Annotated in this window: 109 protein-coding genes, 4 tRNA genes and 1 other annotated feature (2 of these 114 only partly in view); of the genes, 24 read left to right on the forward strand and 89 right to left on the reverse strand. The window is 54.1% G+C overall.

Going from position 1 to position 114,972, the window contains the following annotated elements; all coding sequences use genetic code 11:
- The 6 genes from gmk to NYE48_RS18435 form a co-directional block, all read right to left on the reverse strand.
- Positions 1-103, reverse strand: partial view of a guanylate kinase gene (gmk, locus tag NYE48_RS18410; protein WP_036707686.1) — the beginning only. Its footprint begins 470 nt before the window's first position; only the first 103 of its 573 coding nucleotides appear in the window; its start codon is at positions 101-103; its stop codon lies off the left edge, out of view.
- Positions 104-119: 16 nt separating this feature from the next.
- Positions 120-380: an extracellular matrix/biofilm regulator RemA gene (remA, locus tag NYE48_RS18415; RefSeq protein WP_036707683.1), complete on the reverse strand. Its 261-nt coding sequence runs from the start codon at positions 378-380 to the stop codon at positions 120-122.
- Positions 381-438: 58 nt separating this feature from the next.
- Positions 439-1,335 carry a YicC/YloC family endoribonuclease gene (locus tag NYE48_RS18420; protein WP_036707681.1) on the reverse strand — a complete coding sequence of 299 codons (897 nt, stop codon included), beginning with the start codon at positions 1,333-1,335 and terminating at the stop codon, positions 439-441.
- A gap of 38 nt (positions 1,336-1,373) precedes the next feature.
- Complete coding sequence (locus NYE48_RS18425; RefSeq protein ID WP_340999655.1) at positions 1,374-3,245, reverse strand: bifunctional homocysteine S-methyltransferase/methylenetetrahydrofolate reductase; 1,872 nt, start codon at positions 3,243-3,245, stop codon at positions 1,374-1,376.
- Between the two features lie 218 nt (positions 3,246-3,463).
- Positions 3,464-4,300: a diaminopimelate epimerase gene (gene dapF, locus NYE48_RS18430; protein WP_212947056.1), complete on the reverse strand. Its 837-nt coding sequence runs from the start codon at positions 4,298-4,300 to the stop codon at positions 3,464-3,466.
- A 79-nt stretch (positions 4,301-4,379) separates the two neighbouring features.
- Positions 4,380-7,166: a calcium-translocating P-type ATPase, SERCA-type gene (locus tag NYE48_RS18435; RefSeq protein ID WP_340999656.1), complete on the reverse strand. Its 2,787-nt coding sequence runs from the start codon at positions 7,164-7,166 to the stop codon at positions 4,380-4,382.
- Positions 7,167-7,444: 278 nt separating this feature from the next.
- Here NYE48_RS18435 and NYE48_RS18440 point away from each other — a divergent pair, with 278 nt between their 5' ends.
- On the forward strand, positions 7,445-9,202 hold the full coding sequence (locus NYE48_RS18440) for an Rqc2 family fibronectin-binding protein (protein WP_340999657.1): 1,758 nt from the start codon (positions 7,445-7,447) through the stop codon (positions 9,200-9,202).
- Between the two features lie 86 nt (positions 9,203-9,288).
- Here NYE48_RS18440 and NYE48_RS18445 read toward each other — a convergent pair whose 3' ends face one another.
- From NYE48_RS18445 to NYE48_RS18475, 7 genes are all read right to left on the reverse strand, one after another.
- Entirely contained in the window at positions 9,289-10,158 is an 870-nt protein-coding gene (locus tag NYE48_RS18445; RefSeq protein ID WP_340999658.1) for a PHP domain-containing protein, read from the reverse strand.
- 198 nt (positions 10,159-10,356) lie between these two features.
- Positions 10,357-10,794: a hypothetical protein gene (locus tag NYE48_RS18450; protein WP_036707673.1), complete on the reverse strand. Its 438-nt coding sequence runs from the start codon at positions 10,792-10,794 to the stop codon at positions 10,357-10,359.
- 358 nt (positions 10,795-11,152) lie between these two features.
- A complete protein-coding gene (locus tag NYE48_RS18455) occupies positions 11,153-11,416 on the reverse strand; it encodes a YlbG family protein (protein WP_036707670.1) in 264 nt (87 codons plus the stop codon).
- A 35-nt stretch (positions 11,417-11,451) separates the two neighbouring features.
- On the reverse strand, positions 11,452-11,892 hold the full coding sequence (locus NYE48_RS18460) for a YlbF family regulator (protein ID WP_036707668.1): 441 nt from the start codon (positions 11,890-11,892) through the stop codon (positions 11,452-11,454).
- A 97-nt stretch (positions 11,893-11,989) separates the two neighbouring features.
- The gene (locus tag NYE48_RS18465; RefSeq protein WP_340999659.1) at positions 11,990-13,876 is read right to left on the reverse strand and encodes a helicase-associated domain-containing protein; all 1,887 of its coding nucleotides are present in this window, start codon (positions 13,874-13,876) and stop codon (positions 11,990-11,992) included.
- Positions 13,873-15,561, reverse strand: coding sequence for a DNA repair helicase XPB (locus NYE48_RS18470; RefSeq protein WP_340999660.1), 1,689 nt, complete (start codon positions 15,559-15,561; stop codon positions 13,873-13,875). The genes NYE48_RS18465 and NYE48_RS18470 overlap by 4 nt, the downstream gene beginning before the upstream one ends.
- Before the next feature lie 142 nt (positions 15,562-15,703).
- Positions 15,704-16,879 (reverse strand): M20 family metallopeptidase, encoded by a 1,176-nt coding sequence (locus NYE48_RS18475; RefSeq protein ID WP_340999661.1) that lies wholly within the window; start codon positions 16,877-16,879, stop codon positions 15,704-15,706.
- A 196-nt stretch (positions 16,880-17,075) separates the two neighbouring features.
- Here NYE48_RS18475 and NYE48_RS18480 point away from each other — a divergent pair, with 196 nt between their 5' ends.
- Positions 17,076-17,423 (forward strand): YugN family protein, encoded by a 348-nt coding sequence (locus NYE48_RS18480; protein WP_036707659.1) that lies wholly within the window; start codon positions 17,076-17,078, stop codon positions 17,421-17,423.
- A gap of 12 nt (positions 17,424-17,435) precedes the next feature.
- Positions 17,436-18,665 carry a putative lipid II flippase FtsW gene (gene ftsW / locus NYE48_RS18485; RefSeq protein ID WP_212947069.1) on the forward strand — a complete coding sequence of 410 codons (1,230 nt, stop codon included), beginning with the start codon at positions 17,436-17,438 and terminating at the stop codon, positions 18,663-18,665.
- 57 nt (positions 18,666-18,722) lie between these two features.
- Here the strand turns inward: ftsW and NYE48_RS18490 are convergent, their stop codons facing one another.
- Positions 18,723-19,109: an Asp23/Gls24 family envelope stress response protein gene (locus tag NYE48_RS18490; RefSeq protein ID WP_212947071.1), complete on the reverse strand. Its 387-nt coding sequence runs from the start codon at positions 19,107-19,109 to the stop codon at positions 18,723-18,725.
- 148 nt (positions 19,110-19,257) lie between these two features.
- On the opposite strand from NYE48_RS18490, the gene cax reads away from it, so the two are divergent.
- Entirely contained in the window at positions 19,258-20,322 is a 1,065-nt protein-coding gene (gene cax, locus NYE48_RS18495; protein WP_340999662.1) for a calcium/proton exchanger, read from the forward strand.
- 85 nt (positions 20,323-20,407) lie between these two features.
- Here the strand turns inward: cax and NYE48_RS18500 are convergent, their stop codons facing one another.
- The 5 genes from NYE48_RS18500 to NYE48_RS18520 all read right to left on the reverse strand — a co-directional run bounded on the left by NYE48_RS18500 (position 20,408) and on the right by NYE48_RS18520 (position 25,552).
- Positions 20,408-20,701, reverse strand: coding sequence for a YlaN family protein (locus NYE48_RS18500; protein WP_036707656.1), 294 nt, complete (start codon positions 20,699-20,701; stop codon positions 20,408-20,410).
- A gap of 230 nt (positions 20,702-20,931) precedes the next feature.
- Complete coding sequence (locus tag NYE48_RS18505) at positions 20,932-21,177, reverse strand: HPr family phosphocarrier protein (protein ID WP_036707782.1); 246 nt, start codon at positions 21,175-21,177, stop codon at positions 20,932-20,934.
- A gap of 109 nt (positions 21,178-21,286) precedes the next feature.
- Positions 21,287-22,402: an aminopeptidase gene (locus tag NYE48_RS18510; protein ID WP_036707653.1), complete on the reverse strand. Its 1,116-nt coding sequence runs from the start codon at positions 22,400-22,402 to the stop codon at positions 21,287-21,289.
- Between the two features lie 186 nt (positions 22,403-22,588).
- Entirely contained in the window at positions 22,589-23,416 is an 828-nt protein-coding gene (locus NYE48_RS18515; RefSeq protein WP_340999663.1) for a hypothetical protein, read from the reverse strand.
- A gap of 156 nt (positions 23,417-23,572) precedes the next feature.
- Positions 23,573-25,552 (reverse strand): sensor domain-containing diguanylate cyclase, encoded by a 1,980-nt coding sequence (locus NYE48_RS18520; RefSeq protein WP_340999664.1) that lies wholly within the window; start codon positions 25,550-25,552, stop codon positions 23,573-23,575.
- 437 nt (positions 25,553-25,989) lie between these two features.
- Between NYE48_RS18520 and rpsD the strand changes: the two genes are divergently transcribed.
- On the forward strand, positions 25,990-26,589 hold the full coding sequence (gene rpsD, locus NYE48_RS18525; protein ID WP_212947082.1) for a 30S ribosomal protein S4: 600 nt from the start codon (positions 25,990-25,992) through the stop codon (positions 26,587-26,589).
- A 197-nt stretch (positions 26,590-26,786) separates the two neighbouring features.
- Entirely contained in the window at positions 26,787-29,945 is a 3,159-nt protein-coding gene (locus NYE48_RS18530; RefSeq protein WP_340999665.1) for a transglycosylase domain-containing protein, read from the forward strand.
- 227 nt (positions 29,946-30,172) lie between these two features.
- On the opposite strand, the gene acsA is transcribed toward NYE48_RS18530, so the two are convergent.
- On the reverse strand, positions 30,173-31,897 hold the full coding sequence (gene acsA / locus NYE48_RS18535; protein ID WP_340999666.1) for an acetate--CoA ligase: 1,725 nt from the start codon (positions 31,895-31,897) through the stop codon (positions 30,173-30,175).
- 291 nt (positions 31,898-32,188) lie between these two features.
- On the opposite strand from acsA, the gene NYE48_RS18540 reads away from it, so the two are divergent.
- The gene (locus tag NYE48_RS18540; protein WP_339324161.1) at positions 32,189-32,821 is read left to right on the forward strand and encodes a GNAT family N-acetyltransferase; all 633 of its coding nucleotides are present in this window, start codon (positions 32,189-32,191) and stop codon (positions 32,819-32,821) included.
- A gap of 201 nt (positions 32,822-33,022) precedes the next feature.
- On the opposite strand, the gene NYE48_RS18545 is transcribed toward NYE48_RS18540, so the two are convergent.
- The 8 genes from NYE48_RS18545 to aroA form a co-directional block, all read right to left on the reverse strand.
- Complete coding sequence (locus tag NYE48_RS18545) at positions 33,023-33,721, reverse strand: 5'-methylthioadenosine/adenosylhomocysteine nucleosidase (RefSeq protein ID WP_212947088.1); 699 nt, start codon at positions 33,719-33,721, stop codon at positions 33,023-33,025.
- Between the two features lie 115 nt (positions 33,722-33,836).
- Positions 33,837-34,847, reverse strand: a complete 1,011-nt coding sequence (ccpA, locus tag NYE48_RS18550; RefSeq protein ID WP_340999667.1) for a catabolite control protein A — start codon at positions 34,845-34,847, stop codon at positions 33,837-33,839.
- A 93-nt stretch (positions 34,848-34,940) separates the two neighbouring features.
- Positions 34,941-35,285, reverse strand: coding sequence for a bacillithiol system redox-active protein YtxJ (gene ytxJ, locus NYE48_RS18555; protein ID WP_036707638.1), 345 nt, complete (start codon positions 35,283-35,285; stop codon positions 34,941-34,943).
- A 104-nt stretch (positions 35,286-35,389) separates the two neighbouring features.
- A complete protein-coding gene (locus tag NYE48_RS18560; protein WP_156124515.1) occupies positions 35,390-35,833 on the reverse strand; it encodes a hypothetical protein in 444 nt (147 codons plus the stop codon).
- Positions 35,834-36,176: 343 nt separating this feature from the next.
- Entirely contained in the window at positions 36,177-37,952 is a 1,776-nt protein-coding gene (ptsP, locus tag NYE48_RS18565; protein WP_212947092.1) for a phosphoenolpyruvate--protein phosphotransferase, read from the reverse strand.
- On the reverse strand, positions 37,949-39,835 hold the full coding sequence (locus NYE48_RS18570; RefSeq protein ID WP_212947093.1) for a glucose PTS transporter subunit IIA: 1,887 nt from the start codon (positions 39,833-39,835) through the stop codon (positions 37,949-37,951). Before NYE48_RS18570 ends, ptsP begins: the two co-directional genes overlap by 4 nt.
- A gap of 212 nt (positions 39,836-40,047) precedes the next feature.
- Complete coding sequence (locus NYE48_RS18575; RefSeq protein ID WP_036707633.1) at positions 40,048-40,488, reverse strand: CoA-binding protein; 441 nt, start codon at positions 40,486-40,488, stop codon at positions 40,048-40,050.
- A gap of 49 nt (positions 40,489-40,537) precedes the next feature.
- The gene (gene aroA, locus NYE48_RS18580; RefSeq protein WP_340999668.1) at positions 40,538-41,830 is read right to left on the reverse strand and encodes a 3-phosphoshikimate 1-carboxyvinyltransferase; all 1,293 of its coding nucleotides are present in this window, start codon (positions 41,828-41,830) and stop codon (positions 40,538-40,540) included.
- Positions 41,831-42,005: 175 nt separating this feature from the next.
- Here aroA and NYE48_RS18585 point away from each other — a divergent pair, with 175 nt between their 5' ends.
- Positions 42,006-42,311: a rhodanese-like domain-containing protein gene (locus NYE48_RS18585; RefSeq protein WP_212947096.1), complete on the forward strand. Its 306-nt coding sequence runs from the start codon at positions 42,006-42,008 to the stop codon at positions 42,309-42,311.
- A 134-nt stretch (positions 42,312-42,445) separates the two neighbouring features.
- On the opposite strand, the gene NYE48_RS18590 is transcribed toward NYE48_RS18585, so the two are convergent.
- Positions 42,446-42,961: a shikimate kinase gene (locus tag NYE48_RS18590; RefSeq protein ID WP_340999669.1), complete on the reverse strand. Its 516-nt coding sequence runs from the start codon at positions 42,959-42,961 to the stop codon at positions 42,446-42,448.
- A gap of 281 nt (positions 42,962-43,242) precedes the next feature.
- Here NYE48_RS18590 and NYE48_RS18595 point away from each other — a divergent pair, with 281 nt between their 5' ends.
- Positions 43,243-43,557, forward strand: coding sequence for a hypothetical protein (locus tag NYE48_RS18595; protein ID WP_036707780.1), 315 nt, complete (start codon positions 43,243-43,245; stop codon positions 43,555-43,557).
- A gap of 15 nt (positions 43,558-43,572) precedes the next feature.
- Here NYE48_RS18595 and gndA read toward each other — a convergent pair whose 3' ends face one another.
- Together gndA and NYE48_RS18605 are read right to left on the reverse strand one after the other, a co-directional pair.
- Entirely contained in the window at positions 43,573-44,997 is a 1,425-nt protein-coding gene (gene gndA, locus NYE48_RS18600) for an NADP-dependent phosphogluconate dehydrogenase (RefSeq protein WP_331480104.1), read from the reverse strand.
- Between the two features lie 192 nt (positions 44,998-45,189).
- Positions 45,190-45,786 (reverse strand): hypothetical protein, encoded by a 597-nt coding sequence (locus NYE48_RS18605; RefSeq protein ID WP_036707625.1) that lies wholly within the window; start codon positions 45,784-45,786, stop codon positions 45,190-45,192.
- Between the two features lie 272 nt (positions 45,787-46,058).
- Between NYE48_RS18605 and NYE48_RS18610 the strand changes: the two genes are divergently transcribed.
- A complete protein-coding gene (locus NYE48_RS18610; RefSeq protein WP_340999670.1) occupies positions 46,059-46,682 on the forward strand; it encodes a YktB family protein in 624 nt (207 codons plus the stop codon).
- Between the two features lie 171 nt (positions 46,683-46,853).
- On the opposite strand, the gene NYE48_RS18615 is transcribed toward NYE48_RS18610, so the two are convergent.
- On the reverse strand, positions 46,854-48,167 hold the full coding sequence (locus NYE48_RS18615) for an MFS transporter (protein ID WP_246536506.1): 1,314 nt from the start codon (positions 48,165-48,167) through the stop codon (positions 46,854-46,856).
- A 158-nt stretch (positions 48,168-48,325) separates the two neighbouring features.
- On the opposite strand from NYE48_RS18615, the gene NYE48_RS18620 reads away from it, so the two are divergent.
- The gene (locus NYE48_RS18620; protein WP_212947098.1) at positions 48,326-49,801 is read left to right on the forward strand and encodes an aminotransferase class I/II-fold pyridoxal phosphate-dependent enzyme; all 1,476 of its coding nucleotides are present in this window, start codon (positions 48,326-48,328) and stop codon (positions 49,799-49,801) included.
- 95 nt (positions 49,802-49,896) lie between these two features.
- Here NYE48_RS18620 and NYE48_RS18625 read toward each other — a convergent pair whose 3' ends face one another.
- The 3 genes from NYE48_RS18625 to NYE48_RS18635 form a co-directional block, all read right to left on the reverse strand.
- Positions 49,897-50,211 (reverse strand): DUF1292 domain-containing protein, encoded by a 315-nt coding sequence (locus NYE48_RS18625; protein ID WP_036707624.1) that lies wholly within the window; start codon positions 50,209-50,211, stop codon positions 49,897-49,899.
- 94 nt (positions 50,212-50,305) lie between these two features.
- Entirely contained in the window at positions 50,306-50,863 is a 558-nt protein-coding gene (locus NYE48_RS18630) for a copper amine oxidase (protein ID WP_212947099.1), read from the reverse strand.
- A 229-nt stretch (positions 50,864-51,092) separates the two neighbouring features.
- Positions 51,093-51,287, reverse strand: coding sequence for a hypothetical protein (locus tag NYE48_RS18635; protein WP_036707620.1), 195 nt, complete (start codon positions 51,285-51,287; stop codon positions 51,093-51,095).
- 109 nt (positions 51,288-51,396) lie between these two features.
- On the opposite strand from NYE48_RS18635, the gene NYE48_RS18640 reads away from it, so the two are divergent.
- Positions 51,397-52,134, forward strand: a complete 738-nt coding sequence (locus tag NYE48_RS18640) for an MBL fold metallo-hydrolase (RefSeq protein ID WP_036707618.1) — start codon at positions 51,397-51,399, stop codon at positions 52,132-52,134.
- A 72-nt stretch (positions 52,135-52,206) separates the two neighbouring features.
- On the opposite strand, the gene NYE48_RS18645 is transcribed toward NYE48_RS18640, so the two are convergent.
- Positions 52,207-52,446, reverse strand: coding sequence for a DUF3892 domain-containing protein (locus tag NYE48_RS18645; RefSeq protein ID WP_036707615.1), 240 nt, complete (start codon positions 52,444-52,446; stop codon positions 52,207-52,209).
- Positions 52,447-52,528: 82 nt separating this feature from the next.
- Positions 52,529-52,975: a GNAT family N-acetyltransferase gene (locus NYE48_RS18650; RefSeq protein WP_340999671.1), complete on the reverse strand. Its 447-nt coding sequence runs from the start codon at positions 52,973-52,975 to the stop codon at positions 52,529-52,531.
- Between the two features lie 112 nt (positions 52,976-53,087).
- On the opposite strand from NYE48_RS18650, the gene NYE48_RS18655 reads away from it, so the two are divergent.
- Entirely contained in the window at positions 53,088-53,222 is a 135-nt protein-coding gene (locus NYE48_RS18655; protein WP_340999672.1) for a hypothetical protein, read from the forward strand.
- 43 nt (positions 53,223-53,265) lie between these two features.
- On the opposite strand, the gene NYE48_RS18660 is transcribed toward NYE48_RS18655, so the two are convergent.
- Positions 53,266-53,442: a hypothetical protein gene (locus tag NYE48_RS18660; protein ID WP_156124513.1), complete on the reverse strand. Its 177-nt coding sequence runs from the start codon at positions 53,440-53,442 to the stop codon at positions 53,266-53,268.
- 244 nt (positions 53,443-53,686) lie between these two features.
- Between NYE48_RS18660 and NYE48_RS18665 the strand changes: the two genes are divergently transcribed.
- The 3 genes from NYE48_RS18665 to NYE48_RS18675 all read left to right on the forward strand — a co-directional run bounded on the left by NYE48_RS18665 (position 53,687) and on the right by NYE48_RS18675 (position 55,463).
- Positions 53,687-53,759: transfer RNA gene (locus NYE48_RS18665), tRNA-Val, on the forward strand.
- A gap of 215 nt (positions 53,760-53,974) precedes the next feature.
- Complete coding sequence (locus NYE48_RS18670) at positions 53,975-54,598, forward strand: DUF1259 domain-containing protein (RefSeq protein ID WP_340999673.1); 624 nt, start codon at positions 53,975-53,977, stop codon at positions 54,596-54,598.
- 292 nt (positions 54,599-54,890) lie between these two features.
- Positions 54,891-55,463, forward strand: coding sequence for a DUF4352 domain-containing protein (locus NYE48_RS18675; protein WP_340999674.1), 573 nt, complete (start codon positions 54,891-54,893; stop codon positions 55,461-55,463).
- 758 nt (positions 55,464-56,221) lie between these two features.
- Here the strand turns inward: NYE48_RS18675 and NYE48_RS18680 are convergent.
- Positions 56,222-58,084: a bifunctional metallophosphatase/5'-nucleotidase gene (locus NYE48_RS18680; RefSeq protein WP_341000690.1), complete on the reverse strand. Its 1,863-nt coding sequence runs from the start codon at positions 58,082-58,084 to the stop codon at positions 56,222-56,224.
- Positions 58,085-58,487: 403 nt separating this feature from the next.
- On the opposite strand from NYE48_RS18680, the gene NYE48_RS18685 reads away from it, so the two are divergent.
- Both NYE48_RS18685 and NYE48_RS18690 read left to right on the forward strand, forming a co-directional pair.
- The gene (locus tag NYE48_RS18685; protein WP_340999675.1) at positions 58,488-58,691 is read left to right on the forward strand and encodes a hypothetical protein; all 204 of its coding nucleotides are present in this window, start codon (positions 58,488-58,490) and stop codon (positions 58,689-58,691) included.
- Positions 58,692-58,896: 205 nt separating this feature from the next.
- Positions 58,897-59,055: a hypothetical protein gene (locus NYE48_RS18690; protein ID WP_156124512.1), complete on the forward strand. Its 159-nt coding sequence runs from the start codon at positions 58,897-58,899 to the stop codon at positions 59,053-59,055.
- 105 nt (positions 59,056-59,160) lie between these two features.
- Here NYE48_RS18690 and NYE48_RS18695 read toward each other — a convergent pair whose 3' ends face one another.
- Positions 59,161-59,895, reverse strand: a complete 735-nt coding sequence (locus NYE48_RS18695; RefSeq protein ID WP_340999676.1) for a glycerophosphodiester phosphodiesterase — start codon at positions 59,893-59,895, stop codon at positions 59,161-59,163.
- Between the two features lie 147 nt (positions 59,896-60,042).
- Between NYE48_RS18695 and NYE48_RS18700 the strand changes: the two genes are divergently transcribed.
- Positions 60,043-60,204, forward strand: coding sequence for a mechanosensitive ion channel protein MscL (locus NYE48_RS18700; protein ID WP_156124511.1), 162 nt, complete (start codon positions 60,043-60,045; stop codon positions 60,202-60,204).
- A gap of 78 nt (positions 60,205-60,282) precedes the next feature.
- Here the strand turns inward: NYE48_RS18700 and NYE48_RS18705 are convergent, their stop codons facing one another.
- A complete protein-coding gene (locus NYE48_RS18705; RefSeq protein ID WP_081992136.1) occupies positions 60,283-60,399 on the reverse strand; it encodes a sporulation protein YjcZ in 117 nt (38 codons plus the stop codon).
- A 206-nt stretch (positions 60,400-60,605) separates the two neighbouring features.
- On the opposite strand from NYE48_RS18705, the gene NYE48_RS18710 reads away from it, so the two are divergent.
- Positions 60,606-61,688: an AI-2E family transporter gene (locus NYE48_RS18710; protein WP_340999677.1), complete on the forward strand. Its 1,083-nt coding sequence runs from the start codon at positions 60,606-60,608 to the stop codon at positions 61,686-61,688.
- 38 nt (positions 61,689-61,726) lie between these two features.
- Here NYE48_RS18710 and NYE48_RS18715 read toward each other — a convergent pair whose 3' ends face one another.
- From NYE48_RS18715 to NYE48_RS18735, 5 genes are all read right to left on the reverse strand, one after another.
- Entirely contained in the window at positions 61,727-62,395 is a 669-nt protein-coding gene (locus NYE48_RS18715; RefSeq protein WP_212947110.1) for a uracil-DNA glycosylase, read from the reverse strand.
- Between the two features lie 286 nt (positions 62,396-62,681).
- Positions 62,682-62,767: transfer RNA gene (locus NYE48_RS18720), tRNA-Leu, on the reverse strand.
- A gap of 21 nt (positions 62,768-62,788) precedes the next feature.
- A tRNA-Ile gene (locus NYE48_RS18725) sits at positions 62,789-62,865 on the reverse strand.
- A 41-nt stretch (positions 62,866-62,906) separates the two neighbouring features.
- A tRNA-Met gene (locus tag NYE48_RS18730) sits at positions 62,907-62,983 on the reverse strand.
- Positions 62,984-63,100: 117 nt separating this feature from the next.
- Positions 63,101-63,265 (reverse strand): hypothetical protein, encoded by a 165-nt coding sequence (locus NYE48_RS18735; RefSeq protein ID WP_197069924.1) that lies wholly within the window; start codon positions 63,263-63,265, stop codon positions 63,101-63,103.
- Positions 63,266-63,549: 284 nt separating this feature from the next.
- Here NYE48_RS18735 and NYE48_RS18740 point away from each other — a divergent pair, with 284 nt between their 5' ends.
- A complete protein-coding gene (locus NYE48_RS18740) occupies positions 63,550-64,416 on the forward strand; it encodes a YitT family protein (RefSeq protein ID WP_036707601.1) in 867 nt (288 codons plus the stop codon).
- 115 nt (positions 64,417-64,531) lie between these two features.
- Here the strand turns inward: NYE48_RS18740 and pyrE are convergent, their stop codons facing one another.
- From pyrE to NYE48_RS18790, 10 genes are all read right to left on the reverse strand, one after another.
- The gene (gene pyrE, locus NYE48_RS18745; protein ID WP_340999678.1) at positions 64,532-65,173 is read right to left on the reverse strand and encodes an orotate phosphoribosyltransferase; all 642 of its coding nucleotides are present in this window, start codon (positions 65,171-65,173) and stop codon (positions 64,532-64,534) included.
- Complete coding sequence (pyrF, locus tag NYE48_RS18750) at positions 65,170-65,907, reverse strand: orotidine-5'-phosphate decarboxylase (protein ID WP_036707596.1); 738 nt, start codon at positions 65,905-65,907, stop codon at positions 65,170-65,172. Before pyrF ends, pyrE begins: the two co-directional genes overlap by 4 nt.
- A 16-nt stretch (positions 65,908-65,923) precedes the next feature.
- Positions 65,924-69,139 carry a carbamoyl-phosphate synthase large subunit gene (gene carB / locus NYE48_RS18755; RefSeq protein WP_340999679.1) on the reverse strand — a complete coding sequence of 1,072 codons (3,216 nt, stop codon included), beginning with the start codon at positions 69,137-69,139 and terminating at the stop codon, positions 65,924-65,926.
- A 2-nt stretch (positions 69,140-69,141) separates the two neighbouring features.
- A complete protein-coding gene (locus tag NYE48_RS18760) occupies positions 69,142-70,272 on the reverse strand; it encodes a carbamoyl phosphate synthase small subunit (RefSeq protein WP_340999680.1) in 1,131 nt (376 codons plus the stop codon).
- A gap of 83 nt (positions 70,273-70,355) precedes the next feature.
- A complete protein-coding gene (locus NYE48_RS18765; RefSeq protein WP_340999681.1) occupies positions 70,356-71,636 on the reverse strand; it encodes a dihydroorotase in 1,281 nt (426 codons plus the stop codon).
- A 112-nt stretch (positions 71,637-71,748) separates the two neighbouring features.
- A complete protein-coding gene (locus NYE48_RS18770; protein WP_340999682.1) occupies positions 71,749-72,651 on the reverse strand; it encodes an aspartate carbamoyltransferase catalytic subunit in 903 nt (300 codons plus the stop codon).
- Between the two features lie 2 nt (positions 72,652-72,653).
- On the reverse strand, positions 72,654-73,211 hold the full coding sequence (pyrR, locus tag NYE48_RS18775; protein ID WP_340999683.1) for a bifunctional pyr operon transcriptional regulator/uracil phosphoribosyltransferase PyrR: 558 nt from the start codon (positions 73,209-73,211) through the stop codon (positions 72,654-72,656).
- Positions 73,212-73,549: 338 nt separating this feature from the next.
- On the reverse strand, positions 73,550-73,804 hold the full coding sequence (locus NYE48_RS18780) for a twin-arginine translocase TatA/TatE family subunit (protein WP_212947116.1): 255 nt from the start codon (positions 73,802-73,804) through the stop codon (positions 73,550-73,552).
- An 83-nt stretch (positions 73,805-73,887) separates the two neighbouring features.
- Positions 73,888-74,643 carry a twin-arginine translocase subunit TatC gene (gene tatC, locus NYE48_RS18785; RefSeq protein WP_036707579.1) on the reverse strand — a complete coding sequence of 252 codons (756 nt, stop codon included), beginning with the start codon at positions 74,641-74,643 and terminating at the stop codon, positions 73,888-73,890.
- 103 nt (positions 74,644-74,746) lie between these two features.
- Positions 74,747-75,439 carry a DUF1232 domain-containing protein gene (locus NYE48_RS18790; RefSeq protein WP_340999684.1) on the reverse strand — a complete coding sequence of 231 codons (693 nt, stop codon included), beginning with the start codon at positions 75,437-75,439 and terminating at the stop codon, positions 74,747-74,749.
- Between the two features lie 80 nt (positions 75,440-75,519).
- On the opposite strand from NYE48_RS18790, the gene ytaF reads away from it, so the two are divergent.
- The gene (gene ytaF, locus NYE48_RS18795; protein WP_331480098.1) at positions 75,520-76,164 is read left to right on the forward strand and encodes a sporulation membrane protein YtaF; all 645 of its coding nucleotides are present in this window, start codon (positions 75,520-75,522) and stop codon (positions 76,162-76,164) included.
- A gap of 48 nt (positions 76,165-76,212) precedes the next feature.
- On the opposite strand, the gene NYE48_RS18800 is transcribed toward ytaF, so the two are convergent.
- The 4 genes from NYE48_RS18800 to lspA form a co-directional block, all read right to left on the reverse strand.
- On the reverse strand, positions 76,213-76,854 hold the full coding sequence (locus tag NYE48_RS18800) for a FusB/FusC family EF-G-binding protein (RefSeq protein WP_036707576.1): 642 nt from the start codon (positions 76,852-76,854) through the stop codon (positions 76,213-76,215).
- A 324-nt stretch (positions 76,855-77,178) separates the two neighbouring features.
- Positions 77,179-78,432, reverse strand: coding sequence for an LL-diaminopimelate aminotransferase (locus tag NYE48_RS18805; RefSeq protein WP_036707574.1), 1,254 nt, complete (start codon positions 78,430-78,432; stop codon positions 77,179-77,181).
- Between the two features lie 105 nt (positions 78,433-78,537).
- Positions 78,538-79,461 carry an RluA family pseudouridine synthase gene (locus NYE48_RS18810; protein WP_340999685.1) on the reverse strand — a complete coding sequence of 308 codons (924 nt, stop codon included), beginning with the start codon at positions 79,459-79,461 and terminating at the stop codon, positions 78,538-78,540.
- Positions 79,458-79,955, reverse strand: coding sequence for a signal peptidase II (lspA, locus tag NYE48_RS18815; RefSeq protein WP_340999686.1), 498 nt, complete (start codon positions 79,953-79,955; stop codon positions 79,458-79,460). The genes NYE48_RS18810 and lspA overlap by 4 nt, the downstream gene beginning before the upstream one ends.
- Before the next feature lie 224 nt (positions 79,956-80,179).
- On the opposite strand from lspA, the gene NYE48_RS18820 reads away from it, so the two are divergent.
- Positions 80,180-80,929, forward strand: a complete 750-nt coding sequence (locus NYE48_RS18820; protein WP_340999687.1) for a TraR/DksA C4-type zinc finger protein — start codon at positions 80,180-80,182, stop codon at positions 80,927-80,929.
- A 26-nt stretch (positions 80,930-80,955) separates the two neighbouring features.
- Here the strand turns inward: NYE48_RS18820 and NYE48_RS18825 are convergent, their stop codons facing one another.
- The 12 genes from NYE48_RS18825 to spoIIGA all read right to left on the reverse strand — a co-directional run bounded on the left by NYE48_RS18825 (position 80,956) and on the right by spoIIGA (position 93,395).
- Positions 80,956-81,288, reverse strand: a complete 333-nt coding sequence (locus NYE48_RS18825) for a DUF5665 domain-containing protein (RefSeq protein ID WP_373316191.1) — start codon at positions 81,286-81,288, stop codon at positions 80,956-80,958.
- Between the two features lie 175 nt (positions 81,289-81,463).
- Positions 81,464-84,556 carry an isoleucine--tRNA ligase gene (gene ileS / locus NYE48_RS18830; RefSeq protein ID WP_340999688.1) on the reverse strand — a complete coding sequence of 1,031 codons (3,093 nt, stop codon included), beginning with the start codon at positions 84,554-84,556 and terminating at the stop codon, positions 81,464-81,466.
- Positions 84,557-85,673: 1,117 nt separating this feature from the next.
- Positions 85,674-85,969 (reverse strand) — a binding site (T-box leader).
- A 90-nt stretch (positions 85,970-86,059) separates the two neighbouring features.
- Positions 86,060-86,563, reverse strand: coding sequence for a DivIVA domain-containing protein (locus tag NYE48_RS18835; RefSeq protein ID WP_212947123.1), 504 nt, complete (start codon positions 86,561-86,563; stop codon positions 86,060-86,062).
- 153 nt (positions 86,564-86,716) lie between these two features.
- Positions 86,717-87,499: a YlmH family RNA-binding protein gene (locus NYE48_RS18840; protein ID WP_340999689.1), complete on the reverse strand. Its 783-nt coding sequence runs from the start codon at positions 87,497-87,499 to the stop codon at positions 86,717-86,719.
- A 7-nt stretch (positions 87,500-87,506) separates the two neighbouring features.
- Positions 87,507-87,779 (reverse strand): YggT family protein, encoded by a 273-nt coding sequence (locus NYE48_RS18845; RefSeq protein ID WP_036713492.1) that lies wholly within the window; start codon positions 87,777-87,779, stop codon positions 87,507-87,509.
- 4 nt (positions 87,780-87,783) lie between these two features.
- Complete coding sequence (locus NYE48_RS18850) at positions 87,784-88,227, reverse strand: cell division protein SepF (RefSeq protein WP_036713493.1); 444 nt, start codon at positions 88,225-88,227, stop codon at positions 87,784-87,786.
- Positions 88,224-88,919 carry a YggS family pyridoxal phosphate-dependent enzyme gene (locus tag NYE48_RS18855; protein ID WP_340999690.1) on the reverse strand — a complete coding sequence of 232 codons (696 nt, stop codon included), beginning with the start codon at positions 88,917-88,919 and terminating at the stop codon, positions 88,224-88,226. The genes NYE48_RS18850 and NYE48_RS18855 overlap by 4 nt, the downstream gene beginning before the upstream one ends.
- Before the next feature lie 7 nt (positions 88,920-88,926).
- Positions 88,927-89,781: a peptidoglycan editing factor PgeF gene (gene pgeF, locus NYE48_RS18860; RefSeq protein ID WP_445324021.1), complete on the reverse strand. Its 855-nt coding sequence runs from the start codon at positions 89,779-89,781 to the stop codon at positions 88,927-88,929.
- A gap of 38 nt (positions 89,782-89,819) precedes the next feature.
- The gene (locus NYE48_RS18865) at positions 89,820-90,134 is read right to left on the reverse strand and encodes a YlmC/YmxH family sporulation protein (protein WP_036713528.1); all 315 of its coding nucleotides are present in this window, start codon (positions 90,132-90,134) and stop codon (positions 89,820-89,822) included.
- A gap of 377 nt (positions 90,135-90,511) precedes the next feature.
- Positions 90,512-91,294: an RNA polymerase sporulation sigma factor SigG gene (gene sigG / locus NYE48_RS18870; protein WP_160044661.1), complete on the reverse strand. Its 783-nt coding sequence runs from the start codon at positions 91,292-91,294 to the stop codon at positions 90,512-90,514.
- Between the two features lie 77 nt (positions 91,295-91,371).
- Entirely contained in the window at positions 91,372-92,094 is a 723-nt protein-coding gene (gene sigE / locus NYE48_RS18875; RefSeq protein WP_036713496.1) for an RNA polymerase sporulation sigma factor SigE, read from the reverse strand.
- Between the two features lie 326 nt (positions 92,095-92,420).
- On the reverse strand, positions 92,421-93,395 hold the full coding sequence (gene spoIIGA, locus NYE48_RS18880) for a sigma-E processing peptidase SpoIIGA (protein ID WP_212947453.1): 975 nt from the start codon (positions 93,393-93,395) through the stop codon (positions 92,421-92,423).
- Positions 93,396-93,742: 347 nt separating this feature from the next.
- On the opposite strand from spoIIGA, the gene NYE48_RS18885 reads away from it, so the two are divergent.
- Positions 93,743-94,090, forward strand: a complete 348-nt coding sequence (locus NYE48_RS18885) for a DUF3221 domain-containing protein (RefSeq protein WP_340999691.1) — start codon at positions 93,743-93,745, stop codon at positions 94,088-94,090.
- 131 nt (positions 94,091-94,221) lie between these two features.
- Here NYE48_RS18885 and ftsZ read toward each other — a convergent pair whose 3' ends face one another.
- From ftsZ to bshC, 17 genes are all read right to left on the reverse strand, one after another.
- The gene (gene ftsZ / locus NYE48_RS18890) at positions 94,222-95,349 is read right to left on the reverse strand and encodes a cell division protein FtsZ (protein ID WP_212947140.1); all 1,128 of its coding nucleotides are present in this window, start codon (positions 95,347-95,349) and stop codon (positions 94,222-94,224) included.
- A gap of 62 nt (positions 95,350-95,411) precedes the next feature.
- A complete protein-coding gene (ftsA, locus tag NYE48_RS18895) occupies positions 95,412-96,689 on the reverse strand; it encodes a cell division protein FtsA (RefSeq protein ID WP_036713498.1) in 1,278 nt (425 codons plus the stop codon).
- A 286-nt stretch (positions 96,690-96,975) separates the two neighbouring features.
- Complete coding sequence (locus NYE48_RS18900) at positions 96,976-97,746, reverse strand: cell division protein FtsQ/DivIB (RefSeq protein WP_340999692.1); 771 nt, start codon at positions 97,744-97,746, stop codon at positions 96,976-96,978.
- A gap of 62 nt (positions 97,747-97,808) precedes the next feature.
- Complete coding sequence (gene murA, locus NYE48_RS18905) at positions 97,809-99,092, reverse strand: UDP-N-acetylglucosamine 1-carboxyvinyltransferase (RefSeq protein WP_339324113.1); 1,284 nt, start codon at positions 99,090-99,092, stop codon at positions 97,809-97,811.
- A 428-nt stretch (positions 99,093-99,520) separates the two neighbouring features.
- Positions 99,521-100,630: an undecaprenyldiphospho-muramoylpentapeptide beta-N-acetylglucosaminyltransferase gene (murG, locus tag NYE48_RS18910; protein ID WP_340999693.1), complete on the reverse strand. Its 1,110-nt coding sequence runs from the start codon at positions 100,628-100,630 to the stop codon at positions 99,521-99,523.
- Positions 100,631-100,635: 5 nt separating this feature from the next.
- On the reverse strand, positions 100,636-101,733 hold the full coding sequence (gene spoVE, locus NYE48_RS18915) for a stage V sporulation protein E (RefSeq protein WP_340999694.1): 1,098 nt from the start codon (positions 101,731-101,733) through the stop codon (positions 100,636-100,638).
- Between the two features lie 48 nt (positions 101,734-101,781).
- Positions 101,782-103,203, reverse strand: coding sequence for a UDP-N-acetylmuramoyl-L-alanine--D-glutamate ligase (gene murD, locus NYE48_RS18920; protein ID WP_036713499.1), 1,422 nt, complete (start codon positions 103,201-103,203; stop codon positions 101,782-101,784).
- A gap of 3 nt (positions 103,204-103,206) precedes the next feature.
- Positions 103,207-104,172 (reverse strand): phospho-N-acetylmuramoyl-pentapeptide-transferase, encoded by a 966-nt coding sequence (gene mraY, locus NYE48_RS18925; RefSeq protein ID WP_212947153.1) that lies wholly within the window; start codon positions 104,170-104,172, stop codon positions 103,207-103,209.
- A gap of 21 nt (positions 104,173-104,193) precedes the next feature.
- Entirely contained in the window at positions 104,194-105,597 is a 1,404-nt protein-coding gene (locus tag NYE48_RS18930) for a UDP-N-acetylmuramoyl-tripeptide--D-alanyl-D-alanine ligase (RefSeq protein WP_281422478.1), read from the reverse strand.
- The gene (locus tag NYE48_RS18935) at positions 105,597-107,084 is read right to left on the reverse strand and encodes a UDP-N-acetylmuramoyl-L-alanyl-D-glutamate--2,6-diaminopimelate ligase (RefSeq protein ID WP_340999695.1); all 1,488 of its coding nucleotides are present in this window, start codon (positions 107,082-107,084) and stop codon (positions 105,597-105,599) included. The genes NYE48_RS18930 and NYE48_RS18935 overlap by 1 nt, the downstream gene beginning before the upstream one ends.
- Positions 107,085-107,140: 56 nt before the next feature.
- Positions 107,141-109,093, reverse strand: coding sequence for a stage V sporulation protein D (locus NYE48_RS18940; RefSeq protein WP_340999696.1), 1,953 nt, complete (start codon positions 109,091-109,093; stop codon positions 107,141-107,143).
- 115 nt (positions 109,094-109,208) lie between these two features.
- Positions 109,209-111,515 carry a penicillin-binding transpeptidase domain-containing protein gene (locus NYE48_RS18945; RefSeq protein ID WP_340999697.1) on the reverse strand — a complete coding sequence of 769 codons (2,307 nt, stop codon included), beginning with the start codon at positions 111,513-111,515 and terminating at the stop codon, positions 109,209-109,211.
- A gap of 9 nt (positions 111,516-111,524) precedes the next feature.
- Positions 111,525-111,959 (reverse strand): hypothetical protein, encoded by a 435-nt coding sequence (locus NYE48_RS18950; RefSeq protein WP_212947162.1) that lies wholly within the window; start codon positions 111,957-111,959, stop codon positions 111,525-111,527.
- 75 nt (positions 111,960-112,034) lie between these two features.
- Positions 112,035-112,985, reverse strand: a complete 951-nt coding sequence (rsmH, locus tag NYE48_RS18955; RefSeq protein ID WP_340999698.1) for a 16S rRNA (cytosine(1402)-N(4))-methyltransferase RsmH — start codon at positions 112,983-112,985, stop codon at positions 112,035-112,037.
- A 20-nt stretch (positions 112,986-113,005) separates the two neighbouring features.
- Positions 113,006-113,443, reverse strand: coding sequence for a division/cell wall cluster transcriptional repressor MraZ (mraZ, locus tag NYE48_RS18960; RefSeq protein ID WP_036713507.1), 438 nt, complete (start codon positions 113,441-113,443; stop codon positions 113,006-113,008).
- Between the two features lie 215 nt (positions 113,444-113,658).
- On the reverse strand, positions 113,659-114,930 hold the full coding sequence (locus NYE48_RS18965) for an adenosylhomocysteinase (protein WP_340999699.1): 1,272 nt from the start codon (positions 114,928-114,930) through the stop codon (positions 113,659-113,661).
- A gap of 29 nt (positions 114,931-114,959) precedes the next feature.
- Positions 114,960-114,972 carry the 3' end of a bacillithiol biosynthesis cysteine-adding enzyme BshC gene (bshC, locus tag NYE48_RS18970; RefSeq protein ID WP_340999700.1) on the reverse strand. Its footprint extends 1,619 nt past the window's final position, so 13 of the gene's 1,632 nt are visible here — the last part of the coding sequence; its start codon lies off the right edge, out of view — the gene reads right to left on this strand; the stop codon is at positions 114,960-114,962.

A 114,972-nucleotide genomic window follows, 5' to 3' on the forward strand; every position in this document is an offset into this window, starting at 1 on the left:
CGGAGTACACAAGTTCCGGAAGTTTGCCTCTCAGCGCGGTACAGACGGTTCCTTTTCCAACTCCGGATGGTCCGGACAATACAAACAATAATCCTTTTGACATAATACTCCCCAACTCGTTATTCGTCATGATCGTCGTCTTTGCTGGACAGACGGTGAGCCACCGTTTCGGGCTGTACGGCGGACAGGATGACATGATCGCTGTCCGTAATGATTACGGCACGGGTCCGGCGTCCGTATGTCGCGTCGATCAACATATGACGGTCTCTCGCTTCCTGAATGATTCGTTTAATGGGTGCTGATTCAGGGCTTACAATGGAAATGATTCGGTTAGCCGATACAATATTCCCGAAGCCGATGTTAATGAGTTTGATTGCCATAATCAGGTTCTTCCCCCTATACATTTGACTCTTGTCTGTTTTATGTCGAAAGCGCCTTTTATTCTATATTGGCCAATTGTTCGCGAATTTTTTCCAGCTCCGCCTTCATTTCGACAACACGGTTTACCAGAGTCAGATGATTGGCCTTCGATCCAATCGTATTGACTTCCCTGTTCATTTCCTGAATCAGAAAATCCAGTTTTCTTCCGACCGGTTCATCCGCACGAAGCAAACCCTTGCATTGCTCAAAATGGCTCTGCAGACGTATCAATTCCTCGTCTATATTGGAACGGTCTGCGAAAATTGCAATTTCCATGCCAAATTTATGTTCATCAAAGGCAAACGAACCGTCATTAAGATCAGACAGCCTTTGTTTGAGCTTATTGCGGTAATCCTCGACTACTGTAGGCGCCAGCTGCAGCATTTCGGCGTGCAGGGCCTGAAGCTTGCTTAAGCGCTGCTCCACGTCCGCCGCCAAATGTTTGCCTTCCATGCTTCGCATCGCCGCAAGTCCTTCCAAAGCGGCCCGCAGTCCCTTTTCGAGAACCGGCCCCCACTCGTCCACGTCGGGTTCACCCGGCGAGGCTCCGTGCTCGGGCGATATCCAAACGTCGGGCAGAGACAACAAATCCTTCACAGTCAGTTCGCCGTCGAGGCCGTAACGCTGTGAAAGATCCTGCGCCGCCTTCAAGTACATCTTCACGGCATGTTCGTTAAGCAAGGCATGCGGAGCATGATCGTCGCCCTCTTCCTTCGTGACGAACACATCGACGCGCCCGCGCTTGACGTATTGCTGCACCGTTCTCCGCAAAGCGTCCTCGAAGCAAGTCCACTCACGCGGCAGACGAAGCACGACTTCGCAGTAGCGGTGATTGACGGACTTCACTTCAAATACCACTTTATGCCCTCCATGCTGAAGGGCAGATCGACCGTATCCGGTCATGCTAAAAGACATCGGCACCACATCCATTACACTATTGTAATTGATTACGATCAACGAAACAAGGGGGACAATTGGCGGCCGGATCTTGCCCATACGTGCTCGATCAGCTGGGCGCTCATTTCATACAACATGAACGGAGTCATCAAATAGATCCCGTTGAAATGATCCATCGCGACGTCGAGAAGCTCCTTCGCGATTTGAACGCCCATCGCCCTGCCTTCTTCCCCTTCGAGTCCGGCCATCCGGCTGCGGACATCGTCCGAAAGCTGAATGCCGGGCACTTCGTTGTGCAAATATTCCGCGTTTCTTCCGCTCGCCAGCGGCATGATTCCCATAAAGATCGGCGTATCCAGATGTTTCGTGGCTTCGCCTACCGCCCGGATCAGCTCCGGATCGTACACCGGCTGGGTCATGATATAGTCCGCGCCTGCGGCGATTTTCCGTTCCAGCCGGGCCACCGCTTTGTCCAGATGCTTGCCGTGCGGGTTAAACGCGGCGCCCACGACGAACTTCGCTTTTTGCTTCAGCGGTTTGCCGGAGAAAGCGATGCCTTCGTTCAACTGCTTGATCATCCGGATGATTTCGAACGACGTTAAGTCGTATACCGAACTGGAGCCGGGCAAATCCCCGAAGCGGGCAGGGTCTCCGGTCACGGCCAGGACATGGTCAATGCCAAGGGCGTCGAACCCCATCATGTGCGACTGGGTTCCGATCAGGTTGCGGTCGCGGCAAGCGATGTGGACAAGCGGGCGCAGCCCGGTTTCAACCTGGACGAGATGTCCGAGCGCCATGTTGCTCATGCGCGTCACGGCAAGCGAATTGTCCGCGAGCGTAAGCGCATCGGCTCCGGCCTCTTTCAGCCGGTGCGCGCCTTTCATGAATTTCGAAATGTCCAGATCGCGCGGCGGATCAAGCTCGACGATGACCGTGTGGCGCTGCTTGGCCAATTCGACCAGGTTCGGTTCGCGGTTCCCCGAAGGCGTTTCCGGTTCCGGTTCGCGAACGGTCAGCGGGGCCTCCGGCTCGGGAATAGGCTCGTACACGGCCGGCTGCGGCACGTATTCCGCGAGCGCCTTGGCGATCGCTTCGATATGGGCCGGCGTCGTGCCGCAGCATCCGCCGATGATGCGGGCGCCGAAATCGGCAAACTGGACGGCCATCTGGCCGAAATATTCCGGTCCCGCCCCGTAGCGGTATTCCCCGTCCACGTAATCGGCGACGCCCGCATTCGGGTAAACCGACACCGGCGCAGGGAGCCGGCCGTCAAGCGCCTTAATCGCGCTCAGAATCCCGTTCGGCCCGGTGCGGCAGTTAAAGCCGATGATGTCGGCGCCTTCCGACTGCACGATCCGGAAAGCGTCGGGCATCGTGTAGCCGTCCAAGGTTCTGGCGACGTCCTCGACCGCAAACTGGCAAATGACGGGAACGTCGGTTAAACGGCGCGTGATGGATAAGGCAAGCACCAATTCCTCCACGTCGTAGAACGTTTCGAGCATGACGCCGTCCACGCCTTCGGCGAGGAGCGCCTGCAGCTGCTGCTCGAAATACTTTTTGAGTTCGCCGCTTGAAATATTCGTCCGCTTGCCGCCGCGGATGGATCCGACCGCCCCGACGACGTAGCCGCCCGGGCCGGCCGCTTCGCGCGCAATCCGCACGCCCGCCCGGTTGATTTCGCTGACCTTCGATTCCAGGCCGTATTTGGACAGTTTATCGTAATTGGCCGAAAACGTATTGGACTCGAGCACCTGCGCGCCCGCCTGAACGTAGCGCCGGTGAACGTCCCGGATCACCTCCGGAGAGGTTAAGTTCAGCTCCTCGTATGAAATCCCCACAGGAAAACCCATTTGATATAGAAACGTGCCCATCGCTCCATCCCCGACAAGCACCTTATCGTCCAATGCCACTCGCAAATCCGGCTTCATCAACTATTCCCCCAACCCGTATTTTTCATCTAATGTATCACAAATGCCTTCAAATTCCCACTGGTTCGCAGGGAATTCAAAAAAAGAGGACGGCGCTTGAAGCCGGGACGCAAGCTGTCGGCGCATCGCGCATCCGATCGATGCGCCCTCAAAGAAAAAAGCTTGCCGGCGGCTCCCATCCCGGGGCTCCGGCAAGCTTTCGGCTATCGTTTTCGGCATCAAGCCGAGACTTCGCCCGTAAAGACGAACGCGGCAGGACCCGTCATGTAGATCCGGTTGTCCTCCTCATTCCACTTGATGAAGAGGCTTCCGCCTTTCAACCGCACTTCCGCCTCGCGGTCCGTCTTCCCGTTCAGCACCGAAGAAACGAGCGTCGCGCAAGCTCCCGTGCCGCAGGCAAGGGTAGGACCCGCTCCCCGCTCCCAAACGCGCATGTCGATCGTTTTCCGGTCCGCTACGGTCGCAAATTCGACGTTCACTTTTTTCGGGAAATACGGATGGACTTCCAGCTTCGGCCCCCAGGTGTGGAGATCGAAACGGACCGCATCCTCGACGTAAATCACGCAGTGCGGATTGCCCATCGAGACGGCCGTAAACCGGAAGGTCTCCCCGTCCGCCTCCAGCGGCACGTCCACCACCGGCGTCGAGTCGATCGTGGTCGGAATCTGCAGCCCGTCCAGCACCGGCTCGCCCATGTCCACGGTTACCGTGGCGGCCCTGCCGTTCTCCGCCTGGATGACGACCTTTTGCACGCCGGCTCCGAGCGTTTCGATCGTAATTTCTTCCCTTTGGACGTACCCGTGGTCGTAAACGTATTTGGCCACGCAGCGGATCGCGTTGCCGCATTGCTCCGCCTCGCTTCCGTCCGAATTGATGATCCTCATCCGGTAATCGGCGCGCTCGGACGGCAGGATGTAGACGAGCCCGTCGGCTCCGATCCCGAAATAGCGGTCGCACCATTGGACGGCAAGCTCCGCCGCATTGCCCGGAAGAGCCTGCTCGCCGTATATCACAATAAAGTCATTGCCAAGACCATGCATTTTCGTAAATTCCATCGGATGGTGCCACTCCTTAAGTTTTGCTTGTTTTACTGCTCCTAAGCATAGCTTAAGGCATGGCGGAATTGTATAAACTTTATGCCGAAATATTTGTACTTTTCGCCACGAAACGTCTGCGTTTCGAGCGCCGGCCGCCCCATACGCTGCCAGCGCCCATCAGGAAGGTCGGGATGCCTGCGGCCACGATCGAGATGGACCATTCGCGGAACCCGAGCGGAACCGTTTTGAAAATCGGCTGCAGCGCTTCGATGTACATGACGCCGAGCATCAGGACGACCGAAGAGAGCACCGCCAGCACCAAATACTTGTTTTGCAGCGGATTCCGGTGGAAAATGGACCGCGAGCTTCTGCAGTCGAATACATGGATGAGCTGCGCCAAAACGAGCGTCGCGAACGCAACGGACTGCGCCTTGGCGATTTGTCCGGCATTGCCCGGGTCGACCCGCAGCGTCAGCCAGAAGGCGCCCAGCGTGCAAAATCCGATCAAAAAGCCGCGGCTGATGATTTTCCAGCCGAGCCGCCGCGCGAAGATGTTTTCTCTCGCGCCGCGCGGTTTATGCTCCATCAAATCCTTCTCCGGCTGATCGACGCCAAGCGCCATCGCCGGCAAGCCGTCGGTCACCAGATTGACCCACAAAATCTGGATCGGGAGCAGCGGGAGCGGCAGCGCCAGCATCATCGCGAAAAACATCGTCAAAATTTCGCCGACGTTCGATGCCAGCAGGTAGCGGATAAATTTGCGTATATTTTCGTAAATGCTCCGCCCTTCCTCGATGGCCGCCACGATGGTGGAGAAGTTGTCGTCGCTCAGCACGAGCGCCGAAGCTTCCTTCGTCACGTCCGTTCCCGTAATGCCCATGGCGATGCCGATGTCTGCGGCTTTGATCGCCGGGGCGTCGTTGACGCCGTCGCCCGTCATGGCCACGACATGGCCTTTGCGCTGCAGCGACTTGACGATCCGCAGCTTATGCTCCGGCGAAACGCGGGAATAGACGTAAATGTTGTCCACTTTCGCATCCAGCTCCGCGTCGTCCATCCGGTTCAGATCCTGTCCGGACATGGCCAGCCCGCCGCGGGGCATGATGCCGAGCTGATGCGCGATCGCTTCGGCCGTCGTGCCGTGGTCCCCGGTAATCATGACCGTTTTGATGCCGGCGCGGCGGCAGGTGTTGATCGCGTCGCGCACCTCGCGGCGCGGCGGGTCGATCATGCCGGCCAAACCGACGAACACGAGCTGGGTTTCGGCTTCCTTTTCGCTGCTTAACGAATCATGCGCCCGCACTTCGCGGTAAGCGGCTCCAAGCACCCGCAGCGCGTTCGAAGCCATCTGTTCGTTGGCCGCCAGCACTTTTTGCTTCAAGGTCGCGGTGAACGGCACCACGTTGCCCTCCCATAATATGTAAGCGCACTGGTTCAGGAGGACGTCCGGAGCCCCTTTCGTGCACAGCAGCCGGCCGCCCTGGTGGCTGACCACGACGGACATCAGCTTGCGCTCGGAATCGAAAGGGAATTCCTGGTCGCGCTTGTACAAACCGGACAAAGATTCCGGGGTCATGCCCATTTTGGAGGACAACGTGATGAGCGCGCCCTCGGTCGGATCCCCTTTCAGCCCCCAAACGGGGCCGGCAGGCTCCTCTTTTCCTTTCCGTTTGCCTTTCGGCTCCGTTTGCTGCACCTCGTAAATTTCCGCGTTATTGCATAACGCGCCGATTTGCAGCAGCCGGCGCAAGGCTTGATCGTTGCGGACGTCGATGGTTTTTCCCTTTTCGAGAATCTGGCCGGTAGGCGCATAGCCGTCTCCCGTCACTTCCAGATCCCGGCCGCCGACCCAAAGCCGCGTGACGGTCATTTTGTTTTGGGTCAAAGTGCCTGTCTTATCCGAACAAATGACGGACGCGCAGCCCAGCGTCTCCACGGAAGGGAGCTTGCGGACGATGGCCTTTCGTTTGATCATGCGCTGCACGCCGAGAGCCAAAGCGACGGTCACGATGGCCGGCAGCCCCTCCGGTATGGCGGCGACGGCAAGGCTGACGCCGGCGAGGAACATGCCTACGGCAGGCTGTCCATGCAAAATGCCCGCCACGACGACCATCACGGTCAAGCCCAAGGCCAGCATAATCAGCAGTTTGCCGAGCTGCTCGAGCCGGTGCTGCAGCGGCGTTTGCTGAGTGTCGGTATTTTGGATCAGGTCCGCGATTTTGCCCATTTCCGTATCCATGCCGGTCCGGATGACGATGCCTTTCGCCGTGCCGCGGGTCATCATCGTGCCCATGAAACCGAGGTTTTTCTGGTCGCCCAGGGGCACCTCCGGTTCCGATATGACCTGGCTGTGCTTGCCGACCGGAACCGATTCGCCCGTCAGCGCCGACTCCTCGACGTAGCAGCTGCTCGTTTCAAGCCACCGCACGTCCGCGGGAACCCGGTCGCCGCTCTCCAGCAGGATGACGTCGCCCGGCACAAGCATTTTCGCAGGGATCGAGACGACCCTGCCTTCCCTGAGCACTTTGGCGGACGGGGCCGACAGCTGCTTCAGCGCGCGCAGGGAACGCTCGGCCCGGAATTCCTGGACGAATCCCAGCACCCCGTTCAGCAAAATGATGGCAATAATCGTAACGGCATCCAGATATTCGCCCAACAGGCCGGACACGAGCGTGGCCCCCATCAGCACCAGTACCATAAAATCCTTGAACTGGTTCAAAAACAGCGCGAATAAAGAGATCTTTTTGCCCTCGGACAGCTCGTTGCTCCCGTGCTGCTTCCTTCTCTCGTCAGCCTGTTCTTCCGTCAGGCCGCTCTGCGGCTGGACGCCCAGAACCTGCTGCAGATCTTCGGCATTCATCTGATGCCATGCTTTTTGTTCCATGCTTCCCTTTCCCTCCCGCTCTTTGTGCTGCCGCCGGCAAGTGGCCGACAGCTTTTCCACCTGTTCTAACGTAAATGTATTCGGACAGGGCCTGAAATATCACAGAAGCGGCCTCTTAAGTTTTTGGGCAAACTATGGCATCATAGAGAGGACGGGTTTTGAAACGAGGATTTTGCGGCAATCCGTCGATCGGCCGTACCGAATCACGCAAAATCCGGATCAATCGACCGCAATCAAGCCAACGACTTACATAAATGATAGATGGGAGAATATAAAACATGTCATTGGACGGAATCGTAACAAGGGCGATCGTGCATGAGCTGGAAAAATGCCGGGGAGCCCGCATCAGCAAAATATACCAGCCCGGAGACCACGATCTTCTGCTGCACCTGCGCACGCGCGAGGGCAACGCCAAGCTGCTGCTGTCGGCGAATCCGACGTATCCGCGGGTGCACTTCACGGAGCGGAGCTTCATGAATCCGCAGGAAGCGCCGATGTTCTGCATGCTCATGCGCAAACATTGCGAGGGCGGGATCATCGAAGACATCAGCCAGGTCGGCATGGAGCGGATCATCCATTTGACGGTCCGCCAGCGCGACGAGCTCGGGGACGTATCCACCAAAAAAATCGTCGTCGAGCTGATGGGACGCCACAGCAACATCATTTTGACCGACCATTCGAGCGAAACCATCCTCGACGGCATTCATCACGTCACGCCCAGCATCAGCAGCTACCGGATCGTCATGCCGGGGTTTGCCTACACCGAACCGCCGCAGCAACATAAGCTCGACCCGCTGGCAGCGGACCGCAAAGAATTTTTCGTCAAATGCTCCGGCGCCCAGGACCCCGTTGCCTGGATCGTCGATACGTTCAGCGGGGTGAGTCCTCTGGTCGCCCAGGAAATCGCGCACCGCGCCGGGACAGGGGCCGTATTTGACCCTCAAGCGGGCGAGGACGAAACGTATGAGCGGTGCGCCGCTTTATGGGATGCTTTCACCTCCGTGATGGAACCTGTCCGAAAACACGAATACAAGCCGGTCTCCGGAGCGAACGCCAAAGGCAAAATGGTGTTTTCCGCCGTCAACCTGACGCTGCTTGCGGACGAGATCAAACATTACGACTCGATCAGCGCCTGCATGGAGGATTATTTCGGGGAAAAAGCCGAGCGGGACACGGTCAAGCAAAAGGTGAGCGACCTGCTTCGTTTCCTGCAAAACGAACGTTCCAAAAACATCAAAAAACTCGACCACCTGCACAAGGATCTGGCCGAGGCGGACGATGCCGACCGGTACCGGATTTATGGAGAGCTGCTGTTCGCTTCGCTGCATACGATCCAAAAAGGCGACAAAACGGCCGAACTCGTCAATTTTTACGATGAGGAGCAAAAGACGGTCTCCATCCCGCTCGATCCGCTGCTGACGCCGTCGGACAACGCCCAGCGGTATTTCAAAAAATACAACAAATACAAAAACAGCCTCGTCGTCATTCAAGAGCAGCTGGAGAAAACGAAGGAAGAAATCCGCTACATGGACGAGCTGCTGCAGCAGCTGTCCTACGCGTCCATGAGCGACATCGACGAAATCCGCGAGGAGCTGATCCAGCAGGGCTACCTCCGCGACCGCAGCAAAAAGACGAAGAAAAAGAAAAAAAACGACCGTCCGACGCTGCATGTGTTCACCTCGTCCGAAGGCGTCGAAATTTACGTCGGCAAAAACAACCTGCAAAACGAATATTTGACCAACAAGCTGGCCGCCTCGGGGGATACCTGGCTGCATACGAAAGACATTCCCGGTTCCCATGTCGTGATCCGCAGCAGCGAATTCGGCGACCGGACGCTCGAGGAGGCGGCCATGCTTGCGGCTTATTACAGCCAGGCGAAAGAATCCAGCAGCGTTCCCGTCGATTACACCCTGATCCGTCACGTCCACAAGCCAAACGGGGCCAAACCCGGATTCGTCATCTACGACCATCAAAAAACGCTGGTCATCACGCCGGATGAGGAACGGATCAAAAGTCTCGCCAACGCGCTGAAATAATCACGAATGCCGGAACCCGTTAAAAAAGCTGCCGCTCCTGCTTTCCCAAGCAGAAACGCGCAGCTTTTTTCCGTGATGAGCCTCTATTAACGTAACCCGAAACCTGCGGTCGCTTGCCGGAGCTGTTCAAGCACCTTTGCCGAAACCGTCCGGTTGCCGATCTCGCCGTGGAACACGACGCCCTGCCTTGCCCCATGGAAATCGGAGCCGGCCGTCACGATCAGCCCGTATTGATCCGCCATGGCCTGATAGCGTTTCTCGTCCTCGGGCCCGTGATCCGAATGAAAGACCTCGATGCCCGCAGGCCGGGCCTGTTCCAATATTTCCCTGACCAGCCTATCGTCGCCGTAAATTCCCGGGTGGGCAAGCACCGGGGTTCCTCCGGCTTCGCGGATCCAAGAACACGCTTCATCGGGCGAAATCCGCGGAACCGAAACGTACGCAGGGGCATTTTCCCCTAAATATTTGTCAAAAGCATCCCGCATATCGCGGGCATATCCCTTGCCGACCAGCACGTCCGCTATATGCGGGCGGGCAACGGTCTCATCGGGACCCAGTTCCCTCCCGAGCCCGGCGATGACCTCTTCCATCGTAATGTCCACGCCCAGCTCACGCAGCTTCGCGATCATTTTCGCGTTGCGTTCGTCCCGCGTATTCCGCAGGTCGGCCAACCGCTGCAGAAAAAGTTCATTTCCGCAATCGACGTAATACCCGAGCACATGAATGTCTTTTCCGCTTGCGCGGGTGCTGATTTCGACGCCGGGGACGACGGTGACGCCGCTGCGGACGCCTTCTTCCATCGCCTCCTTCACGCCCGCGACCGTATCGTGATCGGTGATGGCGATCGCCGCAAGCCCCTTATCCCGGGCAAGCCGGACGTTTTCCGCGGGGCTCTGCATGCCGTCCGACGCCAGCGTGTGCGTATGCAGGTCGCATGTTCCCGTTGCAACAGTCATTGAGCATTCCTCCACATCGTTTTGTCTTGTATTTATTGTAAAGGATTCGGGGAGCTGCCGCCAAATCAACCGCAAACGGATCTTGCGCGACGGGAAACTTCCTTAATATAAGCAAGGATTCGCGAGCCTAACCGTAAAAAAGGCATGCATCCGAAAAAGTCGGACCCATGCCTGCCATACAGCCGTTATGTAAATAATCTATCTGCGTTTTCGGGTGTTTTTGATGAGCGTCATTCTTCGGGAATGGCGCAGCCAGGAATAATAGGACTTCAAATCTCTTAATTCGATCGTTTCGGACATCCGTCCCAAAAACGTAACCACGATCATTTTATGCAAAGGATTGCCGCTGATGTCAAATTCGCCTTCGAGTTCGGTAAATTCCGCAACGACGACCAAATCCTCGTCAATCAGATAAACGTCCTGTTCATTCCGGTAATAGGGGAGCATCCGGCTTTGTTTCAGGCATTCCCACATCCATGCCGCAATGTCGTCCGTTTGGTGATCCCCGCGCTCGATGCGGTCGTTATATCTCGTTTTTGCATGATTGGTTATGACGATGTCAGCAACCTTTTTATCGCCCAGGACAACGTAGAATGGTTCATAGGTGCTCCACCTTTCCATTCCTCTGTCGCGCATGGAACATCACTCTCCACCACATAGGACTTTCAGTCTAGATATATTTACCTATTATATTACATCACAACATCTGGTTGCACAAGTAAAAAAGTCTTAAAATTAATAGAATTCCAGATGGCTCTCCGACTAAATATCCGCAGCTTGCAACAAGGCATGCCTCGAAGGCCGCAAACCGCTCCCATCCCGTTCGAAACGTTCGAACGCCCGGGACCTCCCCGTAGAAGCTGCTTTCCGAAGCGCGGAATAAAAAAAAGCAGCCGTTAGGCTGCTAGCCGTTAGGCTGCTTTTGCGAAAAAACGTCTTATGTTCGATGGGAAACCGGGGTCATCCCCGCTGAAAGAACGGGCCCCTTTCGATATTATAGGCCATAAAATCTCGTTTTGTCGGGAACGTCTTTCGTATATTCCGTTTTGATCTCGTTGCGGTAGGAGCGCTCAATCTTTCGCACATAGGAAAGCCTGCGAATGTTTTTGGCCGTTTCTTCGGCCCGATCCGCGTTGACGTACATCACCACATAATGCATGCGCCTCGAAATATAATGAACGGTTCCATACTTTTCAAGATTTCTGGCCGCCTTGACATCCGTCACCCATATAATATAACCTGTCCGTTCTGCAAACATCTTTTCCCACCTCGCTTATGTTCCCTGTCTACAGCTTAACCGCCGCAGCCGCATTTGCCCCCGCCGCCGCAGCCGCGTTTCGGAAGCGGATCGTTGCTTGGCACCTTAATCGTGTCCGATACGGAAAACGCAATCATTTCGGACATCTGGTGAAGCAGATCGTCGAGCTCCTTTTCCGCTTGCTTAAAGCGTACGACTTCCTCAAACTGATCCAGCTGTTCCTCGACGGCCTTCACCTCATCCTTCGCGCTGTGGTAGTTCGGATGGAAGTGTCCGAAACGCTGGGTTTCCTCGAAGAGCTCTTTCTTCTTCGCAAGCAGGCGGACCAGCTCCTGGATTTCAGGATTGCTGTCAACGCGCTGCTTCCAATATAAATAATCAGACACCTCGACGGACTGATTGATCATATCGCCTAATTCATAGGCGTTCATCAGTACGGCAGCCATGTCCATTGTCTGCACTTCTGATACGCTCATGAAAATTCATCCCAATTCCTTAAAAGTTCCACTTGTCGTCAAGTGGACTCTTCTATCATATCATAACCCGTCTTCCTTAAGAAGAGGGATTTCGGCCCTACGTCGTCTCCCCGTCGAGCTGGGGAACGATCAGTCGCAGCTCTCCCAGGTCTTCGGCCGCAAGCTCGCGCCGCTCGAACGTCCCGGTTTCCAAATCGTGCAAAACGCCCTCCGCCCTCCAGGGAGCCGAATATACCGCCGTCGGAGCGAATTCCGCACGCTTCCCCCCCAGATTAAGCAAAACCCGGGTTTGCCAGCTTTGAGCCTGCTCGACGATGCTTTGCGCGGTGGAGCTGTGGTAGCTCCGGAAATCTTGAAGCCATCTTGCCGGAAGCCGCTCATATCCCGGAAACAAGGAAACCGGCTCGGGAATGTCGTGATCCGGATCGAAAAATCGGACGTTGCGGCCGGAATAGACGAGGCCTTGTGCCTCGTAATAACGACCCGGCATCAACCGCTCCCGGGCTTCCGGCTTCGGTTCATCGCCGATCAGCGGATACGCGGGGGGCTTACCGTCGCCGTTGCCGACCCTTTTAAGCGGAGCCAGCACCATGCCTTCCAACATGCGGCGTATTTTGCCCGTTTCGGAGGTTGTGACCATAAAGTGTTTAGGCCCGATCCGCGTCAGCTCGCCTTCGAGCCGGGGATGCGCGGCGATGCGGTCGGCTTCCTCCTCGGTCAGGCAGGTCAGCAGAAGCGCCTCGTCGAACCGGGTCCGGCCGATTTCCTTGCCCCACTGCTCCACCGCTGCCGCGACATGCGCCGGAATTTCGGCGGCGGAGCCTTGGGCCAGCATGCTTAATATTTGAGGCGCCCCGAACCCCTTTTCTGCCGCTTTGGCCGTACCCGCCCGCGTCAGTTTGTACACGGACACCCGGTCGCATTGCACCAATTCGGTACAGGCCAGCAGCTTCCAGCGCAGATAAAACGGGACGCCTGGAGGGCATATGACGTCAAAATCCGGCTGGACGTAAAAACGCGCGTCGTCCTCCCCGTTTTCTCCGCCGTCCTCAAACAGCAAACGCCGGGAATCGACGGTCCACCGGAATGCGCAATCTCCGTTATCCGCCTCCGCCACGTCTCCCCAGCCGAATCCGGCAAGGGCGCAAAGCCAAGCTTCCGCTTGGCCGGCTGCATCCGCCGCATTCAGCATCCCTTCGCCTTCCATCCACCGCAGCAGCGCCGGAACGTCGATCCATTCCCGTTCGGGTCCCGCAAGGAGGCAAATGAAATACCGGAACAGCTGCATGCCGGCATCGTTTGGCCCGTACCGCTCGATCGCGGTTCGAAGCAGAATGCGGTTCATTTCATGCTCCGACAAGCTGAGCCATTCGCCAAGGCGTTGCTCATCAAGCCGGAATGCTCCGTCCCTATCCGTTATGAATCCCATGCATAACAGCAGGTCAAGCACGACGGCAATGGCCGGTTCGTACGCATCCTGATGCGCATACTGCAGGGAGAGCCGCCTTACGTGTTCATGGCTTAAAAAAAGCGGCTCCTGCAGCTTCTGCAAGCTTTTTTTGTGCACCGTCCCTTTGGCGGTCAGCGGAAGCCCCTGGTCCGCGACGTAGGCCAGCGCATGCAGCAGGTCCAGCGCGAGGCCGGGGCCCGCTTCCCGCCGGATGTTAAGCCCTGATGCGGCGGCGCTCACGCATGGCGGGGCATACAAGGCCGGCAGCAGCCGGATCAGCTTTTCCGCCGGAATGTAATACAGCCGTTCGCCCCAAGCTTTTTTGACGGCGTGGACCCATCCGCGTTTCCGGAGGCGGAGAAACGACAGCTTCAGCTCCGCCCCGCTGCGGGCCATGCCGCCGATTTCCTCCCATGCCGGCTCGCCGAACGGCTGACCCGCAAAACGGCCGGCCAGCCCCTTTAACAGCTCGGCCTCGCATTCGGCGAGCTGGCTGGGCCATTCATTCCATTCGGACGAATCGTTGATGCTCATGTTCCCGAACGCACCTCCCTTGCGGAATGGACCGCATATTCATACCCCTGCTCGACGAGGAACATTTGGCGTTTGACGGCAAACTCCTCTTCCTTGCTGTTTTCGGTCACGAGCGTATAGAAATACGCCCGGTTGTCCCCGGCTTTCGGACGCAAAATCCGTCCTAGCCGCTGCGCCTCCTCCTGCCTTGATCCGAAGCTCCCCGACACTTCGATCGCGACCGATGCGTCCGGAAGGTCTACGGCGAAATTCGCAACCTTGGACACGACGAGCACGGGCGTGTCCCCCTTCCGGAACGAAGCAAACAAGGCCGTCCGCTGGCGCTGCGGCGTCCTGCCGCTGATGAACGGCGCGCCGATCGCGGCGGCGAGCGCTTGCAGCTGGTCCAGATATTGCCCGATCACCAAAACGCCCCCTTGCGGATGCCTCTTCAGCAGATCGGCGACGATGGCCGTTTTGCCGGGGTTCTCCGCGGCAAGCCTGAATTTCTCTTTGCCTTCGGCGTAAGCATGCTTTTCCCGAAGCGCGGCATCCATCGGAACGCGGATTTCGCTGCATTCGACCCGGGCGATCCAACCTTTGGCCTCGAGTTCTTTCCACGGCATTTCGTACCGTTTGGGACCGATGAGCGAAAAGACGTCCTGTTCGCATCCGTCCTCCCTGACCAACGTCGCCGTCAGCCCCAGCCTGCGCGTGGCTTGGATCTCCGCCGTCGCACGGAACACCGGGGCCGGCAGCAAATGGACTTCATCGTATATGATGAGCCCCCAGTTCCGCTCGTTAAACAGCTTCATATGCTCGAATTCGCCTTCCTTGGAACGCCTGTGGGTCAAAATTTGGTACGTGGCGACGGTAACCGGCTTCACTTCCTTCCGTTCGCCGGTATATTGGCCCACTTGATCCGGCTTCAGCGTCGTCTTTTCGGTTAATTCGCGAATCCACTGTTCGACGGAAGTGGTGTTCGACGTCAGGATGAGGCATTCGCACTGCTGTCTTTCAAGCGCGGCGATGCCGATGATGGTCTTGCCCGCCCCGCAGGGAAGGACCAATACGCCGCTGCCGCCGCTGCCCGTTACGCCTTCGAACGCCTCAACGGCTTCCGTCTGATAGCTCCGAAGGGCAAACGGCTTTCCTTCGCCGCCATTTTGCCACTGAAGCCGCAGCGCTTGGCCTTCGTGATACCCCGCCAAATCCAGCACGGGGAACCCATAGCGCATCAGCTCCTGTTTAAGGCGGCCCCTCGCGGCAGCCGAAATTCGGGCTTGGACCGGCGAGATGCGGTCGAGCATAAGTTCCGACAATGCCGGGGACGCGATCGCTTCGTCCAGAAGCCGGCTGTCGGCAGCCGTCAGGCACAGCGCGTCCCCTTCGCCGTCCGCTTCCCTTTCCAGCATCAATTTGCCGTACCTTGAGACGAGCCCGCGGATTTCCTGCAGCAGTCCCGCCGGCAGCCCCCACCGCGCAATTGACTCCAGGTCGGCGGCAATATCCTCGGCGGTGCAGCCCAAAGCGGCCGCGTTCCATAAGGATAGCGGCGTAATTCTGTAGGTATGGAAAGCGGAGGGGCTTTTCACAAGCTCCGCAAACCGGGCAAGCTTCTCCCGAGCCGCCTCGAATCCGGGATGGGCGCATTCCAGCAGCACCGTCCGGTCGCGCTGGACGATGCAGGCTTTAAGATCGTTCATCTTCGGCTCCTTTCCATATGGAAAAAGTCCACCTCCTAACGCAGGAAGTGAACTTCGTTTTTCGGATACCTTTATGTTTTCCCAAAGATCCCCAGGCTATTCTTGCATTTTGCGGTGCCCTCAAGCCGGAACCCGCCTCCGCTTATTCCCAGCCCTGATAGGACTGCGTCATCGATACAAGCAGCTTGGCAGCGGCGAGCATCGCCGATTCGTCGAAATCGAACCGGGGATGATGATGCGGATAAACCGCCTGAAGGCTTTCGTTGCCCGCTCCCACGAACATGAAGCACCCCGGAACCCGCTCCAGGTAATACGAAAAATCCTCGGCAGGCATGATTTTGGCGCACTCGCTGACTTGCCCTTCTCCGAACACGCCCGGCGCCACGCGGAAGAAACGGCCGGTTTCCTCCTCGTCATTCACTAGGGGCGGATATCCCATAAGATATTCGATGTTTGCCTTGGCGCCGTAGGTTTCGGCCGTCAAACGGGCGATATCCTCAATCCGCTTGCGGATAAGCAGGCGCGTCTCTTCGTCGAAGGTGCGGACCGTTCCCGTAATGCGGCAGGATTCCGCAATGACGTTCTGCGCGCTGCCGCCCTGAATGGTGCCGATCGTCACGACCGCAGGCTTGAGCGGATCGACCGTCCGGCTGACGATGCTTTGCAGCTGCATGACGACCGCCGCCCCCGCCACGACGCTGTCGACCGTCACGTGCGGCATGCCTCCGTGCCCGCCCTTGCCCGTGATGTCGATAAAAAATTCGTCCGCCGCCGCCATGAGCGGTCCCGGCGCGCTTGCCGCCGTCCCGGCCGCAAAAGGCGTCCACAAATGGACCCCGTAAATCACGTCGACCCCATCGAGAACGCCGGCATCGATCATGCCGCGGGCGCCTCCCGGACAAACCTCTTCCGCCGGCTGGAAAATAAAGCGGATCTCCCCTTCAACGTCCGCTTGCCGCCGGCTGAAATAAGCAGCGACGCCCAGCAGGGTCGACGTGTGGCCGTCATGGCCGCATGCGTGCATCACGCCGGCTACCCCCGAAGCATACTCGCATGTTTTTTCGTCCTGGATCGGCAGTGCGTCCATGTCGGCCCGGAGCACCACCGTTTTGCCGGGCTTGCCGCCTTTCAAAACGCCGACGACGCCGTAACCGCCGCCCACCTCGGTCGATACGGCCAGCCCGAGCTCCCGCAGCTTGCCGGCCACGAACTGCGACGTTTTCCGTTCATGGTACGAAAGCTCGGGGTTTCGGTGCAGAAAGCGCCTCCATTCCACCATTTGCGGCTGCAGCGCGTCCAGTATTGCCTCTTCTTTCATGTACACACGTCCTCTCGCCAAAATGAATGTCTACCGCATTGTTTTCCGCTCTCCGGCCACAATGCCTTTTTTCCATTGTAGCAGAAACCGGCCGGACGGGGTATGTCCCGCGCGCCGACAAAGCTTGCACAAGCGCTTGAAACATAATATCATGAGTAAAGAACTTTACAGGCAATTAAAGGGAGGATTTTGTAGGATGATTTTTGAAAATACGGGACTTGTCGGTCTGAAAAGCGACCTGGCATTTTTGGACGAAGTAGCTGAAAAAACGGGATTCGTGCGCTGGCAATGGGAATACACCCGGGCTACATACGATTATAAAATCGAGGATAAAGACACGAACTCGGAATATTTCCTGCGCATGAACACGCGCGCCGTCGAAGGAAAGCTGGAAAAGCCGCACGCCGTGCTCGAAATCGAAGCCGTTTACATGGGAAAAGCGACGTTCCCCCACGGGCTGGAATACGAGACGCCGATTCCTTCCAAAATTCTTAACGTCGCCAACCAAAAAATCCAGCAATTCAAAGCTGCGCTGGAAGCTTAGGGCAGGCCCTTTATGACTCAAGAGAAACCCCAACTGAGGAAAAGAGGGGCGCCGGATTTTCAGCTGCTAATCCTTACTTTTCTGTTGGTCGGTTTTGGGCTGGTGATGGTGTTTAGTGCCAGTTCAAGCCTCACCATTTCCAGCGAGAAATTCAATCATGACCCGCTTTATTTCACGAAAAAGCAGTTCATTTGGGCCCTCCTGGGCACCGTTGTCATGTTTGTGGCGATGAACATCCACTACACCAAATATAAAAAGCTGTTCGTGCCGATGTTTTTCTTCACCGTGATATTGCTGGTGCTCGTGCCCTTTACGAGCGGCATCAACGGCGCCCGCAGCTGGCTGCAGATCGCCGGACTCGGGATCCAGCCGACGGAGCTCGCCAAAATTACGATCATCCTGTATCTTTCCGCTTTGATCGTCAAAAAGGGAGAGCGCTTCAGGGATTTGCGGACGGGTTATATTCCCGTCATGGTCATCGTCGGCTTCGTGGCCGGGCTTATCATGATGCAGCCGGATCTGGGCTCCACCCTGATCCTCGTGGCGACAAGCGCGCTCATCATTTATGCGGGAGGCGCCAGCCTGAAACATATGCTCGGATCGTTCCTCCTGGTCGTTCTGGGAGCGAGCCTCGTGCTCGGCGCCAATTCCCTGATCAAATCGATCACGCATAGCGATGCGCCGCAGACGCAGTCGAGCAATTACAAGATGGGACGGATCATGGCTTGGATCGATCCCTACCAGGATCCCGAAGATACGGGTTATAACCTGATTCAGTCTTTGACCGCGATCGGGAACGGCCAAGTGACCGGCACCGGCTTCGGCAAAAGCATCCAAAAGCTGAATTACATCAAAAATCCGTACAACGACTTTATTTTTCCGGTCATGGCGGAGGAATTCGGCTTTATCGGGACAAGCCTGTTCCTGCTGGTCTACGTCTATTTTCTATGGCGGGGCATCATCATCGCGCTCAGGTGTCCCGATCCTTTCGGAACGCTCGTGGGCATCGGCGTCATGGGGCTGTTCGCCATCCAAGCCTTCGTCAACATCGGCGGGGTGTCGCAGACCATCCCTTTGACCGGGGTTACCCTTCCGTTCATCAGTTACGGAGGCAGCTCCCTGCTGATCATGATGTTTGCCATGGGAATCATGCTGAGCATTTCGCGATCGGTGAACCAGCCTGCCAAACAGGAAGTCGTCAAGTCCGTGCAAATCAAAAGAGACTACCGGAGATCCGTGTAGTCTCTTTTTTTCGGTTCGACCCGGGGTGATGCCACCCTGCGGCTCTGTTTAGCTGTTTTATTTCGCGCGCGTCGAAACGTCCTCGATTTCATCGTCCTTGAAGGCGACGCCTTCGACCTTGACGTTTACTTCCACGACCCGCAGTCCCGTCATGCTCTCCACCGCCGTGCGGACATTTTGCTGCAGCATGCGGCATACCTCGTGGATCGGGGTTTCATACAAAACGATGATCCGCAAATCGATCGCGGCTTCGAGCTGCCCGACCTCCACGGTAACGCCTTTCTGCACGTTTTTGCCGCTCAGGCGCTTGGCCCAGCCTTCCGACAATCCGCCCGACATGGCGGCAATGCCAGGGGTTTCGAGCGCAGCCAATCCGGCAATTTTCGATACGACATCATCTGCGATCCGGATCGTTCCGGACTCCAATTGAAGTTGTTCAGTCATTCCCCTTCCTCCTTCGCCTCATTATCAATTATTGTAAATCCTACGGGAATCAAAAGCAAATATCGGACCGCCGATTTGTTTACAACTTAGCATGTTTTGGGTATATTGAGAAAGAATGTTCATCCTACATATCTCGAGGTGTCGAAAATTGAAAAAATGGTTGAGCCCTTTTCTGCTGATTGCATTCTTCGTCCTGAGCGGGGTCGCCCACTACGGGGGCTGGGATTCGACGATTCAGTTCGTTCTCGCAGCCATCTCCGTCATCTTTGTGGCAGGCTTCCTGGGGAAAGCGACGGAAAGCGTCGCCCACTATGCCGGCCAGCGCTTGGGCGGTTTTCTGAATGCAACATTCGGTAACGCAGCCGAGCTGATCATCGCCATCTTTCTCGTCAAAGAAGGGCTGTTCGATATGGTGAAGGCGAGCTTGACCGGTTCCATCATCGGCAACCTGCTGCTGGTGCTTGGATTAAGCATTTTTGCAGGCGGCTTGAAATTCAAGATCCAGAGTTTCAACGTTTCGCTGGCCGGCATGAACGGATCGCTGATGATCGTGGCGGTTATCTCTTTGTTCGTTCCGGCCGTGTTCCTGAACACGCATGCCATCACGACCAGCGATTCCAAGACGCTGAGCCTGATCGTGGCGGGCATTTTGATCGTGGCGTACATTTTCTGGCTTATTTTTTCCATGATCACGCATAAGGATTACCTCGCCGACGTGACGGAAAACGAGGAGCTGCCGCATGAGCATGGACCCGAGTGGTCCAAGGGCAGATCGATCCTTTACCTGATTATCGCCACCGTCATGGTCGCGTTTGTCAGCGAATGGCTTGTCGGGACGCTGGAGACGTTTACGAGCAAATTCGGCCTGAGCGAGCTGTTTGTCGGTGCCTTCCTTGTCGCGATCATCGGGAACGCTGCCGAACACAGCGCGGCGATTATGCTGGCCATGAAAAACAAAATCGGCGCGGCCGTCGAAATCGCCGTGGGCAGCAGCCTGCAGATCGCCCTGTTTGTAGCGCCCGTGCTCGTGTTTGCCAGCTTTTTCTTCGGCAACACCATGAACCTCGTATTTTCGGTCATTGAACTGCTGGCCATCGGGGTCTCGGTATTTATCGCCAAATCGATCATCCAGGACGGCAAAACCAACTGGTACGAAGGTTTGCTGCTGCTGGTCGTTTATGTCATTCTCGGCGTTTCCTTTTTTATGGTGTAACGTGCCGGCGCACAAAAAAAGCATGGACTCCGTTCAAGGAGTTCATGCTTTTTAACGTTTTTGGACCTGAAAAAAAAGAACCGGCTTATTCCGCCTTCTTGTTGTTCAGCGCCTCGTAAAGGATCGCCAAATTGCGTTCGAGCTGGCTGACAAGCTGTTTGCCTGCCGCCTCGGGGAGCAGCCCTGCTCTGACCGCGAAGTCGACTTCTCTCGAAAATCCGTACATCTGGGTGTCCAGCACTTCCTCATAGAGAGGGCAATAGCGGGTTGCCAGATTCTCCATTTGTACTTCGATAAGCTTCTGTATTTTATCTGCATCTTCTTGTAGAAGACTGATTGCTTTCATGTTCAACTGTTCCTGCAGCTCAGAAGAAGTCATGCATCTTCCCCCCTATGTCCAAAAGTCACACCCTTGTTCTCTTCTTTAATATTAGACGAAATCAGAGCCCAATACAAGAACATCGTAATAAAAACGTCCAGCGGCGCACCTTCGCCGAAGGCGGACCGCTTTAATCCGAAGCATTATCGAGAAAAATGGTTTGCATGTTCGTGAAAGACCGCTTAAAAAAAGCGCCCTGCCGCATGGGCAGAACGCTTTCTTTAGAATCATTATTCTTCTACGACTTCGACTTTCAGGCCGTGTTTCGCGAATACTTCTTTCATAGCCGCTTTCGCCTCATCCGCATCCGGTCCATGAACATGGAGTTCATAGCCTTTATTGCTTACAAGGGTCGTAAACAAACCCAGAATGCTTTTGACATCAATGTACTTGTTGTCTGCCTGAAGCACAATGGAAGAAGTAAACTTGCCCGCTGTTTGGGCGATTTCCACTACAGCTGCGTTATTACTGGACATTGTGATCCCTCCGTAGCTTTTGGTATCAGGTATTATATTCATGCTGCCAATTTCATGATACATTGAATCCGCTTTCCTGTGCAAGGGATTTCTGGTTCGTTTTCGAAGATTACACCAACTGGTCGGGGTTGAGGCCTTTCAGCTCGTCGATTACGAACAGTCCGTCCTTGCGGATCAGCACGTCGTCAAAATAAATTTCGCCGCCGCCGTAATCCGGGCGCTGGATCAAAACGATATCCCAGTGGATCGACGAACGGTTGCCGTTGTCGCAATCCTCGTAGGCTTGCCCCGGCGTAAAATGGATGCTGCCAGCGATTTTTTCGTCGAACAGGGTATCCTTCATCGGATGCAGGATGTACGGGTTAAAACCGATCGCAAACTCGCCGATGTAACGGGCGCCTTCGTCGGAATCGAGGATTTGGTTCAAGCGCTCGGTATCGTTGCTTGTCGCTTCGACGATCTTTCCGTCCTTAAACGTGAACTTGATGTTTTCGAAGGTGATGCCTTGATATACGGTGCTGGTGTTGTAGCTGATCGTGCCGTTGACGGAATCGCGGACGGGCGCGCTGTACACTTCGCCGTCGGGGATGTTTTTTTCGCCAGCGCATTTGGTCGCCCCGATCCCTTTGATCGAAAACGTCAAATCGGTGCCCGGACCGACGATCCGGACTTTGTCCGTTTTTCTCATCAGCTCGGCCAGGGGATCCTGCGCTTTGTCCATTTTGGCGTAATCCAGGTTGCACACGTCGAAGTAGAAATCCTCGAAGGCTTCGGTGCTTTGATTGGACAGCTGCGCCATGCTCGCGTTCGGATAGCGCAGGACGACCCATTTCGTATGGTTGACGCGCTGCCCGCTGTGAACGGGATGATTGTACAGGCGGTTAAACAAACGCATTTTGTCGTCCGGCACGTCCGCGAGGTCGTTTACGTTTTCGCCGGAACGGATGCCGATGTAGCAGTCCATTTTTTTCATGCGTTCCAAATCGTATTCCGCCCACGTTTTAACCATTTCTTCGGTTGCGTTCATGAGCATCGCGCGCTGCACCCCTCTGTCCGTCAATTCGACGAACGGGTTGCCCCCGCGTTTATGTACCTCTTCGATCACGGCTTTCAGCAAATCCCGCTCCGAGCCGATCATTTCGACCAGGACATTTTCGCCCGGCTGTACGTTTACCGAATAACCCACCAGGTTTTCGGCAAGCTTCTGAATTCTAGGATCTCGCATCTGTTTATTCCTCCTAAAAATCCGTGCAGTATATTTTTTTGAACAAAGGTTAATTTATTCGTCCTCTATTGTAGCACTTTCTTCCGGCTTCAAACAGTAAGAAAACGCCGATCGGCCCACTTCGCGGGATGAACCGCGGCGTCTAGCGGTATGTTTAATCCATCGACCAAAGGAGCCGCACCCCCGTCATGGGTGAAAAGCGACGTCGTTGACCATCTGTTCATGTTCCTCCCGATGATGCAGATTGAGGTAGCGTATATCGCTCTCGGAAGAAAGCTTGACCGGAAAGCCGGTCCGTTTGTCGATCGTCAAATAATACACCATTTCGACTTCCGCGTGTTCGAGCATTTGCTTCATTTGGCCGTTACCCTTGTTCCATACGTCGGTCAGCCGGCGCTTTTCCTTGGCGGAAAGCCCCTGGCCGGATTCCTCTGCCTGCTTCCGGACCGCATCCATCTCGGTTTCCAGCTGCTCGGCAAGCCACTGTTTGGCGGCCGGCGGGGTAAGCTCGATCCGGAGCACCTTCGTTCCGCGGGCCGCTCCCGAAGCCTCCCTGATCTGCTTCGGCAGCTTGTCGATCGCGTCGAGTTGCGCGAGCGGATTAAAGCGGGCCAAGGAGGTGCCCAGCGCCGCGCTGCCCTCGCTGAACAGATGAACCCAATGGCCGTCCTGCCGCCGGAATCCGGATTCGGCCGCATGGTAGCTGCTGGTTCGCATCGCATTCGATGCATTCTTGCCGGCGGCTTGCGCAGGCAGCATGCTGCGGATCGTCAGCTTGTCGTGTTCGGTCAGGATCCCCTCGTAGGCCAAGCTTTCCCGAAAGCCCTTTTCCGATTGGGTTCGTACGGCCGCTTCCCCGTTAAACTTGAAGGAATCGATGCCGGCTAACCCGCCGAGCGTCTGCTTGAACCACGCTTCCGGACTTTTTTGGTTTTGGAACATGCCGCACCCCGTCAACCCCAAACATATGCACAGCCATACGGCGAAGCCGCGGCAGAATCTCCTTTTTTTCATAAGGCATCCCTCTTCTCGGACTTTTGGGCTTAGGCTTGCCTGTGCCGCAAACGATTATGCAGCTGTCGTCCGAAAACGGGCCGCCCGGGACGCCCCCGAACGATTATTTTTGCGCAAAAAAAAGAGCGCCTGCTGCTTGGCACAGATCGCTCTTTCTCATTCGTGCATGTCTTCGATTTGAATTTGGTTGCGCCCGCTGTTTTTGGCGCGGTACAACGCCATGTCGGCTCTGTAAAACAGGCTGTCCACGCTGATGTGCTTGTCGAGGATGCACCATTCGGCAATGCCGCTCGACACGGTCACGCCGGGATTGGTCTCCCGCGCCACCCGCGTCCGGATCGTTTCCGCCACCTTCATCGCCTGATGAAGGCCGAGCTGCGGCAAATATACCGCAAGTTCTTCGCCGCCCCATCTTGCGGGAATATCGACGGGCCGGATGGACGTTTTCAAAATTTCGCTGACCTGCTTCAAAATTTTGTCGCCTTTTTGATGGCCGTAGGTATCGTTGACCTGCTTGAACTGGTCGATGTCCACGACGATCAGGGAGCCGCAAAAATCTTTGGCCTGCGAATCCTGGATCGCTTCGTCGAGATAATGTCGGGCATACATGTCGGTCAGCATATCGCGGTTCGCCATGCGCCTGAGCTCGGCATGCAGCAGAGCGTTGCTGACGGACAGCCCGATATGGCTGGCCAGCGTTTGGAGCAGGCGGTAATTGTCGTAGGAGAAAAAATGCGGGCTGCGATGCGTCAGCAAAACGGCTCCGATCACCTTGCCGTTGACGCTTAACGGCGTAGCGATCAGCGATTGCGAACCGGTCACTTCCATCAGTTTGGACGATACCTTGGTGTTCAAATGGTAATCCGATAAAATGATCGGTTCCTTTTTTTCGTACACCAGTCCGCCGAAGCCGTAATCTTTGCTGAAAAGGTCCCGCGAAAGCGACGGCTCGTTGCACGACATGACCTCGAGCATGTTTCGTTCCTCATTCAATTGAAGGAAGCAGCAATAATCCGCGTTAAAAATATTGAGCAGTTCCCCCGTCGCGAGTTTGTAGATGTCCGCGAGCTGCAGGCTTTGATTAAGCCGCTGCGTCAGTTCGTTGATCAGGCGGAGCTCATGGATCAGCAAATTGGATTGCTCGTACAGCTTGGCATTTTCAAAGGCGTTGCCGGCGGTATCGATCATCATCGTAATGAGCTGCAGATCCAGATCTTCCTTCAGTTCGCGGGTCATTTTCAGATGGAACACGCCGTAAATGCCCTGCTTGCCCCCGAACGGAATGGCGATCTCGGCCTCATCCCGTCCCTCCATGCCCTCCTGAACCGTCAATCTTCCGTCCATAAAAGCCCGCACGCAAATGTCTTCGCCCCACGGGTGGAACACCAGCGGTCTCACCCTCGGGTTGTGGTGCTCGTGATCCTGGGACATCATGAGGCTGAGCTCAATGGAAGGATACAGGATCGCGATGCAGTCGAGCACTTCGGTGATTACCGTATCCACGTCGATTTGGTCATGCATCCGCTGCATGATTTGGAACAGGATCGATCTGCGGCTGGCCTCGCGTTCCGCATTTTTTTGAACCTTCATGACGTCGGACACGAATATGTATTCATAGCGTCTGAAAAAACAAGAGCGGTAATGCAGCGCGGTCGCATGGACGGCATCGGTCCCTCCGCTGCTTCCGTCCTTCGGAAGCACGCAAGCAAGCACGGCAACAAGCAGCTGCCCGTTCCGCGACAGTATGGGCACGAGGCATACCGTTCGTCCGGCGAATCCATAACGGCCGGATGGTCCGATATCGCCGCAAACCGTTTCATGCGATGCCAGGCAGCGCTTCAAAAGGTCCGGGCAGTGCGCGGCAAGCAGTTCATGGACTGTCGTCTCGCCGCATGCGTAAGCGCCCTCGTGATCGGCGACGGCCCATTCGGATTGCTGCGAAAAAGGCAGCGCCCCCGTCTCCTTTCGCCAATCCTCGAAGGATTGCTGCAGGACCTCCCGAACGTAAGGCAAGTCATGGCCGGTGATGTCCATCTCCTTCAACCATAAATGAGAAGACTCGCTCGGAGACGCCGTTTCGATATGGGTCTGAAACAAACTTTGATGTTTGGAAAAATCCTGTTGATGTTCTGGCATTAGCAGGCGCTCCTTTACACCGTGTTAAAAGGTGTCGCACGGCACCATGGTGGTCGAAATAAGCGGTAAATCTTCAAAAACTTTCATAATACCCTTATTCTACTCTCTTCAAACCGATTTTGCATCAAAATTTCAGAGATTTTGTCCTACTTTTTTAGGACCATAGGCCTATCGACAAAATTAGACGTTTCTCGATATTTATCAGGACTTGACTTTGCCATGAGCATTCGTTTAAAATCTATTGATGAACAAGACTGTATTCAGTCTGAATTTGGGCGTAACGTTGTGTCACCCTCTCGCGGTTTGTTGCTGATCGAACAGCGGCTGAACTTTTCAATCAGGTGTTACTGCCGATAAGGCTAACACAATCAACTAACCCGGCGCAAATAGAGCCCTATTTCACATTAATATTTGAAAATAAAGGAGTCTACTATAACATGGCACGTTACACTGGTCCTAAATTTAAACTGAGCCGCCGTTTGGGCATCTCCCTGAGCGGTACAGGCAAAGAATTGAAACGACCGTTCCCTCCGGGACAACACGGTCCTAACCAACGGAGAAAAATGAGCAACTACGGCATGCAGCTCGCTGAAAAGCAAAAACTGCGCCACATGTACGGTTTGGGTGAAAAGCAGTTCAGCACCCTTTTCCACAGAGCTCAAAAAATGCAAGGGATCGCCGGCGAAAACTTCATGTTCTTGCTGGAAAGCCGCCTGGACAACCTCGTTTACCGTCTTGGCTTCGCCAACTCCCGTGCAGGCGCTCGTCAGCTGGTTTCCCACGGTCACATCACCGTTAACGGGAAAAAAGTCAACGTTGCTTCCTACATGGTGAACATCGGCGACGTAATCGGTCTTCGCGAAAGAAGCCGCGGCCTCTCTTCCATCAAAGAAGCTTTGGAAAACCGCAGCCATCTTCCAGGCTACCTGGAATACAACGATGCGGCAATGGAAGGCAAATACATCCGTTTGCCTGAACGCGCTGAGCTTTCCCAAGACATCGACGAAAAACAAATCGTCGAATTCTACAACCGTTAATCTTTGCCTTAAAGAAAGCCTGGAACCTTCGGTTCCGGGCTTTTTGCTTTTTTCGCGACCTTTTCTGCTCGCCTGCTTTGTACGATTTGCCCTTCAAATATGTCAAATCTCACGAAAAAAAGCCCTCATTCGCTCCCTGCATTCAAAATCCGCAAATTATGCTATAATAGTTCCGTTAAAAGGAGGAACGCACGCGAATGGTTGAAAATAACAATAAAAAACCGGATAAGCAGCCAGCCACGAAACCGAGGCGGTCCTACGCCCGGGTCACGGGCCTGGTCATCCTCTGGCTGTTTGTCGTCGGACTGATGGGAGCCCTGTTCGTCGGAGGCACCGCCATGGGTTACGTCGCTTATATCGTCAAAGACGAACCCGTCCGCTCCAGGGAACTGATCGATCAGAAAATGGGTGAAAACGCCATCACCAGCTTTGCTTATTTTCGCGACCAACAGACGCCCATCGGTCAAATCCGCACGGATGAAGACCGGCGTCCCGTCGAATACAAGCAAATTCCGAAATTAGTCATCGATGCCGTCATATCCATAGAAGACAACCACTTTTTTGAACATAATGGCGTAGACATGAAAGGCACGCTGCGTGCCGTAAGGCAAAAGGTGCTGAAAGAATCCGTCCAAACCGGCGGCAGCACATTGACGCAGCAGTTGGCCAGACGCGTTTTCCTGAGCCTCGACAAGACCGATGACCGGAAGATCAAGGAGATATTGCTTGCGCTCCGCCTGGAGCGGTTCATGACGAAAGAAGAGATTCTGACCGCTTACCTGAATAAGGTGCCTTTCGGCAAGGGCGCCAGCGGATACAACTTGTACGGAATCAAAGCAGCTGCAAAGGGCATTTTTAATATCAATGATCTGAATCAGCTTAACGTCGCTCAGGCCGCTTACCTTGCGGGGTTGCCGCAGCTTCCGACCCGATACTCCGCTTACAATTCCAAGGGCGATTTCAATCCGGACGCCTTCAAGCGGGCGCTGGACCGCCAGCACCTCGTGCTGCGCCGCATGCTGGAGGAAAACAAAATCACGGAAGCCCAGTACAAGGAAGCGATGGCCTTCGATATCCGCAAGGCGCTCGCTCCCCGCGTCGAAAAGGCGTATTCGACCTACCCTTACCTGATGATGGAGACCGAACGCCAGGCTTCGGAAATTTTGATGGAGCTGAATTTGAAAAACGCGGGCAAAGACCCGGAAGATCCGTCCGAAAGAGACAGCGATTTGCTCGAGGCGGCAAATCAACAGCTGAAGACCGGCGGATACCGCGTATACACCACCATCGATAAACGCGTTTATAATTCGATGCATAAAATCGGCGAAAACAAGGATAACTTCGGACCGGACAGCAAAACGAAAGGTCCTGAGCAAACGGCCGCCATGATGATCGACAACAAGACGGGCGCCATTTTGGGCATGCTCGAAGGCCGGGACTTCAACAAAGAACAGATGAACTACGCCACGCAGATGGTTCGCCAGCCGGGGTCGACCATGAAACCGATCGCCGCTTATCTGCCTGCCATCGAATCCGGCGCCATCCAACCCGCAAGCATCCTGGACGACGCCCCGATCATTCTGAAGGACGGCCAAAAGGGATTCCACATCCCGAAAAACTCGACTTCGGGTTACAGCGGATTGATGACGGCGCGGAAAGCGTTGAACAAGTCCGTGAACACGATCGCCTTGAAGCTGTATAACAATGTCGTCGGCATCGACGCGGCATGGGCTTTTTCCAAAAAGCTCGGCATCACGACGATCCAAAAAGATGATTATTCGGCCCAAACGGGCGTCCTGGGCGGTCTGAAGTACGGGGTCACCGTCGAAGAGCTGACGAACGCCTACAGCGCCATCGCCAACCAGGGTACGTTCAACGATGCTTATATGATCGAAAAAATCGTCGATTCGAACGGCAACATCGTTTACCAGCATGAATCCAAGCCTGTGCAGGCATTTTCGAAGCAGACCGCCTATCTGATGACCGATATGCTTCGCACCGTCATTACGGACGGAACCGGCGATGTTGTCCGCAAAAACTACAAGCATTTCAAACAAATCCCGATCGTCGGGAAAACCGGTTCCACGCAAAACTATGCCGACGTTTGGTTTATGGGTTATTCGCCTGACGTCACGCTTGGCGTATGGGTAGGCTACAAGGAGCCGAAAAACACGCTGACGACCAAATCGGCCAGAAAGCGGGCCCAGTCCATATGGACGTTGATCATGAACGAAGTCGCTGAAAAGGAAGCGGATTTGTTCAAGACGGCGAAATTCGATAAACCCGAAGGCATCGTTTCCAAGACGGTTTCGGCCTATAGCGGTAAACTGCCGACTTCCTTAACCGATAAATTCGTGACCGATCTGTTTAACGTAAAATACGTGCCTAAAGCAAGCGATGACGCCATCGCCAAAGTCAAATACATCACGTACAACGGGGTCAACTACATTCCGAAGGATGGAACGCCTGAGGATATGCTGAAGGAAAAGGTCGTCATTAAACGCGAGAAACCGATTCCGGACCTCATCAAGGAGCTTGAAGCCGCATTCGCCAAAATGCGCGGAGGCCATGAGCCGCTTTCCTACTATATTCCGCGCGATGCCGGCGAGGATATGCCGACCGAAATCGATCCGCGGGTGGATGACGGCGCTCCTCCGGCTGCGCCAGGCAACGTCAGAATGGCATTGAACGGCAGCAGCGCAACGATTACGTTCAATCCATCCGGGCAATCGGATGTCGTCGGATACCGGCTGTACCGGTCCCAAAACGGCGGCGCTTTCCAAAATACGGGCAAAATCGTGCTGGCGGGCAATGCGACTTCATTCACCAGCCCTGCCGATGCCGGTTCCGCGTTTTATGTGACGGCGGTCGATGTCGCAGGCAAAGAATCGGCGCCAAGCGCAACGGTAAGCAGCCTCGGCGACGGAATGATCGGGCTCCCTGGAGACAACGGCGCAATCACGGACCCCGGCGCTCCGATCGATCCAGGCACATCGGTCGACCCGGGCACATCGCTCGATCCGGGCGCCAATGGCCAGCAAATTCCCGGCCAATCCGTTACGGGTTCGGACGCGCAGCTGCAGGCGCCTGCTTCGCCTGTAAGCCTGCAGATTTCGCCGCTGGAAAACGGCATCCTGTTCCAATGGAATCCGTCCCGTCCTGAGGAAAAGGTGACGGAATACTACGTTTATTACAGCGAGAAACCCAATGGGTCCTACTCCAAAATCGGCTCCAGCCGCGAGCCTGGCTTCCAATATGCAGCAGCGGCGCCGGTAGCGGGTTATTTCCGGGTCACGGCCGTTAATTCGGCGGGGGAATCCCCCCCATCCCCGGCCTCGTATTTCGAGAAAAAATGACGGCCATCCAAGGCTTATCCTGCAAATCGCAGGGTAAGCCTTTTTTTCTACGTTTTAAAGTCAATTTCCCAGAAAACGCTCCGTCCCGCCCCACCCTAACCCCCTGCTTCCCCGGCCATCGAAGCGGCTGCAATCCGGTAAACCCCCTGCTCAGGGATTTCCCCTCCCAACAAAAAGAAACACCGGAACGAATGATCCGGTGCTTCCTGGATAAACGGTATATGCGATTAATCCTCGATCGTGGACAGGTCGCCTGTCGGCAGGTTCAGCTCCCAAGCCTTGAGCACCCGGCGCATGATTTTGCCGGATCTCGTTTTCGGCAGCTTGTCGCGGAATTCGATCTCTCGCGGCGCCGCGTGGGCGGAAAGTCCCTCTTTCACGAATTTATAAATTTCGTTTTTCAGCTCTTCGGATTCCTGATAACCTTCGCGGAGCGAGATAAACGCTTTGATGATTTCGCCGCGGGTAGCATCGGGCTTGCCGATGACGCCGGCTTCGGCTACCGCCGGATGTTCGACGAGCTTGCTTTCCACCTCAAACGGTCCGATCCGTTCGCCGGAGGAGTTGATGACGTCGTCGACGCGCCCCTGGAACCAGAAATACCCGTCTTCGTCCATGTAAGCCGAGTCGCCGGAAACGTACCAGCCCGGGATCCGGAAATATTCCTGATATTTGGCAGGGTTATTCCAGATCTGATTCATCATGGACGGCCAAGGCGTTTTGATGGCCAGGTTGCCCATCGTATACGGCGGAACCTCATTGCCGTTGTCATCGAGAATCGCGGCTTCCACGCCTGGAATCGGACGGCCCATCGATCCCGGCTTGATCGCCATCGATGGATAGTTACAGATCAAATGCCCTCCGGTTTCCGTCATCCACCACGTATCATGGATACGCTGGCCGTAGACTTTTTGTCCCCAGCGAACGACCTCCGGATTCAGCGGCTCCCCGACGGAAAGCACGTGGCGGAGGCTGCTCAGGTCGAATTGGGAAATGATGTCCGACCCTGCGCCCATCAGCATCCGGAATGCGGTAGGAGCGCTGTACCATACCGTTACTTTATTTTTAGCGATCGTGCCGTACCAATCCTGTGGACTGAAGCGTCCGCCGCGAATAACGTTCGTTGCGCCGTTCAGCCACGGAGCGAAGATGCCGTACGACGTGCCCGTCACCCAGCCCGGATCGGCGGTACACCAATAAATATCGTCTTCGCGCAGGTCCAGCACCATTTTGCCCGTGTAATAATGTTGAATCATGGCATTTTGCACATGGTAGACGCCTTTCGGCTTCCCGGTCGAACCCGAAGTGTAGTGCATGATCAAGCCGTCGTTCCGGTCGAGCCATTCGATGGAAAGGTCGGAAGAAGCTTCTTTCATTTCGCCGAAATAATCATGAATTTGTCCGTCTTCCTCAACTTGGTCCCCAACCACGAAAATATGCTTCAGCTCAGGCAGCTCGTCGCGCTTGACCCGGCCAAGCAGTTGGCTTGTCGTGACGAGCGCTACCGCGCCGCTGTCTTCCAGACGGTCTTTAACGGCCGTCTCCATAAACGCTTCGAACAACGGGCCGACGACGGCACCCACTTTCAGAATGCCCATGAGAGAAAAATAGAGTTCAGGACTGCGCGGCATAAAAATAAACACCCGGTCGCCTTTGCCGATCCCGTATTTGCGGAGAACGTTGCCGAACTTGTCGGATTGCTCCTTCAAGTCGCCGAAGGTATAACTTTCGTCCCGCGCAGCGTCGCTATAGAGCAAAGCCTTTTTGTCGCCGCGGCCTTCCGCAACGTGACGGTCGATGGCCTCGTACGCCATATTGACCTTCCCGGTCGTGTACCAGCTGAAGTGCTTCTCGACTTCCTCCCATTGGAATTTCGAGCGGGCTTCTTCATAATCGCCCAGGTTGGACGTTGTGGCGACGCTTGGTAAAATTTCGTTTTGATTTTGATCCATTTCTTTCATCCTCCCTCTGTTTCTCCCAAAAATTGATAGGGCAGCGCTTACAATTTGTATGAGTTCATGCCATAATGACAACATACACACGCAATCAGTCTTCAAAACCTTTTTCCGATGATTCCGATAAGCGAAAAACATGATACAGCAGGTCTGGCAGATGTAAAGATCAAAAATTGTGACTGTTTTTTGTCAGAAATCATTATAACATAGGATGAAAATTCCTGCCATCGCTTTTCATTTAATTGTTTTTTTGCTATAAGTAGGTTAGAAGCCGAAAGGAGCGTCCAGATGGAACACCTGAAATTGTACCATGTCGAAACCGTGCCTCTTGGCGAGCGCTGCTTGGTCGTTGAAGGCCCCGTGCCGCCCGGAAGATTGTCCGAGTTAACCATGCACCCCGACCTCGATGCGTTCCGCCGTCCGAAAGACCAGCACGAAGCGCTGATCGAAATCGCCGGGCTTGCGGAGGGAAGGATCATCATCACCCGCGAGGAAAACGTCATCGTCGGCTACGTCACCTTCCATTATCCGGACGAGCAAGAGCGCTGGTCCCAAGGCCATATGGAGGATTTGATCGAGCTTGGCGCCATCGAGGTGGCCAACGATTACCGGTCGCTGGGCCTCGGCCAGAAGATGATCAAAACCGCCTTCGAAGGCGGGCAAATGGAACAATATATCGTGTTCACGACGGAATATTATTGGCATTGGGATTTAAAAAGCAGCGGGCTGAACGTATGGGATTACCGCAAAATGATGGAACGGCTGATGAAGGTCGTCGACATGGTCTGGTACGCGACCGACGATCCGGAAATTTGCTCGCATCCGGCCAACTGCCTTATGGTCCGGATCGGCCGGGATGTTCCGATTTCGTCGAAGGAGCAGTTCGACCGCATCCGTTTTCAGCAGCGTTTCATGTATTAGCCCGAGCTTTGGCAAAATCCATCTCATAAAACACACGGCTGTCCCCTGCCGAGCGCCGCTCTCGTCCGGGACGGCTTATTTGTTATGCGCTCAATGGCCGGCAGCCCCCCTCTTCTGGTCCGCCGCATCTTCCAACGGCAAACAAGCCGCCCGGGGTTGGGGCCAACCTTGCCGGGCAGCTTGTTCGCTGATGAGCCGATTTTACATTTGCCGAAGCATATCATCCAAAATGGCATGCGAACGGCGCGAAGACGCCACCGTAAACTCGGCGAAGTTGGCATGCGCCGAACCGTCGGCTTTGTCCGACATGGAACGGATGACCACGAACGGCACGCCGTTCATGTAACAAACCTGGGCGACCGCCGCCCCTTCCATCTCGACGCACGCCCCCTGCAGATGTTCATAGAACCAGGAGACCTGTTCCACGCTGGCGATAAATTGATCGCCGGAGAGCACCCGTCCGACGCGGAAATTCACTTCGCCAAGCGTGCTGCACGCCTTTTCGGCAAGCGCGACCAGCGCCTTGTCGGCTTGAAAAACGGAAACCTCCTGATAAGGGATGACCCCGCGTTCGAAACCGAGCGCCGTCACGTCCATATCATGCTGAAGGCATTCGGAGGAAATGACGATGTCGCCGATGTTAAGCTCCGGATGAACGGCGCCTGCGACGCCCGTGAACAACACTTTCGATACGCCGAAAAAGTCGATCAAAATTTGCGTCGTCACCGCGGCGTTCACTTTCCCGACTCCCGATTTGCAGACGATGACGTTTTTGCCGTGGAATGTCCCTTTATGATAGCGGACTCCGGCCTTCTCCACCGTTTCCGAGCCGTTCATCCCGGCCAGCAGCAGCTCGACCTCCTCGTCCATCGCTCCAATGATTCCGATTGTTTCCGGCATCTTGCATTCTCCCTTTTCCTAAATTTCGGTTTCCAGACCGATATGTGAAAAAAAGCTCCCGCAAGGAAGCTTTTTTTCAGCGTAAACATAACCTTTTTCATATCGTTTCTATTTCTTATTCGTTCACGTGGCTGACGGATAAACGCAAAATCGTCTCATGCGGCAAAATAACCCGGGGGTTGTCCACGTTTTCCTTTTTCATCAGCTTGGTCAGCAGACGCATGGCCACCGCGCCAAGATCGTACATCGGCTGAGCAACCGTTGTCAGCAGCGGACGAACCATGGAAGCCATACGCGTATTGTCGACGCTGATCACGGAGAAATCGTCAGGCACTTTCAGCCCTTCGTCCTGGATGCTGTGAATGGCGCCGATCGCCATTTCGTCCGTTGCCGCAAAGATAGCCGTCGGCTTTTTCTTCAGCCCGAGGAAATATTTCATTGCTTCGACGCCGGACTCGTAACGGTAGTTACCGATGCGGACAAGGTCCTCCTGGTATTCGATTCCCGCGTTCTCCAGCGCTTTTTTGTACCCTTGGAAACGGGAGTACCCGTTGGCAGGGTCCTGAAGCGTGCCGCTGATCATCGCGATTTCGCGGTGTCCGTGGCGGATGAGCGTGTTGACTGCGTCAAATGCCGCCGCTTCGTGGTCGATATCCACGGAAGGATAGTTTCCCTGTTCATCACGCGTCGCGCAAAGCACGATCGGTACGGCGGAGGTTTGGAATGCCTGAATATGCTCTTCCGTTACGGTTCCGCCCATGAACAGCAGGCCGTCGACCTGTTTCTCGAGCAGCGTGTTAATGACGCGAATTTCTTTTTCCTTCTTCTTATCGGCGTTACACAAAATGATATTATAGTGGTACATGTTGGCGATATCTTCGATGCCCCGGGCGATTTCCGCAAAAATAGAGTTCGAGATATCGGGAATGACTACCCCGACCGTCGTCGTTTTTTTGCTGGCAAGGCCTCTTGCCACCGCATTAGGGCGATATCCCAAACGTTCGATTGCTTCATATACTTTTTTCCGGGTCTGAGGCTTCACGTTGGGGTTGTTGTTTACAACCCGCGATACCGTTGCCATCGATACGCCTGCTTCACGTGCCACATCGTAAATGGTTACCGTCAAATTCCTTCTCTCCATTGCCAATAAATTTTCACTCGTCAACCCATTAAAATTATGATACGACAAATTGTCGCATTCTGCAATGATAACGCTTTACTATCCTTTCAGGTGCTGTTTCAAAGCATCTTCCGTGATATGAGAATGAGATGTATGCCAGACCGGCGCCTGATTTTTGACCAGAATCACCTGAGGGGATTCGTGCTGCACGCCAAGCAGATCCGCCGCTTCCAGCGAGACCGGGCGATCCTCGACCACATGGATTAATGCGTATTCTACGGCTTCGTTCGGCTCGTTTTGCAAGTATGACATCATCTGTTGATAGGCCCCGGCGCTGATCGGGCAGCGCGTGCTGTGCTTGAACAGGAGCAAAGGCTTTTCGTCCGAAGCAGCCAATGCGGAATGCAGCTGCTGGCTAGTAGTCAGTTTGGTCATCGTCGCCATTTGATATACATCTCCTTTTTTCGATTCATTCCTCCTTCTATCGTATCAAAAACTTCGTGAAAAATCCAACGAACTATGAAAATAATTCTGAAATTTTTTTGTTTTCATACATCGGCATGAAATACATTCATTTCCGGCAGGATGACAGACAGCTGCGAAAGGCGCTGGCGTATGTCCGATACCCATTGATCGTCGCGCATGCCCTCGGCCAATCTATACATATCCAAGAGGAGGTTGATCCGCCCCTCGATTTCGTCTTCGAATTTTGCGTGCAGCCTGTCATCGGGACAATCCTCATCGGCCAGCACGTCGTAAATGACGCCGGCCAGTTCATGGTGGTCCGTCATCGAAAAGCTCGTTTTTCCCGGATCGGACCCCAGCAAATCGATGCATCTCTTCAAGTCCGACCGCATGGAAGGTATAAGTTCGTACGTCATACATTGATCGCAAACCAGTACGGGGACATGGCGGATCGTCACGCTCCGGCTGTATTTGACCGTCCGAAGCTCCAGTTTCAGGCTTTGCTCGCAGTTGCATTTCATTGACACAATACCCCACCTCAATCTCTCTCTTCTATCTGTCTACTCGGATGAGTGCCGATACCGGCTGATGTTGGTATTCGCCTCTGCAGGCCGCGATTCCTCCCTGCTTGGGCCAGCTGTTTTATTTACCAAAAAGCCCATCTCTTTCATATCGGCCGGTTCCCAGCAGAATTGGTATCCGGTTGATGTAACCCTCAGACAGACAGCCCCCGGTTAGCGGAAGAACGGGAGCGGAGATGAAAGTCCTTCGCGATTCCGAAGCCCATCATTTTTCGCCGAAAAAAACCCGGCACTCGAAATGAATGCGGGTTTCATGCGTTTTTATCATTAATCGATTGCAGCTTCAACCTCACGAAACGTGGGTGTCTTTTCCTTCATCCTTCCGGCGCGCTTGGTTCTCGAAACGGCTGGATTCGTTAAATTCGGTCAGCAGCCTTTCGATTTCGCCGTTCGTGGTCAGCTTATAACATTCCTCGGCGACAGCGCGCGCCTCTTGGGCCGACGTGTTCAAAATCCGGTGCTTCACCCGGAGCAGCGATTGGATCGACATGCTCAAATCGTGAACGCCTAGCGCGATCCAGAGCGGTATGGAACGTTCGTCCCCCGCCATCTCCCCGCACACGCTGACGGGAATGCCCGCATCGCGCGCCGCTTCCACGATCGTGCGCAGCATGCGGAGGATCGCCGGGTGGTAAGGATGATACATATGGGCGATCTGTTCGTTCATCCGATCCACGGCGAGCACGTATTGAACCAGGTCATTCGTGCCGATGCTGAAAAAATCGCATTCCTTGGCGATCAAATCCGCGATCGTGACGGCCGCAGGGACTTCGATCATGACCCCGACCGGAATCTCGGGATCGTACGGAATGCCCCTTGCATCCAAATCGGCCATGGCGCGGCGCAAAATCTCGTTGGCTTGTCTCACTTCATCCACCGAGGAAATCATCGGATACATGATTTTGGTTTTTCCGTAGGCGCTAGCGCGCAAAATCGCCGTCAGTTGCGTCTGGAAAAGCTCCTGGCGTTCCAGGCTGATCCGGATCGCGCGAAAGCCGAGGAAAGGATTGTCCTCCTGCGGCAGCGGAAAATAATCGAGCTGCTTATCCCCGCCGATATCCAGCGTCCGGATAACCGTGTGGCGTCCCTCCATTTTCCGAACGATCTGAAGGTAAACCTGGAACTGCTCCTCCTCGCTCGGGAAGTTCGCGCGATCCATGTACAAAAACTCCGTCCGGAAGAGCCCCACGCCAAGGGCCCCGTATTTCACGGCCATGTCGAGTTCCTTTACCGAGCTGATGTTGGCCGATAAACGCATCTCCGTGCCGTCTTTCGTGACGGCTTCGACCGAGGCGAGCAGCTCCAGCCGTTCCTTGCGGACCTGCTGCTCCACCCGCGTGCATTCGAACTGGTCGACGGTTTTTTTGTCCGGATTGACGAACAGCTTGCCGGAATCGCCGTCCATCACGATCAGGTCCCCCGTTTGAATCGGTTCGGCAAGTTTCCCCTCGATGCCGGCCACGAGCGGAATGCCAAGCGCCCGTGCCATGATCGAGGCGTGGGACGTTTTGCCGCCCACCATCGTGACGACGCCCAGGACATGGGCCGGATTCAAATGGGCGAGCTGGGACGGGGACAACTCCTTCACGACAAGCACGTAAGGCTGCGTATCCGAAGGAAGCGTAATTTCCGGCGCGCCAAGCAGATGCTTCAGCAGGCGGTTGCCGACGTCCTTGATGTCCATCGCCCGCTCCTTCATATATTCGTCGTCCAGCAGGTCGAACATCGTAACAAAGTGGTCGATCGCTTCCTTCACCGCGACTTCGGCCGCCTTGTACTGCCGTTCGATGACGCCCTGGATTTCGTTCATGAACACGGGATCGTCCAGAATCGCCAAATGCGCATCGAAGATGCTGGATTCCTCTTCCCCGACGATATCGCGGAACTCGTTTTTGATATATTCGATTTCGTTTTTGGAGGTGCGTATCCCTTCATACAGCCGCTCAAACTCATTGGCCAGATCAACTGCGTCTATGCCGGTTTCGGGCAGATCCCATTCCCAGTTCGGCAGGACGAATGCTTTTCCAATTGCGATGCCGGCAGATGCTCCGATACCTTGAATCATGTTTCCAAACCTCCAACATTTCTGTCGTGTAATACTACGGACATGACCGACGTCTGTCCTTTTTTGACCGTTTTGAACGGCGCGAAGCTCCAGGATTTGACGCGGTCCGGATTCGTAATGACCATCGGCGTCGCGATCGATGTCGCATGGGCCTTGATGTAGGCCAGGTCGAATTTGACGAGCAGCTGACCCGGCTCGACGGCATCCCCTTCCTTCACGACCGCCGAAAAATGCCCTCCCTTAAGCTGGGAGGTGTCGATCCCGATATGAAGCAGCACTTCGAGGCCGTCCGGCGTCGAGATGCCGATGGCATGCATCGTAGGATAAACGTGCACGATCGTTCCATAAACCGGCGAGACCAGTTCCCCGCGCTCCGGCATGAAGGCGACCCCGTCGCCGACCAGCTTCGCCGCGAAAATCTGATCCGGCACTTCCTCGATCGGAAGCATCCGGCCCTGCACCGGCGCGCTGAAAAGCACGCGCGGCAGGTCCCGCTGGAGCAGTTTGTTGACTTCCTCGCGGATCAGTTCGGAATACGTGCCGAACACCACTTGGACGTTTCCTCCGCCAAGCTTGATGAGGCCCGCCGACCCGAGCAGCTTTAACGCATTGCCGTCCACGAGCCTGTCGTTTTTGACGGTCAGCCGCAGCCGGGTAATGCAGGATTCCACCTGTACGATGTTGTCCTTGCCGCCCAACGCTTCCAAAATAAGCGGCGCCTGGTAGGGAATGCTCCCCGCCCAATCCTCGAGGTTCGAACCTTCCTCCCGGCCGGGCGTCGGAATCTGGAACCTGCGGATCGCCCACCGGAACAGAAAATAATAGACAAAACCGTAGCCGATGCCGATCGGAATGAGCAGCCAGGCGTGATGGGACAGATGCAGGTTCAGGAAAAAATCGATGGCCCCCGCCGAATAGGAGAAGCCGTGATGGATATCCAGCTCGTAGGTAAGCCACATGGCCGCCCCGGATAGCACCGCGTGCAAAATGAACAAATACGGCGCCGCGAACAAAAACGCGAATTCGATCTGCTCGGACACCCCTGTTAAAAAGCATACGAGCGCTGCCGTCAAAAATGTCTTTTTGATCTTCGGCTTCAAGTCCTCGCGGGCTTCCTGGATGATCGCAAGCGCGATGGCCGGCAGCGCGAACATCATGATCGGGAACAACCCCGCCATATAGCCGCCCGCCGTCGGGTCGCCCGCAAAAAAGCGCGGCAGGTCGCCCTGCACGATATTTCCCGAAGGAGTCTGATAGGACCCCGCCTGAAACCAGAAAATGTTGTTGAGCAGATGATGCAGCCCAAACGCCGTCAGAACCCGGTACAAAATGCCGTACAAAAACAAGCCGAATCCGCCCAAATGGTTCATGAGCAGCGTCAGCTCGTCCAGCCCCTTCTGCAAATAAGGGGTGATGAACAGCAGCGCCCAGGAAAACAGCGTCGAAAACAACCCCATGAACAGAAGGACAAACCTTGAACCGCCAAAAAACTGCACCGCTTCAGGCAGTTTGATATGCTTGTATCGGTTCGAGGCGACGCCCGACAATATCCCGAAAAGCACGCCGATCAGCGTCGTGGGCTGTATATTGCCGCCGCCCATATGCCGCGTGATCTGGTCGTAGATAAACATGCCCGCAAGCGCCGCTAGTCCCGCCGGCCCGGCTTGGTTCGAAAGCCCCCAGGCGACGCCGACCGCAAACAGATACGGGAGGAAATAGAAGATGCCCTGTCCGGCCCACGTGCATACCTCAGCGACGTGAGGAAGACCCCATGCGGCCCAGGGAAGACTGCCTACGCTCAGCAAAATGGCGGCTGATGGAAGGACCATCGTGGGCAGTATAACCGCTCTTCCGAGCTGCTGCAGTGATCCGAGCCAATTCAAGAAAGGCACTCTCCTTTCAAAAACAGATCAGAAATTGCAAAGCCATGCTTACCGGTTCCTGCAAAATCTGCGCTATTTCAAATGGTAAGCTTAGATCGACATTTTGTCAAAAAGGATTTGCAAGATTCCGACCAAGCGGACAAGCGCCCTGAACGGGCAAAAAAACATCCCCAGGAAGCAAATCCCGGAGATGCCTGGCCCCGCAGGCCGGATTAACGGTGCCCAGACCGGTCCGGCTGCGTGATCGCCTCTTCCACTTTGATGCAGCGGTCCATGATGACTTTCATGCCGCTCTGCCCGGCGATAGCCGCCGCCTCATCGCTGACGATGCCGAGCTGCAGCCATAACACGTTCGCATGAATCCCGGCCGCTTCCCGCGCAACGTCCGCGCAATATTCGCTTCGGCGAAACACGTTGACGATGTCTACCGGCTCGGGAATATCTTTCAACGAAGCATAGCAGGTTTCGCCCAAAATTTGGCGTCCCGCCGCGTTCGGATTGACCGGGATGATGCGGTAGCCGCGGCTTTGCATCGCCTCGGCGATCATGTAGGAGGTCCTGTCCGGTTTATCGGACAGACCGACGACGGCTATATTTCCGGCCTGCTGCAGAATTTCCCTGATCTCGTCGCGCGTCGGATTTTCGAAAGCCATGTCTGATCCCTTCTTTCCTTAATATATGCGGGTGGATATGGAAACTGTTTTATTTTACCCATTCGACCTGGGCGCCAAGCGCCTTCATATGGTCAAAAAACTGCGGATAGGATTTGGCGACGTGATGCGCGTCCTTGATCGTCAGCGGCTGCTTGGCGCGCAGCCCGACGATCGTCAGCGCCATGATGACGCGATGGTCGTAATGGGCGTTGATCTCCACGCCGCCTTCAACGCCTTCCGGACGCCCGTGGACGATAATTTCGGCTTGGCGCTCCTCCACGTCGGCTCCCGCTTTGCGGAGCTCCGCCAAATAATCCGTGATGCGGTCGCATTCCTTGTAACGGAGGTTCTCCACGTTGTAAAACCGGGACGTTCCCTCCGCAAACACGGCGGCGGCCACCATCGCAAGCACCGCATCGGTTGCCGCGTCGCCGTCGAACTCGACCGCCTTGAGTTTTCCGTTGCCTTTCACGTGCACTTCGTCGTTTTCATGCGTCAGGGGCGCCTCCATCATGCGCAGCACGTCGACCACGGCCCGTTCCCCTTGCTTGCTTTCCACCGGCAGTCGTTTCACGAGGACGTCCGACTCCGTTACCGCGGCGGCGGCAAGCACGGCGGCGGAACCCGGGTAATCGCCCTGGACCGTATACGTTTTCGCCTGATAGGATTGGTTGCCCGGAACGCGGAACCGCATGTAATCGTCGCTTGCATGGATGACGATGCCTGCCTGCTCCAACACTTCAAGCGTCTGGCCGACGACGACCTTCGATTTCAGATCGCCGGTCACTTCGATTTCGCTGTCTTCTTCCAGGAGCGGCGTCAGGAACAACAGCGCGCTCAAATACTGGGAGCTGACGGAGCCGGACACTTGAATGCGCCCGCCTTTCGGTTTTCCGCCGCGGATCCGGATCGGCAGGCGGCCGTCGTTATGCTCCACCTGAACCCCCATTTGCTCCAGGGCCGAAATCAGGTCGTCATGCGGACGTTTGCCGAGCGAATCGGGATATGTATTCACGAACGTCACGTCCGGACAAAGCGAAGCGATGCCCATCAGAAAGCGGAGGACGGCGCCGGCATTGCCGACGTTCAGTTCCTTGACGTCCCGCGGACGGCGGCCGAAGCCGGTAATGACCGCTTTTTCCTCGTCTTCGACGAGCACGGCTCCCAAATCCTGAATGCAGCGGCGCATCGCGTCGCTGTCTTCGCTGCGGGCCGGATAATACACCGTGCTTGTTCCTTCGGCCAGCGCCGCGACCAAAAGGTACCTCGTCGTATAGTTTTTGGAGGAAAGCGCGCCGATCTCTCCCTGCAGCCGCGGTGTCGGTTTTACAATCAAATCCATATGCCCCATGTCTCCTTCTCGAATTAGTTCACGCTCTAACCGGGATGCAAATGCGATTTGACAGCCCATTTAAAGCTTGGTTATCATAAACATAATTACATAAGGTTTTTGCGAAAAGCCAAAGCTTTCGGCAAAACCCTGGCTTATCAAAACTACGGAAAAGAGGTTAATTCCCATGACATCCATTCGTGAAATAGAACCGTCCGAAGTAAGACGGCGCCTTCTAGCAGGCGAATCCCTCCAGATGATCGACGTCCGCGAAGACGATGAAGTCGCGCAGGGCATGATCAGCGGAGCGAAGCATATCCCGCTCGGGCAAATCCCGGAACGCCTGGATGAAATCCCGAAGGAAGGCGAGGTCATCCTGATTTGCCGCAGCGGCGGCCGCAGCATGAGGGCCTGCCAATACCTGCAGCAGTTTGGCATCGAATGCATCAACATGACCGGCGGCATGCTTCAGTGGAACGAAGACGAAGCATAAGCCTGCATCGAAGCGGCAGTCCTTGCGGACCTGCCGTTTTTTGGTTTATCCGGCCGCCTCTCGTGCCGCTAGAATGCGCAGGCGAAATCGCCCTTCGCAAAAAACCTCTTGCCCCTATCTTAACACAAAACGGCTTAGACGCGGTAATGCGTTAAAATTTTTAGCGCCACCTCATCGGCCCCGATCCCGCTGGTATCCACCGTGCAGTGGGCAAAACGATACGCGTCTTTCCGCTCCTCCAGAATCGTCCGGATCCGTTCCTCGGCGCCGCCGGCAAGCAGCGGCCGGTTTTGATCCCCCTTAACCCGTTCGACGATGGCTTCCGCTTCCGCCGTCAAGGCCACAACGAATCCGCCTTGAAGCATCAGCTCGCGATTTTCCTCGCGCAGGACGCATCCGCCCCCGGTGGCCACGACCTTCCGCCCGCCCGAAGACAACACGTTTCGCAAGGCGCAAGTTTCGGCATTCCGAAAATAAGGTTCTCCGCGGAGCTCGAACATTTCGGGAATGGTCATTCCTTCCTGAGCCACGATGGACGCATCCAGATCGACCAGCGAATACCCCAGCTTCTCGGCCAAAATTTCGCCAACCGTCGACTTTCCGGTCCCCATCATTCCGATCAGTATGATATTTTGTTCCGTCTGGTTCAATAGAGCACCCCTTTTGTTTCCATTCAATCTCAAGCTTTTTCATATCATACCACAGGCCAAAAACTTTCGACAATCTCGCAAAACGATCGCGGTTTCCCTTTGTCCGCAAGCCCGATCCATGCAGTCGTTTGCCCGTCATCGCCGTACGGACACGGGATTGCCCCGGATCAGTCTATTTTCTGCCAGTCTAGCATATACATGCCATGGACCTATAATTCTGACGCCAAGCGAAACGATGTTGTGGAAAATTCGGAGTTTTGTAAGGAGTGGTCGTATCCGTCATGCCAGAATCCCGTTCCCATTCGCCCGAAACGTTGTCAAAAATCAAACAGATCGCGGACCCGCGGCATATTTTGTGCCGGGAGGACATGTTATGGGTTTTGCATTACGTGCAACAAAAAGTGGCTCAAGGCGAACCAGCGCTGCTGGAACTCCCCAAGCCACGTTTACTGCAAAATTTTCAATACTTCGGCGAAGCCGCGCTGCTTCTGCTGCACCGCTCCGCGGCGGGCCATGCGCAGGACGAACGCATCCGGATTTGCCTTCAGGAGGCCATGCACGGGCTTGTCCCTGCGGATCGCCCGGAGCGGTCGTAGCCGAATACCGGCTTCCTATTCCTGGATCCAGTTATGGTGGAAGACGCCTTCCTTGTCGACGCGCTTAAACGTATGCGCTCCGAAGTAGTCGCGCTGCGCCTGAAGCAGGTTCGCAGGAAGTCTTTCGGTGCGGTAGCTGTCGAAATAAGCCAGCGCGCTCGCGAAGCCCGGCACCGGAATGCCGCGGCTGACGGCTGCGGACACCGTTTGGCGCCATGCGTCTTGGTAGTTTTCGATGATGTCTTTAAAGAACGGATCGAGAAGCAGGTTTTTCAGGCCCGGATCTTTCTCGTAAGCGTCCGTGATGTTTTGCAGGAAGCGGGAACGGATGATGCAGCCGCCGCGCCAGATTCTGGCCAGGTCGCCGTATTTCAGATCCCAGCCGTATTCGTCGGAAGCGACGCGAAGTTGGGCGAACCCTTGGGCATAGGATACGATTTTGCTCGCAAACAGCGCTTTGCGCACGTTTTCGATGAATTCGGCTTTGTCGCCCTGGAACGCTTCCGCTTTCGGACCGTTCAGGATTTTGCTTGCTTCCACGCGTTCTTCCTTCATGGCGGACAAGAAGCGGGAGAATACCGATTCGGTAATCATGGACAGCGGAACCCCGAGATCCAGGGAGCTTTGGCTCGTCCATTTTCCGGTACCTTTTTGGCCGGCCGCGTCAAGGATGACGTCCACCATCGGTTTGCCCGTTTCTTCGTCTTTATGCGAGAAGATGTCGGCCGTGATTTCGATCAGGTAGCTGTCAAGCTCCCCTTTGTTCCATTCGCTGAAAATTTGGTGCAGTTCTTCCGCGCCGAGGCCCAGCGCATCCTTCAGCAGGTGGTAAGCTTCGCAAATGAGCTGCATGTCGCCGTATTCGATGCCGTTATGCACCATTTTCACGTAATGGCCGGCGCCGTCCGGACCAATATATGTACAACAAGGTTCGCCGTTCACTTTGGCGGAAATCGATGTCAGGATCGGCTCGACAAGCTCGTAAGCGCTTCTTGGTCCGCCTGGCATGATCGAAGGTCCTTTGAGAGCCCCTTCTTCGCCGCCGGAAACCCCTGCACCGATAAAGCGGAAGCCTTTTTCTTCAAGCATTTTGCTGCGGCGCTGCGTATCCGGGAAGTAAGCGTTGCCCCCGTCGATGATGATATCGCCTTCGTCCAGCAGCGGGATCAATTGCTCGATGGTCGCGTCCGTCGCTTTGCCGGCTTGTACCATGATCAAAATTTTGCGGGGTTTCTCCAGCGACTCCACGAACTCCTCCATGGAGAAGGTTCCCGTAAGGTTTTTGCCTTTCGCTTCTTCGAGAAGGGCTTCTGTTTTCTCCGGGGAACGGTTGAATACGGAAACGGTAAAGCCTCTGCTTTCAATGTTGAGAGCCAAGTTTTTGCCCATGACCGCAAGGCCAATGACACCGATTTGTTGCTTCGACATATGGTCCTCCATCCTTTGCCTTTTTTTTTGGAAAAAATGAATACACCTATTTTAGCGTGTTTACGCGCGAAAGTGAACCCCACGATGTAAACATCTCGTGACAAAACACCCCGCAGTCTGCAGAGGTGCTTTTCGTCACTTGCTTTTCTATTTGCGGAAATGTCCCCGCCCATTAGGCTCCTCCCGCCTTTACCAGCGTATGCGTTACCATTCGAGCATCAGCAGCTGCCGGGAAAGATCGGCCAGCTTTTTGCGGCAAAGCTCCGCTTTATCTTCATCTCCGTTCTGAAGCGCTTCGTGAAGGCGCTCCAGTTCGTCATCCACTTCCAGCCGGAGAAGCAGCAGCCTCATTTCGCCTTCCTTCGAGAAATAAAGCTTCGAGATCTCCTGCTCTGTCATGAACGGCCCCTTTTGATACAGCACCCTTTGCTGGTATCCGGATATTTCAACCAAACGGATGACTTCGCCGAATAAAATGCTTTCCACCAAAATCTGGCGGTCCTTGAACCGTTTGACCACTGCATGGCCCCGCGTATCCTCGATCAGCTTCTCCATCCACTCCGCCAGTTTGGCGTCGCGGATCACGTAATCCCCGACCATTTTGTAGCCGTTTTTGGTCCGGTTGAACCGCAGCTTGACAAGTTTGCGCCCCGTTCTGACGGAAACGATGAACAGCGATTCGTTTTCGCTCCAGTACAGGGAGTAACCTTCCTGTATCAAATCCTTAATCAGGTCCTGAATATGCCGCCGGTTAAACCGAAGCTCCAGATTGCAGTACTCCACTTCATAGCTTTTGTTCACGGCACTCCCTCCTTCAGTTTTGGACCGCCTTTGACGAACAACCTGCGACTAAAGGGTTTGCAAATAACCAAAGATGCTTGCTTGCAGCCGATGTTGCAAAGTCCTGATTACGTTGAAAAAAGTCTTTGTTCTATTTTATACTTTATCTTATGTAACGGTAACTTGGTTTATTGACTATTTTTACCCGCTCCCCGCCTCTGCCAAACAGGCAGCAACGACACGCGGTCGGCCTTAAAATAGACATCAACCCATTGCATAAAAGGAGGCGCATCATGCCGTTTGAAGGATTTCATTCCAAGGATTTCGAAGTATTCAACGTTCCCGGTCTCGAACCCCGCATGGAAGCTTTGATTGCGAACGTCAGACCGAAGCTGGAGGAGCTCGGCCGCGAAATGGCCCCGTTTTTGTCCGCCCTTTGCGGCGAGGAAATGTTCCCCCATGTTGCCAAACACGCGCGCCGCACCATCAATCCCCCGAATGACACGTGGGTGGCCTGGGCCGCCAGCAAAAGAGGGTATAAAGCGCTGCCCCATTTCCAGGTAGGGATGTTCGAATCCCATCTGTTCATCATTTTTGCGGTCATTTACGAAAGCCCGAACAAGGTCACGTTCGCGAAACATCTGAAGAAAAACCGCAGCCAAGTGATCCAAAGCTTGCCGGAGCATTTCTATTGGTCCATGGATCATATGGATCCGGGCTTCACCCCCCATGCGGACATGAGTCCCAGAGCTTTCTCGGAGATGGCGGACAGGCTGGAAAAGGTGAAAAAAGCCGAAGTGCTCTGCGGTCTCCGCATTCCGAAAGGCGAAGCGGTGCTGGAAAACGGACCGGAGCTCGTCTCCGTCATCCAGTCGACCTTCGAAACGCTGCTTCCCCTTTACAAAATGGCATTTTAGGCGAGCGCATACGTTTCGCCGTCTATTGACAGGCGGTGATTCCGTTTCGCGAAACGAAACATAAAGCCTGATGGTGTTTAAAAAAGCTGCAATCCGTGTTCGGCGAATCGCCGTTCCGGATGCAGCTTTTTTTGCTAAAGGGCGAGCCCTTCGGCGCGAACTGGGCGCCCCTTACGAAAGCTGCGCCCCGGCCTTCATGCGCCGCGAAAGAACCAGATGGATCACGAACAGCATTGCCATCACGACCGCGCTCGCCAGAAATGGCGACGAATGCCCGAGCCGGTCCCACAGCTGTCCGGATACGACCGGGCCCACGACCATCCCCGACCCCTGGAGCGTAAGGAAAAACCCCCACACCGCCCCGCGCTCCCCTTTCGGAACCAAATGCGACACGAAGGTGTTCCATCCGGGCAGGATCATCGCGTAGCTGATGCCGACGATGCATACGAACACGAAAACCAGCGGCAGGGAACGCACGATCGAAAAAAAGCTCAGCGAAAAGGCAGCCAGCAGGAATCCCGCATTCAAAAACGGTCCCGTTCCGAAACGGTCGATCAGCTTCCCGCTCGGGATCAAGGCCAGCACCGTAATTCCTCCCCCCGCAATCAGCAGCAGGCTGTACATGTTCGGGGAAATGCGCAGCTCGTTTTGCACGTATAAAGTGATGACCGGGCTCAAAAGCCCGATGACGAAGGATTGGAGGAACAGCGCGGGATAGACCATCCAGCTTACCTTCAGCGTCGTCCGGACTTCGCGCAGCGTCGATTTGACGCTTGCTCCCAGATGGGCGAGCTTCCCTGCCAAAACCGCAAACATGCCCTTGCCCGTTGCGGTGGCGGCCGCGGCCGCCGTTTGGAACGGGATTTTCACTTTCGACGGCAGCAGCAGCGCGACCAACACCAAAACGATGCCGACCCCGATCAAAATCAAAAAAGCGGTATGGTAATTTTTCTCCGTCCGGTCCATCAAAAAATTCATGACGATCGGACCGGCCCCCGTGCCGGCCAGCGAAGCCATTTCCAGCGTGCCCAGAGCCTGCCCATTGCTGCCCTGCGGCCCCGATATTTCCGTCGTTCCCGTCATGGCGGTCGGCCACAGCGGCGACGTCCCCAGCCCGAGAATAAAACAGGCCAGCGACAGCCAGAACGCTCCCGAAAAAAACGCGATCATGCAAAGGGCGATCACCGTCATGATCAACGCTCCGGCCATCGTTTTCCGGTACCCGAGCCGCTCCCCGATCCAGCCGAACGGGCTTCTGAACAGGTTATCGCCGATGTATTGGAGGGAAAACGCGATTCCGATGGTATGCGCGGATAGACCGAGCGAATTTTTCATGTAGACGGGCAGCACGGCGACCAGCAGCGAACCCTTCATGAACTCGACTAAAAATATAATGATGAGCAGTCCAACGAAAAAAGGGGATCTGAGCCGTTTTACGGCGGCTGCTCCCGCGATCGGCGGCATGGTCTCACATCCTCTACTCATGATTTGCAATAATTCCCCTAAAATAACGCATATTTATAATGTACCCCAAATTCTTCCCGGATTTTCACCGGGGCGCGAAATGCATGCTTGCAATCGCCCCCCATTTTGCTATACTCATCCTTGTAATTTTAACAGATGAAAGGTTGTGACAGCATACGATGGACCACCGCCGTACGCCGCTATTTACTGCTTTGAAGGAACACGCGGCAAGCAATCCCGTACAATTTCATATTCCCGGACACAAAAAGGGCATGGGAACCGACGCCGAATTCAGGGAGTTTATCGGCGATAACGCCCTATCCATAGATTTGATCAACATCGCGCCGCTGGACGATTTGCATCAGCCGACCGGCGTCATCGAAGAAGCGCAGAAGCTCGCCGCCGACGCTTTCGGCGCGGACCATACTTATTTTAGCGTACAGGGGACAAGCGGTGCCATTATGACGATGATCCTGTCCGTATGCTCCCCGGGCGATAAAATCATCGTCCCCCGGAACATTCACAAATCGGTCATGTCGGCCATCATTTTCTCCGGCGCCAAGCCGGTGTTCGTGTCTCCGGCACGCGACGAAAACTTGGGCATCGACCACGGCATTACGACCAAATCCGTCCAGCGTGCCCTGGATCGCCATCCGGACGCCAAAGCGGTCCTGGTCATTAACCCGACGTATTTCGGCGTATGCGCCAATTTGAAGGAAATCGTCGACCTGGCCCACAGCCGCAACGTGCCCGTCCTTGTCGACGAAGCCCACGGCGTGCTCATTCATTTCCATGAGGACCTGCCGATGTCGGCCATGGAAGCCGGCGCCGATATGGCGGCAACGAGCGTTCACAAACTCGGGGGATCCATGACGCAAAGCTCGGTGCTCAATCTGAATACGAAACACGGTTTCGTCAATCCGCAGCGCGTGCAAACGATCATCAGCATGCTGACGACGACCTCGACCTCGTACCTGCTGCTGGCCTCGCTGGACACTTCCAGACGGAACCTGGCCATTAACGGCCACGCCATGGCGCAAAAAACGATCGATCTTGCGCAAAAAGCCCGCCGCAGCATCAACGAAATCGACGGCTTGTACTGCTTCGGAGACGAAATCCTCGGAGGCGAAGCGACGTTCGATTACGATCCGACCAAGCTGACGATTCACGTTCGCCATTTGGGCATCACCGGTTACGAAACGGAAAACTGGCTGCGCGAGCACTACAACATCGAAGTCGAACTGAGCGACATGTACAACATCCTCTGCCTGATCACCCCGGGCGATAACGAGGAAACGGTATCGATCCTGCTTACCGCGCTCCGCAAGCTGTCGGAGACGTATTACAAAGTGAACGAGGCCAACGAATTGATCGTCAAAATCCCGGAAATCCCCCAGCTTTCCCTCATCCCAAGGGATGCTTTCTACGGGGACACCGAGGTGATTCCGTTCAAGGAATCCGCCGGCCGGATCATCGCCGAGTTCATCTACGTGTACCCGCCAGGAATCCCGATTCTGCTGCCCGGCGAAGTCATTTCCCAGGACAACATCGATTACATCATCGACCACGTCGACGTCGGCCTGCCCGTGAAAGGCCCGGAAGACCGTTACATCAAAAACGTCAAGGTGATCGTGGAAACCGACCCTATTTTTTAAACAAGGACGCCAGCAAAACTTGGGCGCGAGCAAAATAACCCGGTACCGCAAATGCGGCACCGGGTTTCTTTATGCTCTGGAGGCTTCCCGAAGAATCAGTCTTCCTGCTGGGCAACAAGCTCGTTGTAAGCCGCTTCCACGGCATTCCATTCTTCTTCGTCTTCAATATTGTAAAGCATCATCTCATCGTTTTCTTCTTCCACGCGCAGAATGATGCCGTCAGCTTCCGGATTTTCACGCTCGAGCAGCAGCGCATACAAATTCTCGCCAACGTCAAACGTTTCAACAAGAACCATCTCTACATCGTTGCCTTGCTCGTCGGTCAGCGTCAAAACAAATTCTTCATGCTCATGATCGTGATCATGGTCATGGCCGCATGCATCGCCGTGCTCATGTGTGTGATCGCTCATTACAAAAACCTCGCTTTAGGTTATATAGTCATACCTTCGTATCGTATCATGTCGGAAGGCTCTGGTCAATTTATCCTATTCCAAAAACGGGTTTTTAATTCAGAGCGGTGATTACTTTTTCGGCAACGAGTTGGTAATCGGCGTTTTTGGACGCTTTGATGTAGAATCCGACCTTGTATTTTCCGGCGACTTTGAAATCGTACGTAAAATCGTAGGTGCGGAACCAGAAGTTGTCTTTTTGGTTGCTCCCCAAATCCTGCGTCTGAATATCCTTGACGTGTCCGGACGGATCGGTGATGGCGACTTTGACGGACGACACATGATCCGCCAAACTGTCGACCTGGCAGAATACGTTGAATTTCAGCTTGCCTTTGTTGACGTTACCGAATACGGTATCGCCATTGAATAGGAAAATATGTACATTCGGCTTGATGAATTTTACCTGGTTCGAATCACCGTCCCAAGTCACCACGCCGTTAAACTCCCGGATGGGCACATAGGTCTTGCCGTCGATCACGTAACCGCCGTCCTGCACTTCCTGACCGTTGATCCAAACTTTGATCTTCTGGGTCACCGAATCCGCGAACATGACGGAGCCGCCCATCAGGGAGAAGGCAAAGACGCATACCAAAATCTTTTTCCAGCTTCTCATCCTTTCATTCCCTCCATTTCCTTCATGCTGTTGTATATATATACTAAAAGTAAATGTGCAAGTTGCGGTCGGAACTTCCCTTTATGAGGTTAAATTTTTGAAACCAAAATTTCGGGTCTCTGTCTTAAGTTACAAAAACCTCGCGCTTAAAATAGCCCGCCATGTCCCTCTTCCTCGCCAGCACGAAAAAACCTGCGTAAACACGCAGGTTGCCCTTGGCCAAATACGGTCATTTCACTTTCGTTAATATGCAGGGCACGCCTTTGCCGACGGCGCCCGGCTCCCTCATGCGGGCAGCGTAAGCCATTCCGCGCGCGCATGGCGTTTTGCACGCCTCGCACACCTCCGACGTCACCAGCCTCATGCCTTTATATACTTTTTCCCCTTTAGCTTGCGCCGGTTTTTTGCCTTTTGACTTGACCATGCCTGATTCCCCATTTCCTAAAAGCCTTTGCTGCATTGTATGGAGAACGGACCGAAAGTGGAACCTATGGTATATAATGATTTCTGAGACATCACGGGAGGTGTATTCCTTGAATTTGGAACTGCAAATGATCGGCACCGGCAGCGCCTTTGCCAAAACATACTTCAACAACAACGCCCTGCTTACGGACGGGGCTTTCACCCTTCTCATCGATTGCGGGGTCACCGCCCCGCTTGCGCTGCACCGGCTCGGCAAATCCTTCGATGACGTGGACGCCGTCCTCATTACCCATATCCACGCGGATCACGTGGGCGGACTGGAGGAGCTCGCGTTTAAGATGAAATTCACCTACAAACGCAAAATCAAACTGTACATAGCCGAGACGCTGGTCACGGCGCTCTGGGAGCATTCGCTCCGGGGAGGACTTTACCAGGAGGGGGAGATCACGTGCCTCGAGGATCTGTTCGAGGTCTGCCCGCTTGCGCCTGAACAGGCCTACGACATTTCCGGGCATATTCGGGTCGAACTCATCCCGACCAGACATATCCCCGGCAAAAACAGCTATTCCCTGTTTATCAACGAACGGCTGTTTTACAGCGCGGATATGGTCTATGATCCCGGTCTGCTGCAGCAGCTTGTCGAGCGGCGCGGCTGCCGCATGATTATGCACGACTGCCAGCTTGAAGGCCCGGGCGAAGTTCACACGACGCTTGACGAACTGATGAGGCTGCCGGAGCAGATCCGCAGCATAACCTATCTGATGCATTACGCGGACAACAAAGACGACTTCGTCGGCAAAACCGGGGGCATGGCGTTTATCGAACAGGGGCGCATATACTCGGTTTAATCCGTCCCCTGCACGGCAAAAAGCCGGTACAGGCATTCATCATGCTTGTACCGGCTTTTTTAGCTTGCCGTCTTATTCAAAACGGGGCAAATGATCCAAATTGTTCGATGGATCGCCATCCGCGTCGCCGCGAATATACATTTCCCCGTCTCTTCCTTTAAACACGTTGACGCCGGCAATCGCTCCGGCTTTGACTTCCTGCAGCGCCTCATCGTATTTCAAGACGCGTCCGGTCGAAGTTTTGAAAGCAGTCAAATCGCCGTCGCCGTTTTTTTGCACGGCGATAAACGTTTCACGGCCTGGATTTCCCATGGTCATCCGCTCCTTTACGCGTGAGATGCCCCAAAATGCGGGCATGTCTTAGCATCTCCCGGCAATGAAGCCTTTATTCGCCTTACAGCGTTTTTTTCATGCGGACATGGGGAATGCCGGCATCGTCGAAGGGCTCTTTGGAAATCGTCTCGTAACCGAGCTTGGCGTAAAAACCTTCGGCTTGGCATTGCGCGTCCAAAAGGGCATAGGCGAGCCCCAGCTCGCGCGCGCGGTTTTCGAGCGCCATCAGCAGAATGCGGCCGTAGCCTCCTTGACGATGCTCCTTAAGCACGGCGATCCGCTGCATTTTAGCCGTATCGTTGTTGTAGTAAATCAAACGCCCCGTGGCGACGTAGTCCCCGTTTTCATCCTGCACCAACAGATGGTGCACGTCGTCGCTGATCGTATCGAACTCGTCGACTTCAAGGTCCAGGGGAACGTTTTGTTCTTCGACGAATACCTTTTTCCGGATGTCCAGTCCCTGCTGCAGCAGTTCCGGCGTCGTTACAGTGATGATTTCGGCAGCCATGATGAAACCCCTCTTTCGTCTTTCGTTGTGTCCGTTTTACCGCTTCCATTGCCAAAAACACGGTTCGATTATTATACAAAAAAATGAATTTCATGTATAGTGGAGGTATATCATGGAGAGGAGCCGGATGGGCCATATGGGAATGGGATTTACGATCTTTCTTTGCGCAGTCATGTCGGCCGTGCTGATCTATTCTTTTATTTATGTGACAAAAAAGGGCTATTCCCGCAAATGGGATGAAGAATAAAAAGAGGCAGCGGCCGCTGCCTCTTTTGCCTGCTGCCGCATGACTACGGGGGCGTAATTTCTCCCTTGGAATACACGTCTTCCGGAACCGAAGGGTCGTAGATATCTATCATGACCGGAGAGTCATCGCCGCGATCCGCGCTGGACTGAAACGCCGAACAGCCCGACAGCAGCACGATCAGACAGCAGCCCAAAATTTTGTACCGCCATGTTTTTGGCATGAGAGGCCACTCCTTTAGCCGGTTTACTGAGTTATATAACCTTTTTGCCCGTTTCGAAACGCCAATCGCTGGACCACGGGCTTTGTCATCAGTTTTCCCGGGTTTTGCCATGATCTATTCATGGTTTTCATTCATATGAAATTTTTATTTAATATGAAAATTTTATTTCGCGATGCATGTTTTTGAAAAAAAGTTGTTGACACTCCCCTTGTTCCCTGGTAATATATAAATTGTTCTTCGATACGATCTGCTAGCTCAGCTGGGAGAGCACCATCTTGACAGGGTGGGGGTCAGTGGTTCGAGCCCACTGCAGATCATCTCCAGAAGCCTTGGTATACCAAGGCTTCTTTTATTTTGTCTTCAGGAATATGCCCACTGTAAAACCTGCATTGGCGAGCGGAATGAGCCCCTTTCATATAAAACTAGCAACTCTTATATTTTTGCGGAAATATGGATACATAGTATTTTTATACCGAGCGAAACTATTAAAATTTCATATAATATACCATCTTTGAAAAGGAGGTATATTCGTATGTCCATTCAAAACTCGCTATGCTCAAAGTTCGCAAGCATTTTAGGCGGGACGGCGGAAGTCGCAAATGGCGTTTGCACCGTGACAAGAGTTCGTAGCAACCTTCAACCGTTGATTCAAGGGAGAAGAACAAAATCGGTTCTGGCCATCGCTGCTTTTTTCTCGTTTGAAGACTTGGACAGCCGCGGAAATGCGCTCAATTTGGGTGAAACCGTTATTTTGCAGGAAGAAATTAATCCGTTCGTCTCCGCTCTCCGCCAGCGCGGAATTGAAGTAACGGCGATACACAATCACTGGCTATTAACGAACCCCGTACTCATGTTCATCCATTTCAAGTCCATTGAGCCGCCGCTTGTCTTCGCCCAGAAGTCGGCCGAAGCGTTTCGGGTGCTGACCACTAGAACGATACGACCAAGCAGATCCAGTGGCGAACATCGCTCCAAAGGATCAAGCCAAGGAAACTTATCCCGCGGCAGATGCTATGGCACAAACAGACCTAGACGGTCCGGCGTTCAAAGCAGAACAAGAACCACTCAAAGACCACGAGTCGTCAATAGAAGTCTGGTCACGAAAAAACCGGGTGTGATGAACAGATCTGTAAGATCCAAAAAGCGGTTTTCATGATACCAAAGGAAATAAATGAACCAATTTGAAAAGAAGTACTACTGATAAGTACTTCTTTTTTGTCAATAATCATTTCGCATATCAGGCTTATTGCAAACTTGATTGGTCTGATACTAGAACGCCCAACCAAATTATCAGAAAATGTACTACTAAAAGAACACGCCACTTACAGCGACAACGTTTTTGTTTTTTCGACTTTTTTTAATCATTAAATGAAATCTATGGATATATTCTCCTAGTTCTGTTAGACTAGTATATGATTTTTTAAATAGTCAATAGGGGGATATATGAAGTGAACAAGATTTATAAGCTTAGCTCTGTCTTAATAATCGGTGCGGTTTTGATGACTGCTTGTTCTGAATCAACAGTCGAAAAAGTAGATACCACCACCAAGCAGTCTACGGAAGCTAAGAAGACAGCGGAAACCAAGACCTCTACCGAAGCCAAACAGGAAAAACCAAAAGAAGAGGCTAAAAAACAACCGGATGTGTTCAAAGTTGGTGACGCTGTAAAATTTAACAACTTGGTTATTACAGTTAATTCAGTAAAAGACCATAATGGAAATGATTTTCAAAAACCAGATCAAGGCCATGTTTATAAAGTGTTGGATATCACTGTAGAAAACACTGGCGATAAAGATGAAGTTGTATCCTCTATTGCAAACACAAGCATGGCGGACAGCGACGGGTATACATATAACATCGAGATAGCAACATTTATTAAAAATCAACTGGACGGATCTGTGCCAGCAGGACGCAAGCTAAGAGGACAACTGGTTTATGAAGTTCCAAAGAATGTTGCCGGATTGGAATTTATTTTTAAAGATCCTTTCCGTAATGGGCAAGCAATCTGGAAAATAAAATAAGACAAGAGCGCCTCATCGAAGTCTTGAGCAGCCAGTCGTCGGAGTCGGCGACTGGTTATTTCGTTGCGTTGGAATATGAATTTAATTGCAAGTATGTAATCTCGAACTGTAAGCAGAACAAGAGCACTTAAAGTCATCTCTGATTTTACGGTGTAGTTGGATTTATGAAGAACCGAGAAAGCTGCTCTTCGATTGCCCATATTATAAATTACACTATTGTTAAGTTCCCCCGATATTTCTATATAACTATTGGTCGCTTCTTGCGTTTTATATACAAAGGAGCGATTCGTATGTCTTGGATATTGTGGGGGGGTTACCATGATCGCATGCGGCATGTTTACGATCAAAAGGCCGGATACGAGATGGTTCGGCGGATTTGGCGATCCCTACGCAACCGATAAACGGTTACGGTTTACGCGTTTGCATGGAATATTAACGTTAATTGCGGGTGTATTTCTCATTGTGTATGCTTTATGTAAAATCCTTTTTTCAACCGCATAAATATGTTCCGTCTTGGAGGTTCGGCCAACTGTTTATTTCGGATAATGCTTAGGGCCACCAACCCGATCATGAATGCAAGCCGGGGGTATGGCATACCCCCTTCGTTTTTCCTTGTTCCATGACAGCCACCCCATCGGCGATAGTCTGCATCTGCGATAGCAAACAACCGCCTTTGAAAGCGCTCGCCTTTTCTTATTCGTCCCCCAAACCTAAAAAGGAACCGGCATGCAGGCCGGCCCCCTTTTTGTTTAACTCTTCTATTTTTTCTCGACGATGCGGTTTTCCGTTTTCGGACTGATCACTTTGACCTTTTCCAAATATTCTTCCACGACGTCATAGAACGTATATCCGGTGTTCAGCACTTCATCTTTTTTCAGCATCGAATATCCGTCCCCGCCCGACGTAATGAAGTCGTTTGTCGCCACGGTGTACGTTTTGTTCGGGTCAAGCGGCTGGCCGCCGATTTTCACTTCCAGGACGCGCTCCCCTACCGGCTTCGCCACGTCGTAGACGTAGGACAAACCGCCGACCTGCAGGAAGGAGCCCGGAAGATCGTCTTTTTTCTCCACGCCTTTGACCGATACCTCAAGCGCCGCTTTGATGTCGGCCCCCGTCGCTTTGACCACCGTCAACGTGTTCGGGAACGGAAGGATCGAATACAGGTCCTTTTTCGTCAAGTCCCCGGCTTTTTTGCTGGCGCGAATGCCTCCGCCGTTGACCAAAGCCACGTCGGCTTCGTGCCCTTTGATCGTTTTGGTCTTCTCAATGATCGCGTCGGCGATGAAGTTGCCCAAATTCGTCTCGACCGCGCGCACCTCGGTTCTTTCGCCGTGAAGATCGACTTCGGTTTTCCCGATGACCACGTTCATCGCATCGTCAACCTTTTTCACGACCTCCTGAACCAGCTTCTCGATTTCGGGATCGGCTTTGACGCTTTCGTCGTATTCGACCAATCCGCCGCTGAATCCGACCAAATCTTTATTATAATAGTATAAGTCCACGCGTCCCAGCGATTTTCCATATTCCCAGTCCTGCACGATGTAGGTGCCGTTTACCTTTTCAGGCGTACGGAGCGGCGTATGGGAATGCCCGCCGATGATCAGGTCGATGCCCGATACGTTTTTCGCGATTTCTCTGTCTTTTTCAACGCCGATATGCGATACGACGACCACATGATCCGCTTGGGCCTTCATTTCCGGAACCAGCTTCTTGGCGATTTCGACCGGGTCTTTGAACGTAAGGCCGATGACGTTGTTCGGATGGGTAACGATCGGCGTTTCCTCCGTCACGAATCCGATGAAGGCGATTTTTTGGCCGCCGACTTCAACGGTGTATGTAGGAATCAGCAGGTTTGTGCCGTCCGCCTTAAACACGTTCGCGTTAACCATCGGGAAGTCGAGCTTGTCCCGCAATTTAAGCAGCTGCTCATAACCGAAGTCGAATTCATGGTTCCCTGCGGTCATGGCTTCGTAACCGAGTTTGTTCAGGATCGGAATGATGGATTCGCCTTTGAATTGGTTCGAGTAGATCGTTCCTTGGAACGTGTCGCCCGCGTCCATCAACAGGAAGTTTTTGTTTTCTTCGCGCCATTGTTTGACGAGCGTGGCAATTTTGGCGTAACCGAACTCTTTGTCCTTCGCATTTTCTTGGATATGGCCGTGCACGTCATTCGTATGCGCGATCGTGATATGCTCCGTAACGGCTTCGCCGAGGGCATTGATGAAATCGCCGCGGGTCACCTGCGTTCCGGATGCCAGCTTCAAATCGATTCCAAGCGCCTTGGCGATTTTCGCCAATTTTTCGGAGGAAGGATACGTTCTTCCCTGAGCCGTCTCTTCTTTCGTAATGGCGCCTTTTTTAGCGGCCCAATCCAAATAATTGGCTGCCCAGTACCCTTTCGGCGTGCTTGCCTGCTCGCCCTGGATTCTGGCGAACAAAGCGACCGCTTCCCCGAGGGAAATATGCTGCGCCAGCATCAGGTCCCCTTTTTCGAAACCGTTTACAATATGTTTTTCCTGCATCCAATCGGTATGCTGCACCGGATGCAGCGGCGCCGCGAACGCCGACGTGGCGAACAACGTGGATAGCAGCCCCGTGACTACCATTGTTTTCGCTTTCATTTTAAAATTCAAAAACAACACTCTCCCCTTTTTGTTGTATGAATCGTTGAACAAATGTTACGCGATTGAGAACATTTGTTAAGAAGAAGTATACACAGGGGAATGAAAAATGGTCAAGCATGAACTTATCGCCGCGATCTTTCTTTTTAGCCATGCTTCCAAGCGTATTTTCCGGCCTGGACATGGATTGGTTTCATATAGAAGGTTTCCGATCTAGTGATCATTAGGTAGCACAGAACATACGTTTTTTTAATATGCAGCATGAATATGTAACATACCCTGTTCGTCGCTTAGGTCTATTGTCTTAAAAACTTTAAAAAAAGAACTTTATAACCTGCAACTTTTCCCGTATGATAGAACTAGAACATGATTCGATAGTCTGTATTTACAGGAGAATAGTCGCATGGAAAAGGTCATCGAGTTAGCCATCAAACACGGGCATACGATTTTCGTCAAAAGCGTGGACGGCAGTACCTTAACGGGCATCCCCGAACCGTCCAACGATCCCGCAACATTAAAAATGCGCACCCCGCTGGGTCATTTCTGGATCCCCATGGACGAAGTGAGCCACGTATCGCGCCTGATCGCTTTCAAATCCAACGGATGAACGGCGCTGCCGCAGCGATGCAGCAGCTTTTTTCTTGGGCTGTTTTTCCCTCGCGCCCTGTTTCGTACCCGGTCCATCCGTTTATATTACATAGGACGCAGCGCTAAGGTCCATCACGCCGCCTCCCGCATAGGGAAACCCTTTTCGGAACATCCTATGGACCTATGCGGCATCCTTCCGATATCTAAAAAAGGAGTGGATTGGTATGGATAAACATTGCAGCCATGAGGAGGAGGAAAGATTCCCCGGTGTAGATCCGATTCCGGAGCCCGAACGCGAGAATCCCTCTTCGACCAGCATGATCGAGGAAATTTTGGAGGAAGGCTCGGAAGAAGCGGCCAGACATAAAAAGGAAGAGTCTTGACCTCTTTTCGCCGCGGTCCCTCTAACGCATGATCGTCTTCCGTAGTGATTCCCATAGCGAAAAGAAAACCGGCATCCGCAGCGGATCCGGTTTATTTTCGTTTTATTATTTTTCCTCCGCCAGCAAAGCGTCAAGCCGATCCGGATAATCCGTAATGATTCCGTCCACGCCGGCTTGCAACAATCTCCGCATTTCGTCCGGGTCATTGACGGTAAACGGGTGGTACGCTTTTCCCGCCGCTTTGGCGGCAGCCACGAATTCGGGCAGCACCGCGCGGTGGTAAGCATGAAGCGCGTCGGCCTGCAGCGTGCCGGCATATGCCCATGGTTCGTAGAGGCCTTCCATATAAAGGATGCCGGTCCGGATTTCCGGGGCGATTTGTTTGCAGAGCAGCAAGGAGTAATGGTTGAAGCTGGAGATCACGACTTGGCCGCTCAGCCCGTAATCCCGCACCCTTTGGATCACTTTCTCTTCAAGCCCCTCGTAAGGCACGACCCCGTTTTTGAGCTCGATATTGATGGTCGTCCCGCCGCCTTTGGCCAGTTCCAAAAGCTCGTCGAGCTGCGGAAGGCGCTCTCCCCGAAAATCGGGATGAAACCAGCTGCCCGCATCCAGCTCTTTCAATTCCTCTAACGTGTGGTCTTTCACCCAGCCGGTGCCGGTCGTCGTCCTGTTCAGCGTTTCATCGTGAATCAGCACCATATGCCCGTCTTTCGTAAGCTGCACATCCGTTTCGATGCCGGTCGCCCCTTGCTCCAGCGCTTTTCTGAAAGCCGCCATCGTGTTTTCGGGACAAATTTTGGATGAGCCCCTGTGCGCAAAATTAACGACGTTTCCCATTTCCTTCAGCCTCCCCGATCTACCTTCTCCAGTGGTATTGTGGAAAATTAACATAACTTGCTGCTCCATTTCATGGCCTGTTAACAACCATATTCTATCATGATTACAGACCCGGGAAAAAGAATACTTGAGGAGCTGAAAAAAACAATGATCGTATTCGACGTTATCGTGCATGGAGAGGTAAAGGAAACGATTCGCCCCATCAGCCAGCGCCTTCACGAGATGCTTGTCCAGGTGACCGAGGAGGCCCGCCGCTTGAGCCGCGCATACGGAACGCCCGTACAAGTCCATCGCCGGATCATTTATTGATGCAAGCGTGCGGACATCCCCCGCCGGAACGCAAAAACACCCTGGCGATGTTTCGCCAGGATGCCAAGTGCCGGGTCATCAATACACGATTGCGCGCGTAATAATGACAAGCAGAATGAAGAGAACCAGAATTGCAGCCGTCGAACGGAATACTCCGCCAGGGTATCCGTAACCTCCGCCAACCACTTCACCCATCGTACTCCCTCCTTCATCCATTGCTCATCCCTAGCGTATGAGGCCTTTTGGCCGATGGTTTGGACGTTAGCACTTATTTTTTAGCCTTGAATGAACATTTGCTTCCAGCGGATGCCGTTTGCATGAATAAAAAGCATCCATTTTGGTTAAAGGGAAATAGATAGCAAAAGGCTGCTTGACGTCTATGCCAAACTGGGGGGATTCGTTTGCCGCAAAGCAAATATTTTCGCACTTGCCTTGGGCTGATTTTTGCGCTGTTAATCATCTATTTAGGCTCGAAGGTCAGCTTCATATTCAATCCGTTGGTTCTTTTGTTCAACATTATGATTATTCCGGTCATGCTGGCGGGTTTTATGTATTATCTGCTGCGGCCGATCGTCAATTTTTTGGAAAAGCACCGCTGGCCGCGGCCATTGTCGATCCTGTTGATTTATCTCGTGTTTGCCGGGCTGATCGTGTTGTTCAGCATCCTTGTATGGCCGACGCTACGTGAGCAGGTGATCAATTTTGCGGATAACGCGCCGTTTTTCGTGGAAAGAATGCAGAAGCAGCTCGACCAGCTGCAGCATAACCGTTTCGTCGCGAGGCTCATTCCGAGCGAGTCCGATCTGATGAACCGCTTGAGCCAATACTTAAACAAGCTGATCACGGCCGTAACCAATTCGGTATCGGATTTCATCTCCATGTTGTCCAATGTCGTGGTCATCATCGCTACCGTGCCGATCGCGTTGTACTACATGCTGAAAGAAAGCAGCAAACTGGGGCCGATCCTTCTTCACCTGGTTCCCCGGAAATACCGGCAGGAAGGCCGCGAAGTGCTGCAGGAGATCGACGCTGCGCTCAGCAACTTCATCGTGGGGCGCGTGCTCCTGAACATCATGCTCGGCGTGCTGATGTATATCGGCTTTTTGATCATCGGATTGCCTTATTCGCTGCTGCTGGCGCTGATCTCGATCGTGCTGAACCTGATCCCTTACGTCGGGGCCGTCATCGCCGCCATTCCCGTCGTGATCGTCGGCTTTATCGATTCGCCTTCCGTTGCGGTCTGGTCGCTAGTCGTCATCATCGTTGCGCAGCAAATCCAGGACAACCTGCTCACCCCGATCATTTACGGAAAAAGACTGGACATCCATCCGCTCACGATTATCGTGCTGCTGCTGATCGGCGGCGACATCTCCGGCCTTCTCGGCATCATTTTGGCCATTCCGGCATATATCGTCGCCAAAATCATCATCGTCCGGGTGTACAAGCTGTTCCTTTCCGAAAAGGTCGAGGATGTGATGGAATAGAAAAAAGCGGGCCGCTGCCCGCTTCGAAAGCCGTCTCGTTACAGATCCGGAATCGACCAGTCGATCGGCTCCATGCCGTGCGACTCCAAAAATTCGTTCGTTCTGGAAAAAGGGCGGCTGCCAAAAAATCCACGGTGTACCGAAAGCGGGCTGGGGTGGACGGATTTCAGCACCAGATGTTTGCTCCGGTCGATAAAAGCCCCCTTTTTCTGCGCATGGCTGCCCCACAAAATGAAGACGACCGGCTTGTCCCGTTCGTTCAGCTTTTCGATGACGGCATCCGTAAACCGTTCCCACCCGAGGTCCTTATGGGAGTTCGCCTGCCCCTCGCGGACCGTGAGCACCGTGTTGAGCAGCAGCACTCCCTGCTTCGCCCAAGGGACGAGATAGCCGTTATTCGGAATCGGAACGCCAAGGTCGCTGTGCAGTTCCTTGTAGATGTTGACGAGCGACGGCGGGATTCTCACCCCCGGCATGACGGAAAAGCTGAGCCCGTGGGCCTGTCCCGGCCCGTGATAAGGATCCTGTCCCAAGATGACTACTTTGGTGTCTTCATACGGCGTCAGCTTTAACGCTTGAAACAAATTTTCCTTGGACGGGTATACCGTATGCAATTTATATTCCCGGGCAAGCGCGTACCGCAAATCGTTGAAATACGGCTTCTCCACTTCTTCCTTCAACTGCTCGTCCCAATCGTTGTTAAACATTCCCCATTCTCCTCTCCCCTGATGTGCCTATAAATATATGAACCTCAAAAAGCGGCTGCCGACGCATATCCATGCCAAATTCGAGTGTACCACGGCGCGGGAAAAAGGATCAAATCAAAATCCAGGCTTAGGCGAGTTCCGGCCGGATTACGTGCTTTTTGCGCCTGCAATAGCCGCGTGTCACGGAAAGATATAAAAAAAGCCCTGGCATGGTATCTTTACCACGCAGGGCTTCCTATGTACGAGCTATAAAAATAGCTCCTCAGCGCAAAGCTGAGGTCTGTGATGCCGAGGACCGGGCTCGAACCGGTACGGTAGTCACCTACCGCAGGATTTTAAGTCCTGTGCGTCTGCCAATTCCGCCACCCCGGCAAATGCGGATAAAACTTCATATGGTGGGCCCTGAGGGACTCGAACCCCCGACCAGTCGGTTATGAGCCGACCGCTCTAACCAACTGAGCTAAGGGCCCTGATCAAAGTATGTGATCGATCCATGATAATGGCTGTAATTTGGTTGCGGGGGCAGGATTTGAACCTGCGGCCTTCGGGTTATGAGCCCGACGAGCTACCGGACTGCTCCACCCCGCGTCGTTAAGTCGTAATAAATAGCGACAAGAATTAATATACAGCATAAGTATAAGATACGTCAAGTATTTTTTGCAGGAAATTTATACGAAGGGGATGGCAAGGCCAAAACGGGGCGGCTTATGGGATGAATCGCACGCCGTATCTCCCTTTGCGCGAACGGAATATCTCCACGAGACGCGGGTCGTCGTAGCCGTAAATCCAGCCGTTTTGCTCCAGCCTTTTGGCGAGGCAGCCCGCCTGGAATTTCGATTTGTATAGTTTGCCGAAATAAACCCATTGCATGTGTTTTCCTCCTTTCAGGCATCATCATCGGTATCGATGGCTATTGTTGCCGGAAGTCGGGCTCGTCATGCATTTTTCCATATTTCTTTGAGATTATTCCGAAATTAATTTATAATATTAACTTAGTTTGAATCAATTCCATAATGCCGTTAGCTGGTTCAATCAAGACGATTATAGCTCATATACCGTTTGGTATGTCTGTGGATCGTTTCGTTTACCGTATTTTCAATTTTTTATGAAATTGATTCTGTTTAATAAAACTTTTCTGGAAGCGAGGAATTGGAATGGCAAAAACACACAGGAAACTCACTCCCGTTGAATTGTTGAAAAAATTCGTCTTCATCACCGCGGGGGCTATTTTAATGGCTGTCGCGCTCGAGGTCTTTCTCGTTCCGAACGATATCATCGACGGCGGCATTACCGGGATCTCGATCGTATTGTCCAAAATCACGGCGCTCCCGCTCGGTATTTTCCTCTTTATCATCAACCTTCCGTTTTTATTCTTAGGTTACAAGCAAATCGGCAAAACCTTCGCCATTTCCACCTTGTACGGCATCGTCGTCATGTCCGTCACCACGCAGCTGCTTCATCATGTCAGCCCGTTTACGAATGAAAAAATACTTGCCGTCCTGTTCGGCGGACTGATTTTGGGCCTGGGCGTCGGCCTGGTGATCCGGTTTGGCGGCTCCCTTGACGGAACCGAGATCGTGGCCATTTTGCTTTCGAAAAAAACCCGCATTCCCGTCGGTCAAATCATCATGATCATGAACGTGTTCATTTTTATCATCGCCGGTTTCGTATTCGGCTGGGATTCCGCGATGTATTCGATCTTTACGTATTATATGGCTTCCAAAGTGATGGATATCGTGGTCGAAGGCCTCAACGAATCCAAATCGGTGACGATCATTTCCAGCGAATACGAGGAGATTTCCCAAACGATCCAGGACCGGCTGGGACGCACCACGACGTTCATCTACGCGCGCGGCGGTTATTCCCGGGAAGATACGCAAATGATCTATTGCGTCGTCACCCGTCTCGAACTGGCCAAGCTGAAATCGGTCGTGCAGGAAATCGATCCGAAAGCGTTTATTGCGATCGAACATGTATCGGACGTGCTTGGCGGCAATTTCGAAAAAAGCGCCATTCACTAACTTTCCGTTCCATTGCAGGCACAAAAATGAAAACCCCCCTGTCCTTATGCAAAAAGGCAGGGGGTTTTTCCGTTGGCACGCAAAAAGCAGCCTCGGAAGGCTGCTCTCACGGTTTTTACGCGCCGAACGACGAAGGATCCGCTCTCCACGCTTGAAGCGCTTGGACATCGTCTTGTTGAATCGTTCCTTTTTCCAGAGCGACTTCCATCAACGCCGTATAGTTGGACAAGCTTTGGAACGGAATCCCCGCTTCGTTAAAGGCTTGCACGGCCTTGTCGAGCTGATAGCTGAAGATCGCCAGCACGGCCTGCGGCCGGGCTCCCGCTTCCTTCACCGCTTGGGCCGCCTTGATCGAGCTGCCGCCGGTCGAAATCAAATCTTCGATGACGATGACCTTTTGCCCCGGTTTGATGCTGCCTTCGATTTGATTCTCTTTGCCGTGGCCTTTGGCTTTATCGCGGATGTATGCCATCGGCAGGTTCATCTTCTGCGCCACCCAGGCGGCATGCGGAATGCCCGCCGTCGCCGTTCCGGCGATGACTTCGGTATCCGGGTACTGCTCGCGGATGACCGCGGCGAACGATTCCGCGATATATTCGCGGATTTCCGGATACGACATCGTCAAGCGGTTGTCGCAATAAATCGGTGACTTGATGCCGGAAGTCCACGTAAAAGGCTGTTTCGGGCGCAGCGCCACCGCCTCGATCTCCAGCAAATACGCTGCGATTCGGCCAGGGATTTCTGCAAGGTTCGTCATGCTTCCAACATCTCCTTAATGATTTGTTCTGCTGCCGTTCTCGGCTTCTCTGCGGCTGTAATCGGCCGCCCTACCACAATATAGCTGCTCCCGTTCCGGATGGCTTCCCCGGGCGTCAGAACGCGTTTCTGGTCGCCCTGCTCGCTGCCTGACGGGCGGATGCCCGGCGTCACGGTAATAAAATCGGTACCGCATGCCGCCGCAATGTCCCCGGCTTCCTGCGCCGACGCCACGACCCCGTCAAGTCCGGCGGCTTGGGTCAATTCCGCGTACCGGATGACCGCATCCCTCACCGTACCGGGAATGCCGATCTCTTGGTTCAGCATGTCCTGCCCCGTGCTGGTCAATTGAGTGACGGCGATGACGAGGGGTTTATCCAAAGAGCTGTCCGAAGCAAGCGCCTTGCCGACGCCTTCCAGCGCCGCCTTCATCATGTCCTTGCCGCCCGCGGCATGCACGTTAAACATGTCCACGCCAAGGCGGGTGATGCTTTCCGCTCCACCCTTGACCGTGTTGGGGATATCATGCATTTTCAGATCGAGGAATACTTTGTATCCCCGGGTTTTCAAATCGCGCACAAAATCAGGGCCTGCAGCGTAATACAGCTGCATGCCCACCTTCATGTAACAAGGGATGCCTTCAAGCTCCCGCAGCAATGCCGCGGCTTGACCCGCATCCGGGTAATCGAGGGCCACGATTAAGCGGCCCGCCATTTCCCTGTAACGTTCATCCATTGATCTCGGCCCTCCCCTAGCGTACGGCAAATGCCGGCATGGCTTGGGACGAGAAGTTGATCGTATCCAGCATATTCAGAAGCGCTCTGACGGTATCCAGCGAGGTCATGCATACGACTCCGTTTTCGACCGCTTCGCGGCGAATGCGGAATCCGTCGCGTTCCGGCGTTTTGCCTTTCGTCAGCGTATTGAAGACGAACTGCGCTTCGCCGTTGCGGATCAGGTCGAGAATGTTCGGCGTGCCGTCGCTCAATTTTTGCACCGTCGTCACGAGGATGCCGGCTTCGGTGAGCGCTTGCGCCGTTCCGCCCGTCGCGTAAATTTTGTAGCCCAGGCGTCTGAAGCCTTTCATGAGCTCGACCGCTTCCTCTTTATCCTTGTCGGCGACGGTCACGATGATCGCGCCGGTGGAAGGAATCTTCATGCCTGCGCCAATCAAGCCTTTGTAGAGCGCTTTGGCATATTGCAGGTCGCGTCCCATCACTTCGCCCGTCGATTTCATTTCGGGACCGAGGGTCGGCTCGACGCGGCGCAGCTTCGCGAAGGAGAATACCGGCACTTTGACCGAGACGTAGTCGCTTTCCGGCCACATGCCTTCTTCGTAGCCGAGATCCTTCAGCTTTTTGCCGAGGATCGCTTGCGTGGCGAGGTTCGCCATCGGGATCGTCGTTACTTTGCTCAGGAACGGCACCGTCCGGGAGGAACGAGGGTTGACTTCGATCACGTAGACTTCGTCTTGGTAGATGACGAACTGGATGTTCACCAGGCCGACCGTTTTCAGTTCCTTGGCGATGCGCGTCGTGATGCTGACGACTTTATCTTTCAGATGCTGTTCCAGGTGCTGCGGCGGATACACCGCGATCGAGTCGCCGGAGTGTACCCCTGCGCGTTCGATGTGCTCCATGATGCCCGGGATGACGACCGTTTCGCCGTCGCAGATGGCGTCGACTTCGACTTCCTTGCCCAGCATGTAACGGTCGATCAGGACCGGATGCTCCGGATTGATTTTGACCGCTTCTTCCATGTAGCTCAGCAGTTCGGCGTCGGAGTATACGATTTCCATCGCCCGGCCGCCCAGGACGTAAGAAGGTCTTACGAGCACCGGATAACCAAGCGCTTGCGCCGTTCCGACCGCTTCGTCCACCGACGTTACCGTGCTGCCTTTCGGCTGGGCGATATCGAGGCGGGAGAGCAGCGCTTCGAATTTTTTGCGGTCTTCGGCTTCATCGATGCTTTCAAGGCTTGTGCCGAGAATCGGAACGCCTGCCGCGCTCAGCGGTCCCGCCAGGTTGATGGCCGTTTGTCCGCCGAACTGCACGATGACGCCGATCGGTTTTTCCTGCTCGATGACGTTCATGACGTCCTCGAAGAACAGCGGCTCGAAGTACAGGCGATCCGACGTGTTGAAGTCCGTCGATACCGTTTCAGGGTTGTTGTTGATGATCACCGCTTCGTAGCCCGCGTTTTGGATCGCCCAAACCGCGTGCACCGTCGAGTAGTCGAATTCGATCCCTTGCCCGATCCGGATCGGTCCCGAGCCCAGGACGACCACTTTCTCCTTGTTCGATGCCGTCACTTCGTTTTCCGTTTCATACGTCGAGTAGTAGTATGGCGTGGAGGCCTCGAACTCGGCCGCGCACGTATCTACCATTTTGTATACCGGACGCAATCCCTGCTGCAGGCGGTACTCGCGCACTTCCGATTCCTTCGTGTAGCTGTCCGCGGATGCCAGCGTGCGCAGCTCGGCGATTGCCCGGTCGGTGAATCCGAGACGCTTGGCTTCATACAGCGTTTCCGGCGTCAGTTCTTTTTGCTGGATTTGGGCTTCGAAAGCGATCAGGCCTTGCAGCTTATCGAGGAACCACCAATCCACCTTGGTCAAATCATGGACCGTTTGCAAATCATAGCCGCGGCGGAATGCTTCGGCGATCAGGAAGATGCGCTCGTCGTCGGCTTTGACGAGGCGTTCTTTCAACACGTCCTCGCTCAGTTCCTCGGCGCCTTTCAGGTAGAAGCGGTGTACGCCGATCTCGAGGGAGCGAATCGCTTTGTGAATGGATTCCTCGAACGTCCGTCCGATCGCCATAACTTCGCCGGTCGCCTTCATCTGCGTTCCGAGCTTGCGGTTGGCATGAATGAATTTATCGAAAGGCCAGCGCGGGATTTTGCTGACGATGTAATCCAGCGTCGGCTCAAAACATGCGTAGGTTTGGCCGGTTACCGGATTGACGAGTTCGTCGAGCGTGTAACCGAGCGCGATTTTGGCCGCCATCTTCGCGATCGGGTACCCGGTCGCTTTGGAAGCGAGCGCCGACGAGCGGCTGACCCGCGGGTTGACTTCGATGACGTAATATTGGTAGCTGTGCGGATCGAGCGCGAACTGCACGTTGCATCCGCCTTCGATGTTCAGGGCGCGGATGATTTTCAGGGACGCCGATCTCAGCATTTGGTATTCGCGGTCGGACAACGTTTGGCTTGGAGCCACGACGATGCTGTCGCCCGTATGGACGCCGACAGGGTCGAAGTTTTCCATGTTGCAGACGACGATGCAGTTGTCGTTGGCGTCGCGCATCACTTCGTATTCGACTTCCTTCATGCCCGCGATGCTCTTCTCGATCAAGCACTGTCCGATCGGGCTGTAGCGGATGCCGGAGGAAACCGTCTCGCGGAGCTCCTCTTCGGTCGCGCAAATGCCGCCGCCCGTTCCGCCGAGCGTGTAAGCCGGACGAACGATGACCGGATATCCGACCTCATCCGCGAACTTCAGCGCCTCTTCGAGCGTCGTCACGATCGTGCTCTCCGGAACCGGCTGCTCCAGCTCGCGCATCAGCTCGCGGAACAGGTCGCGGTCTTCGGCTTTTTCGATGGAGGTCAGCTGCGTTCCGAGCAGCTTCACGTTCTCCTGCTCCAGGATGCCCGCTTTCGCAAGCTCCACCGCCATGTTGAGGCCGGTTTGGCCGCCAAGCGTCGGCAGAAGTCCGTCCGGACGCTCCTGGCGGATGATTTGGGTCACGAAGTCCAGCGTAATAGGTTCGATATAGACTTTGTCGGCCATGTTGGTGTCGGTCATGATCGTAGCCGGGTTGCTGTTGATCAGGACAACCTCCACGCCTTCTTCTTTCAGGGCTTCGCAGGCCTGCGTGCCCGCATAGTCAAATTCCGCCGCTTGGCCGATGACGATCGGACCCGAGCCGATAACGAGGATTTTCTTAAGTTGTTTGTTAAGTGGCATAATTAACGTTCTCCTTTCGCGGCTGCAGCCAGTTCAGCCTGACGCGGGTTTGCCGGGTTTTGCAGTTTATGTTCTCTGATCATGTCAAGGAATTGATCGAATAGATAGCCGTTGTCGTACGGTCCCGGCGCTGCTTCCGGGTGATACTGCACGGTGAATGCCGGATATTTTTTATGCTTCAAGCCTTCGATGGTTTTGTCGTTGTTGTTGATGTGCGTCACTTCAAGCTCCGTGCCTGCGATCGAATCTTCTTTGACCGTATAGCCGTGGTTTTGGGAAGTGATGTAGCAGCGGTTCGTTTTCAGGTCCTTGACCGGATGGTTGCCGCCGCGGTGTCCGAATTTCAGCTTCTCCGTATCGGCGCCGCAAGCGAGCGCGAACAGCTGATGTCCGAGGCAGATGCCGAAAATCGGATATTCGCCGAGCAGTTCCTGGATCGTCCGAATCGCATGCGGCACGTCTTTCGGATCCCCGGGGCCGTTGGACAACTGGATGCCGTCCGGATTGAGGCGGCGGATTTCGTCGGCCGTCGTGTCCTGCGGCACGACCACCACGTCGCATCCGCGGGCGGTCAGCTCGCGCAGAATGCCGGTTTTGGCGCCGTAGTCCACGAGTACGATCCGTTCTCTCGATCCCGGGCTGCTGTACACATGTTTGGTAGACACCGTAGCCACCTGATTCGTCAGAATCGGACTGGCCGCCAGGCGTTCTCTCAGCTCTTCCACCGATGCAGCCGACGTCGTGAGGATCCCTCTCATCGTTCCGTGCTGGCGGATCATGCGGGTCAGCATGCGCGTATCGATGCCGCTGATGCCGACGATCCCGAATTCTTTGAGCAGGTTGTCGACGTTGTATTCCGCGCGCCAGTTGCTTGGCACCGTTTCATGCCGTCTCACGACAAACCCGTTCACGAACGGGGCCACGGACTCGAAGTCGTCGCGCGTAATGCCGTAGTTTCCGATCAAGGGATAGGTCATCGTCACGATTTGCCCGCAGTAGGACGGATCGGACAGCACCTCCTGGTAGCCGGTAATCCCCGTATTGAATACAACCTCGCCTGTTTTTTCCCCTTCGGCTCCGAATGCACTGCCTGTAAACAGTGTTCCATCCTCCAGAAGCAATCTTGCCTGCATTCTACTCACTCCTCTGTCAAATACGTACTTTCTCTTTCTGTTCAAGAAAACGCGTTATGAATCTATCTTGAAAATCCGAGCCGTTATTCAGCCCACACCACTTTTCCGTCCACCCATGTTTTCACCGGCCAGCCTTTCAGCTTCCAACCGGTAAACGGCGTGTTGCGCCCTTTCGAAGCGAAGGTTTGCGGATCGACTTCCCTTTCGGACTCGAGGTCGATCATCGTTAAGTCCGCGGGAGCTCCTTCCGCCAGCTTTCCCGTATTCAACCCGAACACTCTCGCCGGATCGGACGTCATGCGGCGTACAAGGAAGGAAAGATCCCATTGTCCCGTGGCCACGAATTTCGTGTAGAGGAGCGGGAATGCCGTTTCGAACCCGACGATGCCGAACGGCGCCATTTCCATGCCTTTGGCTTTCTCCTCTTCGGTATGCGGCGCATGGTCCGTGACGATGATGTCGAGCGTTCCGTCCTGCAGTGCCTCGATGCATGCCTGCACGTCGCGCGGCGAGCGGAGCGGCGGATTCATTTTCCAGTTGGCATCCAGCCCCGGGATGTCCTCGTCCGACAACAGCAGGTGGTGCGGGCACACCTCCGCGGTGACGTTGATGCCGATCGATTTGGCCTGGCGGATCAGGCGGATCGACTGCTCGGTGCTGACATGGCATACATGGTAGTGCACGCCCGTCGCTTCGGCGAGAAGAATGTCGCGCCCGACGTGGATCGCTTCCGATTCGTTCGGGATGCCGACGAGCCCGTGCTTTTCGGCAAACTTGCCTTCCGTGACGCAGCCTTTTTCGACCAGCGAGTTTTCTTCGCAGTGCGCGATGACCGGCATATCCAGCTCGGCCGCCAAACGCATCGCATTTTTCATCATTTGCGCGTTTTGAACGCCCACGCCGTCATCCGTAAAGCCGATGGCTCCGGCCGCCTTGAGCGCGGCAAAGTCCGTCAGCTCACGTCCGAGCTCCCGGACGGTGATCGCCGCATAAGGCAGCACCTTGACGAGCCCCGCTTCGCGGGCTTTATCCAGCACCAGCTGCACCGTTTCAGGATTATCCGTCACCGGTTTGGTGTTCGGCATGCAGGCAATCGTCGTGAAGCCGCCTTTGGCCGCCGAACGGCTTCCGGTTTCGATCGTTTCCTTATGTTCAAAGCCAGGCTCGCGCAAATGAACGTGCATATCGATGAGGCCCGGCGTTACCAGTTTCCCGGCGGCGTCCGTGACTTCCGTGCCTTCGGCAGGCTGCCAATCGGAGTCCCCGTCGATCAAGGCACGGATGACTCCGTCCTCGAGAACGATATGTTTTTTCGTAAGTTCGCCTTGCTCATTCAACACGCTGGCGTTCTTGATAATATGCATGCTGTTTACCTCCGCTCGTTGATTGGCGCTGTGGCTTCCAATCTATTGTATAATATTAATTCAATTTTGTGTATATTTATTAATACAATGGCGTGAAAATTCCTGCCTTCGCCTACAATAACGCTCTTTCCATGACTGCCATCCGTACCGGAACCCCGTTGCTCATCTGCGTGAATATGGCCGATTGCTCACATTCAACGACCGAGTCGTCGATCTCAACGTTCCGGTTCACGGGGGCAGGGTGCATGATCAGCGTGTGTCGGGAAAGCTTAGCCGCCCGTTCTTCCGTTAATCCGTACTGTGCCCGATATTCCTCTGCCGATTTCAGCATGCCCGTCTCATGGCGTTCAAGCTGAACCCTCAGCATCATTACAACATCCGATTTTAATGCTTCATCCATACTTACGTATGGAGCGTCAAGCTCCGGTGCCTGCATGTTCGGCGGCGCGCAGAATTTGACTTCGGCGCCGAACTTTTGCAGCGCCCACAGATCCGACCTGGCCACCCGGCTGTGCGAGATGTCCCCGATGATCGAAACCGTCAGTCCCTGCAGCGTGCCGAACCTTCTTTTCATCGTGAACAGATCCAGCAGTCCCTGCGTCGGGTGTTCGTTGTTTCCGTCCCCTGCGTTGATCAACGGCACCGAAATTTTCCCGGCCAGCTCTTGAAGCACGCCTACCGGCTTCAGCCGGATGACCCCGGCGTCGATCCCCATCGATTCAAGCGTTTTGACGGTATCGTATATCGACTCGCCTTTCTCCACGCTCGATGCCGCAGCCGCGAAATTCAATACCTGCGCGCCAAGCCGCTTTTCGGCCATTTCGAAGGAAAACCGCGTTCTCGTGCTGCTTTCGAAAAACATGTTGGCCACAAACCGCGAGTTCAGGACCGGAATCAGCTTTTCCTCCCGAGCCGCCCAGTAGGCGGCCCGGTCGAGGATGGATTCGATTTCCCCGCGGCTGAGATCCTTCAGACCAAGCAGACTCCGTTCCTTCAGCTTCGTCATCGTCATCATGGTCATTTCTCCTCCCGGTTTTGAAAGATCGTTACCTCGTCCTTGCCGTCGGTTTCCGACAGCGCCACTTCGATCTGTTCCTGTTTCGAGGTCGGCACGTTTTTCCCGATATAATCCGGCCGAATCGGCAGTTCCCGGTGTCCCCGGTCCGCCAGCACCGCGAGCTGGATCATTTGCGGCCGGCCGCAATCCATCAGCGCGTCCATCGCGGCCCGGATCGTCCGGCCGGTATACAGCACGTCGTCGAATAAAATGACTTTTTTCTCTTGTATTTGGAGAGCGTTAAGCTCTTGATTCACGTCCTGGGAGGCTTGCGGATCGCCCTTCTTCTGATCGTCGCGGTACGCCGTTACGTCGATCGCTCCCCAAGGGACCGGCGTGCCCTCGATCTCCAGTATTTTGCCCGCAAGCCGTTTCGCCAGAAACTCGCCTCTCGTTTTGATGCCGATCAGAACGCAGTTTTCAATCCCCTTGTTCCGTTCCAGTATTTCGTGTGCAATCCGTGTCAGTGCGCGGCGGATCGCCGCCTCATCCATAATGACATGCACCTCGTTGCTCATGCCCCACACTCCTTTTTCGCTTAAGGGATATTGACTACATTATCGCCCGTGAACATGCAAAAAACTCCTTGCCGCTCATGGCAAGGAGTGAAAGTCGTTAGACATTTGGACACAGAGATTCCTTTCGTGGACCGCGCGAAAAACAGGCATGCGCATGCCACAAAAGTGAACCTCGGTTCACGTTACCTTGCCAGCCTCACGGGACTGAATTAAAGGTCTTATTCAGATGGATTGAACTGAAGCGATTTGCTTCAAGCTCGTTTCATTCAACTACAAGAATTATGACAGACGGCCCGCGTATTGTCAACAGGCTTTTGGTCTTCCAAGCCGCTGTTATATTATTCCGGGAGATTGCGGGATTGCTGCGGCTCAGGCCGGATCGCAGCCGCTGCCGGCTCCTCCGTTTTCGGCCGTTCTTGGGCTTTTCGCGGCGCAGGCTTCGAATCCCCGAATATTTCGTTCATTTCCCTTTTGACCTCGCGCAGCGCTTTTCCCGCGGAACGCCCCAGTCCCGGGAGTTTGCTGGGCCCGAACAGCAGCAGCGCCAACAGCGCCAGCAAAATGAATCCCGGCAGTCCGATATCGCTCAACATGTCGTATGAAACCTCCTTTATAGATCGATTAACGCTTTCATGGGTAGCGGTTCCTTTTCCGCCTTACACGGCTTGTCCGCTTATCAAACGGCCCCGTAATTCATCCGGTCCTTGTATTTGACGTCCAGCCGCTGCTGCTTCCGGTATACCATGCGGGACATCAGCACGCTGATCTCGTATAACGCGATGAACGGCAGCGAAACGGAGATATGCGAAAAAAACTCCGGCGGCGAAATCATGCACGCGATAAAAACAAGCACCATATAGGAAACCTTGCGGATCTTCGCAAGTTTCGCCGGCGTCAAAATGCGCAGCCGGGTCAAGAACATCGCGACCACCGGCAGTTCGAAAGCCAAAGAAACCGGCGCCACGATGTTCGTCAGGAAAGAAAAATATTGCGCGATGCCGTAGGTTTCGACCAGCCCCAGGTTTTTGGTCGTGTCCGTCGTAAATCGGAAGGCCATCGGAAACACGACGAAATAAGCGAACGCAAAGCCGACGACGATCAGCACAAACGCGGCCGGAATATATTTTAGCGCAGCCCTGCGCTCATCCTTCCGCAGCCCTTGTTTGACGAATCCCCATATTTGGAACAGCGTGAACGGAACCGCCACGATGAGCGACATCGCCGCGGACAAATACATGTAAATTTTGATGCCGTCCAACGGGCTGAACGCGTTCCAAGCGACAAGCGAAGCCGGCGGGCGGCTCTTCAGGAAATGCAGCACGTCCCCGGCAAAAAACATCGACGTAATCATGGACGCCGCAAAAACGGCAAGGATCCAAAACATCCTTTTCCTAATCTCGGATAAATGTTTTTCGTAAAGGGACCAATTCATTCGATTCAGCAGGTTCCACAGGTTCAGCAGGGTGATCAGCTCCAGTGATTTTTAAACGTTTCCTAGTTTCCACCTACCACTTTACCATTTTTGCGGGCAAAAATCACGACGGTCTTCGCATCGACTCGAGCCGCTCCAGCACGATCCGGACGGCGATCGCGTCATCGATGTACCCGAAAGGAAAGTTGAAGTCCGGTATAATGTCGGTCGACAAAACGAAATACAGCAGCGCGCTCCCGATAATGTGGCGTTCGGCGTCCGGCAATCCGCCCGACTCGTATGCGTCGTACAAATCCCTTAACTGGTCGATATAATACCCCCGGCTCCGAAGCTGGGCAAGCTTATTCAAAAAAGAGCCCTGAATCATTTCCCGCCCTTCATCCGTTTGTGCATAGGCCTCGTATTTCAGCAGTTCCTGGCGAATCCGCCCCGTCATGTTTTCCACACAAATACCGCTTCCTTGCATAGCGTCCCGAAGTTCGCTGATGTCATCCTTCATCTCCTTGGACTCCAAACCCGCGGCGGCTAACAACTCCTGGACCGGGATTTGCAAATGTTGCGCAAACAGATGGAGCTGCTCCAGCCTTGGCCGCTGCTTGCCGCTAACGATCCGTGAAATCGAAGCCGCATCCATGCCGATGATTCCGCCCAGCTTTCGCATCGACATCGACTTGGCGCGCAATGCGTTTTTGATTAACGCTCCCAGCCTGTTTTGCTCCTGCATGCCCTCGCGATCCGCCGCCATCGTTTCACCGCCTTTTTGTTTGCCGTTCACCGTTTGTTGCGTTTTCCTCAACGCTTCCTCAACATTATATGTTCCATACCGTCACTTTTTGTTGCCGGAATTAATAAGATACGATGAGGATTCGGCAATGCATGAACATCATTTCATCAAAGGGAGTGCTGGAGAATATGGTTGCGCCATGGCTTTCGTCGGTTTCCATCGCGCTTGCGTCCAACCTCGATAATGCCGGGGTCGGAGCCGCTTACGGGGTACGAAACATCAAAATCCCTTTTTACGCGAGCGTGGTCATTGCCTTTATGGGTTTTCTGCTGACGCTGATCGGGGGGTTGTTCGGGCAGGTGATCGCTTTGTGGATGCCCCCGCAAATCTGCAACATCATCGGCATGATCATGCTGGTGGCCATCGGCCTTTGGGTGATGCTGCAGCCGATGCTGGAGCAAAAAAAGCCCCGCCCAACGACGCCTTCGGGATCCATCCAGGAGATATTAAAAAATCCGGAAGCGGCCGATGTCGACCGGTCCAAAACCGTCGATTTCAAAGAATCGGTCATTCTCGGCATCGCGCTGTCGATCAATAATTTGGCCGGCGGATTCGACGCGGGGATCACAAGCATCAACATTTGGGAAACGTCGCTTTTTTCAGGCCTGTTCAGCTTGATCTGCATCGGCCTTTGCTCGATGGCGGGCCGCAAAATCGCCGGCGAACGCCTGGGCAAAAGCGCCAGCTGGATTGCGGGCATCCTATTGATTGCGATCGGAGTGCACCAGGTCATCTAATGCCGTCGTCACTTAAAAAGGCTGCCCTTAAGGGCAGCCTTTGGCGATTTATTTGAGAACGGAGAAAATGAACTTCTCCAGTGATCCTGTATCGGCAATGGACTGATTGCATGCATGGTTATCGATACAGACGTATTGGCCGATGGAAGAGTAGTTATCCGGCAAAGCGCTTTTGGTCTTGACGGTGAAGAAGGCCAGCTCCTGGTGCCGGTTGCAGAACATGCAATACCCCTTCTTGTTGGTCGGCGTGATTCTTCCTTCGATCCCGATGAACTTTCCTTCGTGCGGATACACGATGAACAATCGGTTCGTTGCGACGTCGACCCAGCCGAGATACGTCACAAACCGAAAATCGATGGCCTGCAGATCAGGCACTTTTAGCTTCTTGCTTTTAGGAAATAACTTCTGAATCTGCTTCTCCGTAATCGGCGGATAAGGCTCCACGTACGCTTCCAAATCGGTGAGATAATTTTGGAATTCGTATGCCGTCTCGAAGGTCGAAATTCGTTCCAGCATCCGGCGCTGATCTTCCGTTAAGGAAGGAAATGCTTCGGTAATCGTCAAAGCCGCCCGATACCTTACGGTCTCCAGGACTTTGCGGTCCGCGACGGTTCGCAGCGTTCTCAGAAGGAATTCGGTTTGTCTCTTAATTACGTTATACTGATGGTTTCTAATAAATGGTATACTCATAGCTCTTCAGCCCCTTATTATTATTAAAAAAATGTAATAAGGTGCAAAGCCCGTTATTAGAAACGATAAAATGAAGCTTGGGCGATTGAATCCATTCCATCGCACCTCACGCAAAGTATCGCCCCGAAATCAGGCTTTGCATGAGGACTTCCTAGCTAATGAGCAATTACGCATTGCCATCGATAAGACCTCCAATCATGAATCAATGGAAAAATTATAACAAAAAGTTACAGAAGCCGCAATTGTATGGTTTGGTCATCACCCCATAAAAAAACGGCCAGCCTGTTGGCTGACCGCTTTTTTTGCGCTTATAGCATATTTCAATTAGAATTCGAATTCGACATCGCTCAGGCGGCGTTTGATTTCGCCGATAACGCGTTTTTCGTCTTCCTCGCCGTTTGCGATGAACGTGACGGAGAAACGGACGAAATGTCCGGCATCATCCCATGGCACGCTGGAGATCAGCTTTTCGCGGATCAGATACTGCGAGAAATCCTCGCCGGATTCGAAACGGATGCCGCCCTTGATCCCTTTCGGCGCCTCCACGTACAGGAAGAAGGAACCTTTCGGTTTTTCCGCCTGGAATCCGAGCTCGTTCAGCGCGGCGACCAGCATGTCGTGCCGGCGGGAATATTTGGCCGCGATTTTTTCGGTAATTTCCGGATGGTACAAGCCGTATGCGGCCGCTTTTTGGATCGCGATGAATTGTCCCGAATCGTTGTTGTCCTTCACGTCGCCGAAAGCCTTGACGACAAGCGGGTTGCCGGCAATAAAGCCGATCCGCCAGCCGGTCATGTTGTAGGACTTGGACAAGGAGTGCAGCTCGACGCCGACGTCTTTCGCTCCCGGAACGGACAAAAAGCTGAGCGGCTTCAACCCGTCATAGGTCAGTGCGGCATACGGGGCGTCATGAACGATGACGACGTTATGCTTTTTCGCCCATTCCACCACTTCGGCGAAAAACTCCACGGTTGCGCTGGCGCCCGTCGGATTGTTCGGGTAGTTCAAATAAAACAGCTTGGCCCGCTTGGCGATGTCTTCAGGGATGGCATTCAAATCCGGAAGGAAGTTGTTTTCCTTCGTCAGTTCGACGTTATAGACTTCCCCGCCCAAATATTTGGTGTGCGTGCCCATCACCGGATATCCCGGAACCGTCATGATCGTCACGTCGCCCGGGTTGATGAAACACGAAGGCAGCATGGCCAGCGCCGGTTTGGAACCGATCGAATGCAGCACTTCGGTTTCGGGATCGATGCCTTCGACGCCAAACACTTCCTTCAGGTAATGGGCTGCCGCAACCTTGAATTCAGGGATGCCGTTGTCCGCATACCCGCGGTTTTCAGGCTTGGCCGCTTCTTCGGCAAGCTTGGCGACGATGCCGCTGTCCGCCATTTCATCGGGTTCGCCGACGCCAAGGTCGATCAGTTCGACGCCCGGAAAATCCTTTTTCGCCTGCGCTTTGGCGCGCTTGATCTTCTCGAATTTGTAAATCGCTGTATCTTTACCATAATTGGATCCGCCAATCCGATCCGCAAAATTGTGCTGAATATACGTATGTTGGTATTGTTCGATACTCATTTGTTTCTTCATCTCCCATTTAAGCTAAGTTCCAAAAAACCTACCCTAAATATGAAGGAATCCATGGCTGAATGCCATGGATTAATTATCGTATCATTTGTACTTTCATCGGCTGCGCAGACTGGCGAGCAGCTCTTCCATATCCTGCGGGATATCGGCCGTAAATTCCAAATATTCCCCGCTGGACGGATGGATGAAACCGAGCACTTTCGCATGGAGCGCCTGCCCGTCCATTTTGATGCCCTTGCTGCGCCCGTAGACCGGATCGCCGACAAGCGGATGACCGATGAATTTCATATGGACGCGAATCTGGTGGGTCCGGCCGGTTTCGAGCTGCAGCTCGAGCAGCGTGTAATCCCCGAACCGCTCCAGCACGGCAAAATGCGTAACCGCGTGTTTGCTGTTTCTTTCGGTGACCGTATACATTTTGCGGTCGAACGGATCGCGGCCGATCGGCGCATCGACGGTGCCTTGGTCATGGCTGACGTTGCCGTGCACAAGCGCAACATATTTGCGGGTCACGCTGTGATCCTTCAGTTGGGCGGCAAGCGAGGCATGCGCCTTATCGTTTTTGGCGGCCATCAGCAGGCCCGAGGTGTCTTTGTCGATCCGGTGCACGATCCCCGGCCGCAGTTCCCCGTTAATGCCCGACAGATCCTTGCAGTGATGCATCAGCGCGTTCACCAGGGTGCCGGATGCATGTCCGGGCGCCGGATGCACGACCATTCCCCTCGGTTTGTTCACCACGACGACGTCGCTGTCCTCGTAAGCGATATCGAGCGGAATATCCTCCGGCATGATTTCCACGACGGCGGGTTCGGGCACGGTCACTTCGAGGACATCCCCCTCGGCCAGCTTATAGTTGGCTTTGACCGGTTTGCCGTTCACTTTAACGTGCCCCGAAGCGATCCAAAGCTGCACCTGCGATCTGGATACGTCCTCTTCCCAAGATTCCGTGATGTATTTGTCGATCCGTTCCTTGGCATAGGCCTCATCGATCACCCATTCCCGGATATCGGCTTCACTCACACGATTTCATTCCCTTCCTTGCTGCCTTCTTCTTTGGTGGTTTGGTTCAAATCGAACAGCGAGTCCAAAATAATGAGCGCCACGCCTACAACGATGCAGGAATCGGCGATGTTGAAGATCGGAAACGTGTAGCTTCCGAAGTTGAACATCAAAAAGTCGACGACTTCCCCGTTCAGCGCCCGATCGAGGAAATTGCCGATCGCCCCGCCAAGCACGAGGCTGAGTGCCGCAGGCAGCAGCTTGCGGGCAGAGGTTTTTCTAACCTTTTGCATGTACCAGATAATGGCGATGACCACAACGACGGTAACGATGATGAAAAACCAGCGTTGGTTCGGGAGAATGCCGAAGGCGGCTCCCCGGTTGCGGCTGGAGGTAATCAGGAAAAAGTTTCCGATCACGGGAATTTCCTGACCGAGCTCAAGTTGTTTTGCAATGATCCATTTGGTCCCCTGGTCCACTAAAAACGCGACGATCGCGAGGATGTAATACCACACAGCTCCATGTCACTCCGTTCTTATCAATTGGGCCTTGCGGCCTTGACGGCTTCACGTCAACTAAGACCTGTATATTGTAGCACAGCATGCCAAACATCGTCCATTAACGTCCATCCCCGAGAAGATTTTCCTTCTGTAAAAGCTCAGCCTTTCGCGCATTCTACAAAAGAAGGAATTGTCTCAAGCGGCATACCGCCGCCGCAAAAGGAAAGGGGCCCGTGATGATGCAGCATCTTACTGCTTCGCAGCTAAAGCATCTGCGCTCCAAGCTGGAAGAGCAGTTGCAATCCTTGCAGCAAAAAGACCAGGAAAACGATTCATACGGCGTAGACGAGTCCATGCGGGACCAAACCGGCGAGCTGTCGCTGATCGATAACCATCCCGGGGACGTGGCTACCGATTTGTACAACCGGGAAGTGGACCTTTTGCTTCAAAACCATGACGACCACCTGATGGAGCTGATCCGCGACGCGCTTGAACGGATGGATCAGGGAACGTACGGCATCTGCCCGGTCTGCAACAAGCCGATCCCATACGAACGACTCGAGGCCGTTCCGATGACGGAATATTGCGTGGAGGATAACCCGAAACACCATGTTTCCGACTACCGGCCGGTGGAGGAATATTTCCTGATGCCGCCATTCGGCCGCACGAGCTTGGATGAACGCGATGACCAAAACGGCTTTGACGGAGAAGACGCCTGGCAGGCGGTCGAAAACTTCGGTACGTCCAATACGCCGGCCTATGCCGAGGATAACGACGTCCACAGTTATAATGATATGGAGATCGAAGCGTCCGAAGAGCTTGAAGGATGCGTCGAACCGATGGAAGCTTTCGTCGCCACCGACATGTACGGCAATTTGATCGATATCGTCCGGAACCACCAATACCGAAAATACATGGACTTGGGCGAAGGCATCGACATGTACCAGCTGGCGGAAGAAGAAGAGGACGAAGAGGATTTTCTCCTCTAGCTTTAAAAGGGTGACCCCACCCTCGGTTAATAGGTGTTCAGTTCCATCTGGCGCTGCACGATGCGGACGATATCGGCGATATAGTCCCCGATGATGGGCAAGTTCAGTGCGCCTAATACCTGCAGCACGTAAATGATGGTGGCAGCAAAAAAAGTGAACCCGATCGCGATCCCGACCCCGCGCGCCGTTCCCGAGAGCAGATTAAGCCAGATCAAACGCAAAGGCTTGTGAAGAAGCTGGGTGTAGTCGGCGATGCGCGACTTTTCCATCTCGCTTGCGATTTGGGCCGTGAGCTGGTAGATCCGGTTCAACTGCTCTTTTTCGGCCGCAGATCCGCCTGTATTCTCATCATTGACCATAGATGACTTCCCCTTCATAAAAGCTGTCGCGAAGAAAAACAAACGAGCCTGCAAGCCGCCGGAGCGATCCGGCGCCTTAAGGCTCGTTTATTCCTTTTGACTGCTATTATTTGCCTAAAGCCTGCCTCTCATTCAGCAAGGAAGCCTCTTTGGGGCTTTATTTTTTAAACAGGCCTCAATCAGCGATGCGAATGCCAAGCGTTTTGCCTGCCAATTCGACGGTTTCCATGCCGGCTTCTTGACCGAATACGACGTCTTTGACCAACACGTTTTCGCGAAGCACATGGTCGAAGGCTTGGATCGCCCCGGTCAGCTCTTCGTCCGCGTCCAAAACGAGCGTGACGCGTTTTTCGATCGGCAGATCCAGCTTTTTGCGGTAATCCTGCACGGCGCGGACCACTTCCCGGACCCAGCCCTCCTGCTCGAGCTCAGGCGTGATCTCGGTGTTCAAGGCAACCGTGATGCCGTAACCGGAGGCCGATGCGAACCCGCTCTTGGCATGTTTTTCGACGAGCAATTCGTCGGCGGTGATCTGAAGCTCTTCGCCTTCCGGAGAGGTCACGTGGATGCCCCCGGATTGCACGGCCGCTCTCGTTTCCTCCGGAGACAAGCCTTTCAGGAAGCCTTGAAGGAAGCCGATGTTTTTGCCGTATTTTTTGCCGGCGACTTTCAAATTCATTTTGAGCGTAAAATCGACGAACCCGCTGTCGCTCGTTTCAAGCACGAGATTTTTGACGTTGATTTCTTCCTTGATGATCTCCTGGTAGCCGGCCGCGTCAAACGAACGGTCCATGGATACGATCAGCTCGGACAATGGCTGACGCGTTTTGATGCCGGTTTCGTTGCGCACGTTGCGGGCAAGCTCGACGATTTGCCGCGCCGCTTCCATGTCCGCTTCAAGCGTTTTGTCGATCAGCGATTCGTCGGCCTGCGGGAAGTCCGCCAGATGCACGCTTTCGCCTCCGCCAAGGTTGGTGTAAATGTCCTCGGAGAGGAACGGCGTATACGGCGCCATCAATTTCGAAAGCGTCAGCAGCACATGCGTCAACGTGCCGTATGCGGCAAGTTTGTCTTCGGTCAGGCCGCTGCCCCAGAAACGGTCGCGGGAACGGCGGATGTACCAGTTGCTGAGCTCGTCGATGAACCCTTCGATGCCTTTTGCCGAATTCAGGAAGTCGTTAACCGCAAGTCCTTTGTCGACCAATTGGATCAGGCTGTTCAAGCGGGACAGGATCCAGCGGTCGAGCTTGTTGTCGGATGGCTTGAAAGGATGCTCGGCCGGATCGTAGCCGTCGATGTTTGCGTACAACGTCAGGAACGAATGAGTGTTCACGAGCGTATCCACGACTTTGGACTTGGCTTCCGCGACAATGCCTTTGGAGAACCGTTTGCTGTTCCATGGCGCGCTGTCGGCCAGCAATGCCCAGCGGAACGCGTCCGTGCCGAATTCGTTGATGATATCCCAAGGATCGATGACGTTGCCTTTGGATTTGGACATCTTTTGTCCGTTTTCATCCAGGATGTGGCCCGTCGCGATAACCGCTTTGTAAGGCGCCACGCCTTTAAAGAGGGTGGATACCGCCAGCAAGCTGTAGAACCAGCCGCGGGTTTGGTCGATCCCTTCGCAGATCATGTCGGCCGGGAACTGCTCTTCGAAGGTGCTCTCGTTTTCGAACGGATAATGATGCTGCGCAAACGGCATCGAACCGCTGTCGAACCATACGTCGATGACCTCGGAGGTGCGTTCCATCACGCCGCCGTCGCAGTGCGGACATTTGACTTTCACTTCGTCCACGTAAGGTTTGTGCAGCTCAAAGTCGTCGGGCAGCGCCGTGGTCGCATGCTCTCTCAAGTCCGCAAAGCTGTGCGGGGCGTATTCTTTTTTACAGGACCCGCATACCCATACGTTCAGCGGCGTACCCCAGTAACGGTTCCGGCTGATGTTCCAATCCACCAGGTCCTCGAGGAATTTGCCGAAACGTCCTTCGCGGATATGGCCCGGGAACCATTCGACGCCGTTGTTGTTGGCGATCAGCTGATCTTTGACGGCCGTCGTTTCGATGAACCAGCTTTCCATCGCGTAATACAGCAGCGGGGATTTGCAGCGCCAGCAGAACGGATAGCTGTGCTCGTATTTTTCCTTGCTGAACAGCAATCCTTTTTCGGAAAGCATTTTTACGATGTCCAAATCGCAATCCTTCACGAAACGTCCGGCCAGATCCGTAACCTCATCGGTGTAACGGCCTTGGGCATTGACGACGCTGACGAAGCTGATGCCGTTTTCGCGGCAGGTTCTGTAGTCGTCTTCACCGTGCGCAGGCGCCATATGGACGATACCGGTACCGCTTGCGTCCGTGACGAACGAAGCGCCGACGATCAGGTTGCCCTTTTCCGGATTAATGTACGTAAACGGCGGCGTGTAGGTTTTTCCGATAAACTCGGAACCTTTGTGCGTGGACAGCACCTGATAATCTTCTTTCATCACGTCTTCGACCAGATTTTTGGCCACGATGTACACTTCGCCGTTTTTTTGCACGCGCGCATAATCCATATCCGGATTCATCGCGAGTGCAACGTGAGCCGGCAGCGTCCAAGGGGTGGTCGTCCAGGCAAGCACGTATTCGCCACTGTCGTGCAGCTTGAATTTGGCCGTGGCGCTCAAGTCTTTGACGTCTTCGTAGCCTTGGGCCACTTCGTGGGAGCTGAGCGTCGTTTGGCAGCACGGGCAATACGGGCTTACGCGGTGACCGCGGTACAGCAGGCCTTTATCATGGATGGTCGCGAGGATGTTCCACACGCTTTCGATGTAGTTGTTTTCAAGCGTGATGTACGGATGATCCAGGTCGGTCCAATAGCCGATGGCCTCGGTCAGCTCTCTCCATTGTTTTTCATATTCGAATACGCTGGCTTTACATTTTTTAATGAATTCTTCCACGCCGTATTTTTCGATCTCTTGTTTGCCGGAGATGCCCAGCTGTTTTTCCACGCCGAGTTCGACCGGCAGGCCGTGGGTATCCCAGCCCGCTTTGCGGACGACGCGGTAGCCTTTCATCGTTTGGTAGCGGCCGATAAAGTCTTTGATGACGCGGCCGAGAACGTGCCCGATGTGCGGAGCGCCGTTCGCCGTCGGCGGACCTTCGTAAAACACGTAGTTCGGTCTGCCTTTGCGGTTTTCCATCGATCTGCGGAAGGTGTCTTCCTCGTTCCATTTCTTCAGCACGCGCAGGTCGCGTGTGCGCGCTTTTTCTTTGACATCGACTTTTAACATCATATTCATCCTTTCATGTAATTCCTTCGAAGGAAATTCCCATCCCTTAAATCCCCCTTTATAAAGGGGTACCCCGAGGGCTCCCGAAATGGGGTTTTCCCATCCCCCTAAATCCCCCTTCATAAGGGGACGCTTTCGAAGCGAGTTTTCCTTCGGAAAACTTTTAGGGGACCCCAAGGGCTTCCGCCCTCTGGACTCCCGAAATGGGTCGAGGGAGTCACAGAGTATGGACTTTGATTCTTTTTATGTGATACCCGCTTTTCGCCCCGTTCTTTGCTTTCGCAAAGACGGGGCACGCTTAACGGATGCGCGCTCTAGTTTCACAAACAAAAAGTTACTCTTTCCACCACACCCATGCACGCATGGAAGGTTCCCGAAAGCGAACCGCAAGGGAGCTGAGGAAGAACCGGGCACACCTCTAAAAGCCCCTGTAGCGCGCCGCACCCATCGCACGCATGGAAGGTTCCCGAAAGCGAACCGCAAGGGAGCTGAGGAAGAACCGGGCACACCTCTAAAAGCCCCTGTAGTGCGCCGCACCGATCGCACGCATGGAAGGTTCCCGAAAGCGAACCGCAAGGGAGCTGAGGAAGAACCGGGCACACCTCCAAACGCCCCTGTAGTGCGCCGCACCCATCGCTCGCATGGAAGGTTCCCGATGACGATCCGAAGGGAGTCGAGGAAGAACCGGGCACACCTCTAAAAGCCCCTGTAGTGCGCCACACCCATCGCACGTATGAAAGGTTCCCGATAGCGAACCGCAAGGGAGCTGAGGAAGAACCGGGCACACCACCAAAAGCAGCTTTAGTGCGCCACACCCATCGCACGTATGAAAGGTTCCCGATAGCGAACCGCAAGGGAGCTGAGGAAGAACCGGGCATACCTCCAAAAGCAGCTTTAGTGCGCCACACCCATCGCACGTATGAAAGGTTCCCGATAGCGAACCGCAAGGGAGCTGAGGAAGAACCGGGCATACCACCAAAAGCAGCTTTAGTGCGCCACTCCCCCTCCCTGCGCCGAACTTTCGGGTGTCCAGAGGGCAGCGCCCTCTGGGGTCCCCCTTTGGAAAGGGGGATTTAGGGGGATTCGATAAAACAAACACAAATAAAGCCTCATCCCTAAAAGGGACGAGGCTTCTGCTCGCGTGACCACCCTAATTCCGCTCATGGAGAAACAAGCTCTCCTGAACGACTCCTCAAGTCCTCGCCTTACCGGATATTATCAACCCAAATCCGCCGTCAGCAAGGAGCCGATATAACGTTCGGCATGCCGGCTCGGCTTACGCACGTTAACGCTAACGCTTCAGCTTCGCTTCTCCGGGAGGATCTTCGGCTTCGGTCTGAACGCCGGCTCTCAGCAAACGCCGGCTCTCTGGAGAACATATCCAAAGCTTACTTATCCCATCATGGAATCCATATGCATTCAAATGCTGCCGCCACTTCGCGCGACAACCGATATGACTATAGTTATAGCCCTTTTTGAATCAAAAGTCAACCAAGCAGAAGCCTAGTACACTTCGTTAGCTTCTCGCGTACTCCGGGATTCGCCGGACGATTCCAAGGCATCCCAGCTTTCCTGGCTCAAAAGCTCCAGCTGCGCTTCCACCAGCGTCCGGAAACGGGTGCGGTAAATGGAAGCCTGCTTTTTTAATTCTTCCACTTCCATCGCGATTTTACGCGACTTGGCCAGCGACTCGTTGATGATCCGGTCCGCGTTTTTCTCGGACTCTTTAATGATCAGCTGGGCTTCTTTCTTGGCGTTGTTTTTGACCTCGTCGGCCGCTTCCTGCGCCACGATGATCGTTTTCGAAAGCGTCTCTTCGATATTGAGGAAATGGTCCAACCGTTCCTGCAACGACATCAGCTGATTATGAAGTTCCTTGTTTTCACGGATGACGCTCTCATAATCCTTGATGACCTGATCGAGGAATTCATTCACTTCATCCTCGTCATAGCCCCGGAGCCTGCGGGAAAACTCCTTGTTATGTATATCGAGCGGCGTTAATGGCATAGATGTGCACCTCCTAAGAATGTCCAGGTCTCCCTGTGTTATCAAACGGATCTGGATACAGCCCACTTGGAATGTATCGGCCGAAGTAAATGATTTGATTAGCATTCGCTTGAATTACATTTCGACAGGAATAACCTATTTCCTGCTGCGAGTCTACACAAATTTACCTATTTTAACCCGGTAGCGTCCTTTTTTGGTTACGTCCCCCGCCTCAAGCACCTTGAAACGTCCGAACCCCTGCATCGATACGACGTCTCCGGCTTTCAGGGGTGCCGACGGGTCCTCGACGGTTTTCCAGTTCACGCGGCACCGTCCGGCCCGAATCGGGATCAGCACTTTGCTCCGGCTGAGCCTGTACACGTCGGAGGCGATCCCGTCAAGGCGCAGCGACGCAACCGTAATATCCATCGGCTCCAGCGTCACCTTGTTCGTGCGAAGCTGCTCGATCGGCAAAATTTCGCTCTGAACGTGCACGCGGTGCACCTGGTTCAGGTTCATGTCCAGAAAAGCGCTGATTTCTTCGCAAACCACCGTGTGACAGCCGTGCTCCAGCACATGGATGTCGCCGATTTTGGAACGTTTGATGCCAAGGCCCAAAATCGAACCCATATAATCGCCGTGCTCCAGCGACAGAAACTTCTGATCCGCGGAATCGATGCTAAGCACCTTTAATTTCATGTCCTCCGCGTCCAAATCGCGGTAGTCCGGGGCGATCAGCGCCCGTTTCCGTTCCGCCTCCCCGTACCCTCCGTCAAACCGCACATGCACGTCCGGATGGCGATTCACCAGCGATTCCACGATAAATGCCTGTCTTGGATCCAGAAAATCCGTCAGCCTCGTCTCATGGTATTGGCCCGCGTTCACAACCCACTCCCAGGCCCGGTCCACAAACTCGCGTTCGTCGGGATGAAAATGCTCGTAAATGTCCAGCTTCATGACTCACTCACGCCCAAAAATACAGCAGTATCGCGATGACGCCCCGCTCGGCGAATTGCAGCACCAGCAGCGCAATGATCGGCGAAATGTCGAGCATGCCCGCGATCGGAGGAATAAAACGGCGAAACGGCGACAAGTACGGCTCCACCAGCTTGCCCAGAAGCTCGCCGATAAAGCTTTCGCGCAGGTTCGGGAGCCAAGACATCAGCACGTACACGATAATCATGTAAAAATAAATTTGAAACAGATATTGCACGATCGTAATTATTTCGGCCAAAATCGGCTCACCTCATTCTGTTGTAATCATGTTCATCCGCAAGTATTTCGGAAATGGTGCCAGAGATTTCGACCGTATCCGGGGTACATAAAAAGATATTCCCCCCGACCTTGGAAATACTGCCGCTCAAGGCATAAACCGTTCCGCTGAGAAAATCGATGATCCGGAGCGCCTGGTCGGTGCGGACGCGCTGCAGGTTGACGACCACGGTCCGATGGGACCGCAAATGATCGGCGATTTCCTGGGCTTCGTCATAGGAACGCGGTTCGTGGAGGATGACCTTGACGTTTTTTTGCGAATGAATACTAACCACATTGTTTCCCCTTGGGTTTCTACGTGTTTCCACCGGCGGAGTTTCAACTTCTTCTTCAACGGGGAGCTGTTCCCGCTCCACGATTTCCTCCTGCTCCTGCAACCCCAAAAAAGACATGAATTTATTCATAACGCTCATCCTTCCCCCTCCTCTTTCCCTACTAAAATGCTGCCTAAGCGGATCCAAGTCGCTCCTTCCTCGATCGCCACTTCAAAATCGTTAGACATGCCCATGGAAAGTTCCGTTAACGGTTCCCGCGTAATGCCCTTGCGGTTTAATTCATCCCTTAACTCGCGCAGCCCCCTGAAAACGAAACGGGTTGCTTCCGCATCGTCTTCAAAAGGAGCCATCGTCATCAATCCGATCACTTTAATATGGGAAAAGCTTTGAATGTCCTGCAAAAACGATGCCACTTCCCCGGGAGCCAAGCCGTATTTGCTGTCTTCCCCGGAAACATTGACCTGCAAAAAAGTTTTGACTGTAAGCCCTCGCGCGGCGGCCTGCTTCTCGAGTTCCTTCGCAAGCGACAGCCTGTCCAGCGAATGGATGTACTCGAACCTCCCGATCACGTCCTTCACTTTATTGGTCTGCAGGTGACCGATAAAATGCCATGTTCCCCGGTGGCCGAGCGCCTCCCATTTATCCTGGGCGTTTTGCCACCGATTTTCTCCGATGTGCTCCAGCCCGCCGTCCAGCACCTTCGCCGTCATCGCTGCCGAAACGTACTTCGTTACCGCAACGGTTTTTACTTCCTGGGGCGCTCTGCCGCTACGCAGACACGCTTGTTCAATGCGTTTATTGACTTCCTGTATCCGCTCTTCCAACGTCATGGAAGGCTCACCTCTCTTTTAGCCCGATCCAACTCGCCATTCGTCCTGTCGTTCCCCCATCCTTCCGGTATGAGAAAAACAGATCGTTACGACAGCTCGTACACCATGATGTACATTCGATATGTGTCGGCAATATTCCTGCTTTAATCATAATGTGTCGATTCAATTCTTTCAAGTTGAGCATGTATTTGCCGTCTTCTTTGGCTATGTAACAATCCGAAACGGAATATTCGTCATTACCCAGGAAATCTTTTTCTAAATCATGGACATAAGACATAACTTTTCCATCTACCTCATAGCAGCAGGTTCCGATGGACGGGCCGATCGCAGCCCTGATATCTTCCGTCCGGCTTCCAAAATATTCCTGCATGCGCTCAACCATGTTGGCCGCGATTTTGGCTACCGTTCCTTTCCAGCCGGCATGCGCCAACCCGGCAACTTCTTTTACCGGATCATAAAAAAACAAAGGCACGCAATCGGCATAAAAGGACGTCAGCAGCACGCCCGGTACGTTGGTCAACAGCCCATCCGTATCCTGAACGGCGGATTCCCGGGTCAGGCTTCCCGCCCCCGCCAAACGTTCGTCAATGATCGCGATATCGGCTCGGTGGACCTGTTCCCCGCATGTCCATGCATCGAGCGTGAATCCGAGCCGGCCTGCAATAAGCTTGCGGTTGGAGATGACGTCCTCGGGACGGTCGCCGACGTGAAAAGCGCAATTCAACGAATCGTAAGGCGCTTGGCCGACGCCTCCGTTCCGTCCGGTAAACCCGGCACTGATACCGTCATAGCGGCTCATCCAGGGCTCCAACATAAAAAGCGCCGGATGCCCTTGCTCCTCTTTCAACACAAACGGTTCCATTCCTCTTCACCTCAACTTCCAGTGTACCACATCAGCCCTCACAAATCCCTGTAATTTCGGCGGTCCCGTTCCTGCCGTTCCCCGTACGACGAAGCATCTTTTTCGTTTGGCAGCGTTTTGAGTTCCTCCATTTTGACCAGAACGACGTCCGACCCGATTTTGACGATGTTTTGCCATGGAATCACGAGGTCCGCCCCTCCGCCGAACAGCCCCAAGAATTTATTGTAGCTAGGCACGACGATCGCCTCGATTCGGCCCTGGCGGAGATCCAGCTCCAGATCGCTGATTTGTCCGAGCCGTTTGCCGTCTACGATATTGATGACGTCTTTGGTTTGAAAATCGGATATTTTCATGTGAATCCCCACCGATTGTTTTTCTGGAATCAACGTCCGCAGCCCCTTTTCCTCCTAAGTTTCCGTGCCTGAATATCCGCTACCTCATCTTGATATATGTATATGTTCCCTTTGGGCAAAATGCCCTTCTTTTTGAAAATTGCCCGGCCATGCCGATGCTCCGATCAGATACAACCGGCACGCCTTCCGCCCAAAGATTTTAGAAGGCCGCGCACGCATGAAAACGCGACATTCCACATAGTCTGTTGGAGAGCCGACGCTGATGGACGATCCATCTAAAAAAGCGACCCGGAACGGATCGCTTTTAGGTTTATAGGCTTGGCAAAGAGAACGCAACGAAACGCTTCAAGCCAATCCTCAATATTCAATTTTTAAGGTTACGATTTCACATGCTTCTGCATTTGCTGGATGGCCGATTTTTCCAAACGGGACACCTGAGCTTGGGAAATGCCGATTTCGTCGGCGACCTCCATTTGGGTTTTGCCTTCGAAAAAGCGCATGGAAAGAATCATTTTTTCCCGCTGGCCTAGTCTTTGCATCGCTTCGCGCAGGGCAATTTCTTCAATCCACTGCACATCCTTGTTTTTGTCGTCGCTGATTTGATCCATCACATAGATGGGATCGCCGCCGTCATGGTAAATCGGTTCGAACAGCGACACGGGATCCTGGATCGCGTCCAGGGCAAAAACGACATCCTCTTTGGGCACGTTGAGCACTTCGGAAATTTCGAAAATCGTCGGTTCCCGGGAATTTTGGTTGGTCAGGGAATCGCGCACCTGCAGCGCCTTGTAGGCGATGTCGCGCAGCGATCTCGAGACCCGGATCGGATTGTTGTCCCTCAGGTACCTGCGGATTTCGCCGATGATCATCGGAACCGCATAGGTCGAAAATTTCACGTTTTGCGACAAGTCAAAATTATCAATAGCCTTCATCAGTCCGATACAGCCTACCTGAAACAAATCGTCGACAAATTCCCCCCGATTGTTGAAGCGCTGAATGACGCTGAGCACCAATCTCAGATTGCCATTCACGAGCTTTTCTCTGGCTGACCGTTCGTTGTGTTGCTGCAAGGAGTGGAACAATTCCCGCATTTCCACGTTGGTGAGGACCGGCAATTTAGCGGTATCCACACCACAAATTTCGACTTTGTTTCGGGTCATGATGATTTACCTCCCAAGGAGAAACATTAATGTACATTATCTCCCTGGGGGCTCATTTTATTCCTTGCAAAAATTTGCTACACCATCTTGTTGAACTCCTTGCGGAGTCTTTTGATGATCCTTTTTTCGAGCCTGGATATGTAGGATTGGGAAATCCCGAGCATATCCGCAACATCTTTTTGCGTCTTTTCTTCGCCGTCCTGAAGGCCGAAACGCAGCTCCATGATCGTGCGCTCCCGGTCGGTCAGCTTTTCGAGCGCCTTGTGAAGCAGCTTCCGGTCGACCTGCTCCTCGATATTGCGGTAGATCGTATCGTTTTCGGTTCCAAGGACATCGGACAGGAGCAGTTCGTTGCCGTCCCAATCGATGTTCAGCGGTTCGTCGAAAGAAACCTCGCTGCGGATTTTGCTGTTGCGGCGCAGATACATCAATATTTCGTTTTCGATGCAGCGCGATGCGTAAGTGGCGAGCTTGATCTTTTTTTCGGGGTCGAACGTGTTGACCGCCTTGATCAGCCCGATGGCGCCGATGGACACCAGATCCTCGATGTTGATGCCGGTGTTTTCAAACTTGCGGGCAATGTAGACGACCAAGCGCAGATTGCGCTCAATCAGCATCGACCTGATTGCCGCATCCCCCGTCGGGAGCCGCTGCAGGAGATACTCCTCTTCCTCCCGGGTCAGCGGGGGAGGGAGCGCCTCGCTGCCGCCGATATAGTAGATTTCTTCGCTTTTCAGTCCCAGCAGAAAAAGGAATCGATAATATTGCAGCTGCGCGATCAATCGCCATTTTACAAGCATTTGTCGTCCTCCTAAAAGTTTCCCGAAGGGAAACTATCTTCGTAAGCATTGGCTTAAATTTCCCGAAGGGAAATTTGACTTCGTAAGCATTAGCTTAGTTTCCCGAAGGGAAACTATCTTCGTAAGCATTGGCTTAAATTTCCCGAAGGGAAATTTGACTTCGTAAGCATTAGCCTAGTTTTCCAAAGGAAAACTGTCTTCGTAAAGCTTCATTTCGTTTCCTCTTCAACGCTCCAAAAATAGAACTAGCATACCATAGGCATCATTTCGCTCCCAGAACGTCAGCCTGGCAGGGGCTTGCAGCATTTTCAATACCGCTTCCACCGCTACGAATGGATCGACGTCGGGTTAACCGGCACCTGCGCCTCGGAATTCACGACGTTTTCCTCCTGCACCAGCTCCGGGTGAATGATGGCCTGATAGGACTTGTCGCCTGATAATTGGCCGCCGTCAAGTCCGATCAACACCTTCGCGGCACGGCTTGTCTGATTCCCGATTCGGATGTCCACGGCGTCCGGTTTGATCGCCAGCATAAAGGCAGACCCCCGGTTTACGCCCCGGTACGGTACCAGGCGAAGCCGATCCCGCCATTCGAATTCGGCAGCGTCCAGCTCAAGCAGCAGTTTGTCCGGTTCTCCCTCAGCAAGCCGCTGCAGCCAGGCGGTGGGCAGCTTTTCCTTCCAGAGCGATGCCTCCATGACCATGACGGGGGTTCGCGTCAGCGGATCCGACAGCTGGTTCCCCGTGTCAAGCAACCCGTTGCAGCTCACGGTAAACCCTCCGATCGTCACGCTTACTTCTCCCATGTAGGCTTGCCTGCTCTCCAGTTTCCGGCGCGTGGAATAAACGAATTTAAACCATAAAAGCACCCCGAAACACGTAATGAACGTAAACCAAAAACCGATTTTCAGCTCAAACGAAAGCCCCCCGGAAGCCGTAAACCATATGCCGTTAAAAATTTCTCCCGTGTTCTTCAGCAAATAGTGGATTCCGATGATGCCGCCGGCTGCCGCGAAGTTGATCATATAAAAAGCTCCCGTGTTCCGGATATAGTTTTGCAGACTTCCGAATCCGAAAGCGATCCAGAGCATCAACAGTGACAAGGCGAATTTGAGCATAAAAGTATACATAAAGGAAAGTTCGGGCAGGAACATCATGACGACGTACATCGCGCCTACCGTTGACGACGCCGCAAGCCGCCACCAGCGCAGCCGCTGCTTTCTCATCCAGGCGGTCAGCCACAGCAGGGCGCCGTCGATCAACAGATTGGTGATGAAAATCAGATCAATATAAACAACCAGCCCCATCACCTGCCTGCTTATCATGGATTCTTTCGGAAATTGATATGACTAGCTTTGATATGATTCGCTTTATCGTGGCTTTGGACTTGGGAGATGTATTTAGTATAAAAAGATCCCTATCCAAAGTCTGTCTAAAATTGGGGGCCGGACTTCAACTTTTTTTGTCGAGTCCCGCTGCTTTTTGAGAGGCGGTTCGCAAGCGTTTATCCTGGGTGCCGCACCTCCCGAACCCGCCAAACCAGAAAGGAAACTCCTCGCCATAGGCTGAAACTTTCCGGCTTCCCTGTTCGTCAGAGTAAAAAAGCGCAGCAATACGTTCTGAAAATCGTTCCTGCGGAGGAATAAAGATGAGCAAAATCATGATGTGGCTGTTCGTGCTCCTGGCATGGGTAGCTGGCCCTCCCTCGCCGGATCGCGCAGCCGTTGAACGTTGGGACGTTAAGGAAGGTTACGTCGTGGCCAAAGAAGACGGGAGGGTTTTGGCGGTTCGCGACAAAGTTCCGGATCGGCACACGCCGCTCAATCGAATTTTGGAGGAAGCGATGCCCAACGCGATCTGGCTTACGGTTAGCCCGGCGGATTATCATGCCGTGGAGATCGGGGATCATATCGGCATTTCGATCCCGAACGGAGCCATCAATCAATCCTATCCCGCTCAAGCGGCGGCCGAGGTGAAAAAATTGAATTCCCCTTGAATCAGGACCAGGATCCACCGGACGCTGCCGGTTGGACTACTCCTATCCGTACTCAAATGCTCCAACATGCAAAAAAAAGACCCGCTTCCATCCAGCGATGGCTTGCGGGTCTTTTCGTTATCGGTATGGAATTAGTCCTTGTTTTGACGCGAACGGTTCCGCAAAAACGTCGGAATGTCCAATTGGTCGCCGCTGGTCTGGTTGCCGAACGGACGAAGGTTCTGCGTGTTGTTGCGGGATTCGGCCTGTTCGGTCGGTGCGGCAGCTCCCGGTTGTTGTTTGCGGGCTTGCGGCGCAGGAATGGCCCGGGTTTCGAACCCTGTCGCAATCACGGTGACTTTGATTTCATCCTTCATGCTTTCTTCAATCATGGCACCGAAGATCATGTTGACTTCCGGATCGGATGCGGAGGTTACGATTTCGGCCGCTTCATTGACTTCATAAAGGGACAAATTCGTACCTCCCGTAATGTTCATGATAATGCCCCGCGCCCCTTCGATCGAAGTTTCGAGCAGCGGGCTCATGATCGCTTTGCGTGCGGCTTCGGCTGCGCGGTTTTCGCCTGTTGCCAAACCGATCCCCATCAAAGCCGAACCGCGTTCAGTCATGATCGTTTTGACGTCAGCGAAATCGAGGTTGATCAGGCCAGGAACCGCAATCAAGTCGGAAATGCCTTGTACCGCTTGACGCAGCACGTTGTCGGCCTCCCGGAATGCTTCCAGCATCGGCGTTTTTTTGTCGACGATTTCCAAAAGCCGATCATTCGGAATAACGATAAGCGTATCGACTTTTTCTTTGAGGCTTTCGATTCCCAGCTCAGCCTGGGTGGAACGCTTGCGGCCTTCAAACGTAAACGGGCGCGTGACCACGCCGACGGTCAATGCTCCGCATTCCTTGGCGATTTCAGCGATCACCGGCGCGGCTCCCGTACCGGTACCTCCGCCCATGCCTGCGGTAACAAAAACCATGTCGGCGCCTTTGAGGGTATTCATGATCAGATCGCGCGACTCCTCAGCCGCTTTTTTCCCTACTTCAGGGTTGGCTCCGGCACCCAGGCCGCGGGTCAATTTATCCCCGATTTGCAGTTTATGTTCCGATTTGGCCATATGCAAAGCTTGAGCGTCCGTATTCACCGTAATGAATTCGACGCCTTGAACGCCGTTTTCGATCATTCGGTTTACGGCATTGCTGCCGCCGCCGCCCACGCCAATTACTTTAATTTGCGCCAAGCTCTCCATTTCAAAATCAAATTCCAACATATTCTCCCATCTCCCCCTCATAGTGCATGGATGGCCCGTCCACTCATTCAAATGGAACCTGCTTATATGAAATCACTGAAAATATTTTTCAATCGTTCAATAAAGCCTGGTTTTTGGACAGTCTCCGGATTCGTGGCAGGACTCGCTTTTGGGCGGTTCACTGTCTTCTTGTTGCCCGCACTGCTCACGTTTGCGCTGCTGCCGCTGCGCATGCGGATACTGCGGATGACGTTATGTAAAATACCAACGCCGCTGGTGTAACCAGGGTCCCTGACGCCGATGTAATCCGGCACGGCAATTCTGACGGATGCGGCGAGTTCTCCTTGGGCAACCTGCAATACGCCCGGCATCGATACGGTACCTCCGGTAAGGATGTATCCCCCCGGAAGCTCGGAGTAACCGAGGCGTTTGACTTCTTCGCGGACCAGATGGAAAATTTCCTGTACCCGAGGTTCGACGATGGCCGCCAGATCTTCTTGGGTAAATTCCTTCTCCACGTTGCTGCCGATGCGGACCACCTTAAACGTGACGTCAGGCGCGGCATCGGCCATTAACGCGCAGCCGTATTTGAGCTTCACCTTCTCCGCCTGGTCCGTCAGCGTCCGAAGTCCGTAGGCGATATCGTTGGTCACGAACTCGCCGCCGATCGGCAGGGTCGAGGTCGAAACCATCGTGCCGCCTTCGAAAATGGCGATCGTCGTGGATCCCGCACCGATATCGACCAGGACGGAACCCATCGTTTTCTCGTCCTTCGACAATGCGAGCTGGCCTGCGCCAAGCGACATAAGCACCAAATCTTTGATTTTCAGGCCTGATTTTTCAACGCAGCGCAATAAATTATGTATCGCGGTCTTAGCGCCGGTAATGATGATCGCTTCCACCTCAAGGCGGACGCCGATCATGCCGCGCGGATCCTGAATTCCCTCCAAGCCGTCTACGACGTATTGTTTTGCAACTACATCAATGATTTCCCGGTCCGGCGGAAGGGCGACCACTTCGGCGGCTTTAAGCACGCGTTCGATGTCCTCCTCGCCGATTTCCCGATCCTCGTTCGATACCGCCACGACGCCGTGGCTTGATTGAAGTCCGATATGATTGCCCGAAATGCCGACGTATACCTCCGATATTTCAATACCGACCATACGCTCCGCATGATCAACGGCACTGCGGATGGATTGTACAGTCTGGTCAATATCTACAATTGCACCTTTGCGAATTCCTTCCGAGTCGGCAGATCCAACTCCAATAATATTAAAGGTTCCATTATTCACTTCCCCAATAATAGCACGAACTTTGGATGTACCGATGTCCAAACTAACAATGATGTCATTGTTGCTCAACCGTGGCACCTCCTGTTTTCTAAAGTATCTTCCCCATGTTTAAAACACTCGTTTTTACATATTCAACATAGAATATTCTTTCCCTCTTTTTTCTACAAATTTTTCGACTGCCAACATTTAGTATAACAGGGTAAAAATCAAAAGAAAAAAGAGGGAGATGTCCAAGTGCGAAAAACGAAGGAGTCCTCGTCTTCCGCACGTCAAATTCGCGTTGATGAATAGATGAAATAAACCATTTTTAGTTCAAACGGTATAAGATAACCCATAAAATTAATTGTAGCATTTTTTATTGGCCGTGAGTAGTGTCATTTTCGTCCGGGTCCGCATCGGCCGGAGGCTCGAAAGGCGTATACGTGTCGGCTTCGAGCATCGTGATCGTTCCCGGCTCAGCCGTTTCGATGACCTGGTTCAAATATTCGATTTTGTCGCTCAAAAGAGAGACGGCCGTAATCACGACAAAACGGGACCGCGTATACATCTTGATCCGATCCGGAAAGGAAGCCGTCGGCGACGGGATGATCTCCGAAATGTCCGACGTCAGCTCGCTTGGAATCTTCCCCAGCACTTTGCACAGTTCCGCCTTGTTCGGATCGCTTGGGCTCCATTTCGTTAAGATCGGCTTTTCCACGGCGATGCCGATGCTGTTTACGGCCAATTTCGAACCGTTCGCAAGAATGGCTTCCAAACGTCCCCCTTCGCCCAGTTCATACGCGACGGTGGGATATTCTTCGATCCTGACGCTGATTTTGCCGGGAAATTGCTTGTCCACCACAGCTTTTTGAATCGATGTGATTTTCAGCAGCCGCTGTTCGACCTCGGAAGGCGAAACGCCGAAATATTGGCTGCCCTCCTTCAGGCCGCTGGCCTGCAAAAGCTGCTCCCTCGAGGAAAACGTGCTTCCCGTAAATTGGATCTCCGTCACCTGGCTTACCGGCGAACGGAAGAACAAGATGACCAGGATCGCGATAAACAAAAGCAGCAAAATGGCTATGATTTTCCGGCTTGTTCTTTTTTTGGGCTTGTTCTCTTTTAAAACGGGAATATGAGCTTTAGGCATAGGATTCTCTCCACAAAATACCTCTTATCCCCTCTCGCGGAAGGGAGGGGATAAGCTTGGTGTTAATTTGCTAAATCTAGCGATTTGGGCACCGGCGAAAACCGATGGATATCAGCTCCCAGCTTTTGAAAGAGCTGCTCGATATGTTCATATCCTCTGTCGATATGATGCACCTGCTCGACGATGGTTTTGCCTTGGGCGGCCAGTCCGGCAATGACCAGCGCCGCTCCTGCCCTCAGGTCGGTAGCTTCGACCGTGGCGCCGTACAGCCGCTTCACGCCGCGGATGAATGCGCAGTTCAGGTCGGTGTGTATGTCCGCCCCCATTCTCGTCAATTCATCGACATGCTTGAACCTGCCTTCGAATACCGTCTCTTTCATGACGCTGAAGCCGTCGGCAAGCGAGAGCAGCACCATGACTTGGGATTGCAAGTCGGTCGGAAAAGACGGATAAGGCGATGTGACGATGCGTTCGACGGCCTTCGGACGGCTCATGCTGCTCACGTTTATTATATCATTGTAGGTGCTGATTTGAACACCGGCCCGCTTGAGGACGTGGATCAAGGACGACAGATGGGCCGGGTTGCAGTGGGTCAGCGTGACGTTGCCCCTCGTGGCCGCGGCGGCAATCATCACGGTTCCGGCTACGATCCGGTCGGGAATGATGTTATACGAACACGGGGTAAGCTTGCTTACGCCTTGAATCGTGATCGTATCCGTACCGGCTCCGATAATGTTCGCGCCCATCGCGTTCAGGAAGTTTTGCAGATCCTGGATCTCCGGTTCGCGCGCCGCATTCGTGATGGTCGTCGTGCCTTCCGCCAGAACGGCGGCCATCATGATGTTTTCGGTGGCGCCCACGCTCGGAAAGTCCAGATGGATATCCGCCCCCTTGAGTTTGCTGGCCTTGCAAATGATTCTCTGCTCAAGTTCCTCGATCTCGGCGCCGAGCGCCTGAAGTCCCCGGAGATGCAGGTCGATCTTGCGCTCTCCGATCGCGCAGCCGCCGGGTTGATAGACGGCAACCTCCCCGAATCTCGCAAGCAGAGGCCCCATCAAAAAAATAGAGGAGCGCATTTGTTTCATTAAATCTTCCGGTACATGAAACGAATTGGCGGACGACGTATCCAAGGCAACCGTCTCCTGATCACGCAAAGTCGTGCAGCCGATCCGTTCCAGGATGTCCAGCATGACGTCAATGTCCAGCAGACGGGGGACATTGCTCAGCTGAACTTTGCCTGCGGCCAGCAAGCTCGCTGCCAGAATAGGCAATGCGGCATTTTTTGCTCCATGGATACGTATGGTTCCTGACAGGGATTTTCCACCCTCAATCACCAATTTGTCCAATGTATCACCTCCGAGTTTACCCCTCAACCGCCGCATTCTCCCTAGCAGGCATTTGCCGATGGTGCCTGCTTCGAGATTTCGGTTTCGTAAAATGAATGCTACAGGATGAGATCGTCCTCTGCTGTCATTGACCGGCCTAACATCCAGTGCAATCTTTCAGCGGACTTGTTTTTGCGTGACACATCAGACCCATGAGCTCCGGCGGCTTAGCATGGTTACAGTTTTTCGCGGTGCGGCTTGATGACAACCAGCCGGTATCTTCCTGACCAAAAGGGATTTCCGCTATATCAACGTTCCAGCTTCGGACCTAAAGCTGCGGCTTTTTCCGCGCAGGTTCGGGCGGGGCCGGCGTTCGGGTTGGTGATTGTCACGATTATAGAGTATCTTATGTCGCGCGCGACCAGTGTGTGACAATCGCCCAGCCCCTTTCACCGCCCTGATGTAAGCCGGCGCATCTCTTCGACGATCAAGTTCGCGGAGTCGGGCTTTCCAAGCTTTCTCGATTGCCCCGCCATCTCCCTCTGCACCTGAAAATCGCCCATGATATCCTCAATAGATTGAAAGAGTCTTTTTCCCGATAAATCCTTTTCCAAAATGACCTTTGCGGCTCCGGCCTTTTCCAGCTGCCGCGCGTTGGCCTCCTGGTGGTTATTCGTCACGTTCGGGGATGGAATCAGGATGGACGGAATCCCGAGCGAGGTTATTTCGGCAAGAAAAGAAGCTCCCGCCCGGTTGACGATCAGCGACGTGGCCGCCAGTACCTCGGGCATGTTGTGCACGTACGGAAGCACATGCAGATGATTGGGCATGCTGCCGAGCCTGCTTCGGATTTCCTCCCGCGTTTTTTCGAAATAATGTTCGCCCGTCACATAAACAAAGTGAATATGCTTCAGCTTCTCAAGCTGCGGCGCCATTTCGATCATGGCATCGTTGATCGCCTTCGCTCCGCGGCTGCCGCCGACGACAAGCACGACCGAGCTGTCCATCGGAATGCCCAGCGATGCGAAACCGCGCTCCTTGTTGGCGGTCTGCACGGTGGTTGCACGCGGATTCCCCGTGTAAATTACCCGTTTGGCTTTAGGAAAAGAGCGCTCCGATCCTTCGAAGCTGACGGCGACCGTGCTGACGTACCGGCTCAGAAACTTGTTCGTCAACCCCGGGATGGCGTTCTGCTCATGGATGATCGACGGGATGCCCAACTTGGCGGCGGCGTAAACGACGGGACCGCAGACGTAACCGCCCGTGCCGATGACCACGTCCGGCTTGAATTCGGCTAGCATCCGCTTGGACGCCTTGACGCCTTTCAAAAATCGGATCACCGTTTTGATGTTTTCGGCCGACAATTTGCGGCGGAAGCCCGTAATTTCGATCGATTGGAACGGGATTTGCTCTTGCGGAACCAGCGTGCTTTCCAAACCTTTGGTACCGCCGATATATAAAAATTTTGAATCCGGATCTTCGATTTCGCATTGCCTCGCAACGGCGATAGCCGGGTAGATGTGTCCCCCGGTTCCTCCGCCTGTTAACACGACGCGCATGCCGATCACCTCGCGTATCTTGATAGATTAAGTAAAATGCCGAGAGCGGTCAGCATCAGCGTCAGCGACGAGCCGCCATAGCTGATCAGCGGCAGCGTAATGCCCGTTACCGGCATCAGTCCGATCACGACGCCGATATTGATAATGACCTGTACGGCAACCATGCCGACGATGCCTACCGCAAACAAACTGCCGAAACGATCCGGTATCGTCATGGCGATGCGCATGCCCCGCCACACCAGAACCAAAAAGAGCAGAAGTACGATCAATCCGCCGATGAACCCCAGCTCTTCGGCCAAAATGGAAAAGATAAAGTCCGTTTGCGGTTCCGGAACGTAGCTGTACTTTTGGCGGCTCATGCCAAGTCCCAAACCGCCAAGCCCTCCGGGCCCGATGGCGTACAAAGATTGGATGATTTGATACCCCGTACCGAGCGGATCGGACCAAGGGTCGAGAAATCCGGTAATCCGCTTCAGCCGGTAAGGCGCCGCAAGAATGAGGCCGACGAAGCCTGCGGCTCCGGCCAATCCCAGCATCCCCAAATGGCCAAGACGCGCTCCGGCCGTAAAAATGATCATCATCGCCGCTCCCATCATGACCGTTCCCGTCCCCAAATCCGGCTGGAGCATGATCAGGCCGAAGGCCAGTCCGACCAACCCGAGCGGCGGCATCAGACCTTTGCCGAACTTCGTAATGTCCCATTCGTCGCTGCTGAGCCATTTGGAAAGGAACAGGATCATGCCCAGCTTCATAAACTCCGACGGCTGGATCCCGAACGAGCTGATGCCCAGCCAGCTGCGCGCGCCGCCGCGAACGACGCCGATCCCCGGTATCAACACGATGACCAGCAGCACGAAGCAGACGATCAAGGCGATTTTGGCGTATTTTTTCCATACCCGAAAATCGATATTGGCCGTAAAAAACATCGCTACCAGCCCAAGTCCGGCAAAAAGCAGCTGCCGTTTGACGAAATAGAAAGAGTCTCCGTGTTCGTGGAAAGCCAGTACCGAACCTGCGCTGTATACCATAATGATGCCGATCGCGAGCAGTCCCATAATGCATAGAAACAGCCACAAGTCCGGCGCCGGGCGTGTCTTGTTCATGAAGAGGCCACCTTTTGCAAAAAAGTAGGGGCTTATCCACCCCCCTACTTAAAGATTATGCACCGCCTCTTTAAAAATGCGTCCACGCTCCTCATAGGAAGCAAACATGTCCCAGCTGGCGCAGGCAGGAGACAAAAGCACGATATCCCCCGGTTCTGCGGCGGCTGCGGCTTCCTTGACGGCTGCGCGCAGCGTGCCGGCGGCGTCATCCTCATTATCGACGACGACGATATGCTTTAATCCGGCAAGTTCCGATACCTTGGCGATTTTCCGCGCCGTTTCGCCCAAAGCGATGACCGCTTTGACGCGTTCCGACAATGCCGGCACCAGCTCCATGTAATCCGAACCCCGATCGAGCCCCCCGGCGATCAAAACGATCGGACGATGAAGGGATGTCAAAGCCATCATCGTCGCTTTGGAGTTGGTCGCCTTCGAGTTATTGTAGTAGGCGACTCCGTTCAAATCCTTCACGTATTCCAGGCGGTGCTCCACGCCGCGGAAGGAGGACAGCGGACCCCTTAACCGGTTTGCGGGGACGCCTGCGGCGATGGCGATCGCGCAGGCGGCCGCCGCATTTGCAACGTTGAAACGGCCCGGAATACCGACTTCCTCCACGGGGATGATCTCCGTCAGGCGGCCATGTTCATCCCGGTACACGATCTTCCGCGGCAAATCGTCCTCTGCGCCCTGGATAAACGGCGGGCTGACATAGACGCCTTCCGCCAATTCTTCGCTAATAGAGAACGGCAGAAGTTTCGCCTTGATATAAGGCACGAGCTCGCGGCAGGTGGAATCATCCCAATTGAGGACGGCGGTATCTCCTTCTCCCTGATTGGCGAACATTTTCGCTTTGGAGGCGACATAATCCTCCATATCTCCGTGGTAGTCGAGATGCGTTTCCGCCACATTCAGCAAACATCCGATACGCGGACGGAATGCCTTCGTTCCTTTCAGCTGGAAGCTGCTCAACTCGGTTACCATCCAGTTGCCGCTGTCCGCATGTTGAGCGGCTTCGCAAAGCGGCGTTCCGATATTGCCCGCCACGATCGGGCGCAGGCCGGCTTCTTCCAGCATGTTTCCGACCCAGGTCGTCGTCGTCGTTTTGCCGTTCGAGCCGGTGATGCCGATGATAGGCGCGCTGCAAATATGATAGGCGACCTCGACTTCGGTTACGATTTCGATGCCGAGCTCGAGCGCTTTTTGCACCGGACCTACTTTATAAGGAATGCCCGGATTTTTGACAAGCAGAGAAATACCGGGATGAACCAGATCGGCCGGATGACCGCCGCAAATGACGGTAATTCCGAGCGCCTCCAGTTCCCCGGCTTCGGGGCATTGATCTCTATCTTTTTGGTCGTTGACCGTCACTTTCGCGCCGTAAGCGTGCATGACCTTGGCAACTTGTACACCGCTTTTGGCAAGGCCGAGCACGACGACTTCCTGATCCCTGTACGATTCTGGATGCTTCATATTCTACAACCCCTTGTTCAAGTAAAGTCCGATGCCCGCGAGTACGATGCTCACCAGCCAGAACGTAATGACGACGCGCCATTCCGACCATCCCGACAATTCGAAATGGTGGTGGATCGGACTCATTTTAAATATGCGTTTGCCTCTCGTTTTAAACGATGCGACCTGCAGCACCACGGATAACATCTCGATGACGAACACGCCGCCGATGACAAGGAACAGCAGCTCCGTTTTGGTCACGATCGCAATCGCGCCGATCGCTCCGCCGATGCCGAGGGAGCCCGTGTCGCCCATGAATACTTTGGCCGGATGCGCGTTAAACACCAGGAAGCCGAGTACCGCTCCGATCATCGCCGCGGCGCAAACGGCTGCCGACAGCGACGTCGCCTGCATCGCCACCAGGGCAAAAGCCGCAAACGCGATGGCGCTCACGCCGGAAAGCAGGCCGTCCACGCCGTCCGTAAAGTTGACCGCGTTGCTGATGGCAAGCATCATGATAACGATAAACGGATAATAGAACCATCCGCCCCAATCGAACGAAAAGGAAGTTCCCGGCACGTGGATCGCGGTGCTATGCCCGTTTTGAATGAGCAAAACGCACATGATGGCCGCAAACAGCAGCTGGCCGACCAGCTTCTGGCGCGCCGTCAGACCTAACGAACGTTTGAACACGATTTTGATATAATCATCGAGAAATCCGATGAGGCCAAAACCTAGCGTGGCGACGAGCATGACATAAAAATCGGTATTTATGACCGAAAACTTCAAGAAAGACAGCGTAAACGCCAAAATGATCACGACGCCGCCCATCGTCGGGGTACCGGCTTTTTTCAAGTGGCTTTGCGGGCCGTCGTCCCGTACCTGCTGTCCAAACTTCAGCCGCCTCAACAGCGGAATCAGGAGAGGAGCGGCAATGATTGCGAGAATAAACGAAACTCCGATCGTCAGCAGCAGCAATTGATAATCCATGGATTCACCCCCTCCGTATGTTTAGTTATGCAAGTCTTGATCGACAAGAGCATCCACTATTTCTTCCAATTTCATTCCGCGCGAAGCCTTAATCAGCACGATGTCTTTCGGATGTACCTGCCCGGCAAGATGGGCGGCGAGTTCCTTTTTATCGGCAAAATGATAGACCGGAATATCCTGACGTTTGTTTTTGGCGGCTTTTGCGGTTTCCGCCGACAGCGTTCCGTACGTATACAGCATGTCGACTTTGCCGTCCGCGGCATATTCTCCGACTTCGGCATGAAACTCGAGCTCTTTCGGCCCAAGCTCAAGCATGTCCCCGAGAACGGCAATTTTCTTGCGGTGGCCTTTAAGGCTGTCCAGCACGTCGATGGCCGCCTTCATCGAGAGCGGACTGGCATTGTAGGCGTCATTGAGCACGGTAAGACCGCTCGGCGCCGTCATCTGCTCGATCCGCATCCCCGTCAAACGCAGCCCGGACAATCCCTCGCGAATCTGCTCCTTCCCGATGCCGAAGTGATCCGCCACCGCAAGCGCGGCAAGGCAATTGATGACGTTATGCTGTCCCAGCAGCGGCAGGTCAAGACCTTCCTCGGGATGACGATGGGAAGTGAAAATGACGCCTTTCGCATGGAACATCATGCCCGTCGGATAATCGTCGTTTTTGTCCGGATCCATGCCGAACGTGAAGGTTTTCAGCCCTTCGGGTTTTACCGTCTCCGGCTCGCCGAGCACCAGCGGAATCAACGGTTCGTCGCCATGGTAAACCAGCAGGCCGCCCGGTTTCATGCCGCTGATGATTTCCACCTTGGCACGGGCGATTTCGTGTCTCGATCCGAGCTGAAGGAGATGGGCTTCGCCGATGTTCGTAATGACGGCCACGTCGGGGGAGGCGATGGCCGACAGCGCCTCGATCTCATGGCGGCCGCTCATGCCCATTTCGAGAATGGCGATTTCCGTATCCTCCGGCATTTCCAGGATCGTCAGCGGCAGCCCGATATGGTTGTTGAAATTCCCGCCGGTTTTATGAACCTTAAAGGAAGTTCCGAGCAGCGCGTATACCATGTCCTTCGTCGTCGTTTTTCCGTTGCTGCCCGTGATGCCGACGACGCGGCATCCGACTTCGGCCAAATAAGCCTTGGCCAATGCCTGCAGCGCGGCAAGCGTGTCCTCCACGACGATGGCGGGACCTTCCGGCGGAAGGCCCCGGTCCCGCTGCCATAACACGGCGCATGCGCCGCCTTCAAGCGCTGCCGCGGCAAAGGCATGGCCGTCGAATTTTTCGCCCACCAGCGGCACGAACAGCCTGCCGGCTTCGATTTTGCGGGAATCCGTAAAGACCCCCTCAACCCGTATATCACAATCATGGTCATGCGCCAGGGTTCCCCCGCACATGACCGCTATTTCGCCCAACTTCTTCGTAATCACTTGTTCATACCCCTTATCGCTTCCTTGGCCACGACCCGATCGTCAAAATCGTATTTCGTATGTCCAATGATTTGGTAGGTCTCATGACCTTTCCCCGCAATCAATACTACATCGTCCGGGCTTGCCATTTCAATAGCCTTTTGTATGGCCTCCCGCCGGTCCACGATCAGCCGGTATTTGTCCTGAGGCACGGCATCTTCGGCGAGCCCCGCCTCGATGTCCTTCAAGATCAGGTCCGGATTTTCGGTCCGCGGATTGTCCGAAGTAACCATGACGAAATCGCTGTATTTCGCGGCAAGCTTGCCCATCAACGGGCGTTTCGTGCGGTCGCGGTCGCCGCCGCAGCCGAACACGGTAATGACCCGTCCCTTGGCGAACTCTTTGACGGTTTTGAGCACGTTCTCCAGGCCGTCCGGCGTATGCGCGTAATCTACGATGACCGCAAACGGCTGGCCTTCGTCCACGGCCTCCACGCGTCCGTCGACGCCCGGCACGGATTCCAGGCTGCGCTTGATGCCGTCCAGCTCAAGCCCCTCGAGCAGCCCTGCCGTAATGGCCGCAAGCGCGTTGTATACGTTGAATTTGCCGACCATTTTCAGCTGGATGTCGGCGCTGCCGCGGAACGTGTCCACATGGAACGACGTGCCTTGGGCCGTGATGGAGATGTCGGACGCGCGCACGTCGGCTTTTTCGTCCAAGCCGTATGTAATGACCTCGGCGGCGGTCACTTTGGCGAAATATTGCGATGCTTCGTCGTCGGCGTTTAATACGGCGAATTTCCGCTCGCTGGCTTGACGGCCGAATTTGTTGCCGAGCCGGGAGAAAAAGAGGCCTTTCGCGGCTCTGTATTCTTCCATGGTTTTATGGTAGTCCAGATGGTCCTGGGTCAGGTTCGTAAAAATGGCCGTACGGAAGTCGGTTCCTTTTACCCGCCCTTGCTCCAGCGCATGGGAGGAAACCTCCATCACGCAGCATTGTACGCCGTTGGCGGACATGTCGTCCAAGGATCGCTGCAGCTCCAGCGCCTCCGGCGTCGTGCCGGACATCGGGAACGTGCGGCCCCCGTAACGGGTTTGGATCGTGCCGATCAAGCCGGTGTGGATTCCGTGGTCGTTCATCATCTTTTCGATCAGGTAGGTGGTCGTCGTTTTCCCGTTCGTTCCGGTGACGCCGATCATTTTCATGTGGGAGCTTGGGGAGCCGAAAAACGCGTCCGCCATCACCGCCATCGCGTAGCGGCAGTCCTTGACGATGACCTGCGGAAGGTCGATGTCCAGCTCGCGTTCGACGACAAGCGCCGAGGCGCCCTTTTCGGCCGCTTGCCCGGCATAATCATGGCCGTCCACCGTATGCCCGGGCAAGCAAATAAACACGTCCCCGGGCGCCACTTTGCGCGAGTCGGTCTGAAGACCGGTGATGGTGATGTCCCCGCTTCCTTTGATTTTTGCAATTGTTAGTGTTGAAGCCAGTTCGTTCAGTTTCATTACATATCCCTCGCTCTAGTTTCTATTATCGTCCATTGCCGCGATGATTAAGACCTCTAATTGGGAGCTTTGTCCTGTTCCTTCAGTTCCGGATCGGCCCCCATGTATATGCGAATGGTCGACCCGCGTTCCACCCGGCTGCCCGGCTTCGGCGCCTGGCTGACGACCGTGTTGCCGGTGCCCGATTTGGACAGCACGAAATTCATGTTCAAATCTTCGTACAAATCCTGCACGGTCGCCCCGACCAGATCCGGCACGGTAACGATCGGCGTGTCTCCGTATTTGTATGCTTTCGGCAGCTGATCCTTGCGCGGCGGCACCTTCAAAACCTGAAGGGAATCCCGCAAAATGTTTTGCACGATCGGCGCGGCGACCACGCCCCCGAACTGGATGCCCGCCGGATTGTCGACGGCCGTGTAGACCACGATTTGCGGATCGTCCGCCGGCGCGAAAGCGATAAACGACACGATGTGCTCCGTGGCGGAGTACCGTCCGTTGACGACGATCTGCGCGGTCCCCGTTTTGCCGCCGACCCGGTAGCCGTCGATGAAGGCCGGGCGTCCGGTGCCGTTGGCCACGACGCTTTCCAGCGCCTCGCGCACCTGCTTCGACGTTTCCTCGGAGATCACCTGCCGGACCAGCTGCGGTTTGTTTTCGCTGACGACCTCGCCCGTATCCGGATTGACCCATGCTTTCGCCACGTACGGTTTATACAAATACCCGCCGTTTATGGCCGCCGAGACGGCTGCCACCTGCTGGATCGGCGTGACGGATACGCCCTGTCCGAAAGCGGTGGTCGCCAGTTCGACCGGTCCGACGCGGGAAAGCTTGAATAAAATCCCGTTTTCCTCGCCGTTCAAGTCGATGCCCGTTTTCGCGCCGAAGCCGAAATCGCGGATGTATTTGAACAGCGTGTCTTTCCCGAGCCGGTTGCCCAAGGTGACGAAGCCGGGGTTGCAGGAGTTTTCGACCACCTGCAGGAAGGTTTCGCTGCCGTGGCCGCCGCGCTTCCAGCACTTTAACGTGGCGCCGCCGACTTTGATGTACCCCGGATCGAAGAAACGTTCGTTTTTCAGGTCGACTTTCTTTTCCTGCAGCGCCGCGGCTAACGTGATGATCTTAAAGGTCGAACCCGGTTCGTAGGTCATCCAGATCGGCAGGTTGCGGTTAATGACCTCGGAAGCATATTCCTTGTAATTTCCCGGCTCGTATCCGGGCCTGCTCGCCATCGCATAAATTTCGCCCGTTTTCGGATTCATGGCGATGGACCAGGCGCCCCTGGCCTGATACTGCACCATGGCCTGATCCAACTCCCGCTCCATGATCGATTGGATCGACTTTTCGAGCGTAAGCTTTAACGTCAGCCCGTCCTTCGGCGCGTCGTATTTTTCCGACGAACCGGGCATGATGCGGCCGCCGGCGTCCGACAGATACGAGATGCTGCCCTGGATGCCGTTCAGCTTGCTGTCGTATTTTTGCTCGACGCCGGTCAAGCCCTGGTTGTCGATTCCGGTAAAGCCGAGAATATGGCTCGCAAGATCCCCATAAGGATAATACCGCTTATTGTCCTCGGCAACAACGATACCCGGCAGGTTTAAATCACGAATTTTCTGAGCAAGCTCCATCGTAATTTTGCGTCCGCCGGGTTGAAGTTTCACACTCATCGATCTTTTTGTGACCAAGCTTTTGATCTTTTCCTCCGTCATCCCGAGCAAAGGCGCAAGCAGCCTTGCCGTTTTGTCCGGATCTTTGACCTGAACCGGCACCGCCATAATCGTAGGCGAACTGATGTTGTAAGCCAGCGGCACGCCGTTCCGGTCCTGGATTTCGCCCCGTTTGGCGACGGACGGAATTTGCCTTCTCCAGTTTTCCTCCGCTTTCGCCGAGAGTTCCGCTCCTTTGCCCAGTTGGACATACGCAAGCCTTACTATTATAGCAGCAAACAGCAAGCAAAGAACGGCCAAGCTTACGAGAAGTCTGCGTCTGCGCGTCACGTTCGAAACTTTCACTCTTATTCCTCCCTGCTTATCCAGATCGTCATGTCCGTTATTCCTAACATAAGTATTCTGGACAAACAGGGGATAGAACAAGCTGCCCTGAAATGACAGGTTTTATCCGAATTTTTCAGTTATCTTTGTTGACGCCGTTGGTTATTCCCAATGAAGATTGGTTCCCCCCGCCGGCCTGTTCGTTTTTGCCGGTTTGCCGATCTTTGTCATCCTTATCCGAGTTGTCGTCGTCCCCGTCCTTGCTTTCGTCCAGCGCATCCGCCGGCTTTAACGTCAGCTGCACCGTCCGTTTCCCGTTCTGGTTCGTGACTTTCTGGCTGGCGACATATCCTTCGCCGCTAACGTTTACCTGTACTTTCATCAACGTCAGAACATCCAGGGCATCGCGCAGCGATTCGCCCGTAAGGTCGGGAACCTCCATGACGTTGTCGGTTTGGGTAAACAAGTAGATCCGTTGTTCCGGACTAAGCGGCGTCCCTTTGGCCGGAAACTGCTTGACCACCGTCGCCCCTTTGCCCAACGTATCGAAAGCGATGCCCGCTTTGAGGAGCTGCTTTTCCGCGTCCTTCAGGTTTTTGTTCGTCAAATCGGGAGCAGGCCGGCGGTTTTGCGCTTGAATGGCGTTATTTTTTTCGTCCTTCTCATCTTTCTTTTCGACGCTTCTAGGAACCCCCATGTACTGCAGCGACTGCGAAACGATCTTTTTGAAGACCGGAGCCGCCGCCTTGCCGCCGCCAACGGTCGGATCGTTCGGTTGGTCGATGATGACGATGACCGCGATTTTCGGGTCGTTGACCGGCGCGAAGCCGATAAAGGACACGACTGATTTGGAATAATCGTATTTGCCATTTACAATCTTGACAGCCGTTCCCGTTTTACCTGCTACGCGGTAACCGTCGATGTATGCATTTTTCCCCGTGCCGTCTTTCCGGTCAGCAACAACCTGCTCCAGGTAATAACTCGTTTCTTTGGCGGCTTCCGGCGAAATGACCTGGCGTACAGTGTAAGGCGAAAATGTTTTGGTGGTTCCGGTATTCGGATCCGCTTCTTCTTTAACAATCTGCGGTTTTAACAGTTTGCCCCCATTCGCTACGGCGCTGATCGCCGCAAGCTGCTGGATCGGCGTGACCGATACGCCGTGGCCGTAAGAAGCGGTGGCCACTTCGACGGGACCCGGCAGATTGATCTTCGTTGATACTTCACCCGGCAGATCAATGCCCGTCTTTTCGCCGAAGCCGAAATCTCTGATATACTTCAATAGCCGTTCCTTGCCCAGCATTTCCCCTAGCTTAACAAAAGCCACGTTACTGGAACGTTTAACCCCTTCCAGATAAGAGATCGTTCCCCAGCCTGAACGCTTAATGTCGTGCAGGTCCTGGTGGGTGCCCGGCACCCTGATTGTTCCGGATTTGTAGAACGCGTTCGGATTAAACAGCTTTTCCTGCACTGCCCCGGCCAACGTGACGATCTTGAACGTGGAACCCGGCTCGTACGTCGCTTTTACCGCATAGTTATAGAAGTCTTTCGGGTCCTCCGTTTTCCAATACTTGTTCGGATCAAAGGTCGGCAGATTGGCCATCCCCAAGATCTGCATCGTTTTCGGATCGGCGGCAATGACCGTCATGCTGATCGGCTTGTATTCATTGAACGCTTCTTTCATGGCATCTTCGATATAATACTGGATCTGGTTATCGATCGTCAGCTTATAATTTTTACCATTGACGGCAGGTTCATAGATTTCGTTCGAGTTGGGAAGCTTGTCGCCGGACGTGTCCGATTCGTATTTCAGTTTGCCCGGCTTCCCTTCCAACTCCTTGTTGAACATGTATTCAAATCCTGCTACCGCCTTGCCTTCACGGTCCGTATACCCGAGGATGTGGGAGGCGAGCGTACCTTTCGGATAATAGCGCTTGGATTCCTTGATCGTGCCCAGGCCCGTTTCCTGGCCTTTTTTGTTCTTTTTCAGCTCTTCCTTCAGCTTGTCGTTCAACTGATCGATTTGCTTTTTTTTGCTTTCGTCGATTTTCCAGCCCTCGTTGCGGACCTCGCGGCTTTTGGCGTATCCGCCGGTTTTGCTGTCCTTCGCGTTCACCAGCGCCTTCAGCTCGTCCACGTTTTTGCCCAAAATTTGATGAAGCCCGTCCACGACCATGTCCGTCAGGCCGTTGGCATGGAGCGCTTGCGGGCTGACCACGACCGTATAGGCCGGGGCGTTAATCGCCAGCACGTCCCCGTTCCGGTCGGAAATCGTGCCCCGCTCCGCCGGGATTTTCGATTGCTTCTCCCACCTGGCGACTCCCTTCTCGTGCCAGTCCGCGCCCTGAACGATTTGCAGCGTAAACATGCGAATAAACAAAACAACAAAAAGGAGGGTGATGAATCCTCCTAGTAACAAAGTGCGAAGTTTTATTCTTTTAACCATGATCCAACCTCACAAACCCTGTTTTTTGTCGGTGCCGGAACCGTTTGTTGCGTCCCCGCTTTTGGCGGAGATCGGCGTGCGTTCGACATGGATGACCTGCTGGTCGCTTGTTTCCTCGAAGCCCATTTGCTTCGCTTTATCGCGGATTCCCACTTCCAGCTGCTGCTTTTCGACCGTCAGCCTGCTGATCTCCTGTTTCGACGCCTTGATCGATTTTTCGATCTTCTGGTATTCTTTGTTCAGCCCGTAGATGTTCGCGTTTTGCCAGATGACCAGGCTTGCGATCATGACGCATACGACGATCGTGAACAGATAAAGCAGTTTCTCTTTGACCGGAAGATAGGTTCGGCGGGTGATCACCATCGTCTTTTCCCGGTAACCGGGAGATTTGCGCTTTGTCTGTGCTTGTTCTTTTACTGCCAAGTTACCACGGGTATAGGCCATGTCTTCTTCCCCTTCATCATAGTCTTACGCTTTCGCAAGCATAGAGCCTGTATCGTAAAAAGCCTTTGCTGTCGTTCATAGTTTTTCGGCCACCCTCAGCTTCGCCGAACGTGCGCGCGGATTTAGTCCGAGCTCCTCTTCGCCGGGAACGATCGGCTTCCGGTTCACCAGCTTCAGCTCGCCTTTCCCGCCGCAGACGCACATCGGAAAATCGGGCGGACAGGTGCATTTGCCGACATAGCCGTTAAAAATTTGCTTGCAAATCCGGTCCTCCAAGGAATGGAACGTAATGACGGACACCCTTCCTCCGGGCGCCAGGCACCGAACGGCCTGATGGAGCGATTCCTCGAATGCCCCGAGTTCGTCGTTGACGGCGATCCGCAGCGCCTGAAAGCTCCGCTTCGCCGGATGCCCGCCGGTTCTGCGCGCGGCCGCTGGAATTCCTTCTTTAATAATATCGACCAACTGCCCCGTCGTTTGTATAGGGGCCTCTTTGCGGTGTTCGATAATGAACTTCGCGATGCGGCGGGAAAATTTTTCTTCCCCGTACTGGTGCAAAACCCTTGCGATTTCCTGCTCCGGCCATTCATTGACGATATGCCAGGCCGTCAGGTCCGACGATCGGTCCATGCGCATGTCGAGCGGAGCATCGTGATTGTAGCTGAAGCCGCGCTCCCCTTCGTCAAACTGCGGCGAGGATACCCCCAGATCGTACAAAATGCCGTCGACCTGCGGTATGCCGTCTTTCATCGGCACCGCCAATTCTTTTAGCGCGTCCTCCAAATGGCGGAAATTCGTTTTGACCAAGGAAACCTTGTCCTCGTAAGGAGCCAGCCTTTCCCTGGCGTTATTCAGCGCCCAGTCGTCCTGATCCAGCGCAATCAGCCTGCCGTATTCTCCAAGCTTGGATGCGATCAGGGAGCTGTGCCCCGCCCCGCCAAGCGTACAGTCGACATAAATGCCGTCTCGTTTAATGTGCAGCCCTTCTGTCGCTTCTTCTTTAAGCACCGTGATGTGATGAAACAAGCTGCAGCCCTCCAGACTTATTACAATTCAAAATTAAAATCGACCAGCTTTTCAGCAATTTCGTTAAACGTGCCCTCGGACTGCTGAAAATAAGCCTCCCAGGTATCCTTGCTCCAAATTTCCACGCGATTGGACACGCCGATGACCACGCATTCCTTCTCGAGTCCGGCGTACCCGCGCAGATTGCCCGGTAAATTTACCCTTCCCTGTTTGTCCCACTCGCATTCCGTCGCTCCCGAGAAAAAGAAGCGGGTAAACGCGCGGGCATCGGATTTCATGAGCGGGAGCGATTTGAGCTTCTGCTCGAGGATGCTCCATTCGTTCATCGGGTAAACGAAAAGACACTGGTCCAAGCCGCGGGTGATGACAAAGGATGCGCCCAAAAGCTCGCGGAATTTGGCAGGAATCGTCAAACGGCCCTTATCGTCGATGCTATGTTGAAACTCCCCCATAAACATTCGGCCACTCAACTCCTTACCCCAAATCCCCACTTTGCACCACTTTCCACCACTTAAGGATACTAGATTCGCCACCCAAAATCAAAATCCTTCCGGGCACTTGCTTTTTTTTGGATATAAAACCAGAAGCCCTTCCCGGAAAAACGGATAAACCCCTTGATCCATAAGGATTCAAGGGGTTTATGGGAATAGAAAAACCGTCCATAAATTTCCTTTTACTCTTGCGTTGTCCAGCTGTCCAAATATGCGATCTGCTCTTTGGTTAACGCATCGATCCCGATGCCCAAGCTTTCCAGCTTGTAGCGGGCTACCTGCTGATCGATTTCCAGCGGCACGTTCAATACCTTGCTGCCGATCGTCTTATAGTTGTCGTTGACGTATTTCAGGGACATCGCCTGCAGCGAGAACGTCATGTCCATGATTTCCGCCGGATGCCCGTCTCCCGCGCCCAGATTGACCAGGCGTCCTTCCGCCAGCAGATACAGCTTGCGCCCGTCCTTCAGCTCGTATTCCTCAATGTTGCGGCGGACGGTCCGGATCGATGCCGCCCGGCTGGCCATGTCCACTTTGTTGACTTCCACGTCGAAGTGGCCGGCGTTGCACAAAATCGCCCCGTCCTTCATGACGTCGAAATGCTCTCCCGCAATCACGTCGCGGTTGCCTGTTACAGTCACGAAGAAATCGCCGTGTTTTGCCGCCTCGATCATCGGCATCACTTCAAAGCCGTCCATATGGGCCTCCACGGCGCGGATCGGGTCGACTTCGGTCACGATGACCTTCGCGCCGAGTCCTTTGGCGCGCATCGCCACCCCTTTGCCGCACCAGCCGTAACCGACGACGACGGCCGTTTTGCCGGCAACGACGAGGTTGGTGGTACGGTTGATCGCATCCCAGACCGATTGCCCCGTGCCGTAACGGTTGTCGAACAGATATTTGCAGTATCCGTCATTTACGGCCACCATCGGCAGCTTCAGCAAACCTTCCTTCTCCAGCGCTTTCAGGCGGATGATGCCCGTCGTCGTTTCTTCCGCCCCGCCGCGGATCGTCGCGAGCAGGTCCGGACGCTCCGAATGCAGGATCGTGACCAGGTCTCCGCCGTCGTCGATGATCAGATCCGGTTTCGTTTCCAGGGCGCGAATGAAAAAGCTTTTGTATTCGTCCGGATCGGGATTGTATTTGGCCAGCACCGTCACGCCGTCTTCCACCAGCGCCGCGCACACGTCGTCCTGCGTGGAAAGCGGATTGCTGCCCGTGATCGTCACTTCGGCGCCTCCCGCCTGCACGACTTTCGCCAAATAGGCGGTTTTGGCTTCCAGGTGAAGCGCAATCGTCACTTTAAGGCCTTTGAACGGCTGCTCCGCTTCGAATTGTTTGCGGATTTGATTCAATACCGGCATATGCGCCGAAGCCCAATCGATTTTCAGATGCCCTTCCGGGGCCAAAGACATATCCTTTACAATGCTGTTTTTCAAGGACAACGTGCTCATGAAAAACCTCCTCGTCGTAAATTGTTTTTCTACATTTCAATG

This window comes from Paenibacillus sp. FSL M7-1455, assembly GCF_038004655.1.
Classification (GTDB): domain Bacteria; phylum Bacillota; class Bacilli; order Paenibacillales; family Paenibacillaceae; genus Paenibacillus_AQ; species Paenibacillus_AQ cookii.

What these genes read in the sequence shown, in the direction of transcription:
- remA (WP_036707683.1), bottom strand. Translation starts at nt 380, where the DNA reads ATGGCAATCAAACTCATTAACATCGGCTTCGGGAATATTGTATCGGCT.
- NYE48_RS18420 (WP_036707681.1), bottom strand. Translation starts at nt 1,335, where the DNA reads ATGTCTTTTAGCATGACCGGATACGGTCGATCTGCCCTTCAGCATGGA.
- NYE48_RS18425 (WP_340999655.1), bottom strand. Translation starts at nt 3,245, where the DNA reads ATGAAGCCGGATTTGCGAGTGGCATTGGACGATAAGGTGCTTGTCGGG.
- dapF (WP_212947056.1), bottom strand. Translation starts at nt 4,300, where the DNA reads ATGGAATTTACGAAAATGCATGGTCTTGGCAATGACTTTATTGTGATA.
- NYE48_RS18435 (WP_340999656.1), bottom strand. Translation starts at nt 7,166, where the DNA reads ATGGAACAAAAAGCATGGCATCAGATGAATGCCGAAGATCTGCAGCAG.
- NYE48_RS18440 (WP_340999657.1), top strand. Translation starts at nt 7,445, where the DNA reads ATGTCATTGGACGGAATCGTAACAAGGGCGATCGTGCATGAGCTGGAA.
- NYE48_RS18445 (WP_340999658.1), bottom strand. Translation starts at nt 10,158, where the DNA reads ATGACTGTTGCAACGGGAACATGCGACCTGCATACGCACACGCTGGCG.
- NYE48_RS18450 (WP_036707673.1), bottom strand. Translation starts at nt 10,794, where the DNA reads ATGCGCGACAGAGGAATGGAAAGGTGGAGCACCTATGAACCATTCTAC.
- NYE48_RS18455 (WP_036707670.1), bottom strand. Translation starts at nt 11,416, where the DNA reads ATGTTTGCAGAACGGACAGGTTATATTATATGGGTGACGGATGTCAAG.
- NYE48_RS18460 (WP_036707668.1), bottom strand. Translation starts at nt 11,892, where the DNA reads ATGAGCGTATCAGAAGTGCAGACAATGGACATGGCTGCCGTACTGATG.
- NYE48_RS18465 (WP_340999659.1), bottom strand. Translation starts at nt 13,876, where the DNA reads ATGAGCATCAACGATTCGTCCGAATGGAATGAATGGCCCAGCCAGCTC.
- NYE48_RS18470 (WP_340999660.1), bottom strand. Translation starts at nt 15,561, where the DNA reads ATGAACGATCTTAAAGCCTGCATCGTCCAGCGCGACCGGACGGTGCTG.
- NYE48_RS18475 (WP_340999661.1), bottom strand. Translation starts at nt 16,879, where the DNA reads ATGAAAGAAGAGGCAATACTGGACGCGCTGCAGCCGCAAATGGTGGAA.
- NYE48_RS18480 (WP_036707659.1), top strand. Translation starts at nt 17,076, where the DNA reads ATGATTTTTGAAAATACGGGACTTGTCGGTCTGAAAAGCGACCTGGCA.
- ftsW (WP_212947069.1), top strand. Translation starts at nt 17,436, where the DNA reads ATGACTCAAGAGAAACCCCAACTGAGGAAAAGAGGGGCGCCGGATTTT.
- NYE48_RS18490 (WP_212947071.1), bottom strand. Translation starts at nt 19,109, where the DNA reads ATGACTGAACAACTTCAATTGGAGTCCGGAACGATCCGGATCGCAGAT.
- NYE48_RS18500 (WP_036707656.1), bottom strand. Translation starts at nt 20,701, where the DNA reads ATGACTTCTTCTGAGCTGCAGGAACAGTTGAACATGAAAGCAATCAGT.
- NYE48_RS18505 (WP_036707782.1), bottom strand. Translation starts at nt 21,177, where the DNA reads ATGTCCAGTAATAACGCAGCTGTAGTGGAAATCGCCCAAACAGCGGGC.
- NYE48_RS18510 (WP_036707653.1), bottom strand. Translation starts at nt 22,402, where the DNA reads ATGCGAGATCCTAGAATTCAGAAGCTTGCCGAAAACCTGGTGGGTTAT.
- NYE48_RS18515 (WP_340999663.1), bottom strand. Translation starts at nt 23,416, where the DNA reads ATGAAAAAAAGGAGATTCTGCCGCGGCTTCGCCGTATGGCTGTGCATA.
- NYE48_RS18520 (WP_340999664.1), bottom strand. Translation starts at nt 25,552, where the DNA reads ATGCCAGAACATCAACAGGATTTTTCCAAACATCAAAGTTTGTTTCAG.
- rpsD (WP_212947082.1), top strand. Translation starts at nt 25,990, where the DNA reads ATGGCACGTTACACTGGTCCTAAATTTAAACTGAGCCGCCGTTTGGGC.
- NYE48_RS18530 (WP_340999665.1), top strand. Translation starts at nt 26,787, where the DNA reads ATGGTTGAAAATAACAATAAAAAACCGGATAAGCAGCCAGCCACGAAA.
- acsA (WP_340999666.1), bottom strand. Translation starts at nt 31,897, where the DNA reads ATGGATCAAAATCAAAACGAAATTTTACCAAGCGTCGCCACAACGTCC.
- NYE48_RS18540 (WP_339324161.1), top strand. Translation starts at nt 32,189, where the DNA reads ATGGAACACCTGAAATTGTACCATGTCGAAACCGTGCCTCTTGGCGAG.
- NYE48_RS18545 (WP_212947088.1), bottom strand. Translation starts at nt 33,721, where the DNA reads ATGCCGGAAACAATCGGAATCATTGGAGCGATGGACGAGGAGGTCGAG.
- ytxJ (WP_036707638.1), bottom strand. Translation starts at nt 35,285, where the DNA reads ATGGCGACGATGACCAAACTGACTACTAGCCAGCAGCTGCATTCCGCA.
- ptsP (WP_212947092.1), bottom strand. Translation starts at nt 37,952, where the DNA reads ATGATTCAAGGTATCGGAGCATCTGCCGGCATCGCAATTGGAAAAGCA.
- NYE48_RS18575 (WP_036707633.1), bottom strand. Translation starts at nt 40,488, where the DNA reads ATGGCTTTCGAAAATCCGACGCGCGACGAGATCAGGGAAATTCTGCAG.
- aroA (WP_340999668.1), bottom strand. Translation starts at nt 41,830, where the DNA reads ATGGATTTGATTGTAAAACCGACACCGCGGCTGCAGGGAGAGATCGGC.
- NYE48_RS18585 (WP_212947096.1), top strand. Translation starts at nt 42,006, where the DNA reads ATGACATCCATTCGTGAAATAGAACCGTCCGAAGTAAGACGGCGCCTT.
- NYE48_RS18595 (WP_036707780.1), top strand. Translation starts at nt 43,243, where the DNA reads ATGCCAGAATCCCGTTCCCATTCGCCCGAAACGTTGTCAAAAATCAAA.
- gndA (WP_331480104.1), bottom strand. Translation starts at nt 44,997, where the DNA reads ATGGAGGACCATATGTCGAAGCAACAAATCGGTGTCATTGGCCTTGCG.
- NYE48_RS18610 (WP_340999670.1), top strand. Translation starts at nt 46,059, where the DNA reads ATGCCGTTTGAAGGATTTCATTCCAAGGATTTCGAAGTATTCAACGTT.
- NYE48_RS18615 (WP_246536506.1), bottom strand. Translation starts at nt 48,167, where the DNA reads ATGAGTAGAGGATGTGAGACCATGCCGCCGATCGCGGGAGCAGCCGCC.
- NYE48_RS18620 (WP_212947098.1), top strand. Translation starts at nt 48,326, where the DNA reads ATGGACCACCGCCGTACGCCGCTATTTACTGCTTTGAAGGAACACGCG.
- NYE48_RS18625 (WP_036707624.1), bottom strand. Translation starts at nt 50,211, where the DNA reads ATGAGCGATCACACACATGAGCACGGCGATGCATGCGGCCATGACCAT.
- NYE48_RS18630 (WP_212947099.1), bottom strand. Translation starts at nt 50,863, where the DNA reads ATGAGAAGCTGGAAAAAGATTTTGGTATGCGTCTTTGCCTTCTCCCTG.
- NYE48_RS18635 (WP_036707620.1), bottom strand. Translation starts at nt 51,287, where the DNA reads ATGGTCAAGTCAAAAGGCAAAAAACCGGCGCAAGCTAAAGGGGAAAAA.
- NYE48_RS18645 (WP_036707615.1), bottom strand. Translation starts at nt 52,446, where the DNA reads ATGGGAAATCCAGGCCGTGAAACGTTTATCGCCGTGCAAAAAAACGGC.
- NYE48_RS18650 (WP_340999671.1), bottom strand. Translation starts at nt 52,975, where the DNA reads ATGGCTGCCGAAATCATCACTGTAACGACGCCGGAACTGCTGCAGCAG.
- NYE48_RS18655 (WP_340999672.1), top strand. Translation starts at nt 53,088, where the DNA reads ATGGAGAGGAGCCGGATGGGCCATATGGGAATGGGATTTACGATCTTT.
- NYE48_RS18660 (WP_156124513.1), bottom strand. Translation starts at nt 53,442, where the DNA reads ATGCCAAAAACATGGCGGTACAAAATTTTGGGCTGCTGTCTGATCGTG.
- NYE48_RS18670 (WP_340999673.1), top strand. Translation starts at nt 53,975, where the DNA reads ATGTCCATTCAAAACTCGCTATGCTCAAAGTTCGCAAGCATTTTAGGC.
- NYE48_RS18680 (WP_341000690.1), bottom strand. Translation starts at nt 58,084, where the DNA reads ATGAAAGCGAAAACAATGGTAGTCACGGGGCTGCTATCCACGTTGTTC.
- NYE48_RS18685 (WP_340999675.1), top strand. Translation starts at nt 58,488, where the DNA reads ATGGAAAAGGTCATCGAGTTAGCCATCAAACACGGGCATACGATTTTC.
- NYE48_RS18690 (WP_156124512.1), top strand. Translation starts at nt 58,897, where the DNA reads ATGGATAAACATTGCAGCCATGAGGAGGAGGAAAGATTCCCCGGTGTA.
- NYE48_RS18695 (WP_340999676.1), bottom strand. Translation starts at nt 59,895, where the DNA reads ATGGGAAACGTCGTTAATTTTGCGCACAGGGGCTCATCCAAAATTTGT.
- NYE48_RS18700 (WP_156124511.1), top strand. Translation starts at nt 60,043, where the DNA reads ATGATCGTATTCGACGTTATCGTGCATGGAGAGGTAAAGGAAACGATT.
- NYE48_RS18705 (WP_081992136.1), bottom strand. Translation starts at nt 60,399, where the DNA reads ATGGGTGAAGTGGTTGGCGGAGGTTACGGATACCCTGGCGGAGTATTC.
- NYE48_RS18715 (WP_212947110.1), bottom strand. Translation starts at nt 62,395, where the DNA reads ATGTTTAACAACGATTGGGACGAGCAGTTGAAGGAAGAAGTGGAGAAG.
- NYE48_RS18735 (WP_197069924.1), bottom strand. Translation starts at nt 63,265, where the DNA reads ATGCAATGGGTTTATTTCGGCAAACTATACAAATCGAAATTCCAGGCG.
- NYE48_RS18740 (WP_036707601.1), top strand. Translation starts at nt 63,550, where the DNA reads ATGGCAAAAACACACAGGAAACTCACTCCCGTTGAATTGTTGAAAAAA.
- pyrE (WP_340999678.1), bottom strand. Translation starts at nt 65,173, where the DNA reads ATGACGAACCTTGCAGAAATCCCTGGCCGAATCGCAGCGTATTTGCTG.
- pyrF (WP_036707596.1), bottom strand. Translation starts at nt 65,907, where the DNA reads ATGGATGAACGTTACAGGGAAATGGCGGGCCGCTTAATCGTGGCCCTC.
- carB (WP_340999679.1), bottom strand. Translation starts at nt 69,139, where the DNA reads ATGCCACTTAACAAACAACTTAAGAAAATCCTCGTTATCGGCTCGGGT.
- NYE48_RS18760 (WP_340999680.1), bottom strand. Translation starts at nt 70,272, where the DNA reads ATGCAGGCAAGATTGCTTCTGGAGGATGGAACACTGTTTACAGGCAGT.
- NYE48_RS18765 (WP_340999681.1), bottom strand. Translation starts at nt 71,636, where the DNA reads ATGCATATTATCAAGAACGCCAGCGTGTTGAATGAGCAAGGCGAACTT.
- NYE48_RS18770 (WP_340999682.1), bottom strand. Translation starts at nt 72,651, where the DNA reads ATGATGACGATGACGAAGCTGAAGGAACGGAGTCTGCTTGGTCTGAAG.
- pyrR (WP_340999683.1), bottom strand. Translation starts at nt 73,211, where the DNA reads ATGAGCAACGAGGTGCATGTCATTATGGATGAGGCGGCGATCCGCCGC.
- NYE48_RS18780 (WP_212947116.1), bottom strand. Translation starts at nt 73,804, where the DNA reads ATGTTGAGCGATATCGGACTGCCGGGATTCATTTTGCTGGCGCTGTTG.
- tatC (WP_036707579.1), bottom strand. Translation starts at nt 74,643, where the DNA reads ATGAATTGGTCCCTTTACGAAAAACATTTATCCGAGATTAGGAAAAGG.
- ytaF (WP_331480098.1), top strand. Translation starts at nt 75,520, where the DNA reads ATGAACATCATTTCATCAAAGGGAGTGCTGGAGAATATGGTTGCGCCA.
- NYE48_RS18800 (WP_036707576.1), bottom strand. Translation starts at nt 76,854, where the DNA reads ATGAGTATACCATTTATTAGAAACCATCAGTATAACGTAATTAAGAGA.
- NYE48_RS18805 (WP_036707574.1), bottom strand. Translation starts at nt 78,432, where the DNA reads ATGAGTATCGAACAATACCAACATACGTATATTCAGCACAATTTTGCG.
- NYE48_RS18820 (WP_340999687.1), top strand. Translation starts at nt 80,180, where the DNA reads ATGCAGCATCTTACTGCTTCGCAGCTAAAGCATCTGCGCTCCAAGCTG.
- NYE48_RS18825 (WP_373316191.1), bottom strand. Translation starts at nt 81,288, where the DNA reads ATGGTCAATGATGAGAATACAGGCGGATCTGCGGCCGAAAAAGAGCAG.
- ileS (WP_340999688.1), bottom strand. Translation starts at nt 84,556, where the DNA reads ATGTTAAAAGTCGATGTCAAAGAAAAAGCGCGCACACGCGACCTGCGC.
- NYE48_RS18835 (WP_212947123.1), bottom strand. Translation starts at nt 86,563, where the DNA reads ATGCCATTAACGCCGCTCGATATACATAACAAGGAGTTTTCCCGCAGG.
- NYE48_RS18840 (WP_340999689.1), bottom strand. Translation starts at nt 87,499, where the DNA reads ATGAAGCTGGACATTTACGAGCATTTTCATCCCGACGAACGCGAGTTT.
- NYE48_RS18850 (WP_036713493.1), bottom strand. Translation starts at nt 88,227, where the DNA reads ATGAGCGTTATGAATAAATTCATGTCTTTTTTGGGGTTGCAGGAGCAG.
- NYE48_RS18855 (WP_340999690.1), bottom strand. Translation starts at nt 88,919, where the DNA reads ATGACGTTGGAAGAGCGGATACAGGAAGTCAATAAACGCATTGAACAA.
- pgeF (WP_445324021.1), bottom strand. Translation starts at nt 89,781, where the DNA reads ATGGAACCGTTTGTGTTGAAAGAGGAGCAAGGGCATCCGGCGCTTTTT.
- NYE48_RS18865 (WP_036713528.1), bottom strand. Translation starts at nt 90,134, where the DNA reads ATGAAAATATCCGATTTTCAAACCAAAGACGTCATCAATATCGTAGAC.
- sigG (WP_160044661.1), bottom strand. Translation starts at nt 91,294, where the DNA reads ATGACCCGAAACAAAGTCGAAATTTGTGGTGTGGATACCGCTAAATTG.
- sigE (WP_036713496.1), bottom strand. Translation starts at nt 92,094, where the DNA reads ATGCTTGTAAAATGGCGATTGATCGCGCAGCTGCAATATTATCGATTC.
- NYE48_RS18885 (WP_340999691.1), top strand. Translation starts at nt 93,743, where the DNA reads ATGAGCAAAATCATGATGTGGCTGTTCGTGCTCCTGGCATGGGTAGCT.
- ftsZ (WP_212947140.1), bottom strand. Translation starts at nt 95,349, where the DNA reads ATGTTGGAATTTGATTTTGAAATGGAGAGCTTGGCGCAAATTAAAGTA.
- NYE48_RS18900 (WP_340999692.1), bottom strand. Translation starts at nt 97,746, where the DNA reads ATGCCTAAAGCTCATATTCCCGTTTTAAAAGAGAACAAGCCCAAAAAA.
- murG (WP_340999693.1), bottom strand. Translation starts at nt 100,630, where the DNA reads ATGCGCGTCGTGTTAACAGGCGGAGGAACCGGGGGACACATCTACCCG.
- spoVE (WP_340999694.1), bottom strand. Translation starts at nt 101,733, where the DNA reads ATGAACAAGACACGCCCGGCGCCGGACTTGTGGCTGTTTCTATGCATT.
- murD (WP_036713499.1), bottom strand. Translation starts at nt 103,203, where the DNA reads ATGAAGCATCCAGAATCGTACAGGGATCAGGAAGTCGTCGTGCTCGGC.
- mraY (WP_212947153.1), bottom strand. Translation starts at nt 104,172, where the DNA reads ATGGATTATCAATTGCTGCTGCTGACGATCGGAGTTTCGTTTATTCTC.
- NYE48_RS18935 (WP_340999695.1), bottom strand. Translation starts at nt 107,084, where the DNA reads ATGAAACTGAACGAACTGGCTTCAACACTAACAATTGCAAAAATCAAA.
- NYE48_RS18945 (WP_340999697.1), bottom strand. Translation starts at nt 111,515, where the DNA reads ATGGTTAAAAGAATAAAACTTCGCACTTTGTTACTAGGAGGATTCATC.
- NYE48_RS18950 (WP_212947162.1), bottom strand. Translation starts at nt 111,959, where the DNA reads ATGGCCTATACCCGTGGTAACTTGGCAGTAAAAGAACAAGCACAGACA.
- mraZ (WP_036713507.1), bottom strand. Translation starts at nt 113,443, where the DNA reads ATGTTTATGGGGGAGTTTCAACATAGCATCGACGATAAGGGCCGTTTG.
- NYE48_RS18965 (WP_340999699.1), bottom strand. Translation starts at nt 114,930, where the DNA reads ATGAGCACGTTGTCCTTGAAAAACAGCATTGTAAAGGATATGTCTTTG.